The sequence below is a fragment of the Amycolatopsis vancoresmycina genome, from assembly GCF_000716785.1.
Taxonomy (GTDB): Bacteria; Actinomycetota; Actinomycetes; order Mycobacteriales; family Pseudonocardiaceae; genus Amycolatopsis; species Amycolatopsis vancoresmycina.
In genome coordinates, this window is sequence record NZ_JNYY01000010.1 from 56,580 (window position 1) to 170,735 (window position 114,156).

General features: G+C 71.5%; 102 protein-coding genes, 2 tRNA genes and 1 pseudogene (2 of these 105 running past the window's edge). 42 read left to right on the forward strand and 63 right to left on the reverse strand.

The window, feature by feature from the left end; genetic code table 11:
* The 4 genes from OO60_RS24710 to OO60_RS24725 form a co-directional block, all read right to left on the reverse strand.
* A protein-coding gene (locus OO60_RS24710) for a pyruvate carboxylase (protein WP_003091945.1) crosses the window boundary here: on the reverse strand, nt 1-589 show its beginning. It extends 2,789 nt beyond the left edge of the window; the window shows 589 of its 3,378 coding nt (coding positions 1-589); the start codon lies at nt 587-589; its stop codon lies beyond the left edge, outside the window.
* A 133-nt stretch (nt 590-722) separates the two neighbouring features.
* Nucleotides 723-1,607 carry a S8 family peptidase gene (locus OO60_RS24715; protein WP_003091948.1) on the reverse strand — a complete coding sequence of 295 codons (885 nt, stop codon included), beginning with the start codon at nt 1,605-1,607 and terminating at the stop codon, nt 723-725.
* A 43-nt stretch (nt 1,608-1,650) separates the two neighbouring features.
* Entirely contained in the window at nt 1,651-3,906 is a 2,256-nt protein-coding gene (locus tag OO60_RS24720; protein WP_003091952.1) for a caspase family protein, read from the reverse strand.
* A gap of 54 nt (nt 3,907-3,960) precedes the next feature.
* On the reverse strand, nt 3,961-5,088 hold the full coding sequence (locus tag OO60_RS24725; protein WP_003091955.1) for an erythromycin esterase family protein: 1,128 nt from the start codon (nt 5,086-5,088) through the stop codon (nt 3,961-3,963).
* A 31-nt stretch (nt 5,089-5,119) separates the two neighbouring features.
* Here OO60_RS24725 and OO60_RS24730 point away from each other — a divergent pair, with 31 nt between their 5' ends.
* On the forward strand, nt 5,120-5,755 hold the full coding sequence (locus OO60_RS24730; protein ID WP_003091957.1) for a TetR/AcrR family transcriptional regulator: 636 nt from the start codon (nt 5,120-5,122) through the stop codon (nt 5,753-5,755).
* Here the strand turns inward: OO60_RS24730 and OO60_RS24735 are convergent.
* Genes OO60_RS24735 through OO60_RS24745 form a run of 3 tightly spaced genes read right to left on the reverse strand, consistent with a single transcriptional unit; the run spans nt 5,715 to nt 9,917 of the window.
* On the reverse strand, nt 5,715-6,185 hold the full coding sequence (locus OO60_RS24735; protein ID WP_033262172.1) for a GNAT family N-acetyltransferase: 471 nt from the start codon (nt 6,183-6,185) through the stop codon (nt 5,715-5,717). The genes OO60_RS24730 and OO60_RS24735 overlap by 41 nt on opposite strands.
* Complete coding sequence (gene recG, locus OO60_RS24740) at nt 6,182-8,335, reverse strand: ATP-dependent DNA helicase RecG (protein ID WP_003091962.1); 2,154 nt, start codon at nt 8,333-8,335, stop codon at nt 6,182-6,184. Before recG ends, OO60_RS24735 begins: the two co-directional genes overlap by 4 nt.
* A gap of 4 nt (nt 8,336-8,339) precedes the next feature.
* The gene (locus tag OO60_RS24745; protein ID WP_003091967.1) at nt 8,340-9,917 is read right to left on the reverse strand and encodes a DAK2 domain-containing protein; all 1,578 of its coding nucleotides are present in this window, start codon (nt 9,915-9,917) and stop codon (nt 8,340-8,342) included.
* A 134-nt stretch (nt 9,918-10,051) separates the two neighbouring features.
* On the opposite strand from OO60_RS24745, the gene rpmB reads away from it, so the two are divergent.
* On the forward strand, nt 10,052-10,243 hold the full coding sequence (rpmB, locus tag OO60_RS24750; RefSeq protein ID WP_003091970.1) for a 50S ribosomal protein L28: 192 nt from the start codon (nt 10,052-10,054) through the stop codon (nt 10,241-10,243).
* 155 nt (nt 10,244-10,398) lie between these two features.
* Here rpmB and OO60_RS24755 read toward each other — a convergent pair whose 3' ends face one another.
* From OO60_RS24755 to OO60_RS24765, 3 genes are all read right to left on the reverse strand, one after another.
* Complete coding sequence (locus OO60_RS24755) at nt 10,399-11,169, reverse strand: alpha/beta fold hydrolase (RefSeq protein ID WP_003091974.1); 771 nt, start codon at nt 11,167-11,169, stop codon at nt 10,399-10,401.
* A gap of 65 nt (nt 11,170-11,234) precedes the next feature.
* Nucleotides 11,235-11,912, reverse strand: coding sequence for a uracil-DNA glycosylase (locus tag OO60_RS24760; RefSeq protein ID WP_003091977.1), 678 nt, complete (start codon nt 11,910-11,912; stop codon nt 11,235-11,237).
* 30 nt (nt 11,913-11,942) lie between these two features.
* Nucleotides 11,943-12,473 carry a gamma carbonic anhydrase family protein gene (locus OO60_RS24765; RefSeq protein ID WP_003091980.1) on the reverse strand — a complete coding sequence of 177 codons (531 nt, stop codon included), beginning with the start codon at nt 12,471-12,473 and terminating at the stop codon, nt 11,943-11,945.
* Nucleotides 12,474-12,505: 32 nt separating this feature from the next.
* Here OO60_RS24765 and OO60_RS24770 point away from each other — a divergent pair, with 32 nt between their 5' ends.
* Complete coding sequence (locus OO60_RS24770) at nt 12,506-13,708, forward strand: glycoside hydrolase family 27 protein (RefSeq protein ID WP_081655903.1); 1,203 nt, start codon at nt 12,506-12,508, stop codon at nt 13,706-13,708.
* Here OO60_RS24770 and OO60_RS24775 read toward each other — a convergent pair.
* Both OO60_RS24775 and OO60_RS24780 read right to left on the reverse strand, forming a co-directional pair.
* Nucleotides 13,695-14,174 (reverse strand): GNAT family N-acetyltransferase, encoded by a 480-nt coding sequence (locus OO60_RS24775; protein ID WP_003091986.1) that lies wholly within the window; start codon nt 14,172-14,174, stop codon nt 13,695-13,697. The genes OO60_RS24770 and OO60_RS24775 overlap by 14 nt on opposite strands.
* 16 nt (nt 14,175-14,190) lie before the next feature.
* On the reverse strand, nt 14,191-15,147 hold the full coding sequence (locus OO60_RS24780) for a thiamine-phosphate kinase (RefSeq protein WP_033262173.1): 957 nt from the start codon (nt 15,145-15,147) through the stop codon (nt 14,191-14,193).
* Between the two features lie 137 nt (nt 15,148-15,284).
* Here OO60_RS24780 and OO60_RS24785 point away from each other — a divergent pair, with 137 nt between their 5' ends.
* Together OO60_RS24785 and OO60_RS24790 are read left to right on the forward strand one after the other, a co-directional pair.
* Nucleotides 15,285-15,518 carry an Lrp/AsnC family transcriptional regulator gene (locus tag OO60_RS24785; RefSeq protein ID WP_003091994.1) on the forward strand — a complete coding sequence of 78 codons (234 nt, stop codon included), beginning with the start codon at nt 15,285-15,287 and terminating at the stop codon, nt 15,516-15,518.
* Between the two features lie 100 nt (nt 15,519-15,618).
* Complete coding sequence (locus OO60_RS24790) at nt 15,619-16,119, forward strand: DUF3515 domain-containing protein (protein ID WP_003091996.1); 501 nt, start codon at nt 15,619-15,621, stop codon at nt 16,117-16,119.
* Here OO60_RS24790 and OO60_RS24795 read toward each other — a convergent pair.
* Nucleotides 16,116-17,210, reverse strand: coding sequence for a D-alanine--D-alanine ligase family protein (locus OO60_RS24795; RefSeq protein ID WP_003091999.1), 1,095 nt, complete (start codon nt 17,208-17,210; stop codon nt 16,116-16,118). The two genes, OO60_RS24790 and OO60_RS24795, sit on opposite strands and share 4 nt — an antisense overlap.
* Before the next feature lie 225 nt (nt 17,211-17,435).
* Nucleotides 17,436-18,800, reverse strand: a complete 1,365-nt coding sequence (gene pdxR, locus OO60_RS24800) for a MocR-like pyridoxine biosynthesis transcription factor PdxR (RefSeq protein WP_033262174.1) — start codon at nt 18,798-18,800, stop codon at nt 17,436-17,438.
* Between the two features lie 86 nt (nt 18,801-18,886).
* On the opposite strand from pdxR, the gene OO60_RS24805 reads away from it, so the two are divergent.
* Nucleotides 18,887-19,534: a pyridoxamine 5'-phosphate oxidase family protein gene (locus OO60_RS24805; protein WP_004560704.1), complete on the forward strand. Its 648-nt coding sequence runs from the start codon at nt 18,887-18,889 to the stop codon at nt 19,532-19,534.
* A gap of 25 nt (nt 19,535-19,559) precedes the next feature.
* Here OO60_RS24805 and OO60_RS24810 read toward each other — a convergent pair whose 3' ends face one another.
* Together OO60_RS24810 and OO60_RS24815 are read right to left on the reverse strand one after the other, a co-directional pair.
* A complete protein-coding gene (locus OO60_RS24810; protein WP_004560703.1) occupies nt 19,560-20,972 on the reverse strand; it encodes a sensor histidine kinase in 1,413 nt (470 codons plus the stop codon).
* Nucleotides 20,969-21,682: a response regulator transcription factor gene (locus OO60_RS24815; protein WP_004560702.1), complete on the reverse strand. Its 714-nt coding sequence runs from the start codon at nt 21,680-21,682 to the stop codon at nt 20,969-20,971. Before OO60_RS24815 ends, OO60_RS24810 begins: the two co-directional genes overlap by 4 nt.
* A 147-nt stretch (nt 21,683-21,829) precedes the next feature.
* On the opposite strand from OO60_RS24815, the gene OO60_RS24820 reads away from it, so the two are divergent.
* The 6 genes from OO60_RS24820 (at nt 21,830) to OO60_RS24845 (ending at nt 26,674) form a co-directional block, all read left to right on the forward strand.
* Nucleotides 21,830-23,176: a ferredoxin reductase family protein gene (locus tag OO60_RS24820; protein ID WP_033262202.1), complete on the forward strand. Its 1,347-nt coding sequence runs from the start codon at nt 21,830-21,832 to the stop codon at nt 23,174-23,176.
* A gap of 12 nt (nt 23,177-23,188) precedes the next feature.
* Nucleotides 23,189-23,680 carry an FMN-binding protein gene (locus OO60_RS24825; protein WP_033262175.1) on the forward strand — a complete coding sequence of 164 codons (492 nt, stop codon included), beginning with the start codon at nt 23,189-23,191 and terminating at the stop codon, nt 23,678-23,680.
* Entirely contained in the window at nt 23,677-24,417 is a 741-nt protein-coding gene (locus OO60_RS24830) for an FAD:protein FMN transferase (RefSeq protein ID WP_004560697.1), read from the forward strand. Before OO60_RS24825 ends, OO60_RS24830 begins: the two co-directional genes overlap by 4 nt.
* A 64-nt stretch (nt 24,418-24,481) precedes the next feature.
* Nucleotides 24,482-24,862 (forward strand): VOC family protein, encoded by a 381-nt coding sequence (locus tag OO60_RS24835; protein WP_004560695.1) that lies wholly within the window; start codon nt 24,482-24,484, stop codon nt 24,860-24,862.
* Entirely contained in the window at nt 24,859-25,683 is an 825-nt protein-coding gene (locus OO60_RS24840) for a class I SAM-dependent methyltransferase (protein WP_004560694.1), read from the forward strand. Before OO60_RS24835 ends, OO60_RS24840 begins: the two co-directional genes overlap by 4 nt.
* 13 nt (nt 25,684-25,696) lie before the next feature.
* On the forward strand, nt 25,697-26,674 hold the full coding sequence (locus OO60_RS24845) for an asparaginase (RefSeq protein ID WP_004560693.1): 978 nt from the start codon (nt 25,697-25,699) through the stop codon (nt 26,672-26,674).
* A gap of 5 nt (nt 26,675-26,679) precedes the next feature.
* On the opposite strand, the gene OO60_RS24850 is transcribed toward OO60_RS24845, so the two are convergent.
* The 3 genes from OO60_RS24850 to OO60_RS24860 all read right to left on the reverse strand — a co-directional run bounded on the left by OO60_RS24850 (nt 26,680) and on the right by OO60_RS24860 (nt 29,074).
* Nucleotides 26,680-27,159 (reverse strand): cysteine dioxygenase, encoded by a 480-nt coding sequence (locus OO60_RS24850; RefSeq protein WP_004560692.1) that lies wholly within the window; start codon nt 27,157-27,159, stop codon nt 26,680-26,682.
* Between the two features lie 179 nt (nt 27,160-27,338).
* The gene (locus tag OO60_RS24855; RefSeq protein ID WP_004560691.1) at nt 27,339-28,355 is read right to left on the reverse strand and encodes an NAD(P)H-dependent glycerol-3-phosphate dehydrogenase; all 1,017 of its coding nucleotides are present in this window, start codon (nt 28,353-28,355) and stop codon (nt 27,339-27,341) included.
* Nucleotides 28,355-29,074: a lysophospholipid acyltransferase family protein gene (locus OO60_RS24860; RefSeq protein ID WP_004560690.1), complete on the reverse strand. Its 720-nt coding sequence runs from the start codon at nt 29,072-29,074 to the stop codon at nt 28,355-28,357. The genes OO60_RS24855 and OO60_RS24860 overlap by 1 nt, the downstream gene beginning before the upstream one ends.
* A 269-nt stretch (nt 29,075-29,343) precedes the next feature.
* Between OO60_RS24860 and cofC the strand changes: the two genes are divergently transcribed.
* The 3 genes from cofC to OO60_RS24875 are packed head-to-tail and all read left to right on the forward strand — an operon-like array spanning nt 29,344 to nt 33,347.
* A complete protein-coding gene (gene cofC, locus OO60_RS24865; protein WP_004560689.1) occupies nt 29,344-29,961 on the forward strand; it encodes a 2-phospho-L-lactate guanylyltransferase in 618 nt (205 codons plus the stop codon).
* Between the two features lie 42 nt (nt 29,962-30,003).
* Complete coding sequence (locus OO60_RS24870) at nt 30,004-32,397, forward strand: RNA degradosome polyphosphate kinase (protein ID WP_205624267.1); 2,394 nt, start codon at nt 30,004-30,006, stop codon at nt 32,395-32,397.
* A complete protein-coding gene (locus OO60_RS24875; protein WP_004560687.1) occupies nt 32,394-33,347 on the forward strand; it encodes an NUDIX hydrolase in 954 nt (317 codons plus the stop codon). The genes OO60_RS24870 and OO60_RS24875 overlap by 4 nt, the downstream gene beginning before the upstream one ends.
* A gap of 316 nt (nt 33,348-33,663) precedes the next feature.
* Here OO60_RS24875 and OO60_RS24880 read toward each other — a convergent pair whose 3' ends face one another.
* From OO60_RS24880 to leuC, 4 genes are all read right to left on the reverse strand, one after another.
* Nucleotides 33,664-36,375: an AfsR/SARP family transcriptional regulator gene (locus tag OO60_RS24880; protein ID WP_240490887.1), complete on the reverse strand. Its 2,712-nt coding sequence runs from the start codon at nt 36,373-36,375 to the stop codon at nt 33,664-33,666.
* 827 nt (nt 36,376-37,202) lie between these two features.
* Nucleotides 37,203-37,874 (reverse strand): HU family DNA-binding protein, encoded by a 672-nt coding sequence (locus tag OO60_RS24885; protein WP_004560685.1) that lies wholly within the window; start codon nt 37,872-37,874, stop codon nt 37,203-37,205.
* Nucleotides 37,875-38,105: 231 nt separating this feature from the next.
* Nucleotides 38,106-38,708, reverse strand: coding sequence for a 3-isopropylmalate dehydratase small subunit (leuD, locus tag OO60_RS24890; RefSeq protein ID WP_004560684.1), 603 nt, complete (start codon nt 38,706-38,708; stop codon nt 38,106-38,108).
* Between the two features lie 20 nt (nt 38,709-38,728).
* The gene (gene leuC, locus OO60_RS24895) at nt 38,729-40,162 is read right to left on the reverse strand and encodes a 3-isopropylmalate dehydratase large subunit (RefSeq protein ID WP_004560683.1); all 1,434 of its coding nucleotides are present in this window, start codon (nt 40,160-40,162) and stop codon (nt 38,729-38,731) included.
* 142 nt (nt 40,163-40,304) lie between these two features.
* Here leuC and OO60_RS24900 point away from each other — a divergent pair, with 142 nt between their 5' ends.
* Together OO60_RS24900 and OO60_RS24905 are read left to right on the forward strand one after the other, a co-directional pair.
* Entirely contained in the window at nt 40,305-41,006 is a 702-nt protein-coding gene (locus OO60_RS24900) for an IclR family transcriptional regulator (RefSeq protein WP_004560682.1), read from the forward strand.
* 377 nt (nt 41,007-41,383) lie between these two features.
* Nucleotides 41,384-41,638: a hypothetical protein gene (locus OO60_RS24905; RefSeq protein WP_004560681.1), complete on the forward strand. Its 255-nt coding sequence runs from the start codon at nt 41,384-41,386 to the stop codon at nt 41,636-41,638.
* A 6-nt stretch (nt 41,639-41,644) separates the two neighbouring features.
* Here the strand turns inward: OO60_RS24905 and OO60_RS24910 are convergent, their stop codons facing one another.
* From OO60_RS24910 to OO60_RS24935, 5 genes are all read right to left on the reverse strand, one after another.
* Nucleotides 41,645-43,696: a glycoside hydrolase family 3 C-terminal domain-containing protein gene (locus tag OO60_RS24910; RefSeq protein ID WP_004560680.1), complete on the reverse strand. Its 2,052-nt coding sequence runs from the start codon at nt 43,694-43,696 to the stop codon at nt 41,645-41,647.
* 175 nt (nt 43,697-43,871) lie between these two features.
* Nucleotides 43,872-44,864, reverse strand: coding sequence for a hypothetical protein (locus OO60_RS24915; protein ID WP_244885576.1), 993 nt, complete (start codon nt 44,862-44,864; stop codon nt 43,872-43,874).
* On the reverse strand, nt 44,861-48,262 hold the full coding sequence (locus OO60_RS24925) for an AAA family ATPase (RefSeq protein WP_081911255.1): 3,402 nt from the start codon (nt 48,260-48,262) through the stop codon (nt 44,861-44,863). The genes OO60_RS24915 and OO60_RS24925 overlap by 4 nt, the downstream gene beginning before the upstream one ends.
* Nucleotide 48,263: 1 nt before the next feature.
* Nucleotides 48,264-49,424 carry an exonuclease SbcCD subunit D gene (locus tag OO60_RS24930; protein ID WP_003102553.1) on the reverse strand — a complete coding sequence of 387 codons (1,161 nt, stop codon included), beginning with the start codon at nt 49,422-49,424 and terminating at the stop codon, nt 48,264-48,266.
* A gap of 46 nt (nt 49,425-49,470) precedes the next feature.
* Entirely contained in the window at nt 49,471-51,213 is a 1,743-nt protein-coding gene (locus tag OO60_RS24935; RefSeq protein WP_033262177.1) for an ATP-binding protein, read from the reverse strand.
* A gap of 686 nt (nt 51,214-51,899) precedes the next feature.
* Here OO60_RS24935 and OO60_RS24940 point away from each other — a divergent pair.
* The 3 genes from OO60_RS24940 (at nt 51,900) to OO60_RS24950 (ending at nt 54,113) form a co-directional block, all read left to right on the forward strand.
* Complete coding sequence (locus tag OO60_RS24940; protein ID WP_004559324.1) at nt 51,900-52,577, forward strand: HU family DNA-binding protein; 678 nt, start codon at nt 51,900-51,902, stop codon at nt 52,575-52,577.
* 677 nt (nt 52,578-53,254) lie between these two features.
* Nucleotides 53,255-53,449, forward strand: coding sequence for a hypothetical protein (locus OO60_RS24945; RefSeq protein ID WP_004559325.1), 195 nt, complete (start codon nt 53,255-53,257; stop codon nt 53,447-53,449).
* Nucleotides 53,450-53,699: 250 nt separating this feature from the next.
* Nucleotides 53,700-54,113, forward strand: a complete 414-nt coding sequence (locus tag OO60_RS24950; protein ID WP_004559326.1) for a histone-like nucleoid-structuring protein Lsr2 — start codon at nt 53,700-53,702, stop codon at nt 54,111-54,113.
* A gap of 196 nt (nt 54,114-54,309) precedes the next feature.
* Here the strand turns inward: OO60_RS24950 and OO60_RS24955 are convergent, their stop codons facing one another.
* From OO60_RS24955 to OO60_RS24965, 3 genes are read right to left on the reverse strand one after another with little or no spacing between them, the layout of a single operon-like run.
* A complete protein-coding gene (locus OO60_RS24955; protein ID WP_004559327.1) occupies nt 54,310-54,909 on the reverse strand; it encodes a TetR/AcrR family transcriptional regulator in 600 nt (199 codons plus the stop codon).
* Between the two features lie 28 nt (nt 54,910-54,937).
* Nucleotides 54,938-55,990, reverse strand: coding sequence for a hypothetical protein (locus OO60_RS24960; RefSeq protein ID WP_004559328.1), 1,053 nt, complete (start codon nt 55,988-55,990; stop codon nt 54,938-54,940).
* Complete coding sequence (locus OO60_RS24965) at nt 55,987-57,438, reverse strand: NAD(P)/FAD-dependent oxidoreductase (RefSeq protein WP_004559329.1); 1,452 nt, start codon at nt 57,436-57,438, stop codon at nt 55,987-55,989. The genes OO60_RS24960 and OO60_RS24965 overlap by 4 nt, the downstream gene beginning before the upstream one ends.
* Before the next feature lie 146 nt (nt 57,439-57,584).
* Here OO60_RS24965 and OO60_RS24970 point away from each other — a divergent pair, with 146 nt between their 5' ends.
* The 6 genes and pseudogenes from OO60_RS24970 (at nt 57,585) to OO60_RS24990 (ending at nt 62,634) form a co-directional block, all read left to right on the forward strand.
* Complete coding sequence (locus OO60_RS24970; protein WP_004559330.1) at nt 57,585-58,004, forward strand: DUF6292 family protein; 420 nt, start codon at nt 57,585-57,587, stop codon at nt 58,002-58,004.
* A 9-nt stretch (nt 58,005-58,013) separates the two neighbouring features.
* Nucleotides 58,014-58,601, forward strand: coding sequence for a hypothetical protein (locus OO60_RS44665; RefSeq protein ID WP_004559331.1), 588 nt, complete (start codon nt 58,014-58,016; stop codon nt 58,599-58,601).
* A gap of 88 nt (nt 58,602-58,689) precedes the next feature.
* Nucleotides 58,690-59,454 carry a sugar phosphate isomerase/epimerase family protein gene (locus OO60_RS24980; RefSeq protein WP_004559332.1) on the forward strand — a complete coding sequence of 255 codons (765 nt, stop codon included), beginning with the start codon at nt 58,690-58,692 and terminating at the stop codon, nt 59,452-59,454.
* A gap of 156 nt (nt 59,455-59,610) precedes the next feature.
* Nucleotides 59,611-59,778: pseudogene (locus tag OO60_RS48445) on the forward strand (helix-turn-helix transcriptional regulator); the annotation flags it as partial.
* A gap of 61 nt (nt 59,779-59,839) precedes the next feature.
* Complete coding sequence (locus tag OO60_RS24985; protein WP_051767756.1) at nt 59,840-61,858, forward strand: ATP-binding protein; 2,019 nt, start codon at nt 59,840-59,842, stop codon at nt 61,856-61,858.
* A 383-nt stretch (nt 61,859-62,241) separates the two neighbouring features.
* Nucleotides 62,242-62,634, forward strand: coding sequence for a histone-like nucleoid-structuring protein Lsr2 (locus tag OO60_RS24990; RefSeq protein WP_003080708.1), 393 nt, complete (start codon nt 62,242-62,244; stop codon nt 62,632-62,634).
* 211 nt (nt 62,635-62,845) lie between these two features.
* On the opposite strand, the gene OO60_RS24995 is transcribed toward OO60_RS24990, so the two are convergent.
* The 3 genes from OO60_RS24995 to OO60_RS25005 all read right to left on the reverse strand — a co-directional run bounded on the left by OO60_RS24995 (nt 62,846) and on the right by OO60_RS25005 (nt 63,878).
* Nucleotides 62,846-62,921: transfer RNA gene (locus tag OO60_RS24995), tRNA-Glu, on the reverse strand.
* 101 nt (nt 62,922-63,022) lie between these two features.
* Nucleotides 63,023-63,094: transfer RNA gene (locus OO60_RS25000), tRNA-Gln, on the reverse strand.
* Between the two features lie 49 nt (nt 63,095-63,143).
* Nucleotides 63,144-63,878 (reverse strand): HAD family hydrolase, encoded by a 735-nt coding sequence (locus tag OO60_RS25005; RefSeq protein WP_003080710.1) that lies wholly within the window; start codon nt 63,876-63,878, stop codon nt 63,144-63,146.
* 501 nt (nt 63,879-64,379) lie between these two features.
* Here OO60_RS25005 and OO60_RS25010 point away from each other — a divergent pair.
* Nucleotides 64,380-65,630 (forward strand): FAD-dependent oxidoreductase, encoded by a 1,251-nt coding sequence (locus tag OO60_RS25010; protein WP_003080714.1) that lies wholly within the window; start codon nt 64,380-64,382, stop codon nt 65,628-65,630.
* On the opposite strand, the gene OO60_RS25015 is transcribed toward OO60_RS25010, so the two are convergent.
* The 6 genes from OO60_RS25015 to OO60_RS25040 form a co-directional block, all read right to left on the reverse strand.
* A complete protein-coding gene (locus tag OO60_RS25015) occupies nt 65,627-66,397 on the reverse strand; it encodes a fumarylacetoacetate hydrolase family protein (RefSeq protein ID WP_003080716.1) in 771 nt (256 codons plus the stop codon). The two genes, OO60_RS25010 and OO60_RS25015, sit on opposite strands and share 4 nt — an antisense overlap.
* Before the next feature lie 31 nt (nt 66,398-66,428).
* Nucleotides 66,429-68,033, reverse strand: coding sequence for a citramalate synthase (cimA, locus tag OO60_RS25020; RefSeq protein ID WP_003080719.1), 1,605 nt, complete (start codon nt 68,031-68,033; stop codon nt 66,429-66,431).
* Nucleotides 68,034-68,396: 363 nt separating this feature from the next.
* Nucleotides 68,397-69,437: a 3-isopropylmalate dehydrogenase gene (locus tag OO60_RS25025; protein ID WP_003080722.1), complete on the reverse strand. Its 1,041-nt coding sequence runs from the start codon at nt 69,435-69,437 to the stop codon at nt 68,397-68,399.
* Nucleotides 69,438-69,666: 229 nt separating this feature from the next.
* Nucleotides 69,667-73,014, reverse strand: coding sequence for a S8 family serine peptidase (locus OO60_RS25030; protein WP_033262179.1), 3,348 nt, complete (start codon nt 73,012-73,014; stop codon nt 69,667-69,669).
* 232 nt (nt 73,015-73,246) lie between these two features.
* Nucleotides 73,247-74,845, reverse strand: a complete 1,599-nt coding sequence (gene serA / locus OO60_RS25035) for a phosphoglycerate dehydrogenase (RefSeq protein WP_003080728.1) — start codon at nt 74,843-74,845, stop codon at nt 73,247-73,249.
* A 125-nt stretch (nt 74,846-74,970) separates the two neighbouring features.
* Nucleotides 74,971-75,534: a TetR/AcrR family transcriptional regulator gene (locus OO60_RS25040; RefSeq protein ID WP_003080732.1), complete on the reverse strand. Its 564-nt coding sequence runs from the start codon at nt 75,532-75,534 to the stop codon at nt 74,971-74,973.
* Between the two features lie 88 nt (nt 75,535-75,622).
* Between OO60_RS25040 and OO60_RS25045 the strand changes: the two genes are divergently transcribed.
* From OO60_RS25045 to OO60_RS25060, 4 genes are all read left to right on the forward strand, one after another.
* Nucleotides 75,623-76,522 carry a TIGR03620 family F420-dependent LLM class oxidoreductase gene (locus OO60_RS25045; protein ID WP_003080734.1) on the forward strand — a complete coding sequence of 300 codons (900 nt, stop codon included), beginning with the start codon at nt 75,623-75,625 and terminating at the stop codon, nt 76,520-76,522.
* Nucleotides 76,519-77,331 carry a TIGR03620 family F420-dependent LLM class oxidoreductase gene (locus tag OO60_RS25050; RefSeq protein WP_003080737.1) on the forward strand — a complete coding sequence of 271 codons (813 nt, stop codon included), beginning with the start codon at nt 76,519-76,521 and terminating at the stop codon, nt 77,329-77,331. Before OO60_RS25045 ends, OO60_RS25050 begins: the two co-directional genes overlap by 4 nt.
* A gap of 299 nt (nt 77,332-77,630) precedes the next feature.
* On the forward strand, nt 77,631-78,947 hold the full coding sequence (locus tag OO60_RS25055) for an ankyrin repeat domain-containing protein (RefSeq protein ID WP_003080740.1): 1,317 nt from the start codon (nt 77,631-77,633) through the stop codon (nt 78,945-78,947).
* Between the two features lie 71 nt (nt 78,948-79,018).
* Entirely contained in the window at nt 79,019-79,900 is an 882-nt protein-coding gene (locus OO60_RS25060; protein ID WP_003080744.1) for a nuclear transport factor 2 family protein, read from the forward strand.
* On the opposite strand, the gene OO60_RS25065 is transcribed toward OO60_RS25060, so the two are convergent.
* The 4 genes from OO60_RS25065 to OO60_RS25080 form a co-directional block, all read right to left on the reverse strand.
* Nucleotides 79,897-80,175, reverse strand: coding sequence for a DUF397 domain-containing protein (locus tag OO60_RS25065; protein WP_003080747.1), 279 nt, complete (start codon nt 80,173-80,175; stop codon nt 79,897-79,899). The two genes, OO60_RS25060 and OO60_RS25065, sit on opposite strands and share 4 nt — an antisense overlap.
* 82 nt (nt 80,176-80,257) lie before the next feature.
* A complete protein-coding gene (gene ilvC / locus OO60_RS25070) occupies nt 80,258-81,271 on the reverse strand; it encodes a ketol-acid reductoisomerase (RefSeq protein ID WP_003080750.1) in 1,014 nt (337 codons plus the stop codon).
* Between the two features lie 32 nt (nt 81,272-81,303).
* Complete coding sequence (gene ilvN, locus OO60_RS25075; RefSeq protein ID WP_003080760.1) at nt 81,304-81,810, reverse strand: acetolactate synthase small subunit; 507 nt, start codon at nt 81,808-81,810, stop codon at nt 81,304-81,306.
* Nucleotide 81,811: 1 nt separating this feature from the next.
* A complete protein-coding gene (locus OO60_RS25080) occupies nt 81,812-83,704 on the reverse strand; it encodes an acetolactate synthase large subunit (RefSeq protein WP_033262180.1) in 1,893 nt (630 codons plus the stop codon).
* Between the two features lie 324 nt (nt 83,705-84,028).
* Here OO60_RS25080 and OO60_RS25085 point away from each other — a divergent pair, with 324 nt between their 5' ends.
* Nucleotides 84,029-84,478, forward strand: a complete 450-nt coding sequence (locus tag OO60_RS25085) for a PH domain-containing protein (RefSeq protein ID WP_003080766.1) — start codon at nt 84,029-84,031, stop codon at nt 84,476-84,478.
* 42 nt (nt 84,479-84,520) lie between these two features.
* Nucleotides 84,521-86,365, forward strand: coding sequence for a dihydroxy-acid dehydratase (gene ilvD, locus OO60_RS25090; RefSeq protein ID WP_003080769.1), 1,845 nt, complete (start codon nt 84,521-84,523; stop codon nt 86,363-86,365).
* 57 nt (nt 86,366-86,422) lie between these two features.
* Here ilvD and OO60_RS25095 read toward each other — a convergent pair whose 3' ends face one another.
* Entirely contained in the window at nt 86,423-86,785 is a 363-nt protein-coding gene (locus OO60_RS25095) for a VOC family protein (RefSeq protein WP_003080771.1), read from the reverse strand.
* A gap of 64 nt (nt 86,786-86,849) precedes the next feature.
* Here OO60_RS25095 and OO60_RS25100 point away from each other — a divergent pair, with 64 nt between their 5' ends.
* A complete protein-coding gene (locus OO60_RS25100; RefSeq protein ID WP_003080774.1) occupies nt 86,850-87,293 on the forward strand; it encodes a MarR family winged helix-turn-helix transcriptional regulator in 444 nt (147 codons plus the stop codon).
* Nucleotides 87,294-87,538: 245 nt separating this feature from the next.
* Here OO60_RS25100 and OO60_RS25105 read toward each other — a convergent pair whose 3' ends face one another.
* Both OO60_RS25105 and OO60_RS25110 read right to left on the reverse strand, forming a co-directional pair.
* Entirely contained in the window at nt 87,539-88,114 is a 576-nt protein-coding gene (locus OO60_RS25105) for a DoxX family membrane protein (RefSeq protein WP_003080778.1), read from the reverse strand.
* Between the two features lie 37 nt (nt 88,115-88,151).
* On the reverse strand, nt 88,152-89,060 hold the full coding sequence (locus OO60_RS25110) for a 2-hydroxyacid dehydrogenase (protein ID WP_003080781.1): 909 nt from the start codon (nt 89,058-89,060) through the stop codon (nt 88,152-88,154).
* Between the two features lie 64 nt (nt 89,061-89,124).
* Here OO60_RS25110 and OO60_RS25115 point away from each other — a divergent pair, with 64 nt between their 5' ends.
* Nucleotides 89,125-90,333 carry a PQQ-dependent sugar dehydrogenase gene (locus tag OO60_RS25115; protein ID WP_003080785.1) on the forward strand — a complete coding sequence of 403 codons (1,209 nt, stop codon included), beginning with the start codon at nt 89,125-89,127 and terminating at the stop codon, nt 90,331-90,333.
* A gap of 121 nt (nt 90,334-90,454) precedes the next feature.
* On the opposite strand, the gene OO60_RS25120 is transcribed toward OO60_RS25115, so the two are convergent.
* The 8 genes from OO60_RS25120 to gatC form a co-directional block, all read right to left on the reverse strand.
* Nucleotides 90,455-91,549 carry a Gfo/Idh/MocA family protein gene (locus OO60_RS25120; protein WP_051767759.1) on the reverse strand — a complete coding sequence of 365 codons (1,095 nt, stop codon included), beginning with the start codon at nt 91,547-91,549 and terminating at the stop codon, nt 90,455-90,457.
* Nucleotides 91,550-91,596: 47 nt separating this feature from the next.
* Nucleotides 91,597-92,316, reverse strand: coding sequence for a cupin domain-containing protein (locus OO60_RS25125; RefSeq protein WP_033262208.1), 720 nt, complete (start codon nt 92,314-92,316; stop codon nt 91,597-91,599).
* Nucleotides 92,313-93,233 carry a DUF6807 domain-containing protein gene (locus tag OO60_RS25130; RefSeq protein ID WP_003080793.1) on the reverse strand — a complete coding sequence of 307 codons (921 nt, stop codon included), beginning with the start codon at nt 93,231-93,233 and terminating at the stop codon, nt 92,313-92,315. Before OO60_RS25130 ends, OO60_RS25125 begins: the two co-directional genes overlap by 4 nt.
* Nucleotides 93,230-94,324 carry a Gfo/Idh/MocA family protein gene (locus OO60_RS25135; protein WP_003080795.1) on the reverse strand — a complete coding sequence of 365 codons (1,095 nt, stop codon included), beginning with the start codon at nt 94,322-94,324 and terminating at the stop codon, nt 93,230-93,232. The genes OO60_RS25130 and OO60_RS25135 overlap by 4 nt, the downstream gene beginning before the upstream one ends.
* 310 nt (nt 94,325-94,634) lie before the next feature.
* On the reverse strand, nt 94,635-95,165 hold the full coding sequence (locus tag OO60_RS25140; protein WP_003080798.1) for a hypothetical protein: 531 nt from the start codon (nt 95,163-95,165) through the stop codon (nt 94,635-94,637).
* A gap of 8 nt (nt 95,166-95,173) precedes the next feature.
* Nucleotides 95,174-96,679, reverse strand: a complete 1,506-nt coding sequence (gatB, locus tag OO60_RS25145) for an Asp-tRNA(Asn)/Glu-tRNA(Gln) amidotransferase subunit GatB (protein WP_033262182.1) — start codon at nt 96,677-96,679, stop codon at nt 95,174-95,176.
* The gene (gene gatA, locus OO60_RS25150; RefSeq protein WP_003080802.1) at nt 96,676-98,193 is read right to left on the reverse strand and encodes an Asp-tRNA(Asn)/Glu-tRNA(Gln) amidotransferase subunit GatA; all 1,518 of its coding nucleotides are present in this window, start codon (nt 98,191-98,193) and stop codon (nt 96,676-96,678) included. Before gatA ends, gatB begins: the two co-directional genes overlap by 4 nt.
* On the reverse strand, nt 98,190-98,489 hold the full coding sequence (gene gatC, locus OO60_RS25155) for an Asp-tRNA(Asn)/Glu-tRNA(Gln) amidotransferase subunit GatC (protein ID WP_003080804.1): 300 nt from the start codon (nt 98,487-98,489) through the stop codon (nt 98,190-98,192). Before gatC ends, gatA begins: the two co-directional genes overlap by 4 nt.
* A 236-nt stretch (nt 98,490-98,725) precedes the next feature.
* Here gatC and OO60_RS25160 point away from each other — a divergent pair, with 236 nt between their 5' ends.
* Nucleotides 98,726-99,379: an ACT domain-containing protein gene (locus tag OO60_RS25160; RefSeq protein ID WP_033262209.1), complete on the forward strand. Its 654-nt coding sequence runs from the start codon at nt 98,726-98,728 to the stop codon at nt 99,377-99,379.
* A gap of 72 nt (nt 99,380-99,451) precedes the next feature.
* On the opposite strand, the gene OO60_RS25165 is transcribed toward OO60_RS25160, so the two are convergent.
* From OO60_RS25165 to OO60_RS25180, 4 genes are all read right to left on the reverse strand, one after another.
* Nucleotides 99,452-99,946, reverse strand: a complete 495-nt coding sequence (locus tag OO60_RS25165; RefSeq protein ID WP_003080810.1) for a GNAT family N-acetyltransferase — start codon at nt 99,944-99,946, stop codon at nt 99,452-99,454.
* The gene (ligA, locus tag OO60_RS25170) at nt 99,939-102,104 is read right to left on the reverse strand and encodes an NAD-dependent DNA ligase LigA (protein ID WP_003080814.1); all 2,166 of its coding nucleotides are present in this window, start codon (nt 102,102-102,104) and stop codon (nt 99,939-99,941) included. The genes OO60_RS25165 and ligA overlap by 8 nt, the downstream gene beginning before the upstream one ends.
* Nucleotides 102,105-102,115: 11 nt before the next feature.
* Nucleotides 102,116-102,820: a hypothetical protein gene (locus OO60_RS25175; protein ID WP_003080815.1), complete on the reverse strand. Its 705-nt coding sequence runs from the start codon at nt 102,818-102,820 to the stop codon at nt 102,116-102,118.
* An 83-nt stretch (nt 102,821-102,903) separates the two neighbouring features.
* Nucleotides 102,904-103,941, reverse strand: coding sequence for a uroporphyrinogen decarboxylase/cobalamine-independent methonine synthase family protein (locus OO60_RS25180; RefSeq protein WP_003080816.1), 1,038 nt, complete (start codon nt 103,939-103,941; stop codon nt 102,904-102,906).
* A gap of 134 nt (nt 103,942-104,075) precedes the next feature.
* Between OO60_RS25180 and OO60_RS25185 the strand changes: the two genes are divergently transcribed.
* From OO60_RS25185 to OO60_RS25205, 5 genes are all read left to right on the forward strand, one after another.
* Nucleotides 104,076-104,900 (forward strand): LURP-one-related family protein, encoded by an 825-nt coding sequence (locus OO60_RS25185; protein ID WP_003080817.1) that lies wholly within the window; start codon nt 104,076-104,078, stop codon nt 104,898-104,900.
* Nucleotides 104,901-105,004: 104 nt separating this feature from the next.
* The gene (locus OO60_RS25190; RefSeq protein WP_003080818.1) at nt 105,005-106,048 is read left to right on the forward strand and encodes an MBL fold metallo-hydrolase; all 1,044 of its coding nucleotides are present in this window, start codon (nt 105,005-105,007) and stop codon (nt 106,046-106,048) included.
* A gap of 78 nt (nt 106,049-106,126) precedes the next feature.
* Nucleotides 106,127-106,528, forward strand: a complete 402-nt coding sequence (locus tag OO60_RS25195) for a GNAT family N-acetyltransferase (protein ID WP_003080819.1) — start codon at nt 106,127-106,129, stop codon at nt 106,526-106,528.
* Between the two features lie 10 nt (nt 106,529-106,538).
* Nucleotides 106,539-106,991 carry a GNAT family N-acetyltransferase gene (locus OO60_RS25200; protein WP_003080820.1) on the forward strand — a complete coding sequence of 151 codons (453 nt, stop codon included), beginning with the start codon at nt 106,539-106,541 and terminating at the stop codon, nt 106,989-106,991.
* A 193-nt stretch (nt 106,992-107,184) separates the two neighbouring features.
* Nucleotides 107,185-108,459: a DUF222 domain-containing protein gene (locus OO60_RS25205; protein ID WP_003080823.1), complete on the forward strand. Its 1,275-nt coding sequence runs from the start codon at nt 107,185-107,187 to the stop codon at nt 108,457-108,459.
* A 7-nt stretch (nt 108,460-108,466) separates the two neighbouring features.
* Here the strand turns inward: OO60_RS25205 and mnmA are convergent, their stop codons facing one another.
* The 4 genes from mnmA to OO60_RS25225 form a co-directional block, all read right to left on the reverse strand.
* On the reverse strand, nt 108,467-109,558 hold the full coding sequence (gene mnmA, locus OO60_RS25210) for a tRNA 2-thiouridine(34) synthase MnmA (RefSeq protein ID WP_003080826.1): 1,092 nt from the start codon (nt 109,556-109,558) through the stop codon (nt 108,467-108,469).
* Between the two features lie 4 nt (nt 109,559-109,562).
* The gene (locus OO60_RS25215) at nt 109,563-110,759 is read right to left on the reverse strand and encodes a cysteine desulfurase family protein (RefSeq protein WP_003080829.1); all 1,197 of its coding nucleotides are present in this window, start codon (nt 110,757-110,759) and stop codon (nt 109,563-109,565) included.
* Between the two features lie 64 nt (nt 110,760-110,823).
* Nucleotides 110,824-112,191 carry an MFS transporter gene (locus tag OO60_RS25220; protein ID WP_003080832.1) on the reverse strand — a complete coding sequence of 456 codons (1,368 nt, stop codon included), beginning with the start codon at nt 112,189-112,191 and terminating at the stop codon, nt 110,824-110,826.
* 44 nt (nt 112,192-112,235) lie between these two features.
* Nucleotides 112,236-113,519, reverse strand: a complete 1,284-nt coding sequence (locus OO60_RS25225) for a LuxR C-terminal-related transcriptional regulator (RefSeq protein ID WP_003080835.1) — start codon at nt 113,517-113,519, stop codon at nt 112,236-112,238.
* A 151-nt stretch (nt 113,520-113,670) separates the two neighbouring features.
* Between OO60_RS25225 and OO60_RS25230 the strand changes: the two genes are divergently transcribed.
* A protein-coding gene (locus OO60_RS25230) for an NADP-dependent oxidoreductase (protein WP_003080836.1) crosses the window boundary here: on the forward strand, nt 113,671-114,156 show its 5' portion. 417 nt of this gene lie beyond the right edge of the window; only the first 486 of its 903 coding nucleotides appear in the window; the start codon lies at nt 113,671-113,673; the stop codon falls past the right edge of the window.

Consider the following 114,156-nt stretch of genomic DNA (forward strand, 5'->3'; position numbering starts at 1 on the left):
CGGTCGGGTCGCCGAAGGCGGACTCGGCCTCGCGCGCGGCGGCCTCGATGGACTCGCGCAGCAGGGCGGGGTCCTCGACGCGGCGCATCCCGCGCCCGCCACCCCCGGCGACGGCCTTGACGAAGACGGGGAAGCCGAGCTCTTCGGCCGCGGCGACCAGCGCGTCGACGTCGCTGGACGGCTCGGACGACCCGAGCACGGGCACGCCGGCCTCGCGCGCGGCCTTGACCGCGCGGGCCTTGTTACCGGTGAGTTCGAGGATGTCGGCGCTCGGCCCGACGAAGGTGATGCCCGCTTCTTCGCACGCGCGCGCGAGATCGGGGTTCTCCGAGAGGAACCCGTAGCCGGGGTAGACGGCGTCGGCCCCCGCCTTCTTCGCCGCGGCGACGATCTCGTCGACCGAGAGGTAGGCGCGCACGGGGTGACCGGGTTCGCCGATCTCGTACGCCTCGTCGGCCTTCAGGCGGTGCAGCGAGTTGCGGTCTTCGTGCGGAAACACGGCGACCGTCCCCGCACCGAGTTCGTAGCCGGCGCGGAACGCCCGGATCGCGATCTCCCCGCGGTTGGCCACCAGAACCTTGCGGAACATGCCCGGTCCTTCCCTCTTGGATCGGTAAGTCAACGCACGTTACCCGGTTCTTCCCGCTCTGCGGGAGCTCAGTCCCGGGTGATGGACATCATGCGTCGCGGAGGGTTGCCGGGCGAGTGGTCTGGGCAGCTTTTCAGGATCCGGCGGGCGCGTAAAGCAGCCGGTTGGCGGTCCCGTCCGGGACGCCCTTGAGGACGTCCGGCGTGGCCGCGTCGACCAGGGCTTCGTCCACCTGGGCCGGGGTGTCCCCGGGGTGCTGGGCGCGGTAGAGCGCGGCCACACCGGCCGCGAACGCCGCCGCCATCGACGTGCCGGACTCCGGGCCCGCGCCGGTGCCGCCCGCGATCGGGCACGGGATGCCGGCGCCCGGGGCGTACAGGTCGACGTCCTGGCCGGAGTTCGACGTCTTGTCCGGCCGGTCCTGGGCGTCGGAGGCGGCGACGGTGAGCGCCTCGGGCACCCGGCCCGGCGAGAAGCCGCCGGCGTCGGCGGTCTCGCTGCCCGCCGGGACGGCGATCGGCACCACCTCGGCCAGCCGCTTGACCGCGGCGTCGAGCCGGTCGTTCGCCACCCCGCCGATGCCGAGGACGGCGACGGCGGGTTGTTGGGCGTTCTGCGCGACCCAGTCGAGGCCGGCGATGATCTGGTCGGTGGCGCCGCCGCCGTCTTTGTCGAGCACCCGCACGGGCACGATCTGGGCGCCCTTCGCGACGCCGTAGTCCTTGCCGGCGGCGATGCCGGCGAGGCGGGTGCCGTGGCCGTTGGTGTCGGTGGTGTCGGAGCCGCCGTTCAGGAAGTCCCGCCCGGGCGCGACGCGGCCCTGGAAGTCGGGGTGCTGCGCGTCGACGCCGCTGTCGATGACGTAGATGGTGACGCCCGAGGCGTCGGTCGCGTAGTGGTAGGCGTGGTCGAGGCCGGTGCGCTGGTCGATCCGGTCGAGGCCCCAGCTGGGCGGATCGGGCTGCACGCCGCTGCCCGAGACGTGGCCGGCGAGCACGGCCACGGCCGCGAGAAGCATCCTCATGATCGTCGTGGTACCCCGGCGGTGTCCGGACGACAAGTCAGAGCGGTCGCCCGTTCGGCTGATTCCGCCGGACCAGCACCACGGTGTCGGCCGCCAGCAGCACGAGAGCCACGACGGCGATCACCTGGCCGGCCACGGTGACGGAGGAACCACCCAGCGAGGCGACGAGCGCCGGGATCAGCGTGCCGAGTTGCCCGGCGGTCCCCAGCGCCAGCACGACGCACCCAACCGAACGCGGCCGGAGCACCACGGCAACGGCGGGCACGGCAGCCGCCACCAGGACGCAGAGCACGAACAGCGGCGCGGCCCGCCCGGCGGCCTCGGCGTCGTACCCGGCCACCTCGCCGAACTGGACGACCCACCCGGCCGCGACGACCCCGCCGAGCACGACCGCACCCCGCGCAGGCCGGCCGCTGACCGGCCCGCGGCCCAGCCCGGCGGTCCGGCGCAGCGCGGCCACCGCACAGAGGCCGGCAACGACCCAGACGGTGTGCCCGGCCAGCTCGAAGAAGTACCCGGCGCCCAGTTCGGCCGCCGAATCACCGGCCGAGAAGAGGATCAGATCCCCGACGAAGCGCACGAGCCCGGACAGGGCGGCGACCCCGAGCCCGAGCAGCAACGCGGGGCCGGTCCGCTGCCGGGTCCGCGGAACCAGGGAGAGGACCCCGGCGAGCAGGGCGAAGAGCGCGGTGAACACGACGTAGACATCGAGGCCGGGCCGGTAGTAGGCGAGGGTTTCGCCGTAGCGGTAGGCCATGGGGAGACCGTTGACCGCGAAGACACCACCGGCAACGGCGAGAACGGCACCGAACGCGGCGGCCGGGTCGAGGGAGCGGACGCGGTGCGGAGAGGGTTGCGGCTCGGCGGGCGACGGGTCGGGAGCGGCCTGCGCGGTTGCGGGACCCGCACCTCCGGATTCCGGCGCAGTAACAGGCTCCGGCGCTCCAGCGGCCGGGGGTTCGGCGGCGGACTCCGGCACTGTCGGCGTGTCCCGGACCGAGCCGACGGTCGGCTCCGGCTCCGTCTCCTCACCCGGTGCCACCTCGGTCCCGGCAGCTGCCGTCGCCTCTGGCTGCCCCGGCGCCGCCGCTGCCTCGACCTCCACCACCGTCTCGCCCGTCGGTCCCGTCACCACCACCTTCCCCCGCCGGACCCCGGCCCCCGGTGTCACCGTCACCTCGGCGCCTTCGCCGGTCTCCCGGACCTCGATCCACCCGTGGGACGCCTCGAACCGGCAGGCCCGCGCCACCGGTGGCCCCAGCAGCCGGATCCGCCTCCGCACCACGTCGCCCGCGAAGCTCAACGAACCCGCGTCCACCCGCACCACCGCGAACGACATCGCGTCCGCCGCCGCCGCGGCCACGTGCTCGATGTCCGTTGCCACCATCGCCTTCAGCGCCTCGAACGCGCCCACCGCCACCGGCAGGTTGTCGCTCGCCAGCCGGCGTCGCAGCTCCGCCACCGCGCCCAGGCGGGTGAACGGGTTCTCCGCGCCGATCGCCGCCGCCAAGTCCGCCGGGACCGGCGAGGGCTTGATGCGGCGACGGCGGCTCTTCGCCAGGTACAGCTCGCCCTGCATCTCGATGTCGCGGCTCGGGGTCTGCTTCGGGTTGCGCTCGCGAACCCGGTCGAACAGGTACTCGTACAGCTCGCCCAGGGCGATCCAGCCGTCCTCGTCGCGGTCGGCTTCGCCCGTGCGCAGGCCCTCCACCAGCGCCGACGTGAACACCGACGGCTGCGCGGGCTCGTCCGAGGCCAGCGTTGCGCCCTCGAAGGCGTACTCGATCGAGTTCGACGCCGTGATCACCGCCCGGCCGCGGCCGCCGCGGAAGCTGTCGAGGACGTTCGCGTCGCCCGCCGCCCGGATCGCCACCCCCTGGCCGAACGCGCCGCCGTAACAACAGTCCAGCAGCAGGACGATGCTGCGCGACCGGCTCTGCCGGATGCACTGCTGCACGAACTGCGCCGGCACCGCCGTCGACCGCAGCCGGTCGGGACGCGTGTTGCGGGCGGCGAAGTACAACGCGCCCGTGTCGTCCTTCAGGCCGTGGCACGAAAAGTGCAGCAGCAGGACGTCATCGGGCTTGCCCTCCACGCAGAGGTCCTCGATCTCCGCCTGCACCGTGTACGCGGCCTCGTTGCGCACGACACGCACGTCGAAGTCGCTGATCGCCCGGTCGGCGAGCACCCCGGCCAGGGCGTCGGCGTCCGCCGCGGGCGAGCCCAGCCGCTGCAGTCCCGCGTTGTCGTACTCGCCGTTGGCGACGATCAGCGCCCGCCTCCGCCCGGCCATACCGGTAGGAAACGCCCACCCCGGGCGCTACGGCAATCAGCCGAACGGGCGCACCTACCCGGCCGCACCGCCGAAAATCGTTTCCTGCTTCTCCAGGCAGACGACGGCGTCCCACGCGGCCGCGACGTCGACCGGCGGTGTCATGTGCGCGTGCCGGATCCCCGACGCCGCCGGATGCGCGGCCACGCACGGGGCCCGCGAAGCCAGCAGCGCCTCGACGCTGCCTTCCGCCGGTTCGTCGAGGGCCTGCTCGAACATCCGGAACCCCAGCGGAAACGCCGGGTCGGGTGCCAGCCCGGTCGTCGTCCCGGAGACGGCGGTCAGAGCCAGCGCGAAATAGCGATCGCCCAGCTCCGCGGCCAGGTGCGTGCCCGCCGACGGCGCCGTCATGCCCGGCATCGGCGAGAACGGGACGCGCTGGAGGTGTCCGTTGTGGAGCATCAGCACGATCTTCTCGCCGGGGAACTGCCGCCGCAGCAGCCGCACGGTGGCCGCCATGTACGTGTCCCGCGACGAACTCTGCGGCTCGGGCGCCCGGCCCGCCATCAGCGCGTCCAGCTCCCGCAGGTACAGGTCGACGCGCAGCGCGCCTTCCGCGTCGTGCGCGGCTTCGGGCGCCAGCGACTCGACGTGTCCTTTGAGGACGGACAGTGCCGCAGTGGCCGCGTCCCGCGCTGCCACAGTCATCTCCTGGTACCGGCCCGGCGCGACCGCACTGCTCACGGACGCGTACGGCTCGCACGCCGCCACCGCCGTGTCCACAAGGGACACGTTGGCGGGGTCCACTCGCGACAGGACTTCGCGGACCGCCCGCAGCGCGGGCACCGGCGAACCGGCCGAACTCGGCACGTCGAGCCCGAAGAACCGGACCCCGCGGCCCCGCAGCCACGTCAGCATCTCGTGCACCTCGGCGGAGTCGCCGAGACCGAAGGTGAAGCCGTCCCGTGCGATGTCGGCGACCTCACCCGGGCCGCCCTGCAGCCACGCGTCGACCAGCCGCCCCTCCGGGAAGCCGCCCTCGAACCCGAGCACGGTGAACCCGCGCTCGGTGACGAGGTGGCGCAGGAGGCGGTCGCGCAGCACACCGAACTCGCGGATGTGATGGTTGTTCTCGCCGATGGCGACGACTTCGGCGTCGCCGACGAGCTCGGCGATCTCGGCAACGTCGACGGTTCCTGTCATACTGGGCACACTAACGCAACAGGAGTAGCAGTTGGCAACCGAGATTTCCGGGACCAAGCGCCCGGGCGGCCGCACCGAGCGGACCCGCCTCGCCGCGCTGAACGCCACCCTCGAGCTGCTCGGCGAACGCGGCTACGCGGAGCTGACCGTCGAGGCGGTCGCCGACCGCTCCGGCGTGCACAAGACGACGCTGTACCGCCGCTGGGAGTCCGCCGAGGGCCTGGTCGCGGCGGCCCTGCTGATGGGCACCGAGCAGGAGTGGGCCGCCCCGGACACCGGTTCGCTCGAAGGCGACCTGCGCGGGATCAACCTCGAGCTGGTGCGCTACTTCACCACGCCGGGCGAACGCGAGCTCCCGACGGCGTCGATCTCGGCCGCGTTCCTCTCCGCCCGCGCCGCCGACGCCCTGCAGGAGTTCTACGTCGATCGCCACGCCCGCTCGGCCGCCGCCGTGCACCGCGCGGTCGAGCGCGGCGAGGTCCCGCCCGGCACCGACGCCGTCGAGGTGATCCGCGTGGCCTGCGGGCCGGTCTTCTACCGCCTGTTCGTCTCCCGGGAAGGCGTGACGCCGGAGGACGCCGCCCTCGCCGCGAAAGCCGCCGCGGCCGCCGCGAAAGCCGGCGTGTTCACGGCAACCGGCGGCGGTACCGCATCTCCTCCAGCGTGACGCGCCCGTCGTCGATCGTCTCGGTCTGGCGGGCGTCGTCGTCCACCCAGCCCTGCCGGACGTAGAACGCCTTCGCCCGCTCGTTCGTCGCGAGCACCCACAGGACGGCGCTGTCGCCGGACATCTCCGCGACGACCCGGTCGTGCAGCGCCCGGCCCAGGCCCCGCCCCCAGAACTCCGGCAGCACGTACAGCGCGAACAACTGCGAAGGCCCGAAGGCGGCGAAGCCCGCGATGACTCCGTCGTCCTCGACGACCAGCACCTGCCCAGAGCCGTCGCCGATCCGCCGGGCCCACCCCGCCGCGCGCGAGGAAGCCGACAGCCGGGCGAGGAAGTCCGCCGGGATCAGGCCCGCGTAGGCCGCCTGCCAGGAGCGCACGTGGACCTCGCCGATCGCCGCCGCGTCCGCGACCACAGCCGGGCGGATCAACTCTTCTCCAGGTACTCCGCGCGGTCGACGTCGACGACGTCGCCGACCATCTGGGCCAGGCCGCGGTACTTCTCCAGGTCTGGGTCCTTTTCGACGATCTCCTGCGCGCTCTGCCGGGACGCGGCGATGACGTCCTCGTCCCGCAGCAGCGACAGCAGCTTCAGCGTGGACCGCTTCCCGGACTGCGCCGCGCCGAGGATGTCGCCTTCGCGGCGCAGCTCCAGGTCCAGCCGCGACAGCTCGAAGCCGTCCGTCGTGGACTCGACCGCGGCCAGCCGCTCGCGGGTCGCCGTGCCGTCGAGGGTCTCGGTGACCAGCAGGCACAGCCCCGGCACACTGCCCCGGCCGACGCGGCCGCGCAGCTGGTGCAGCTGGCTGACGCCGAACCGGTCGGCGTCCATGATCACCATCGCGGTGGCGTTCGGCACGTTCACGCCGACCTCGATGACGGTGGTGGCGACCAGGACGTCCAGCTTCGCCGCCGAGAACGCGCGCATCACGGCGTCCTTGTCGTCGGGCGGCATCCGGCCGTGCAGCACGCCGATCTTCAGGCCCTGCAGCGGCCCGTGCTCCAGCTCGGGTGCCACGTCCAGGACGGCCAGCGGCGGCCGCTTGTCGCTCTTGTCCGACGGCGGCTCGTCGCCGATCCGCGGGCAGACGACGTACGCCTGGTGCCCCTTGCCGACCTCCTCGCGGACGCGCTGCCAGATCCGGTCGAACCAGGCCGGTTTCTCGGCGACCGGCACGACGGTGGTCGAGATCGGCGACCGCCCGACCGGCATCTCGCGCAGCGCGGACACCTCCAGGTCGCCGTACACGGTCATGGCGACCGTGCGCGGGATCGGCGTCGCGGTCATGACGAGGACGTGCGGGCTGGTGTCGCCGGCGCCGCGGGTGCGCAGCGCGTCCCGCTGCTCGACGCCGAACCGGTGCTGCTCGTCGACGACGGCGAGGCCGAGGTGGGCGAACTCGACGTGGTCCTGGATCAGCGCGTGCGTGCCGACGACGATGCCCGCTTCCCCGCTGACGATCTCCAGCAGCGCCTTCTTGCGCTCCTTCGCGCCCATCGAACCGGTGAGCAGCGTCACGCGGGTGGCGTTCTCCGCCGCGCCCAGCTCGCCCGCCTGCCCGAGGTCGCCGAGCATTTCCCGCAGCGACCGCGCGTGCTGCGCGGCGAGGACCTCGGTCGGGGCCAGCATCGCGGCCTGCCGCCCGTTGTCGACGACCTGCAGCATCGCCCGCAGCGCGACGACCGTCTTGCCCGAGCCGACCTCGCCCTGCAGCAGCCGGTTCATCGGGTGCTCGGACGCGAGGTCGGCGGCGATCTCGTCGCCGATCCCCCGCTGGCCCGCGGTCAGGTCGAAGGGCAGCCGCTTGTCGAAGGCGTCCATCAGGCCGCCGCTGACGTGCGGGTTCGCCTTCGCCGGCCGCGAGATGGCCGAATGGCGCCGCTGCGCGAAGATCAGCTGGACGGCCATGGCCTCGTCCCACTTCAGCCGCTTCTTCGACGCCTCCAGGTGCGCCCAGTTCTCCGGGCGGTGGATGCCGTGCAGCGCGTTGTCGAGGTCGGCCAGCTTGTGCAGCCGCCGCAGCTCGGCGGGCATCGGGTCGTCGTCGACCTCGAGGACGTCGAGGACCTGGCGGACACACTTGGCGATCGACCAGGTCGGCATGCCCTGCGCCGCCGGGTAGACCGGGATGATCGCGGCGAGGAAGTCGTCCATCGCCTCCTCGGCGCGGTCGGCCTCGAACAGCTCGTACTCGGGGTTGGTCAGCTGCAGCGTGTCGCGGAAGGCGGACACCTTGCCGGCGAACAGGCCGGTCTTGCCGGGGACCAAGTCCTTCTCGCGCCATGCCTGGTTGAAGAACGCGCAGGTCAGCCGCCGTTTCCCGTCGGTGATGACCATGTCGAGGATGGTGCCGTTGCGTGCCTTCATCCGCCGCTTGCTCACCTTTTCGATGCGCGCCAGCACGGTGGCGTGCTCGCCCAGCTCGAGGCCGTGGATGTCGGTGAGCTCGCCGCGCTCGGCGTAGCGGCGCGGGTAGTGGCGCAGCAGGTCGCTGACCGTTTCGATGTCCAACGACGTGGCGAGCGCCTTCGCCGTCTTGGCGCCCAGCAGCAGCGGCAGCTTGTCGCGCAGTCCGGCCATCTCGCTATTCGACTCCCATCAGCAGCACGGCGTCCGCCTGGCCGCTGGCGTAGCTGGTCAGCTCCACCTCCGGGTGCTCCACCCGCAGCTGCTCGGCGAGCTCCTCGGCAACCCCGGGCGGGGCGGCGGCGCCGCTCAGCACCGTCACCAGCTCGCCGCCGAGGGCCAGCATCCGGTTCAGCACCTTCATCGCGGCCGCGACCAGGTTGGTCTCGGACGCGGGCGCGGGCTCGATCAGCACCACCTCGTCGTCGACCAGGCCGACCACGTCACCGGACTGGGCCCGGCCCACCCAGGTTAGCGACTCTTCCTGCGCGATCCGCAGTTCGCCACGCCTGGTCGCGGCGGCCGCTTCGGCCATCGCGACGACGTCGTCGTTCGTGCGGCGGCCGGCGTCGTGCACGGCGAGGGCGGCCAGCACCTGCACCGGGGACGCGCACGGGATGACCACGACGTCCCGGTCGGCGGCCATGGCGTGCCCGGCCGCGGTGTCGGCCGCGGCGGTCAGCGCGACGCTGCCCGGCAGCACGGTCACCTGCTGGCCGGCGGCCTCGTTGAGCAGCCCGATCATGTCCTCGACGCTCGGCGTCCCGCCCTCGGGCACGGCCAGCACCGGGATGCTCTCGGCCCGCAGCAGCTCGGCCAGCGCCCCGCCGTGGACGACGGCGACCACCGTGCGGTCGATCCCGCCGCCCGGCTCGATCGGCGTCGGCGTGAGCAGCGGCTCGACGCGGATCTTGCGCGGACGGCCGAGCGCGAGGCCGGCCTCGATGGCGCCGCCGATGTCGGCGCAGTGGACGTGCACGGCGTGGCTGCCCGAGCCGTCACCGGCCACCGTGACGCTGTCGCCGAGGCTGCTGAGCTCCTTCTGCAGGGTCGGCAGGCTCGCCTCTTCGACGCCGTCCAGGAGGTACATGACCTCCCAGGCGTACACCTCGGAGTGGGGGTGCGCGTGCACTTCGAGGGCGTGCTCCGGCTGGACGGGCGCGCCGGTGAGCACGCCGACCAGCGCGTCGAGCACGGCGACCAGGCCGCGCGCCCCGGCGTCGACGACCCCGGCCCTGGCCAGCGCGGGCAGCTGCTCGGGCGTCTTTTCGAGGGCGTGGGCGGCCTCTTTCGCCGCTTTTGCGGCGATCTGGGACAGCGGGCTCGTGTCGCCCCGGACGGCGAGGGCGACGGCGTGCAGCACGGTCAGGATGGTCCCGGCGACCGGGCGGCTGACGGCCCCGGTGGCGGCCTCGTCGGCGTGTCCCAGCGCCTTCGCCAGCCACGGCCCGTCCAGGTCGCCTTCGGCGCGGTCGGCGAGCCCGCGCACGACCTGGGACAGGATCACGCCGGAGTTGCCCTTGGCGGAGGCGACCGCGCCCCGCGCGAGGACCTTCAGCGCTTCGGCGGCGGTTTCCGGGGTCGCCTCGGAGAGTTCCCGGGCCGCGCCGGTCATCGTGAAGAGCATGTTGGAGCCGGTGTCGGAATCGGCGACGGGGTAGACGTTGATCTCGTCGATGGCCGGCCGCAGGCGCGCGAGGCTGTGCACGCAGCCCGCCGCCCAGGCCGACACCGCCGCCACGTCCAGCACCCGCACCCCGTAACCTCCTACCCGGTCCCCGGGCAGCGTATCGACCCGGTGCCGGGGCCCTCGATCGCAGTAGTTACTATGGTCGAGTTGCCCAGTGCATCTGGGCTCATTTCTATGACCCAGATCCAAAGGAGTTCGACGTGGCTGCCGTGTGCGACGTCTGTGGCAAGGGACCCGGCTTCGGCAAGTCGGTCTCGCACTCCCACCGCCGTACCAACCGCCGGTGGAACCCGAACATCCAGACCGTCCACGCCAAGGTGGGTGTGTCCCAGCGCAAGCGCCTGAACGTGTGCACCTCGTGCATCAAGGCGGGCAAGGTCGTCCGGGGCTGACGCCGGAGAAGTTTGGGATGGCGGGTGCTCTCCGGAGCACCCGCCATTTTCATGTCCCCACCCGGTCGCGCGCGGTCGCCAAGTGTCGCGAATGACTCATTCGGGACGTCGGAGGTCCCGAATGAGTCATTCGCGACCTTCCTGGCCGCGCTGGCTCACTTGAGGAAATCGGTCAGCAGGTCCTTGAGCGTCTCCGGGAACTGCAGCACCCCGTGGTCCTGCCCTTCGAGCGTCTCGTGACGGGCACCGGGCACCGCCGCGGCCGCCGCGCGGGCGCCTGACCGGAGTGCGTCGTCGCTCGCGCCGCCGCCGATCACCAGGGCCGGGATCTTGATGCGGGCCAGGTTCTCCGTCCGCGGGCGGCCGTCCGGGCCGCAGATCGTCAGGTCGTACGGCAGCGTGTGCGCCAACGCCGTGAACCAGCCCCACACCGGGGCCTGCTTCATGCCCTCGATCATCTCCTCCGGCGTGCCCGCGACCTTCAGGAACGTCGCCACCGCGCCGTCCCGATCGCCCGCCGCGAGCTGGGCGCGCACCTCGGCCACGACGTCCCCCCGCGGGTGCTCGTCCGTCGCGTACGGCGGCTCGTAGGCCACCACGCGGTCGATGCCGATGCCCGCCGCGGCCGCTTCCAGGGCCAGGATCGCGCCCGACGAGTGGCCGAACACCGACGCCGTCCCGCCGACGTGCGCGATCAGCGCCGCGAGGTCCTCGATCTCGCGCTCGACGGCGTATGAAGGAGCGTCGCCGGAGTCACCACGCCCGCGCCGGTCGTAGTTGACCGCCGTGAAGTCGCCGGCGAGGACCTCCGCCAGGCCGACCGTGGTCGTGCGGTCGTTGAACGCGCCGCCGACCAGGATCACCGGCGGGCCGTCGCCGCGCTGCTCGAAGAAGATGGTCGTGCCGTCGGCCGAAGTGACGTTCATGGGGTGTCCTCCAAGGTCTGTTTACCCCTTGGTCGGAGCCGTCACGCCGATCCGGACACCGGTCGTCAGGGAAGTTTCCAGTCGACCGGCGCCGCGCCCTGCTGCTCCAGCAGCTGGTTGGCCCGGCTGAACGGCCGCGACCCGAAGAAGCCGTTGTGCGCCGAGAGCGGGCTCGGGTGCGCCGACTCGATGCACGGGACCTCGCCCAGCATCGGGCGCAGGTTGCGGGCGTTGCGGCCCCAGAGGATCGCCACCATCGGCTCCGAGCGGGCCGCCAGCGCCTTGATCGCCTGCTCGGTGACCGCTTCCCAGCCCTTGCCCTGGTGCGAGTTCGACTTCCCGGGCTGCACGGTCAGCGACCGGTTGAGCAGCAGCACGCCCTGGTCGGCCCACGGCGTCAGGTCGCCGTTGGCCGGCAGCGGGTGGCCGAGGTCGTCGCAGTACTCCTTGTAGATGTTGATCAGGCTCTTCGGGATCGGCCGGACGTCCGGCGCCACCGAGAAGCTCAGGCCGACCGCGTGCCCCGGCGTCGGGTACGGGTCCTGGCCGACGATCAGCACCCGGACGTCGTGGAACGGCTGCTTGAACGCCCGGAGCACGTGCTCACCCGCCGGCAGGTAGGTGCGGCCCGCGGCGATCTCCGCGCGGAGGAACTCCCCCATCGCGGCGACCTGCGGCGCCACCGGTTCGAGGGCTTGCGCCCAGCCTGCCTCGACGATGTCCTGCAGCGGTCGTGCGGTCACGGCGCGCAAGCCTACCGGGCGTGGCCGGCGTCACCCGAGCGGGTCGAGCCGCCTCAGCTCCGCCTTGAACCGCTGCGCCCGCTTGACGTACGAATCGACGACGAGCGCGATGTTCTCCGCGCTGAACGACGTGTTTTCGCGCACCTTCCCCGGCACGCCCAGCGCGATTTCGCCGGTCTTGACGTGGGAGCCGTACGACAGCACCGCGCCCGCGCCGACCATGCCGCCGTCCTCGATCACGGAGCCGTTCAGCACCACCGAGCCGGACGCGATCAGGCAGCCGGTGCCGATCGTCGCGCCCTCGACGTGCACCGCGTGCCCGATCGCCGACGACGGCCCCAGGATCGTCGGGTGCCGCTCGGTGCAGTGCAGGACGCAGCCGTCCTGGACGTTCGACCGCTCGCCGAGCTCGATGTAACCGTGGTCGCCGCGCAGGACGGTCTGCGGCCACACCGACGCGTGCGCGCCGATCCGGACGTCGCCGATCACCGTGGCGTCGGGGTGGACGTAGGCGTCGGGGTGGATCGTCGGTTCGAGATCACCGAGTGCGTAGATCGGCATGCCGCCTCCGGGTGACTGCGGTTTCACTTCCGGTGCGATTGGATCACGCCATCGCCGTCAAGCCGAAAACCAGCCTGCTCGTGCTCCTCCTCGTCGCGCTGACGTGGCTGCTCAGCCTGCCCACGGCGTCCCCCGCGCTGGCGAACGGCCTGGCGGGTACCCCGCCGATGGGCTGGAACAGCTGGAACCAGGTCCGCTGCTACGACCTGACCGAGGACGTCGTGAAGCGCGCCGCCGACGCGCTCGCCGACACCGGCCTGCGTGACGCGGGTTACCACTACGTCGTCGTCGACGACTGCTGGCAGGCGACCGCCCGCGCCGCCGACGGCTCGCTGCAGCCGGACCCGAAGCGCTTTCCCCACGGCATCGCCGATCTCGCCGACTACGTGCACTCCCGCGGCCTGCTCTTCGGCATCTACGCCGTCCCCGGCAGCCGCACCTGCGCGATGGCGAACGACGCCTACCCGGCGTCCGGCATCGGGTCGCTCGGCCACGAGCGCCAGGACGCCGAGACCTTCGACCGCTGGGGCGTCGACTACCTCAAGTACGACTGGTGCAACGCCGACACCGTCGACGGCCTCGACCGGAAAGCCGCGTTCGAGAAGATGCGCGACGAGCTCGCCGCGCTCCCCCGGCCGATCGTCTACGCGATCTCCGAATACGGCGTCTCGAGCCCGTGGACCTGGGCGCGGCCGGTGGCGAACCTGTGGCGCACCACCTACGACCTGGTCCCGACCTGGGAATCCGTGCTCGCGACGATCGACCAGCAGGCCGCCGTCGCCGTGCACAGCGGCTCGCCCGGCGGCTGGAACGACCCGGACATGCTGCAGGTCGGCAACGGCACGCTGACCGCCGACGAGGCCCGCGCGCACTTCAGCGTCTGGGCCGTCCTCAACGCGCCGCTGTTCGCCGGCACCGACCCGGCGAAGCTGGGCGGCACCGACCTCGCGACGCTCGGGAACGCCGAGGCCATCGCCGTCGACCAGGACTTCGCGGGCGGCCAGGGACGGCGGCTCGCCGCGGGCCCCGGCTACCAGGTGTGGGGAAAACCGTTGTCCGGCGGCGGTTTCGCGGTGGTGCTGCTCAACACCGGCAGCACCACCGCGACCGTGTCGGCGGACATCCCCGGCGCGTGGACGGTCCGGGACCTCTGGGCCCACCGGGACACCGGAACCGGCGTCTCGGCGACGCTGCGCCCGCACGCGGCGGCCCTCCTGAAGCTCACACCGAGGTGAGGTCCTTGCCGTAGCAACGGCTTTCCGGCTCGCACCGGTAGACGCCGAACTTCGGGATCTCGGCGTAGCCCGACGACGTGTACAGCGCGATGGCTTCCGGCTGCTTGGTCCCGGTTTCCAGAACGGCACGCTTGCGGCCGCACAGCGCCGCCGTGCGCTCCAGCTCGGAGAGGATCATCCGCGCGAACCCGCGGCCGCGGGCGGAATCGGCGACGTACATCCGCTTGAACTCGGCGTCGCCGTCCCGGAAGTCGGGCTCCGGGCCGTCGTGGGCGCGCCACGCGCCGCAGGCGACGGGCTCGTCGCCCTGGTAGCCGACGAGGAACAGGCCCTGCGGCGGGTCGAAGTCCGCGGGGGTCATCGGGGTGATGTCCTCGCCGCCGTAGCGCTCGACGTACACCTGCTGCACCGCGGCCATCAGCTTGGCCGCGTCGGGATGGTCGTAGGGGACCGGAACGATTCTCACGCTTCCGGAGCCTAGATCAGCGCCAGTGCGTCCAGCCGCCTTCTCGCGAAAACGGTTTCCCGTCGACGGTGATCCCGGAGCCGGCCATCGTGACGACGCCGATCGTGCGCCACCCGTCCGGGAGTTCGGTGAACGGCGGGAAGGTGGCCGCCAGCGCGTGGTCCTCGCCGCCGGTGAGCACCCAGTCCAGGGGGTCGGCGCCCAGCGCGGCGCCGACCTCGGTGAGCCGCGCGGACACGTCGAGGTCGGCGGTGCGGACGTCGATGCCGACCTCGGACGCCTCGCCGATGTGGCCGAGGTCGGCGAGCAGGCCGTCGGAGACGTCGATCATCGCCGTGGCCCCGGCCAGCGCGGCGCGCGGACCGGCTTCGTAGGGCGGTTCCGGGCAGCGCTGGGCGTTGACGACGCCGACCGGGGACCGGAAGCCGCGGCCGAGCACGGCCAGGCCGGCGGCCGCCCAGCCCAGGCGCCCGTTGACGGCGACCAGGTCGCCGGGGCGGGCGCCCGAGCGCGTCACGGGCTCGCGGTCGCCGAGGTCACCGAGGGCCGTGACGCTGATCACGAGCTGGTCGGCGCGCACCATGTCGCCGCCGGAGACGCCGATCCCGGCGCGTTCGGCTTCGGCCCACATGCCGTCGGCGAGGCCGGTGACGACCTCGCGCGGGGTGTCGGACGGGCAGGCCAGGCCGACCAGGACGGTGGTCGGCGCGGCACCCATGGCGGCGATGTCGGCCAGGTTGACGGCCACGGCCTTGCGCCCGACGTGCTCGGGCGTGGACCAGTCGAGCCGGAAGTGGACGCCCTGCACGAGGACGTCGGTGCTGGCGACCACCCGCCCGTCCGGGGCGGCGACGACGGCGGCGTCGTCACCCGGGCCGAGCAGCGTGCCCGGCGGCTGGCGCCGTCCTTCGGTGACGGCGCGGATGAGCGCGAACTCGCCGGTCTCGGCGACCGTTCCGTCGTTCGGTGACACCGGTCACCTCTGCTTTCTCTACCGGGACAAAGATCGATCACCGATAGTCGGATGCCCTATGTTTTTCCGTGAGCTGGCGATACGTTGCTGATGACGTTCCTACCTTGAGCCGATCGATCCCGACGAAAGGGCGCGCCGTGGTCCACGCATACATCCTCATCCAGACCGAGGTCGGCAAGGCGGCCGCGGTGGCAGCCGAGATCTCCAGCATCCCGGGTGTGACCAGCTCGGAGGATGTCACCGGACCGTACGACGTGATCGTCCGCGCGGCCGCCGACAACGTGGACCAGCTGGGGCAGCTCGTGGTCGCGAAGGTGCAGAACGTGGAGGGCATCACGCGGACGCTGACCTGCCCGGTCGTCCACCTCTGAGCAGTGACACGCTGGGGGGACGACCCCCCAGACCCCCCGGAAAAAACTGCAGTGGTGTAGTTGACGGGTGCCTGACTCCGACACTGGTGCACCTCCCAGGGTGGTGCTCGTCACGGCGGCCGCGCTCGCCGTGGCGCTGGCGGTCGCCGTCGCCGTGTTCGCCCTGACTCAGCCGTCCGCGGACTCCGCGGGTCCGCTGCCGCTGGTCCCGGTCCCCGCGCCCGAGTCGGGGGCGCCGGGCTGCACCACGCTGCTGGGCGCGGTCCCGGCGGAGCTGACGTCGAACGGCGCTTCTCTGAAAGTGCGCGAGCTGGCCACCCCGGCCCCGCCCGCCACGGTGGCCTGGGGCACGGACGACCCGCTGGTGCTGCGCTGCGGCCTGAACCGGCCACCGGAACTGACGCCGACGGCGGCCCTGCGGCTGGTGAACGGCGTTCAGTGGCTGCAGGTCCCGGGCGAGGGCGCGTCGACGTGGTACGTGGTGGACCGCGAGGTCTACGCGGCGCTGACGGTGCCGGACAGCGCCGGAACGGGCCCGCTGCAGCAGATCTCGGACACGGTGGCCGCGAAGCTGCCGGCCCGGGCGCTGCGGTTCTCCTAGCGGAGGCCGGTTCCGCGCGCGATCGCCGTCTCGACGAGGGTGGTCAGCAGGGTCGCGTAGTCCATGCCGGTGACCTCCCACATCTTCGGGTAGGCGGACTTCGTGGTGAAGCCCGGCATGGTGTTGACCTCGTTGATGATCAGCTCGTGGTTTTCGGTGACGAAGAAGTCGACCCGCGCCAGCCCCTGGCAGTCCAGCGCCCGGAACGCGGCGACGGCCATCGCCCGGAGCTTCTCGGTGAGGGCGTCGTCGAGCTTGGCGGGGATGTCGAGCTCGGCGTCGTCGCCGAGGTACTTGGTTTCGAAGTCGTACCAGGCGTTCTCGTCTTCGGAGAGCACCCGGATCTCGGCCGGCAGCGAGGCTTCGACCCGGCCGTCGGGGAATTCGAGCACCCCGCATTCGACCTCGCGCCCGACAACGGCGGCCTCGACGAGCACCTTGGGATCGGTGGCGCGGGCGAGTTCGATGGCGGCATCGAGCTCGGCCCAGTCGGCGACGCGCGAGATCCCGACGGAACTGCCCGCCCGCGACGGCTTGACGAACACCGGCAGGCCGAGGGTTTCCTTCGCGTAATCGTCCAAAGTGGACTGCCCCCGCCTGAGCGCGGAGTAGGTCCCGACCGGAAGCCCTTCGGCGGCGAGCAGTTTCTTCGCGGTTTCCTTGTCCATGGCGGCAGCGCTGGCGAGAACACCGGGCCCGACGTACGGGATACCGGCGAGTTCGAGAAGGCCCTGGATGGTGCCATCTTCGCCGAAGGCGCCGTGCAGCACGGGGAAGACGACATCGACCTGGGACAGCAGTTCGCTTTCCCGCCCGGCTTCGACGGCGACGAGCCCCTGGCTGGAGGGATCCCCGGCGAGGACAAGCCCCTTGCCATCGTCGACGGACGGCAGCTCCCGGCCCCGGATGGCGAGCTGGGCGGAGTCCCCGGAGCCGAGCACCCACCGCCCTGCCCGGGTGATCCCGACGGGAACGGCCTCGAACCGCTCGGGATCGAGGTGGCCCAGGACACTGCCGGCGGAAAGGCACGAGATGGTGTGCTCGCTGCTGCGCCCACCGAACACGACCGCCACCCGGATCTTCTCGCTCATGGTGAGCCACCGTACCCGGTGACCTCGCGGAACAGCCGAGCCCGGTGCACCGGTCCTGCGCCGCACCGGTCTTGCCCCGCCCGGTCTTGCCCCGCCCGGACAGCACCCACCCACCCAGGGGGAACCACCACCCCATTGACCGTATCGCCCCCGGCCGGCACCGAACCCGCAGAAGACCCCCGCCGAGCAGAGCTGTCCACATCACAACCCCCCTGTGGACAACACTCACCGCAACAACGCCACCAACGTCGGCAAAGCCGCCACCAACGCCTCCCGCGAACACCCCGCATACCCGATCGCCACCCCGAACACCGACGGCGCACCAGCGAAGTGCCGCGCCAGCCCGTCCAACCGGATCCCCCGCCGCTCGGCCGCCGCGATCACCGACGCCTCCGCCGCAGCCGAGGAACTCGGCACCACCAAATGCGCCCCCGCGTCGTCGCCGCGGACCAGGATCCCCGCCGCCGACAACGCTCCCGCCAGCAGCGTCCGCCTCTCCGCCATCTCGCGGCGCAGTTTCCGCAGGTGGCGGCCCAGGTCACCGTTCCGCGCGAACTCGTACAGCACCCTCTGCCCCGCGGGCGAGGGCCGCGTCCCGGTCAGGTCCCGGTACGCCAGCACCGCCGACGTGATCGCCTCCGGCGCCACCATCCACCCCGCGCCCAGCGTCGGCGTGAGGATCTTCGACGTCGTCCCCAGGTGCGCCACCACGTCCGGTGCCAACGCCGCCAGCATCGGCAGCGGCGCCACGTCGAAGCGCAACTCCCCGTCGTAGTCGTCCTCGATGACCAGCATCCCGGACGAACGCGCCCGCTCCACCAGCGAGACCCGCCGCGCCGCGCTCAGCCTGCTGCCCATCGGGTACTGGTGCGCCGGCGAGCAGTACACCGCCCGCGCGTCCTCCGGGAGGGCGTCCGGCCGCAACCCCTCGTCGTCCACCGGGACACCCACCACCCGCATCCCCGCCCGCCGGAACGCCTGGACCGCCCGCTGGTAGCCCGGCTCCTCCACGGCGACGACGTCCCCGCGCTCCAGCACCGCCGCCGCCAGCTCCACCACCGCCGCCGTCGTGCCGCCCGTCGCCAGTACCGAGCCCGCCGCCAGGCCGCGGTGGCGCAGGAGGTGCTCCGACACCGCCGCGCGGTACTCCGGCAGGCCCGCCCGGTGGGCGCGCACCAACGGCTCGGGGTCGGCCGCCGCCCGCCAGGCGCGGCGCCAGGCCGCGCGGTCCAGGCCCGCCGCCCACGGCGCGCCGGGGCTGAGGTCGAGCAGCGAGGTCGGCGACGCCTCGACCGCCGGGACCGCGGGCGCCGGGACCTCCGAAGCCGAGAACGAAGGCGGAGTCGTGACGTACGTGCCGGAGCCGTGCCGCCCCGCGATCCAGCCCTCCGCGTGCAGCTGCTCGTACGCCGCCGACGTCACCGTGCGGCTGACGCCGAGGCGCCCGGCCAGTGCCCGCGTCGAGGGCAGCCGGTCGCCGCCGCGCAGGTGGCCGCTCGCCGCCGCTTCGCGCAGGGCGTCCGCCAGCTGGACGGCCAGCGGTGTCACCGCCGAACGGTCGAGACTCACCGGCAGCGCGGTGTCGGACACGAGGACCTCCCGACGAAGAGTGGACTTCCCAAGTGTACGAGAAGTGGCCGTTTTCCCAGGCCACTGCGGCGGGAGACGCTGGTCGCATGTTGTCGACCACGCCCCGCACCACGCTCGGCCGCAAGAAGCACCGCGCCGTGACCGACCGCGCCGCGCTGCACGCCGTTCTCGACGAAGGGCTCATCTGCCACCTCGGGATCGTCCGCGACGGCGCGCCGCTGGTCCTCCCCACCGGCTACGGCCGCGACGGCGACACGCTCTACCTGCACGGTTCGACCGGCGCGGCCAGCCTCCGCACCGCCGCGCACGGCCTCGACGTCTGCGTGACGGTGACGCTCCTCGACGGCATCGTCTACTCGCGCTCGGTGAACAACCACTCGATGAACTACCGCAGCGCCGTCATCCTCGGCCAGGCGAAGCCGGTCCTCGACGCCGAAGCGAAGATGCACGGCCTCGAGGTGCTCACCGAGCACCTCGCGCCGGGCTCGTGGGCGCACGCGCGCGAGGTCAACGCGAAGGAGTTCGCCGCGGTGTCCGTGCTCGCGCTGGACCTCGCCGAGGCGTCGGTGAAGATGCGCGCGGAGGGCCCGGACGACGAGCCCGAGGACGTCGCAGCCGACACCGCCTGGGCCGGCGTGCTGCCGGTCCGCACGATCTTCGGCGCCCCCGAGCCGTCCGAGGACCTCTCCCCCGGCTGGACGATCCCGCCGCACGTCACCGCTCGTGAGTGGTAAGGCGCGTTAGAACGCGCCTTACCACTCACGACGGGGCGAGCGGGAGGCGGACGGTGAAGGTCGTCCGGCCCGGCGCCGAAGTCACCGACACCGTGCCGCCGTGCGCCGTGACCAGGGACTGGACCACCGACAGCCCGAGCCCGGTGCCGCCGTTGCCGCGGGTGCGGGAGTCGTCGACGCGGAAGAACCGGTCGAAGATCCGCTCCTGATCGGACAGGGCGATCCCGGGCCCGGTGTCGGTCACCTGCACCACGGCGTCCCCACCCGAAGCCGTGACCGAGACGTGCACCGACGTCCCCGGCGGGGTGTGCACGGCCGCGTTGGCCAGCAGGTTGTCCAGCACCTGCCGCAGCCGCACCGGATCGGCGTCGGCGAAAGCCGTCGCAAGGGACGAGGTCAGCGGGTGGTCGGGGCGTCCGGCGGCGAACGCGTCCGCCGCGTCCCCGGCCAGCTCGGCCAGGTCGACGCGCTCGGGCCGCAGCGGCGTCTCCGCGGCGCGCGCGTCGAGCCGGGCCAGCAGCAGGAGGTCGTCGACGAGGACCGTCATCCGCGCGGTTTCCTCGCGGATCTTCGCCAGGTGCGCCTCGCGTTCGGCCGGCTCGTTCGCCGCGGCGTAGCGGAAGAGGTCGGCGTAGCCGCGGATCGACGTCAGCGGGGTCCGCAGCTCGTGGGAGGCGTCCGCGACGAACCGGCGCAGCCGCTCGTTGGCCTCGGTCTTCGCGGAGAGGGACGTGTCGATGTGGGCCAGCATCACGTTGAACGCCGTCCGCAGCTCGTCGACTTCGGCGCCGCCGCCGGTGCCCGCCGCGCGCACCGGCAGGTCCGGGTTGGCGGTGAGGTCGTGGGAGGCGATGTCGTGCGCGGTGCCCGCCATGTCGGCCAGCGGGCGCAGGCCGCGGCGCAGCACCAGCCGTCCGACGACGACCAGCACCCCCAGCGCGAGCGCGAACGCGCCGACCTCGACCCAGATCAGCTGCTGGACCGTGCCGTCGAGGTCCTTCTGCGGCGCGGCGGACAGCAGCACCGAATCGGTGTCGACCGGGCACGCGCGGACCCGGTACGGACCGTCGTCGCGCAGGTAGATGTTGCGGGTGACGTCGCCGTTCACCGCCTCGGCGGCGATGCTCGCCAGCTGCTTGGCGTCCCCCGGCAGCTGGCCGCCCGGCTCCGGGACCGCGACCCCGCCCCGGACCTTGTACAGCGCCGAGTACCACGAGTACACCGACTGCGGCGAGGCGTGCGTCTCGCGCAGCAGCGGCAGCTGCCCGTTCTGGCTCTTGGACAGCTGCTCGTCGAGCCGCCGGTCGAGGTAGCCGTGCATGATCCCGACCGTCGTGACGCCGACGGCCGCGAACACCACCAGCGCGAGCGCGCCGAGGCCGAGGGTGATCCGGGTGCCCAGCCGGGTGCGCTGCCAGGCCTCGTACCAGCGCCTCATCGATGCGCCTGCCGCACGACGTACCCGACGCCGCGGACGGTGTGAATCAGCGGCTCGCCGCCGCCCGCGTCGACCTTGCGGCGCAGGTGCGAGATCACCAGTTCGACCACATTGGACCGGCCGCCGAAGTCGTACTCCCAGACGTGGTCGAGGATCTGCGCCTTGGTCAGCACCGCGGGCGAGCGGCGCATGAGGTAGCGCAGCAGCTCGTACTCGGTCGGCGTCAGCTCGGCCGGGACGTCGCCGCGGCGGACCTCGCGGGTGTCCTCGTCCAGGGTCAGGTCGCCGACGCGCAGCACGGCACCGCGCGCCTCGGGCTGCTGCGCGAGGCCGGCGCTGCGCCGCAGCACCGCCCGCAGCCGCGCCATCAGCTCCTCGACCGAAAACGGTTTCACGAGGTAGTCGTCACCCCCGCGGGTGAGCCCGGCGATCCGGTCGGCCGTCGCGTCCTTGGCCGTGAGGAACACCACGGGCACCGCGTTGCCGCCCGCCCGCAGCCGGTCGAGCACGGTGAAGCCGTCGAAATCCGGCAGCATCAGGTCGAGCACGACGATGTCCGGCCCGAACTCCGCGGCCCGGCTCAGCGCGGCCTGCCCGGTGCCGGCCGTGACCGCCTGCCAGCCCTCGTACCGGGCGACGGTGGCGACGAGGTCGGCGATGTGCGGCTCGTCGTCGACGACGAGCAGGCGCACGGGGTCGGGGCTCTGCACCCTCGTATCTTCTCCCGCCGCGGGCGCCGCGGGCGACCGCGGGCCGCGGCCGACAGGATTCCGACAGCCGGCACCCAGACTCGCCACAGCCTGCGTGACGACCCTGGCCTTCGTGAACCGAACCGAAGGGGAATCCGTGTGACCACCATGACGCAGACCGCCGAGGCCGCGCGCCCGGCGATCCGCCCCCGGATCGCCGCGAAATCCGGCCTCTTCCTCTTCCTCGGTGCTAACGTGGCCGCCGTCACGGTGCTGTTCGCGCAGGCCGGGCTGTCGCCGAACTCGCTGATCACGATCGGCCGCCTCGCCGGGCTGTACGGCGCGCTGGCGATGGCGTTCCAGTTGCTGCTGGTGGCCCGGCTGCCCTGGCTGGACCGCCGGATCGGGATGGACCGGCTCACCACCTGGCACCGCTGGACCGGCTTCACGATCCTGTGGACCCTGCTGGCGCACCTGGTGTTCATCGCGTTCGGCTACGCGGAGGTCGAGCGCCACGGCGTCGTCGACGAGCTGGTCGACATGGCCAACCAGCTCGAAGGCATCCTGCGCGCGCTGGTCGCCTTCGCGGTGATCCTCATCATCGGCGGGGCGTCGGCGAAGTTCGCGCGCAAGCGGCTCGCGTACGAGACGTGGCACTTCATCCACCTCTACACCTACGCCGCGGTGCTGCTGGCGTTCACCCACCAGCTCGCGCTCGGCACGTCGTTCGCCGGCTCGGAGTGGGCGAAGGCGTACTGGTGGACGCTCTGGCTCGGGGCCGGCGCGGCCGTCCTCGCCGGGCGCGTCCTGCTGCCGCTGTGGCGGAACCTGCGCCACCAGCTGCGCGTCACGGCGGTGGTTTCCGAGGCCCCGGACGTCGTTTCGGTGTACATGACCGGCAAGCACCTGGACAAGATGCCGGCCAGGGCGGGGCAGTTCTTCCTGTGGCGGTTCCTCACGAAGGACCGCTGGTGGCAGGCCAACCCCTTCTCGCTGTCGGCCGCGCCCGACGGCCGCACCCTGCGGCTGACCGCGAAGGCCCTCGGCGGGTCCAGCGCCGGGCTGCGCAACCTCCGGGTCGGGACGCGGGTGTTCGCCGAAGGCCCGTACGGCGCCTTCACGACGATCCACCAGAAGCAGCCCAACGCGCTGCTCGTGGCGGGCGGCGTCGGGATCACGCCGATCCGCGCGCTGCTGGAGGACATCGACGGCCACGTCGTCGTGCTGTACCGGGTGCGCACCCAGGCCGACGCGGTGCTGCTGCCGGAGCTGAACGAGCTGGCGAAGGCCCGCGGCGCCGTCGTGAGCGTCCTCACCGGACCGGACCAGGCGGTCGGGCCGCGCGGGGTGATGCTCGGGCCGGCGAACCTGCACATGATGGTGCCGGACGTGCACGAGCGGGACGTGTTCGTCTGCGGACCGCCGGGGATGACCTCGGCCGTGCTGCGCAGCCTGCGGGAGCTGAAGGTGCCCAACGCCCAGGTCCACGCCGAACGTTTCAGCCTCGCGGCCTAGGGGGACGCTTCCGTGAAGAAGACCATCTTCGTCGTCGCGCTGTCGGTAGCCGGGTTCATCGCCGTCTGGCGGTTCGAGCCGGGGCCGGTGCAGAACACCGCCGCTGTCGCGCAGGCACCGCCGCCGAGCGTCACCGCACCGTCCACATCGGCCGCTCCGGCGCCGTCCTCGTCCGCGCCGCCGGCGTCGGCCACTCCGTCCACTTCGGACGTTCCGTCCACCAGGGACACCACGAACGAGACGGTGACCACGCAGGGCAGCGCCGAGTCGAGCCGGTACGGCACCGTGCAGGTGCAGGTGACGTTCACCGGCGCCCGGCTCACCGCGATCACCCTGCTGCAGGCGCCGGACAGCGGCCGGTCGCTCACCGCGCTCCCGCGGCTGCAGGAGGAGGCGATCAAGGCGCAGAGCGCCGACATCGACACGATCACCGGCGCCACCGAAACGAGCGAGTCGTACAAGACGTCCCTGCAGGCCGCGATCGACGCGAGAGGCAACCGATGACGAACCGCGTCGAACAGGTGATGGGCCTGCCGATCTCCCTCGACCTGCGGGACGAGGGCGACTTCGCCGAGGTCGTCGACGACGTCTTCGCCTGGTTCCGGGACGTCGACGCCCGGTTCAGCCCGTTCAAGGAGGACAGCGAGGTCAGCCGGTACGACCGCGGCGAGCTGACGGCCGCCGAGCTGAGCGACGACCTCCTGGAGGTCCTGGAGCTCTGCGCGTACTACGAGCAGCTCTCCGGCGGCGCGTTCCGCGCGCGGCTGCCCGGCCGCGGCCTCGACCCGTGCGCCGTGGTGAAGGGCTGGGCGGTGCAGCGCGCCGCGGACATGCTGAAGGCCGAGGGCGCGACGACGTTCTGCCTCAACGCCGGCGGCGACGTCGTCACGGCGGGCGAACCGGAGCCCGGGCGGCCGTGGCGGGTCGGCGTGCGCCACCCCGAGCAGCCTCTGGCGGTGTGCGCGGTGCTGGAGTCGCGCAACGGCGCGATCGCGACGTCGGCGGCGTACGAGCGCGGTTCCCACATCCTCGACGGCCGCTCCGGCACGCCGGCGACGGGGCTGATGAGCGTCACCGTCGTGGCCGGGGATCTGGTGACGGCGGACGCGCTGGCCACCGCGGCGTTCGCGATGGGCGCGGAGGGCATCACCTGGGCCGCGGACCGGCCGGACTGCGAGATCCTCATCGTCGACGACAGCCGGCGCGTGCACCGGACGGCGGGCCTGGCGCTGGCGTCCTAAATCGGTCGCCCGCACCGGTCCGCTGGGGCCAGACTCGGGACGAAAGCCGTCATCGAGGAGTGCCATGCCTTCGTCCGTCCTGCACGTGTCCGTCGACTGCGCCGACCCGTACCAGCTGTGCCAGTTCTGGAGCGAGGTCACCGGGAAGCCGATCCCGGAGACCGGATCCCCGGGCGACGACGAGGTGGGCATCGAGCTCGAAGGCGGCATCGACCTGCTGTTCCTCAAGGTCCCGGAGCCGAAGACGGTGAAGAACCGCCTGCACGTGTGCCTGCAGCCGGACATCGCGCGCGACGACGAGATCGAGCGGATCCTCGGCCTCGGCGCGACGCTGGTGAACGACCTGCGCAACCCCGACGGCACCGGCTGGGCGGTACTCGCCGACCCCGAGGGCAACGAGTTCTGCGTGCTGCGCAGCGCGGCCGAGCGCGCCGCGACGTCGTGACCGGCTCGTTCGCGGTCAACAAGGCCAACTGGGACGAACGCGCGGTGTTGCACGCGGCGTCACCGGACTACGGTTTCGCCCGCTTCGCCGCGGATCCGGCGCACCTGAGCGACGTCGTGCGGTTCGACCGGCCGCGCCTGGGCGACCTCACCGGCCTGCGCGCGGTGCACCTGCAGTGCCACATCGGCACGGACACGGTGTCGCTGTCGCGGCTGGGCGCGTCCATGACGGGCCTGGACTTCTCGGGCGCGGCCCTGACAGCGGCCGGGCGGCTCGCCGCGGCGGCGGGCGCGTCGATCGACTTCCACGAGTCGAACGTGTACGACGCCGTCGAGGTGCTCGGCGCCGGGCGGTTCGACCTGGCCTACACCGGGATCGGCGCCCTGTGCTGGCTGCCTTCGGTGGCGCGCTGGGCGGCGGTGGTCGCCGGCCTGCTGCGGCCGGGCGGGCGGCTGTTCATCCGGGAAGGGCACCCGATGCTGTGGTCGCTCGACGAAACGGCGGACCCGGCGGTGCCGCGGTACCCGTACTTCGAGCACGCCGAGCCGCTGGTCTTCGACGACCCCGACACCTACGTCGCCGTCGACCGGCCGATCGAGCACAGCGTCACCCACTCGTGGAACCACGCGCTGGGCGAGATCATCACGGCGCTGCTGGACCACGGCCTGACGCTGACCGCGTTCACCGAACACGACAGCGTGCCGTGGAACGCGCTGCCCGGCCAGATGGTCCTCGACCAGGACAGCGGCGAATGGCGGCTGAAGGAAACGCCGTCCCGGCTCGCGGCGAGCTACACGCTCCAGGCGGTCAAGGGCGGCTGAATAAGGTGGCCGCATGCCCCTGATCGCCCTCGCCTCCCTCGGCGGCACCATCTCGATGGCCCCGGACGGCGCGGACGGCGGCGCCGTCCCGCGGCTCGGCGCGGCCGACCTGCTCGGCGGCCTCGGCGACCTGCCGATGGACGTGCTGGCCGAGACGCTGGCCGGGATCGGCAGCGCGTCGATGGACTTCGCGACGCTGCTGCGCTGCCGCGACTGGGGGCTGCGGCAGGACGCCGACGGGCTCGTCGTCGTCCAGGGCACGGACACCCTCGAGGAGACGGCGTACTTCCTCGACCTGACCTGGCCGTCCGAGATCCCGGTGGTGGTCACCGGGGCGATGCGCAACGCCGGGCTGTTCAGCCCGGACGGCCCGGCGAACCTGCGCAACGCCCTCACCGTGGCGGCCGACCCGCGTAGCCGCGGCCGGGGCGCGCTGGTGACGCTCAACGACGACGTCCACGCGGCGCGCTGGGTGCGGAAGGCGCATTCGAGCCGGCTGGACGCGTTCTCGTCGGCGCCCGCGGGGCCGCTGGGCATGGTCGTCGAGCACGCGGTGCACTGGTTCCACCCGTCGCCGCCGCGCCCGCCCGCGCTCACCGGCGTGGACTTCGGCGGCCTGGTCCCGGTGGTGGAAGCGGGCCTGGACGACTCGGGCGCGGTGCTTTCGTCCGTGGCCGCGCAGCCCGGTGTCCGCGGGGTGGTGGTCGCCGCGACGGGCGTGGGACACGTTTCGTCCGGCACGGCCGACGTGATCGCGCGGCTGGTGCCGTCGATCCCGGTGGTGGTCGCTTCGCGGACGGGCGCCGGTCCGACGCTGCGCTCGACGTACGGCTTCCAAGGCTCGGAGTCGAGCCTGATCGCGATGGGCGCGACGATGGCGGGCTGGCTGGACGCGCGCAAGGCGCGGATCCTGCTGCACGTGTTACTTGCTTCCGGCGCGGACCGCGACCGGATCGAGCGGGAGTTCCGCCGCCGCGGCGACCTGGACTGAGCGGCTCAGTCCGGGATCGGCCCCTCGACCGGGTCGAGGTGGTACGGGCGCATCGCGCGGCCCGCGTCACGGTAGACGTGGACCGAGATGGCCGGGTCCGGGCCGTCGTTGCGGACCTCGTGCACGTAGCCCGGGCCGAACACCCGCGACTGCCCGGCGGAAAGGGCGTGCAGCTCGGTGACCGCGCGGCCGTCCGGGGCGCTGCGCGCCACGGCCTCGGTCAGGTGGCCGCCGACCACGGTGAACGCGCCGCTGGCGAACGCGTGGTCGTGCAGGTCGGTGCGCTGGCCGGGCAGCCAGCTCATCAGCCACACCTCCTGCTGCTCGTCCTTCGCCACGAGCGTCGCGAAGCGCTCGTCGGGGTCGTAGCGCAGCAGGTGCCGCCAGCGGTCGCGGTCGGCGGCGACCTCGAGCGCGACGCGCACCGGGTGGCGCAGGGCGGGGTTTTCGGGACGCAGCAGCGTGTTGTCCGGAACGGCGAACATGAGGGTCCTCACGGGAAGGAAAAGGGTGTCGAGCTGGGCCGGGGCTGGGTTCACCGACAACAGCGACACGCGCGCACGTCGGAGCGGAGGGCCGTGCGGCCCCGCGACTCGGACATGGCGTACGCGAACATGCGACAAGATTCGCAGCCGCGTCCTTCCCGGTCAAGCCGTCCCACGGATCAGGACCATTCGTGTTTCCGGGACCGGCCGAGCAGCTCGGCGCCGGCCTGGCGGGGGTCGACGCCCTCGTGGCAGACGCGGTGCATGGCGTCGGTGATCGGCATGTCGACACCGAGGCTCTGCGCGAGGGCCCGGATCGACGAGCACGACATGACACCCTCGGCGACCTGCCCGCCGGCGGCCGCCTGCGCCTGCTCGAGGGTCTCGCCGCGGCCGAGGCGCTCCCCGAAGGTGCGGTTGCGCGAAAGCGGCGAAGAGCAGGTCGCGACCAGGTCGCCGACGCCGGCGAGCCCGGCGAACGTCAGCGGGTCGGCGCCGAGCTTCGCGCCGAGCCGGGCCATCTCGGCGAGCCCGCGGGTGATGAGCGTCGCCATCGTGTTGGTGCCGAGGCCGAGGCCGGCGGCCATGCCGGTGCTGAGCGCGATGACGTTCTTGCAGGCCCCGCCGAGCTCGCAGCCGACGACGTCGGTGTTGGTGTACGGGCGGAAGTAGGAGTTGGCGCAGGCCCGCTGGACGGCGACGGCGCGTTCGTGGTCGGCGCAGGCGAGCACGGAGGCGGACGGCTGCCCGGCGGCGATCTCCTTGGCCAGGTTCGGCCCGGTGACGACGACGACCTCGCCTCCGTCGATCCCGACGATCTCGCCGATCACCTCGCTCATCCGCTTGAGCGTGCCGAGTTCGACGCCCTTGGCGAGGCTGACCAGGATCGCCTCGGGCGGCAGCAGGTCACGCCACGACGTCAGGTTGGCGCGCAGGCTCTGGCTGGGCACGGCCAGGACGACGGCTTCGGCGTTCTTCGTCGCTTCCGCGGGATCGCTGGTGGCGGTGACGTTCTCCGGGAGGGTCACACCGGGCAGGTAGGCGCTGTTGGTGTGCCGGTCCCGGATGTCCTCGGCGACCGCTTCCCGGCGCGCCCACATCGTGACGTCCCGCCCGGCGTCGCCGAGCACCTTCGCGAAGGCAGTGCCCCAAGACCCGGCCCCGAGCACGGTGACCCGCTGCACGTCGGCGCGCATCAGGCCGGGTCCTCCGGCTTCGCGGCGGGCGGCTCCTCGTGCCGGATCTCGGCGAGCAGCCGGGTGACGTCGTCCATCATGATCTTGGTGACCTCACGCAGCTTCGACGCGCTGCGCGTGTTGCCGCCCCGGTAGGCGGAGAGGTCGATCGGGTCGCCGACGGAGTGCGTGATGGTCTTGCGCGGGAAGGGCGTGAACTTCTTGGTGTAGCCGTTGAAGATCTGGCTGGTGCCCCACCGCGCGATGGGGATGACGGGAACGTCGTTCTGCAGCGCGAGCCGGGCGGCGCCGGTGAAGGACTCCTTGGGCCAGCCGGCGGGATCCTTGGTGATGGTGCCTTCGGGGTAGATGACGACGATCTTGCCTGCTTCGAGGGCTTCGTGCGCAGCCTTGAGACTGTCCCCGGCGGCGGCCGACCCCCGCGAGACGGGGATCTGCCCGGACCCCCCGACGATCGGGCCGAGGATCGGCGCACGCAGCAGGCTCTCCTTGAAGAGGAACCGCGGAACCCGCTTCTGCCGGTGCACGAAGACGGCATCGACGGCGGGATCGAGGTGCGAGATGTGGTTCAGCACGAGCAGCGCGGGCCCCTGCCGCGGAATCTTTTCGGCCCCGACGTAGACCCGCCGCGCAATACCGGTGAGCGGGTAGAACAGTACGGCGGCGAACCCCACCCAGAAGCCACCCTTTTCACGCCGGGCCACGATCTCCTCCTCCATGTGCAACGTCCGGGCGTTGATCCTGCCGCGCCGGGCTCGGAGCAGTCCAGGGAGGGTGGGTTCGAGCTGCTCGGGAGCGGTTTCGGGGGTGCTCGGAGGGCTCGGAGGTCGTGCCCGAGTCGTCCGGGCTCGCTGCCAAAGCAGCCCCACCAGTCTCGGCAGTCCCAGCAGCCCACCCCCATCCCCAAGTTGTCCACAACACCCACCGCCTGTGGACAACCCGCCCCACCCCGCCACCCCCTCCCCGCCTTTCCGGTAAAGATGGACACGTGGACGTGGATCTGGTCGTGCCGATGAAACACCCCCGCGACGGCAAGTCGCGGCTGCGTGGTGCCGTCGCCGTGGAGCGGCATCCCGGGCTGGTTCTCGCCCTGGCCGCCGACACCCTCTCCGCCGTCGTCTCCGCCGGGCGGGTGCGGCGGGTGCTGCTCGTTGCCGCTGATCCGCTGGCCGTCGGGGAGCTCGCCGAGCTCGGGGTCGAGGTCGAGATCGTCGCCGAACCCGGCGAGCGGTCCCTCAACGCCGCCTTCCGCCACGGTGAGGCCCTGCTCAAAGCCGACGATCCGGGCGCCGTCGTCGGCGCGCTGCAAGCCGATCTTCCCGCCCTGACCGCCGGTGATCTGACCGCCGCCCTCACCGAGGCCGCCGGCCGGCGGGCCTTCGTCGCCGATCGGCAAGGCACCGGCACCACCCTCCTGCTGGCCGCCCCCGGTGAGCCCCTCGACCCGCGGTTCGGGCCCGGCTCGGCCCGGCAGCACGCCGCGTCCGGCGCGATCCCCCTGCGCCAGGCCCTGCCGAGCCTGCGCAGCGACGTCGACACCCCCGATGATCTCGCCCACGTGCGTGCCCTCGGTGTCGGAAAACACACCGCCGAGCTGTTCACCTGACCTTCACCGCGGCCTGCGCAATCCGGCGCGGCTTAGTGAAGAATGGGGGCCGTGAGCACAGACGACGGCGGCACGCCCGCACCGCGGAGGCGACGGAACCCGGCGAACGAATCTTCGGAGACGGCGAAGAAGACGACCGCCCGGGCGAACGCGGCCAAACCGGCCGCAGCCAAGAAGGTCCCGTCGAAGTCCACGGCGCGCGACACCGCCGCCCGTGCCACCGCCGGCAAGGCGCGCCCCCGCAAGACCACCGCCGCGGCGGCCACCCCGGGGACGACCCGGCGCCGCAGTGCCACGCAGGGCAACGCCCGCAACGCCGAGGAGTTCCGGGCCGTCCCGTCGGCGCCGCCCGCGGTCACCACCGCGCCCACCGCCGTCGAGACGCTGCCGGACGACCGGTACTTCAACCGCGAGCTCTCGTGGCAGGACTTCAACGCCCGCGTGCTCGCGCTGGCCGAGGACGAGTCGCAGCCGCTGCTGGAGCGGGCCAAGTTCCTCGCCATCTTCGCGTCCAATTTGGACGAGTTCTACATGGTGCGCGTCGCCGGGCTGAAGCGCCGCGACGAGACCGGCCTGCTGGTCCGCAGCGCGGACGGCCTCACCCCGCGCGAGCAGCTCGGCTACATCGCCAAGCGCAACCAGGACCTGGTCGAGCGGCAGACCGGCGCGTTCGAGAAGCACCTGCGCCCGCAGCTGGCCGAGGAGGACATCCACATCGTCGGCTGGGCCGACCTGGCCGGCGCCGACCAGCTCCGGCTGTCGAGCTACTTCTCCGAGCAGATCTTCCCGGTGCTGACGCCGCTGGCCGTCGACCCGGCGCATCCGTTCCCCTACATTTCGGGCCTTTCGCTCAACCTCGCGGTGACGGTCCGCGACCCGGAGGGCGGCACCGAGCGCTTCGCCAGGGTGAAGGTACCGAGCAACGTGCCGCGCCTGATGCGCGTCGAGACCGAGCGGACCAGCCGGACGGCGACGTTCCTCCCCCTCGAAGAGCTCATCGCCGCCCACCTGGGCGAGCTGTTCACCGGCATGGACGTCACCGAGCACCACGTCTTCCGCGTCACCCGCAACGCCGACTTCGAGGTCGACGAGGACCGGGACGAAGACCTCCTGCAGGCCCTCGAGCGCGAGCTGGCGCAGCGCCGCTTCGGCCCGCCGGTGCGTCTCGAGGTCGCACAGGACATGAGCGAGCACATGCTCGAGCTGCTGCTGCGCGAGCTGGACGTCGACCCGGCCGACGTCGTCGAGGTGCCGGGCCTGCTCGACCTGACCTGCCTGCACCAGCTGTCCGCTGTGGACCGCAAGGAGCTGAAGGACCGGCCGTTCGTCCCGGCGACGCACCCGGCGTTCGGCGAGCGCGAGACGCCGAAGAGCGTGTTCGCGACGCTGCGCGAGGGCGACGTGCTGGTGCACCACCCGTACGACTCGTTCTCGACCAGCGTGCAGCGGTTCATCGAGCAGGCCGCGGCCGACTCGAAGGTCCTCGCGATCAAGCAGACGCTGTACCGGACGTCCGGTGACTCCCCGATCGTCGACGCCCTGATCGACGCCGCGGAGGCGGGCAAGCAGGTCGTCGCGCTGGTGGAGATCAAGGCGCGGTTCGACGAGCAGGCGAACATCACCTGGGCGCGGACGCTGGAGCGCGCGGGCGTGCACGTCGTGTACGGCCTGGTCGGGCTGAAGACGCACTGCAAGGTGTCGATGATCGTCCGCCAGGAGGGCTCGACCATCCGCCGCTACTGCCACATCGGCACCGGCAACTACAACCCGAAGACGGCGCGGCTCTACGAGGACATCGGCCTGTTCACCGCCGACCCGAGCATCGGCGCGGACGTCACCGACCTGTTCAACGTGCTGACCGGCTACTCGCGCCAGGACACGTACCGGACGATCCTGACGTCGCCGCACGGCATCCGCCGCGGCATCGTGCGCGCGATCGGTGAGGAGATCGAGCTGGCGCGGGCCGGGCAGGACGCCGGGATCCGGATCAAGTGCAACTCGCTGGTCGACGAGCAGGTCATCGACGCGCTCTACCACGCGTCGCAGGCCGGGGTGCCGGTCGAGATCGTGGTGCGCGGGATCTGCACGCTCAAGCCCGGCGTCGAAGGGCTGTCGGAGAACATCCACGTCCGCTCGATCCTCGGCCGGTTCCTGGAGCATTCGCGGATCTTCAACTTCCGCGCCGGCGGCACGCACTGGATCGGCAGCGCGGACATGATGCACCGCAACCTGGACCGCCGGATCGAGGCGCTGGTCCGCGTGAAGGACCCGAAGCTGACGGCGCAGCTGGACAACATCTTCGACTCGGCGCTGGACCCGGCAACGCGCTGCTGGGTGCTGACCGAGAGCGGCGAGTGGTCGCCGTTCCCGGCCGACGGCTCCCGCGTGCGCGACCACCAGCTGGAGCTGGCGAAGCTGCACGGGGCCGCCGGATGACCCAGGAGGTACGGGCGGCCGGCGCGGTGCTGTGGCGCGTCGCCGGAGGGGAGACGGAAGTCGCCCTGGTCCACCGCCCGCGGTACGACGACTGGTCACTGCCGAAGGGAAAGCTCGACCCGGGCGAGACGATCGCCGAGGCGGCGGTCCGCGAAGTGCGTGAGGAGACGGGGTTCACCGCAGTCCTGGGCCGCTACCTGACCCGGTCGGCGTACCCGGTGCCGTCGAAGAACGGCGCCGGCACGGTGCCGAAGACGGTCGACTACTTCGCGGCGGAAGCGGTCTCCGGCAAGTTCACCCCGAACGACGAGGTCGACGAGCTCCGCTGGCTCGAACCGTCGGCGGCCGAGAAGGCACTGACACGCCCCGAGGACGTGCGGGTGCTGCGATCGTTCTGCGAGCTACCGGTGGGCCTGACAACGGTGCTGCTGGTCCGCCACGCAAAGGCGGGCAAGCGCGACGAGTGGTCAGGCGACGACGACCTCCGCCCCCTGTCGGAGGCAGGCCAACGCCAGGCGGCGGCCCTGCGCAGGGTGCTGACGCTGTTCGGACCGAGCCGGGTGCTGTCGGCCCCCCGGCTGCGCTGCGTGCAGACGGTCCACGGAGTGGCGGAGGACGTGGGCACCGAGGTGCGCCACGAACCGCTGTTGTCGGAAGAGGGCTACTGGCCGGACCCGGTCCTGGGCGTGGCCCGCTTGCTGGCCTTGGCGGGCGACGGCGGAACACCGGTGGTGTGCAGCCAGGGCGGAGTGATCCCCGACCTGGTGAGCGCCTTGGCCGACCGCGACGGAGTGGAGATCCCGGCGGCAAGGGCCGGAGTGGTCCCGAGCAAGAAGGGCTCGTTCTGGGTGTTGTCGTTCCGCCGACCAACGACAAAGGAAGGCCCCCTGCTCATGGCAGCGGACTACCACCCAAGCGCCTTACCAGCCCCATCACCAAGCCACTCCTGACGGACCACCACCAACTCCCAACGCAACCGCCGACGCACAACGGGACCACAACGCCACCCAGGCCCCCCGCAACCCCGATCCGAAGCCAGAACACGGCCGGCGGCACCGGGTCAAGGCACGCTTTCCCGCCTTGACGCGGTGCCGCCGGCCGTAGTCACAATCAGGCTTCGGGGTGGCGGGACGCCCGAACCGGCGGCTTGAATAGCCACGATCGAGGCCCGCGTCGAGAAACCCAGAAACCCGCTAACCACACAAGACAGCGGTGTGACAGTCGATCTTGGTGTACTGGATCAGGGTCCCGCTGGGCTGCGCCGGGCTAGGGGTACGGCGCATCCCCGGGCGAGGGGTTTTCTGTCGGCACCGTGGCCAGCAGGGCTTGGATCTCCGCGACGCGAGGGTCGCCGAGGCGCTGGCTGACCGTCAGCGCCTCGGCCCAGTGACCGCTCGCTTCCCGGTCCCGGCCCATGCGGTGCTTGAGGCGGCCGAGGGTGATCTGGACGTCGATCGTGCCGTAGTCGGCGTTCAGTTCCTTCAGCTCGGCGAGGGCGGCGAGCCCGGCGCTTTCCGCCTCGTCGTGCCGGCCGGCGCCTTCGAGGGCCTCGGCGACGTTCCCGAGCGCCAGCGCCGCGTGGTAGCGGTCGCCGAGTTCCGCGAATGCCTCGTGGGCGGCCTGGGCCGCTTCGGCCGCGTGGTCGTAGTCGCGCAGGCCGATGCGGCTGGCGCTGACGTTCAGCAGCGCGTGCGGGACGAACGTGCGCTGGCCGTTGTCGCGGGCCAGCCGCACCGCCTGGAGCGCGTGGCGTTCCGCTTTCGCGTATTCGGCGCGGACGTAGTAGGCGCCGGCCAGGTTGGACAGGATCGCCACCGTCAGCGCCGTGCCGTCGCCGGCCTCGGACGCCGCGCGCGCTTCCTCCAGGGCTTCGAGCGCCTTGTCGGGCTGCAGCGTGCGCAGGTAGGCCGAGCCGAGGTTGTTGGCGCTGTACTGCAGCCCGGTGTTGTCGCCGGCGTCGCGGGCGGCGGCGACCGCCGTGCGCGCGGTGGTGATCCAGTCGTCACGGTCGTGGCGTTCGGCAAAGAAACCGCGCAACAGCCACGCCAGCTTCCAGGCGTGCGCGGTCCAGCCGTGGCCGGCGGCGATGCCGACCAGCGCCGTCAGTGCCTGGCGTTCGGTCGTGTACCAGGCGATCGTCTGCTCGTGCTGTGCGAAGCGGACGGCGGGCAGCGGCGCCGGGTCGAGCGTGATGTCCTCGGTGAGCAGGTCGGGGCGGACGAGTTTGTTCGCTTCGGCGACGCTCGCGAGGTACCAGTCGAGGAGCCGGCGCAGCGCGGCTTCGCGCTCGGCCGCGGTCGTTTCCGTTTCGACGAGTTCGGCGGCGTAGACGCGCAGGAGGTCGTGGAACTGGTATCGGTCGGTGCCGGGCTGGTTGAGCAGGTGGGCGGCGGCGAGCTGGTCGGCGAGTTCGCGGGCTTCGCGCAGGTCGGCACCGGCGAGGGCGGCCGCCGACGACAGCGTGAAGCCGTGGCCGGGGTGGAGGCCGAGCAGCCGGAAGAAGCGGGCGGCGGCCGGGCGCAGGGCCTTGTACGACCAGGAGAACGCGGCCCGCAGATCGGTGCCGGCGTCCTGCGGGTCGCGGAGGGTGTCGAGCCGCAGCCGCTGGTCACGGAGTTCTTCGACGATTCCGGCGAGCGAAACGCCGGAGAACCGGGAAGCGCGTTCTCCGGCCAGCGCCAGCGCCAGCGGCAGCCGCCCGCAGAGCTGCACGAGTTCGGCGACGGCGTCGGGCTCGGCGGCGAGCCGTTGTGACCCGACGCTGCCGGCGAGCAGCGCGGTGGCGTCGCGGTCGTCGAACGAGCGCAACGCGATGCGGCGGGCGCCGTCGCGGGCGACGAGGCCGCGCAGCTGGTTCCGGCTGGTCACCACGACCAGGTTGCCGGGCCCCGGCAGCAGCGGGCGGACCTGGTCGGCGTCGCGGGCGTTGTCGAGCAGCATGAGGGTGCGGCTGCCCGCCAGCCTGCTGCGCAGCAGCGCCGACCGTTCCTCCACTGTGGAAGGCAGGGTCTCGGCCGGGACGCCGAGGGCGCGGAGGAAGCCGGCCAGCGCGGCGCCGGGCGTGACCGGGGTGCCGGCGGAGTGCCCGCGCAGGTCGAGGAACAGCTGGCCGCCGGGGAAGCGGTCGCGGACGCGGTGGGACCAGTGCACCGCCAGCGACGTCTTCCCGACACCGGCGGTGCCCTCGATGACGACGATGCCGGAGGCGCCACCGGGCGGCAGCCGGTCGAGTTCGGCCAGTTCGGGGCCGCGCCCGGTGAAACCGGCGACGTCGAAGGGCAGCTGCCGCGGCACGGTGTGGACGGCCGGATCGGCATCGGCGGCGAGCAGTTCGGCGTGCAGGCGCCGAAGGTCTTCACCCGGTTCGACGCCGAGTTCGTCGGCCAGCAACGCGCGCAGCCCGGCGTAGCGCGCCAGCGCTTCGGCGCGGCGCCCGGACCGGGCGAGGGCGCGCACCAGCCGTTCCCACAGGGATTCCCGCAGCGGGTGCTGCGCGACCAGGTCGGTCAGTTCGGCGACGAGCCGCGCATCGGGGACGAGCCCGGCATCGAGATCGATGCGCTGTTCGACGGCGAAGAGGTACCGCTCGGTCAGCAGGGGCCCCCATTCGGCGGCCAGCGCGGGAGAACCGACGCCTTCGAGCGGAACCCCACCCCAGCCACCGAGGGCGGCGGTGAGCAGTTCCCGCCGCTGGGCGGGTTCGGCGGCGGCCGCGGCCTGGTCGAGGGTGTGGAGGAAGCGCAGGGCGTCCACCCGGGACGGGTCGACGACCAGCCGGTAGCCGTCCGGTTCGGTGACGACGGTGTCTTCGCCGCAGAGCCGGCGCAGGCGCATGACGTAGGTTTGCAGGCTGCCGCGGATGTGCGCGGGCGGAGTCTCCCCCCAGACCCCACGGGCGAGGGCATCGATGGAGACGAGCCGCCCGGCGGAGAGGGCGAGGGTGGCGAGCAGCGCACGTTGCCGGGAACTGGTCAGCACGACCGGCGAACCGTCGACGAGCACCTGGAACGGGCCGAGCAGCCGGATGTCGATGGTGGTCGCCCCCAGGTTCGCCTCGCCCCGCCGGCCCCGCCGGACGCGGGCCAGGAGGGCAGCGTGGCATCACTCGGCCGGGCGCTCAAGCAACTTTGGGAAATTGGACGGAACCGGTCCCGGAGTAGAGGTTGGGCCGAGCGGGTGACGAGCGGCGCCGGTTCGGGGGCGAGCGCGGGCGATGGGTGACTTTGGGCGATCACTGGCGCGCGCGAGTGGGGGTGGGTTGGCGCGCCGGGACAGTCGGCTCGCGTACCCGGGCAGTCGGTTTGCGCGCCAGACGGCCGGTCCACGTTCGCAGGCGGCCGGCTCGCCCTTCGGGGCGCTCGGCTCGCGTACCCCGAGAGTCGCCTCGCGTACCTGGGCGGTCGGCCCGCGTACCCCGACGGTCGATTCGCGTACCGGGAGGGTCGAGTCGCTTGGCCAGGCGGGCGGGTTCGCGCGCCCTGAGCTCGGTTCGCCCGCGGCCATTCGCTTCGCCAACCGACCGCCAAAGTACGCGAGCCGACCGGCTGAGTTCGCGAGCCGACCGTCCGGGTACGCAAGCCGACCCGTTGAGTACGCAAGCCGACCGCCTGGGTACGCGAGCCGCCCGAGTCCGCGGATCGTCTGGCGGCGTGGATCGCTTTCGCCCACCGGCGCCCTGGATATGCGGCAGGGCCCCGCGCACGTCGCGCGGGGCCCCGTCGAATCATTGCTCGCCCAACAGGAGGTAACCCCCCAGGGGACCCCCTGATTTCACGTTACCGCAGGGGTCCGACAGTTTCGGCCGGTCAGGCCTTCTTCGCCGCGGTGGAGGTCCGCTTGGCCGGTGCCTTCGCCGTGGTCGTCTTGCGAGCCGTAGTGGTCTTCGCCGCCGTGGCCGGCTTCGCCGCCGTTGTCTTCGCTGCCGTCGTCTTCGCCGCCGTTGTGCGAGCCGTCGTCGACTTGGCCGGCGTCGCCTTCGGGGCCGCCTTCGCGCGAGTTGTCGTCGCCTTCGGGGCCGCCTTGGTTGCCGTTGTCCTCGTCGTTGCCGGCTTCGCCGCCGCCGTGCGCGTGCGCGTTGTCGTCGTCCTCGTTGCTGCCGGCTTGGCCGCCGTCGTGCGGGACGTCGTTGCGCGCGTTGTCGTGGCCGCCGCTGCGCGGGTGCTCGTCGTGCGCTTTGCCGGTGTTGCCTTCGGCAGCTTCTTCGCGCCGGAAATGACGTCCTTGAACGTGGTTCCGGCGCGGAACGCGGGCACGTTCGTCTTCTTCACCCGCACCGCTTCGCCGGTGCGCGGGTTGCGGGCCGTCCGGGCCGCGCGGGCGCGCTTTTCGAACACGCCGAAGCCCGTGATGTTGACCTTTTCGCCCTTGTTGACCGTCCGGATGATGATGTCGACCAGACCGTCGACCGCCTCGGAAGCGGCCTTCTTGTCGCCCAGGCGCTCCGTCAGCGCCTCGATCAGCTGGGCCTTGTTGGCCATGTCCAGTCCTCCAGGAAGGCTCCACGGCCGCGTCGGCCGACTAGCGACACGGTATTACCAAGGCAGCACAAATTCCAAACGGTACGCGGAACTTTCCCTTGTCCCGGGACGGGTTCCGCCTCGCGCAACGCCCCGGTAACGGGGCTCGCGGAGGGCCGTTCGGCGTGGGTTGGAACAATCCGGAAAGGGGCGGGATCCCTTCTCCGGCAAGGGATCCCGCCCCGGAACGGATCAGCCGGCGGTCACCGGCGTCGTCGTCGGCTTCCAGGACGGGCGGCTCGCCTCGAAGCTGTCGATCTCACCGGCATGGCGCAACGTGAGAGCGATGTCGTCGAGGCCTTCCAGCAGCCGCCAGCGGACGTAGTCGTCGATCTGGAAGGGCGCGGTGAAGTCCTTGGCCCGCACGGTCTTGGTCTCGAGGTCGACCGTGACCTCGGTGCCGGGCTCGTTCTCCAGCAGCTTCCAGAGCAGTTCGACGTCGTGCTGCTCGCACTGGGCCGCCACCAGGCCGCCCTTGCCGGAGTTGCCGCGGAAGATGTCGGCGAACCGGGCGGAGATGACGACCTTGAAGCCGTAGTCCATCAGCGCCCAGACAGCGTGCTCGCGGGAGGAACCGGTTCCGAAGTCCGGGCCCGCGACCAGCACGCTTCCGTTCCGGAACGGCTCGGAGTTGAGGATGAAGTCCTCGTCGCCGCGCCAGGCCGCGAACAGGCCGTCCTCGAAGCCGGTCCGGGTCACCCGCTTGAGGTAGACCGCGGGGATGATCTGGTCGGTGTCCACGTTGGACCGGCGCAGCGGGACGCCGACGCCGGTGTGCTGGGTGAACGGTTCCATGGCAGTAGCTCCTCGGGTGGTCAGCGGGCGGCGGTCAGCAGGTCTTCCGGCGACGACAGCGTGCCCCGGACGGCCGTCGCGGCGGCCACCAGCGGCGACACCAGGTGCGTCCGGCCGCCCTTGCCCTGCCGGCCCTCGAAGTTGCGGTTCGACGTCGACGCGCTGCGCTCCCCCGGCTTCAGCTGGTCCGGGTTCATGCCGAGGCACATCGAGCAGCCCGCCTGGCGCCACTCCGCGCCCGCCTCGGTGAAGATCTGGTCGAGCCCCTCGGCCTCGGCGGCCTTGCGGACCCGCATCGAGCCGGGAACCACCAGCATCCGGACCGAGTCCGCCACCTTCCGCCCCCGCAGCACCTCGGCCGCGGCCCGCAGGTCCTCGATCCGGCCGTTGGTGCACGACCCGAGGAAGACGGTGTCCACGGCGATCTCCCGCAGCGGCGTGCCTGGCTTCAAGTCCATGTAGGACAGGGCTTTTTCAGCGGCGATGCGGTCGTTCTCGTCCGGGATCAGCTCCGGGTCGGGCACCTCGGCGCCCAGCGGGAGCCCCTGGCCGGGGTTGGTGCCCCAGGTCACGAACGGCGTCAGCTCGCTCGCGTTCAGGTGCACCTCGGCGTCGAACTCGGCACCCTCGTCGGTGCGCAGCTGCCGCCAGTTCTCGACCGCCGCGTCCCAGTCCGCGCCCTGCGGCGCGTGCGGACGGCCCTTCAGGTAGGCGAACGTCGTCTCGTCCGGGGCGATCATCCCGGCGCGGGCGCCGGCCTCGATCGACATGTTGCAGACGGTCATCCGCGCCTCCATCGAGAGCGCCTCGATGGCCTGGCCGCGGTACTCCAGGATGTAGCCCTGGCCACCGCCGGTGCCGATCTTCGCGATCACCGCGAGGATGATGTCCTTCGCCGTGACGCCGGGCCGCAGCTCGCCGTCGACCGTGATCGCCATCGTCTTGAAGGGACGCAGCGGCAGCGTCTGGGTGGCGAGCACGTGCTCGACCTCGGACGTGCCGATGCCGAAGGCGATGGCGCCGAACGCGCCGTGCGTGGAGGTGTGGCTGTCGCCGCAGACCACGGTCATGCCGGGCTGGGTCAGGCCCAGCTGCGGGCCGATGACGTGCACGATGCCCTGCTCGACGTCACCCATCGGGTGCAGCCGGACCCCGAACTCCCGGCAGTTGCGGCGAAGGGTGTCGACCTGGGTGCGCGAGACCGGATCGGCGATGGGGAGCTCGATGTCGACGGTCGGGACGTTGTGGTCCTCGGTCGCGATGGTCAGATCGGGGCGGCGCACCGGCCGCCCGGCCAGGCGGAGGCCGTCGAAGGCCTGCGGGCTGGTGACTTCGTGCAGCAGGTGGAGGTCGATGTAGAGCAGATCCGGTTCGGCGCCTTCGCCTCGGCGCACGAGGTGGCTTTCCCACACCTTCTCCGCCAGCGTGCGGGCCTTGCCGGTCGGGCTGGTCATCTCCGGCTCCTTCCACGGTTCGTCGACGAACTCGGGCGCGCACCTGCGAACGGGATGCGAGCCGCGGAGGAAGGGCGCAGCTCGAGTTCAGGGTTTTCCCAGATGCTGGACTTCCCAAAGTGCGGGACGCTAGTATCGGGTCGTGGGACAGCATAGCGGTATCGGAGTACTGGACAAAGCAGTGGCCGTCCTGCAGGCGGTCGCGGACGACCCCTGCGGCCTCGCGGAACTGTGCACGCGAACGGGCCTGCCCCGCGCCACCGCCCACCGGCTCGCGGTCGGCCTGGAGGTGCACCGCCTGCTGCGCCGAGGTCCGGACGGCCGCTGGCGCCCCGGCACGGCACTGGCCGAGCTGGCGGGCGGTTCGACGGACCCCCTCCTCGACGCGGCGGGCGTGGTCCTGCCGAAGCTGCGCGACGTGACGGGCGAAAGCGTCCAGCTGTACCGCCGCGACGGCGTCCAGCGAGTGTGCGTCTCGACGGCCGAGCCGCCGAGCGGCCTGCGCGACACGGTCCCGGTGGGTTCCAGGCTCCCGATGACGGCCGGCTCGGGCGCAAAGGTACTGGCGGCCTGGGCGGACCCGCACACCCAGCGCACAATCCTGGCGGACGCGGTCTTCGGCGAGCGAACGCTCCTCGAGGTGCGAAGGCGCGGCTGGGCGCAGAGCGTGGCAGAGCGCGAGCCAGGAGTGGCAAGCATCTCGGCCCCGGTACGCGACTCGGCAGGCACGGTGGTGGCAGCGGTCTCGGTTTCGGGCCCGATAGAGCGCATCGGCCGCAAACCAGGAGCCCGCTGGGCAGCAGACCTACTGGCAGCAGCAGACGCACTGCAGGAGCGCCTGTAAGCCCACGGGAGACGGCAACGAAACGGCCCCCCAACGGCACCCAGCCGCCCCCGCCCCACCGAAGACAACGACCGGACGGGACCACAAGGACACCCAGTCCCCCCGCAACCCCGATCCGAAGCCAGAACACGGCCGGCGGCACCGGGTCAAGGCACGCTTTCCCGCCTTGACGCGGTGCCGCCGACCGTAGTCACAATCGGGCTTCGGGGTGGCGGAACACCAAACCGGCGGCTTAAGGGTGGCGGAACACCCAACCGGCGGCCTCAGATGACATCCAGGTCACCCCCATGCCCCTATTCGGGTGACCCTCCCCAAAACGGCGTACTCAGTGACCCGAGTCACGTCTCCTAACCAACAGCACTACAAAGGGGGAGACCATGATCACCGAACTGAATCGCCGCGCGCTGGCGATGCTCCGAGCCGTCGGAGCCGGGCGAGCCGAGCTGACCTGCAGCTGCGAACCCGACCTCCGCGTAGACGGCCTGCCGTGCTGCGACCAGGCCACCGCCCACCAGCTGGCGCGGGCCGGGCTGATCCGCCCGGCACGGGTCGTCGCCGTGGGCCAGTGGACCCGGGCCGAGCTCACCGCCGACGGCCGCCGAGCCCTCGGCACCACCCTCGCCGCCGCCTGACGAACCTCAGCGACGCACCGAAGCCTGCAGTGGCAGCGAGCGGGAAGAGTCACCAACGGACACGGTGAACCCTCCACGCACCGCCTGCCACGCGTGCCGCCCGGTGTCCCAGACTGAGAAATCACGCGCGTCCAGCCGAATCGTCACCCGCTGAGACTGACCCGGCGCGAGCGACACCCGCGAGAACCCCTTCAGCTGCCGCGGCGGCTCCCCCGCAGAAGCCGGGAACCCCAGGTAGAGCTGCGCAACCTCAGCACCATCCCGCTGCCCCGTGTTCCGCACAGTGAACGTCGCCGTAGCGCCGTCCCCGGTGGAGCGCACCTTCAGGTCCGAGAAGGCGAACGTCGTGTACGACAGGCCGTAGCCGAACGGGAACAGCGGCGCGCGCCCCTGCGCGTCGAACCAGCGGTAGCCGACCTGCAGCCCCTCCGAGTACGTCGCCACGCCGTCGACACCGGGGTACTGCGCCGGCGTGTTCGCCGGGGTGTCGGCGTCCGCCGCCGGGAACGTGATCGGCAGCTTCGCCGACGGGTTGACGTCGCCGAAGAGCACGCCCGCCACCGCCGCGCCGTCCTGCTGGCCGGGGTACCACGCCTGCAGGATCGCCGGCACCCGCGACGCCCACGGCATGAGCACCGGGCCGCCGCTCTTCACCACGACCACGGTGTGCGGGTTCGCGTCGGCGACCGCCGCCACCAGTGCGTCCTGGTTGCCGTCCAGGGCGAGGCTCGGCCGGTCCTTGCCCTCGGCCTCGTTGTCCCCGACCATCACGACGCTGACGTCGGCGGTCCGGGCCAGCGCGGCCGCCCTGGCCACATCGCTGCCGTCGTCCAGGGTCACCACGGCACCGGGAACGCGCTGCTGCAGGCCCGGCCGCGGGTCCACTGTGGACGTCGGGATGACAGCCGAGCTGCCCCCGCCGCCGGTCTTGGCCTTGGTGGCGAACGGCCCGATGAGCGCGATCGACCGCACGCCCGCGTCGAGCGGGAGCTGGGCGTGTTCGTTGCGCAGCAGCACCATGCCGCGTTCAGCGAACTCCTTCGCGGCGGTGTCGTGCTGCGCGGTGGGCAGCGGGGTGAGCACCGGCGGGTGGTCGAACTGGCCGAAGGCGAACATCGTGCGGAACCGCGGCAGCAGCAGCTCGTCGACGCGCTTCTCGGTGACCTGCCCGGCCAGCACGGCCTGCTTCAGCTTGTCGCCGTACCAGGTGCCGTCGATCATTTCGAGGTTCATGCCCGCGTTCGCCGAGCCGACGGTGCTGTGCGCGGCACCCCAGTCGGACTGGACGAACCCCTTGAACCCCCAGTCGTCGCGCAGCTTGCCCTGCAGCAACGCCGGGTTCTCGCACATGAACACGCCGTTGATCTTGGGGAACGCGCACATCACCGAGCCCGCGTGCCCTTCGGTCACCGCCTGCTCGAAGTGCGGCAGGTAGATCTCGTTGAAGGTGCGCTCGTCGATGTGCTCGTCGATGGTGAAGCGCTGGGTCTCCTGGTTGTTCGCCGCGTAGTGCTTGACCTCGGCGATGGTGCCGTTCTCCTGGATGCCGCGGATGTCGGCGGCGGCCAGCGTGCCCGCGAGCACCGGATCCTCCCCCATGCCCTCGAACGTCCGGCCGTTGCGCGGGACGCGGGCCATGTTGATGTCCGGCCCTTCGGACACGTTGTGCGCGAGCGCGCGGGTCTCGTCGCCGACCAGGCGGCCGTACCGGCGGGCGAGGCCGGTGTCGAACGTCGACGCCAGCGCCATCGTGGCCGGCAGCGCGGTCGCCGGTTTCTGCGGTTTGTCGTCGGCCGGGCCCATGCCGGCCGGGCCGTTGGCGATCCGGAACCCGGGCACGCCCAGCCGTGGGATCGGCGGCACGAACCGCTGGTGCTCGGCGTCGGGCTGCAGGTGCAGCTGGGAGATCTTCTCGTCGAGCGTCATCGCGGCGACGAGCTCCGCGGCCCGGCGGTCGGGTGACTGGCGGGCGTCACGCCAGGGCTGCCCGGCCGCGGCCGCCGGCGTCGCCGCCGACAACCCCAGGACCACGACGAGAACCAGCGGGCCGTAGCGCATCGAGTCTCCCTCGCCATCGAACGGGACCAACGGCGGCCAAGCTAACCCATACGTGACAAGGAAACATAGACTCGATCGCGTTCACGTACTTGAATCCGCGATTGGACTCGACCATTTCCCCGGCTCAAGGCGGAGAAGAGGCGCGGCGAGTGGCGCCGAGAAAACCCTGATCGGCCTAACGGGCGGCGGCCAGCCGCAGCGCCCGGTACACGAACTGCTGGTCGCCGAGGCGGTGCCGCAGGTCCCGCTCCAGCCCGGCGATCGGGTACAGGTTCTGCGGCGCCCGCGAGTCCTTGTAGGGGACGGACGCGAACCGCCCCAGCACCGACTGCGTCAGGTTGGCCAGCTCCGCCACCTCCGCGCGTCCGAGGTGCGGCGCCGCCTCCACGCGCACGACCCCCGACCACGGCGGGCCGCCCGCCGACGGCAACCGCAGGTACCACGAGTGCCGCACCCAGGTCGTGCCCATCAGGAACACCGGCGTGCGCTGGTGCGCGCCGAGCCGGCCGACGAGGGAGTTGAGCTCGCCGGGCAGGTACGTCGTCTGGTGGCTCTTGATGAACCCGACGGTCCGCTCGAGGTGCGCCCGGCCGCGCAGCGGGCCGTCCACGACCAGCAGGTCGCCGCGGACGTGGCCGGCGATCGCGGTGCGCGCCCGGATCGCCGTCTCCAGCTCGGTTTCGGCCAGCTGCTCCTGCAACGCCGACGACAGCACCACCGGCAGCGGCTTGTCCTCCTTGGCCGCCGCGCGGTGCGCGGTGTAGATCCCGGCCGGGGTGGCGATGTCGTCCGCGCGCGGGGCGACCGTGAACAGCCCGCGCCGGACGTCGGTGCCCACGACGTGCGCCCGCCCGTCGCAGCAGCACACGACCCCGGCCGCGTAGGACGCGCAGATCCCGATGGACGCCGAGTTCGTCCCGGCCGGGTCGTCGATCCAGACCCGCGCGTCGATCCGCCGGACGCCGTCGACGAAGCACACCGCCTCCGGCGGCGACACCGGCGACGGGTCGATCGGCGCCCACTCGCCCGCCGGGACCTCGACGTCCAGCTCGACCTCGGCCTGGGACCGGCCGAGGTCCTCGGCCTCCATCGAGCTGCCGTAGCCCGGGTCCCAGGCGTCGATGCTGAAGTTCATCCCGGCCACCGTATTGAATTGCTGAACGGTCACGCGCCCTCCCTGGCGATGTGCGAGCCGGCGCCGTCCCTGGTCACCAAGAACCGCACCGGGACGCGCTCGGCGAGCGCCGGCACGTGCGTGATCACCCCGACCATCCGGCTGCCGCCGGCGGCGAGGTTCTCCAATGTGGACGCCACGACGTCGAGGGTGGCCTCGTCCAGCGTGCCGAACCCTTCGTCGAGGAAGATCGACTCCAGCCGGGTCGCGCCCTCCGCGGCCATCGCGCCCAGCTGCGAAGACAGCGCGAGGGCTAGCGAGAGCGACGCCTGGAACGTCTCGCCGCCGGACAGCGTCTTCACCGGGCGGCGGGCGTCGGCCTCGTTGTGGTCCACCACCAGGAAGTCGCCCTTGTCGTGGGTCAGCTCGAACTGGCCGCCGGACAGCTCCAGCAGCGACGCCGACGCCTCGGCGACCAGCGTGTCGAGCGCCCCGGCGATCAGCCAGCGCGGGAACTTGTCGGAGCGCAGGAGATCCGCGAGCAGCCGCGCGACCTGGGCGTCGGACTCCGCGGCCGCGATGTCGCCCTGCAGCCCGGCCACCCGGGCGACGCGCCGCTGCAGCTCCGCGTGGTCGGCGTCCGCGCGGGCCTTGGCGGCCGCGACGGCGACCGGGACGCGATCCCGCACCGGCCCGTCCGGCACGGCGACGCCGAGCGCGGTGACGTCGTCGGCGACGGCGCGTTCGGCCACGCGCAACGCTTCGGCGGCCTCGCTCTCCGCGGTCGTCGCCGCGGCCAGCCGGTCGCGGTGGGCGCCCGCCTGGCGCGCGGCCCATTCCGTGAGCGCGGTCCAGGCGTCCAGCAGGCTTTCGCCGTCGATCGGTGGCGCGCCGAGGCGGACCAGCGGATCTCGCGCGCGGGACAGGCGTTGCCGCTCGGCCTCGACCTGGGCGCCGATGCCCTCCTGCGCTTCCGCCGCGCGTTTCGCGGCCGCCCGCGCGGTTCGCAGGTCCGTGTCGGCGGCCTTCGCGGCTTGTTCAAGCGAAGCGACCTTCGCGAGCTGCTCGGTGACGACTTCGGCCGACGGCGCGCCGGCCAGGATTTCGACCAGTTCGCCGTGGCGGCGGCGGGCGTTCGCCCACCCGGTGCTCGCCGACTGCTCGGCCAGCGCCGCCTCTTCCGCCCGCTTCCGCCGTTGGTCGGCACTGCGTTCGGCGGACATGAGGTCGTCGGCCGCGACGGCGGCTTCCTTGCCCGCGGCTTCGGCCGCCGCCTCCAGGGAAGCCAGGACCGTGCGGCGTTCGTCCAGCGCGGAAGCCGCCCACGTGGTCAGGGCCCGCCAAGCCGCCGGGACGTCGTCGGCGTCCACGGCCGGCGCGCCCAGCTCGACCAGGGGATCCCGGGCCGCCCGCAGCGCTTCCCCGGCCGCCGCGACGGACTTCCCGAGCACGTCGGCATCCTGCTGGGCCGCCGCTCGTTCGGCGCGGGCCGCGGCGAGTTCCGCGTCCGCCACGCGAGCCGCCTCGGCGACGCGGGCGCGGGCGTCGATCGTCGCGGACAGCCATTCCCCTCGTTCCCGCACGGCGGTGACGAGGTCCGCGTAGTCCTGCTCCGAAAAGGTGGCCTCGACCGGGCGTTGCAGCACCACCGACTCGGGCGGCCCGTCGACGGTCACGAGCGCGGCACGCAGTTCTTCCGCCTGTGCGGCCGCGGCCGCGCTCGCGTCGGCGTCGCGATCCGCCGCGCGCTCCAGCTTGCGCAGCGCGGACTCGGCGGCCGCGCGCTCCCCTTCCGCGCGCTCGAGGCGATCCTTCGCCTCGGCCAGGTGGGCGTGGCCGCCCGCGTCCGGCAGCGTCGAGACCTGCTGCTCGCACACCGGGCACGGGTGCCCGACGGCGAGCCCGGCCCGCAGCACCAGGGCCTGCCCGGTGCGTTCGGCTTCGGCCAGTGCGGCCTTCGCCTCGGTGACTTCGGCGTCGGCACGCGCGAAGGCGGTTCGCGCGCCTTCGAGCTCCTTCCGGCGCGCTGCCTGCTCCGGCGCGGCCTTCCGTTGCGCGTCGCACACCGTATAAAGCGTGCGGGCGTCGGAGCGGGCGGCGGCGAGCGGGGCGACGTCGGGCTGCGCCGCCAGCGCCGCGCGCGCTTCGGCGTCGGCGGCCTCGGCCGCGCCGAGCCGGGCGGTCGCGTCCGCCGTGCGTTTCGCCACCCGCGCCGCTTCCGCCGTCAGGTCCCCAAGCTCGGCGGGCGCCTTCAACCCGGCCAGGCGGTCGCGGTCCTGCCGGGCCTTCGCGGCTTCGGCGGCGGCGTTCTCGGCCGTGCGGGCCGTGGTGTCCCGGTTCTTCCGGGCCGCTTCGACGATCGACACCGCTTCGGCGACCGCGGCGGCAGCGACGTCTTTGGCCTGCGTTGCCGCCTTTGCGGCTTCCGCCAGGCCCGGGAGCGCCTGCTCGGTCGCGGCGAGTTCCGTGCGGTCGGCCCGGATCCGCTCCAGCTCGCTTCGCGCGGGCGCGGCGGCGAGGGCGGCCCGGGCGGCTTCGTCCGCCGTTTCCGCCGCCTCCAGCCCGGCCCGGGCTTCCGTCGCCGCCTCCGCCGCGCTCCGGCGCCGGGTTTCGAGGTCTTCGACGCCGTCCGGGCGCTCCACCGCGTCGAGGACGCTCAGCTCCTGCGTCAGCGTGGCGACGTGCTGGCGGGCTTCGTCGTGCGCGCGTGCCGCGTCGTGCAGCCCCGGCAGCGCCGCGTTCACCCGGGCGTCCAGCTCCGCGAGCGCGGTCATCCGCGCGGCCAGTTCCCCCACGGCTTCTTCGGTGGCGTCGGCGTAGCTGCCGAGTTGCTCGGTGAGCACGGCGGCCCGCTGCTTCTGCTGCTCCGCCGTCACGCCCGCGCGGCGGCCGATCCGCTCGTAGACCTCCAGGCCCAGCAGCTTGATGAGGATCTTCTGCCGGTCGGCGGCCTTCGCGTGCAGGAACTCCGCGAAGTCGCCCTGGGGCAGCGCGACGCAGGTGCAGAAGTGCTTGAACGTCAACCCGAGCAGGCGTTCGATCGCCGGGGTCACCTCGGAGTCCGCGGCGATCGCCTCGGCGTCGTCGTCCGGACCGCCCAGCGCGGCGGGGTCGGCGAGCTGTTCCAGGCGGACGTTCTTCACGCTGACCGTGGGTTTCTTCCCGCCGCTGCGCCGGACTTCGCGCACGACGTGGTAGCGCGCGCCGCCGGCGTCGAAGACCAGCCGCACGGTCGCGCGGTTCACCGTCGGCGCCAGCGCGGGCGCGACGAGACCTTCGTGGTCCCAGCGGGCGACGGACCCGTAGAGGGCGAAGGTGAGCGCGTCGATCACGGTGCTCTTGCCCGCGCCGGTCGGGCCGACGAGCGCGAAGTAATCGGTGTCCTCGAAGCTGACTTCGGTCTTCTCGCGGAAGGACGCGAAGCCGGTCATCTCCAGCAGCACAGGCCGCATGTCATACCCCGCTCGTCTCTTCGTCGTGCAGGCGCGCGAAGAGCGTCTGCACGCGCTTGTCGTCGACCGTCCGCTCTTCGCAGTAGGCCGCGAACAGCTCCCCCGGCGAGCGGTCCGCGACCGCGCGGTCGCCGCCCGACGTCGTCACCGGCGCGGCGAACTCCGGGTCGATGCGGATCTCCAGTGCGTTCGGCAGGGCCTCCTGGATCTCCTCCCGCAGCCCGGCCCTGGTCGCTTCGCGGACGTAGACGCGCAGGTAGTCCTCGCCGAACTCGCCGGCACGGCCGGTCAGTTCCGCCACCGTGCCGTGGACCGTGCGCAGCTTCCGCCCCGCGGTCAGCGGGAGATCGGTGATCTTCGCGGGCGTGGTGGGGCTCACCTCCACCGAGAGCACGACACTGGTGTTGTCCTGCTCGCCGAAGTCGACGGCGAACGGCGAACCGCTGTAGTGCACCGGGCACGCGGCCGGCAGCGACTGGCGCCGGTGCAGGTGGCCGAGCGCGACGTAGTGCGGTTCGGCGCCGAACGCCGTCGCGGGCACGTGGTACTCGAAGATGGACTGCGCCGCGCGTTCCCCGCCGCCCATCGCGCCGCCGGTCACCGTCAGGTGCGCCATGACGAGGTTCACCGCGCCGTCGGTGAACCCGGACTTGAGGTGGTCCAGGATGTCGCGCACCCGCTGGTCGTACTGGCCGACGTTGTCCGCCGGGGTCCCGGTGAGCAGCTCCGCGGCGCGGACCGCGTAGCGCTGCGAAAGGAACGGCAGCACGGCGACGTTGACGCGCTCGCCCGTCGAACGCGCGTCGAACGAGACGACACCGCCGTCGTGGACCGGGCGGGGATCACCGGTGAGCTGGATGCCGGCCGCCTTGAGCAGCGGCCGGTACGCCTCGAAGGTCGCGGCGTGGTCGTGGTTCCCGGCGATGGCGACGACCTCGGCACCGGTTTCGCGCAGCGCCATCAGCGCCCGCACCACGAGTTCCTGCGCGGCCGCCGACGGCGCCGACGTCTCGTAGAGGTCACCGGCGACGAGGATCGCGTCGAACTGCCCGTCCCGCGCGATCCGGACGATCTCGCCGAGCACGGCCCGCTGCTCGTCGAGCCGGTTGCGGCCCTTGAGCGTCTTGCCGATGTGCCAGTCGGAGGTGTGCAGGAACTTCACACTTCGTCCTTCCGTTCGGGTGGTGGGCAGTGGGCTCGCGGCGGGCTCAGAACGGCGGCGGGTCGTCACCGAAGGGGTCGCTGCCGCGCGAAGGGAGGCCGGCGAAGGGATCGCTCTTCTTCGAGCTCGCCGTGGCCGACGGCACCTGCCCGGCCTCGGAAAGCCGCGTGGCCCAGGCCGGGAACGGGAAGCCGACGGCGATCGGCACCGGGATCTCCGGCTGGCTCACGAACATCGTGCCCGGCGTGGCGAGCGTGGCGCGGACCCGCTGGCTGGCCGGGAGAAAGCCGTACTCGGGCCGCGAGGCCTCGGCGGCGTCGAGGCGCCCGACGATCCGCACCGAGCTGTTGCTGACGATCCGGCGCTCGACCTCGCTGGCGGTCTGCTGCGCGCCGATCAGGATGACGCCGAGGGAGCGCCCGCGTTCGGCGATGTCCAGCAGCACCTCCTTGATCGGGCTGCTGCCTTCCCGCGGCGCGTACTTGTTCAGCTCGTCCAGCATGGTGAACAGCAGGCCGCCGGGGCCGGCCGCCTCCTTGCGCGCGGTCTCGGCCGCGAGCGTCACGCCGACGACGAACCGCTGCGCGCGCTCGACGAGGTTGTGGATGTCCACGACGGTCACCTGCTGGTTCTCCGTGGACAGCTTGCGGGCCGGGTGGTCGGCGAGGTCGCCGCGGATGAGGCCGTTGAGCGCGCGCTGGCTCGAGCGCAGGCGGCGGATGAAGGCGTTGACCGTGCCCGCCCCGGTGACCGCACCCGCCCAGCTCGCGCGGGTTTCCTCGTCGGTGACGCGCTCGCAGATGAGGTCGATGAGCTCGGCGTAGGTGCGGCACAGGACGCCGTCGACGTTCGCGGCGCCGTCCTTGCCGGCCGGGGTGCTGTCGAGGCGCAGGCGGTTCGCGACCTGGTGGATGACCATCGTGTACTGGTTGCGTTCGTCCTCGGCGTCGGCGAAGACGTACGGCAGCAGGTCCTGGGCGCAGAACTCCGCGATGGTCCACCAGAAGGCGCCGACGCCGGAGGTCCGCCCGGTGACGTAAGGCTTCCCCGTGGTGTCCGACGGCGTGGGCGGCGCGTAGAAGCCGACGGAGGCGAAGGGCTCGGCGGGCAGGCCCAGCTTGAGGTACTCGTCCCGCAGCTTTTCGTCGAGGTGGACGTTCGGGGTGTCGAGGAACAGCAGGTCCTCGCCCTTGACCGAGAAGACGAGGGCCTTGGCGTTGTGGGCGTTCGGCAGGGCGCCGCCGCGGAAGATCGAGTGCAGCAGGAACAACGCGAACGACGTCTTGGTGGCCACGCCGGAGACACCGGAGATGCTGACGTGCGCGCCGCGGGTGCCGTCGAGGAAGTCCATGTTGAGGTAGACGGGTTCGCCGTCCCGGCCCAGCCCGACCGCCACCTGGCGGGTCATGTTGTCGAAGTACAGCGCCTGCGCGCGATCTTCCCCCTTGGCGCGCTCGACGACCGACCCCGGCTTCGGCGGGACGTAGCACTCGGGTTCGACGCGGGTGGTGGCGATCTCGGCGATCTCCTGCACCTGGGCGGGCAGGACCCCGTCGGAGATCAGGAAGACGTCGCTGCCGAAGCTGGCGCCCTCGTGCCGCGCGCTCACCTGCGTCACGACGCCGTACGAGGTGACCTGGCCGAGCCCCGGCAGGTCCCGCCGGGTCACGACGACGTCGTCGAGCTGCAGATAGGCTTCCGGATCGATCGCCACGCAGAACTGCAGCGGCGTCGAGTCCTCGGTGCCGGCCACCCGTCCGACGACGGTGGTGAGCGTCTCCTGGTCCACGGTTCTCCCTGTCGCACCCGGGGGTTCCTCCCGCGGCAGACTAGCCCGGGGGGACGACAGTCCCGCGCCCAACACGGCGTTGCCGCGTGCGGTACCGGAGACGTCACCGCAGGCCACGACTGCGCCGAACGAGTGAGCTCACCCTTCGGGGGCGATCTTTCCGGCACCGCAGGCCCTTCCGGGACCGGCGGGCCCGGTGCGGTGTCGGCACATCCGGCGGCCGGTGCGCCCCCGCGGCGGCGGAGTTCGCTGCCCCGCCGGTCAATCATGCGCGCCGGCGCCCCGCCGGGGCCCGCCGGGCCCCTCGGGAGACCCCGGCCCGGGCGCCGTCCGGGCGGGCCGCGATCCCCGGCCGCTGCGGGGGATCGGGCTCCGGTGGCATCGGCCACACGCCCGGGACGCCCGCACCGGCGTGTCGCGGGAAAAGTTCTCCGGAAGGGCCTCGGGTCCTATATGGACGACCACTGTGGACGGCCCGGGTACCGGGTTTTGCCTGCTCAGGGGCATGACGGCGGTCCGGGCCGCGTTCCGGGCGCCGTCCGGGGGAGGCCCCGGCGGGGGCGGAACCCGCCCCCGTACAAGGAAATATTTCGACCCCCGGTTGGATTTTGTGCGGTATTGGTAATACCGTGTGCAGTGTCGGCCGAGATGGGCCGTGACGAGTAGTTCCACTATGGAGGACTGGAATGACGAACAAGGCCCAGCTGATCGAGGCGCTGTCGGAGCGTCTGGGCGACAAGAAGGTGGCTTCGCAGGCCGTTGACGGTCTGGTCGACATCATCATCCGGACGGTCAACAAGGGCGAAAAGGTCAACATCACCGGCTTCGGGGTGTTCGAGAAGCGCGCTCGCGCCGCTCGTACCGCGCGCAACCCGCGCACTGGTGAGGCCGTGCGGGTGAAGAAGACCAACGTGCCCGCGTTCCGCGCCGGGACCACGTTCAAGGACGTCATCTCCGGCACCAAGAAGCTGCCGAAGGCCACCCCGGTCAAGCGCGCCACCACGGCGACGACCAGCACCCGGGCGACCGCCACCAAGACCGCGGCCGCGTCGGCCCCGGCCAAGGCGACGACGACCCGCACCACCCGCGCGGCGGCGGCCAAGCCGGCCACCACGCGTTCCACGACGACCCGCACCCGCACGGCGGCCGCGAAGCCGGCGGCGAAGGCGACCGCGACCAAGGCGACGGCCACGAAGGCGGCCCCGAAGGCAACGGCGGCCAAGGCCACCACGGCGAAGGCGACGACGACGCGGGCGAAGACGGCGGCCGCCAAGCCGGCCGCCGCCACCAAGACCGCGGCGGCGAAGAAGACCACGGCGGCGAAGGCCCCGGCCAAGCGCACGTCGGCCGCCAAGAAGAAGTAACACCGGCGACCTCAGAAGGGCCCCGCACCTGACTGGTGCGGGGCCCTTCCGGCATTTCGGGCCGGGAGTGGGCGAAGCGCCGGTTCCCGCGCCGGCAAGCGCTGAGGCGGCCCTGGGCGGGGAACACCGGCCGGTGGCGATTTCGGTTCCGGCGGCGCATGGCTTCCACCCTGGCGAGCGATGAGGCCGCCCCTCGCGAGCCACCGCCGGCAAGCACCAACGCGATCCAGCCCACGGCACCAACCCCACCGGACAAGCGCCCCAGGCAGCCCTTGAGCGAGCCAACACCAGCAACCGGCGATGCGTTCCGGCGAGGCGCCTGTTCCCGTCCTGGCGAGCTCTGAGCCGCCCTCGCGAGCCAAACAACAAGCCCCGCCCAGCGCGAGCTCGCCGCCACTCCTCGGCCAGACCGCGAATGCGGCCGCGAGCATTCCCCCACCTGCATTCGCGCCACCAGCTCCGCAACCACCCAGGAACCACCGCCGGCCGCGGTGAACGCCGTTTCCCCGGTCCGGAACCGGTCCCGGTCAGCCGCTCACGCGATCCCCCGCCACCCGGCCGAAGAATTCCCCCGCCCACTCGTTGGGGTGAACGCCGTCCGAATCGGCCCGCCGTGGTTGTCTTCCGCCCCACCGGGGTAGCCGGGGGAAACCCTGTCCGACCGGCAAGGAGTGGCGATGACCGAGAACGAAAACCGGCCCGGCGGTCCCGAAGACGACCTCGCCCGGAGCCGGCAGTCCATCAAAGAGGCCAAAGAAGCCGCCGAGAAGGCCGACCTGGCCGATCCCGCTGAAGGGGACGCCGACGAGGCGCTCGCCACCGATCCGCCCTACCACCACGGCGAGCAGGGCTCCACACCCTCCGGTACCTAGATTCCCGGGCCGCCATTCCGCCGGTATTGCCGCTCCCGGGCGAACCGGGCGGGTGCGGCCTTTCGCCCGGAACGCGGCCGCCGGGCGAGTCCTATCAGGACCCGCTCGGCCGCCGTCCGTTCCGGGTAAGCGGGAGGAAATTGCCGAACCTCTCCTCGGGTGGATACACTCCACCGAAGAACGCCGACCATTGTGCAACTTGTCACATGTCGTGTTCTCCCGGACGCACATCCAGCTGAGGAGCATTCACGTGGCCCAGAAAGTCCTCGTCGAGATCCTGGACGACATCGACGGCAGCACCGCCGCCCAGACCGTTCAGTTCGGCCTCGACGGCGTCACCTACGAAATCGACCTTTCGGACGAGAACGCCACCGCCCTGCGCGACGAACTGGCCCGCTACATCGGGGCCGGCCGGCGCATCGGCGGCCGGAAGGTCCGGGTCGCGACCGGCCAGTCGACCACCACCAGCACCACCGACCGCGAGCGCAACCAGCAGATCCGCGCCTGGGCCAACGCGAACGGCTACGAGGTCTCCGAGCGGGGACGGCTGTCCTCCGAGGTGATCTCCGCCTACGAGGCCGCCCAGGTCGAGGAGACCGAGCCGCCCGCCGCGCCGCCGCGCAAGCGCGCTCCGCGCAAGAAGGTCGCCGCCGCCAAGAAGTAACGCGGTGACCCGCAGTTCACTGGGGAAATCTCACGGCCGCGCGGGCGGCGAGGACTGAACCTCCTCGCCGCCCGCGTCCGGCATTCCGGCGGGACGTGGGCATCGTCACAGATCGCCGTTGTCAGGAATTGTCATCGCATTCGGAGCAGCGTTTCCGGCAAACCACAGCGCGACCGTCCGGACACCGACAGCGAAGCTATCCGCGCAACGCCGGCCCGATCCACCGGCGGACCAGGGCCCGCAGTTCGTCCTCGGTGAGCGGCGGGGTCGACGGGTACTGCAGGAAAGACAGGAACAGCCGCATCAGGACCTCCGCCAGCCCGTCGAGGTCCGCGTCGGTCGTGACGCCGGCGGCCGCCCAGTCGACCGGGACGTTGCGGAGGATCCGCGCGCCGTAGGAAAAGGCCAGCGGGGAGACGACCCCGTCGGTGAAGAAGTCGGCTTCGCCCGCCTGCAGGAGCAGGCCCATGCGCGGGTCACCGGGGATGGTCCGGACCGCGAACACCACCGACTCCACCGCCGCTTCCGCCGCGCTGCCGAACGCGGCCAGGTGGCGTTCCATCCGCCCGGCGAACTCCTCGACCCCCGCCAGTGCCACCGCGCGGAGGATGTCCTTCAGGCCCGGGAAGTAGCGGTAGACGGTCTGGCGCGTGACGCCGGCTTCGGCGGCGACGTCGGAAAGGCTCGTCTTGGCCAGGCCCGCCCGGTCGAGGCACGCCGTCGCGGCTTCAACGATCCGGCGGCGTGCCTGGTCTTCGGTGCCGGGCGGGTTGCCCTGCCATCCGTGGTGCCCCATGCGGTCCATCTTCCCCGAGCCGGCGGGTTCAGCCGGCGGCAGGTGCTTTCCGCGCCAGAGCCAGCAGCAGCCCGGCCGCGGCGAAGCAGGCGAGCGCGTAGAGCCCGCTGCCGACCGGGGTGCCGTCCGGGGTGATGCCGTCGCGGGCGGCGGAGTACCCCGGCAGGGCGCCGATCCAGCACACCAGCAGCCCGCCCAGGTAGGCAGCCGGGTAGTACCGGGCGAACGCGGACCGGGGCTCCGGCCGGGAGAGCCGCAGCACGACCACGCCACCGGCCAGCCAGATCAGCGCCAGTTCGATGCCGAGGATCCAGGCCTTCGCCGTCGTGTGTTCGCCCGCGAGCCCGGACGGGATCCCGGCGACCGCCATGGCCACCGGCGTCAGGACGCCGGCCAGCAGGATCCGCGGCACCAGCGCCCCTCCGCGACACCGTCCGGCCAGGCGCACGACCAGGTACGTCATCGCCGCCATCGAAACCGACGCGAACAGCACCATGCTGGTCATCGGCACCGACGCGAGCGCCGGGTGGTTCACGATCGCGTTGCCCGGGTTCCACGCCCACCACTTCAGCTGCGGGCCGAGCTGGTCGAAGACCTCGTAGAACACCTGGCAGACGAACGCGACGGCCACCGAACCGGTGAGCGCGCCCCGGCGGAAGAGGCCGAGCGAGCGCACGAGCTCGTAGGCGAGCTGGCTGATCACCGGGTAGAACGCCACGATGTAGAGCGGCAGCCGGTCCGCCATGAACTGCACGGTGAACCGGTTGTGGGCGAAGATGAAGCCGTACAGGCGGTCGAGGCCGAACCACTCCGGGAAGTACAGCGGCGGCTCGGTGACGAAGAGGTAGACCAGCGACGCCCACCACAGCGCCAGGTTCACCGGGTCGCCCGCCCGGTACCGGCGGACCGCGTGCACCAGCGCGAACACCGCGCCGCCGACGACGAGCAGCTCCAGCAGCGGCATCGTCCAGTGCGCGAGCTCCCACGGCGGCCGGACCGAAACCACCGCCGAGACGTCGTGGCAGCCGAACCCGAGACCGCGGGTGACGGCTTCGGCGTCCGGCCCGCACCCCGCGGTCATCGCGTGACCGCCGCCGAATAGTCCGTCGACGGCGGTTCCGCACGGGGGTCGAACCCGGAGGGCACCCGCTGCCGGCCCAGCGCCGTGCGGACGCGGTGCCGCAGCAGCCCCGTGAGCACCCGGGGGTTGCGCAGCATCTGCCCGAGCGATTCGTCCAGGTTGAACACCTTGGCGAAGTGCTCGTCGACGACGGCGTCCTCCCGGGCGGCGCCGACGACGAGGCTGAACGCCGGGGCCGACAGCGCCGCGACGATGCGCCGCCGCCACTCGGGCAGCTTTTCGGTGCCTGCCGCGCACGCGTAGCCCTGGTCCCGTGCCATCGCCAGGCTCCACGGGACGCGCAGGAGCTTGCGCTGCGCGGCCAGGAACCGCGCCGAGAACCCCGCGTCGAGCTGTCCGGCGCGGGACAGGTGTTCGCGCAGCAGCAACGCCGAACCCGACGCGGAGCTGATGCCCTGGGCGTAGAAGGGGTTGAACGCGCAGATCGAGTCGCCGACGAAGGCCAGCCGCCGCGGCGGGGTCCGCAGACGGTCGTAGCGCCGCCACTTGTTGCCGGTCGACCGGGTCAGGTGCACCGGCGAGGCGGGCTCGCACCGGTCCATCGCGGCGGCGAACAACGGCGTCCGGACCCGGCGGGCCGTTTCGACGAAGGCGTCGGTGGTGCTGGGCATTTCGAGGCCCCACGACCCCATGCACGCGATGACGCGATTGCCCTCGACCGGGAAGAAGTTGACCAGGTACTCGTGCTCGGCGGGGTGGTCGCCCTTGTCCGGCGTCGGCATGATCACCAGGTGCCGCCACCACCAGGAGGCGGGGCGTTCGGCGGGCAGGTCGTACCAGCGCGAGGTGTAGGTGACCTTGGCGTCGAGCGTCCGCACTTCGGGCTCCGGCCAGCCGGCCGCCACCAGCCAGCCGGCGACCGGGGAGCCGCGGCCCATCGCGTCCACCACGAAGTCGGTGCCGACGTGCTCATCGCCTTCGGCCGCGGTGAACGCGACTCCGGTGATCTCGCCGTCGTGCGTGGTCAGGCCGCGCACCGACGCTCCTTCGCGGACGACGACGTTGCCCAGTTCGCGCACCTTGTCCCGCAGCACCCGCTCGATGAGGATCCGCGAGCCGTAGACCATCGTCATGGCGCTGCGCTTGCGGGCCGACCAGCCCGGCCCGTCGAGGTAGGCCGCGTCCATGGACGGCATCAGCAGCAGGCCGCCGGCGGCGATGAGGTCGTCCTCGAACCCGGGGAACAGCGCGCCGATCGCGCGCCGCCCCGAGTTCAGCAGGAAGTGCGGGTGCTTGCTCTGCGGCACGCCGCGCCGGTGCCCGGCCCCGGCGGGCAGTTCGTCGCGTTCCAGCACCAGCACGTGGTCGAAGTGCGGGGCGAGCGCGCCGGCGGCGCACAGACCGGCGGCACTGCCGCCCAGGACGACGGCGGTCTTGCCGAGCCGCATGCGGACCAACTCCCGTCATTCATACAAAGAGACACTCAATGTATGAATGACAAGGGACGGGTGTCAAGCCCCCCGCTCGCGTCCACAGTGGACGAAGTTTCCCGCCCGTCCCGGCCGGGTAGCCCCGCTGCGACGGGAGGCGGGCCATGACGAACGAATCGGCGGCGGCCGATCCCCTGCGGGCCGTGGCCGCCGAGCTCGGGTTGCAACCGGAGGACACGCGCGCCCGGGCCGGCGACTTCGAGGGCGGCCGCATCCGGTTCGCCGGCCGCGCCGCCGAAGCCGAGCCGAGCGACTACCTGCTGCGCTGGATCCCCGGCGAAGGCTGGCAGCTCGCCGCGGACGACGGCCGGGACGGCGTGGTGCAGGTCGTGGCCACCCTGACGGGCACCCCGCCGCCCGAAGCCGTCGCCGACTTCGTCCTCAACGCCTTGGCCGGACGCGGGGAGCGCTTGGTGCGCCGGTCGGACGAGCCGGGCGCGGAGCCCGTCCCGCCCGGCGAGAAGGACCGGTCGCCCGCACAGCCGGGCGCAAAAGCGTTTCGCCCGGCCGGAAGGCGGCCCTAGCCTGGCGGGATGACCGACTGGTTCCCCTATGAAGAGGACGAGGAGACACCCGGCCTCTCCCCCGGCGAAACCGCCTTTCTCGCCGCGCTCCGGGAGGCGGCAGGCCGCTGGCCGGTCCCGTTCGCCGGCAGCTGGGCCGCGCGCGGGGAAACCGAGCCGTCGCTGCTCGCCGTGGTGTCGCTGATCGATAGCGAGGCCCGGGTCTCGCTGGGCGACTTCGGTGTCCACGTCCTCGGCGACCGGGCACGCGGGGACCTGCTGCACAACCAGCTCTACACCCTGCCGGACGAGCCGACCGGGTTCGCCATCGACGTCACGGGCCCGCCGCAGCAGCTCGCGGCCGAGTGCGCCAAGTGGTTCGAAGCGTTGCTGAGCAAGCCCGTCGTCCACGCGCGCTGGCGGCACGCGGGAGCCGTCTACGCCCAGCTGTGGAGCTTCGGCGACACCGGGGAAGGGCTCGTCCAGAGCTACGACGCCGGTTCGGCTCCCCGGCACCAGGAGGCGGACCTGCAGGCCCGCGGGCACGTCCGGGGCCGGGGCTGGGTCCAGGTCGCGGGCATCGAAGCCGCACCGGACGAGGTCCGCCGGGTGCGCTGACCGGTGCGGAAGAAAGCGCTTTCCGGCTTGTCGCCCGCGGACGACGTCGCCTAGGCTCGCGGAGAAAGCGATTACCCGGAGGAGCCGCGTGCCGACCACCCCGCGAGACCGGATCGGGCTGTGCTCGGTGACGTTCCGGGCGTTGCCCGCCGGCGAGGTGGCCCGGATCGCCGCCGCGGCGGGGCTGCACGTCGTGGAGTGGGGCGCCGACGTCCACGCTCCCCCGCGCCCGGCACCGGCCCTGCGCGAGGTGCGTGCCCGGACCGCCGCCCGGGGGCTGGCGGTCTGCTCCTACGGCTCGTACTGGCGAGCGGGCCACGACGGCACCGAGGAGTTCGACGCCCTCGCCGAGGCCGCGACCGTGCTCGGGGCGCCGCGGATCCGCGTGTGGGCCGGCACCGAAGGCTCCGCGGACGCGGCCCCGGAGTCCCGTTCGCGGGTGACGGCGGCGCTGCGCGAGGCGGCGGCGATCGCCGCCGCCCGGGGACTGTCGGTGGCACTGGAATTCCACTCCGGCACGCTGGCGGACACCCCGGCGGCGGCGCTGCGGCTGCTCGACGACGTCGGCCACGACGCGTTGTCGAGCTACTGGCAGCCACCGGTCGACGCGCCGTCGGAACACGCGCTCGCCGGCCTGGCCACGATGCTGGAACGCGTCAGCGCGGTCCACGTCTTTTCGTGGTGGCCGGGGCAGCACCGCCTCCCCCTGCACGAGCGCGAGCGGCTGTGGCGGCCCGCGCTGGAGCTCGTCGCGGGCCGCCCGGTGGACGTCCTCCTCGAGTTCGTCCCGGACGACGACCCGGCGGTGCTGCCGCGGGAGGCGGAGACGCTGCGGCGCTGGCTCGGGGCCTGAGTCCCCCCGTGGCCGGAGCAATCATGGCCGGTGCGCCGTCCGCGTGACCAGGCCACGCACCGGCAACCTGTGGCCGGCCGGCGGCGTTGCACTGACGGAGCCACCACCGGCCCGGAGCCGCCGGTGGCACGGGCGGAAACCGAGGGGGAGATCGGTGTGGACGATCGGCCGGGCACGACCTTCAAGCGCTTCCGGCACCACGCCGGGCTGACCCAGGAGGCGCTCGCCGAGCGCTCGGGGGTGTCGGTCCGGACGATCCGCGGGCTGGAGACCGGGACACGGCGGAATCCGCAGCGCAGTTCGCTGCAGCAGCTGGCCGACGCGATGGAGCTGTCGGACGGCGACCGCGCCGAGCTGATGGCCGCGGTGCTCGCGGGCCCGCCGGGTGCCGCGGCAGCTGCCCCCGCCCCCGCGCCGGTTCAGCGGCCGGGAACGCGAGCTGGCGGAGCTGACGCGGGCGGCCGCCGCCGACGGCGTGGTCGCCGTCTCGGCCATCGGCGGCGCGGGCGGCATCGGCAAGACGTGGCTCGCCCTGCACTGGGCGCACCGGTCCGCGGACGACTTCCCCGACGGGCAGCTGTACGCCGACCTCCGCGGCTTCGACGCGAGCGGTCCCCCGGCGCGGCCCGAGGCGGTGGTCCGGGGGTTCCTCGAGGCGCTGGGCGTTCCGCCGTCGTCGCTGCCGCTGGCGGCCGAGGCGCAGTACGGCCTGTTCCGCAGCCTCACCGAGGGACGCCGGCTGCTGATCGTCCTCGACAACGCCCGCGACACCGGACAGCTCGTCCCGCTGCTGCCGGGCCGGTCGGCGTGCGTGGTGCTGGTGACCAGCCGCAACCGGCTGCCCGGCCTGGTCGCCACGCACGGCGCGGCGACGGTGACCCTCGACGTCCTGGACCCCGCCGACGCCCGGCGGCTGCTGACCCGGCACGTCGGCCGGGCCAGGGCCGACCGCGAAGCCGGGGCCGTCGCCGAGCTGCTGGACCACTGCTCGGGACTGCCGCTGGCGCTCGGCACCGTCGCGGCCCGCGCGACCGGCAACCCCGGCTTTCCGTTGCGGGCGCTGGCGGACGAGCTGCACGACACGACCGCCCGGCTCGACGGCTTCGACGCCGGCGAGCTGAGCGCCAACCTGCGGGCCGTTTTCTCGGCGTCCTACGGCGTCCTGGGCCTCGAGGCCCGACGCCTGTGCGGACTGCTGGGACCGGCACCGGTTCCGGAGCTCGGCGGGCCGGCGGTGGCGGGCCTCGCGGGGTGGCCCGCCGCCAAGGCCGCGAAGGTGCTGCGGGAGCTCGAGAACGCCCACCTCGTCGGGCAGCCCCGGCCCGGCCGGTACCGGATGCACGACCTGATCGGGCTCTACGCCACCGAACGGGCCCGAGCCGACCTCCCGGCCGCCGAACGCGCCGCGGCGCTGGACCGGCTGGCCGACCACTACGTGTTCACCGCGATCGCCGCCGACCGGGTGCTGCGCGAACGCACCGAGGTGGTCGCGCTCGGCCCGCCCGCCGAAGGCTGCGCACCGGAATCGCCGCCGGACATCGGCGCCGCGATGGCCTGGCTGGCCGCCGAGCACGACGCCCTGCTCGCGATCCAGGCCGTGGTGGCCGCGCAGGGCGAGCACCCCCGCGTGTGGCGGCTGGCCCAGGCGCTGGCCCTCTTCCACTGGCGGCGGGGCCTGTTCGCGGAGGACCTGGTTTCCGCGCGGCGCGCCCTCGCCGCCGCGGAAGAGCTGGGCGACGCGGCGGCGACCGCGGTCGTCGCCCGCAACCTGGGCTACGACCTGCTCCGGCTCGGGGACCGCGACGGGGCGGCGGCGCACCTGGAGCGGGCGCGGCGGATCGCCGAAGAGCACGGCTTGACCGAGGCGCTCGCGCACACCTACGGCGTCCTGACGCACCTGGCGGACCTGGGCGACGACCACCGGACAGCCATCGGCTACGCGCTCCAGGCGGCGCGGTTGTTCCGGTCGATCGGCCGCAACGGCGACGAAGCCAATGCGCTGAACGCGATGGGCCGGCACTACGCGATGCTGGGCGAATTCGGGCCGGCGCGGGAGTACTGCACGACGGCACTGGAGATGCTGGTCCGCCGCGGCGATCGCCGGTACGAGGTGTGCGCGCTGCACAGCCTCGGGTACATCGCGAAGAGAACGGGCCGGTACGCGGAGGCGTTGCGCTGCTTCCGCCGTTCCATCCCCGTCCACCACGACATCGGCGACGAATTCGCCGAAGCCAACGCCCAGGTGGACATCGCCGAAGTCCACGCGGCGATGGCGGACCCGGCGGCGGCGGAAACCGCGTGGCGCACCGCGCTCGCGATGTTCGAAACGCAGAACCGGACCGCGGACGCCCGGCGCGTGCGGGCCCGGCTGGCCGCGCTCGGGCAGCGTCCGGCGTTGCGGTGAGGCACCACGCGGCCTCGCCGCACCCTCCACAGCGGACAGACCGGGGTTTTCCGCGGCGAATACCGGATCGGCGATCATCACTCGATGAGGCGAATGTGTGACATTTCGCCGGCCTCCGGCACCGACTACGCCGAACGGCCTCACGGCGTTTCCCCGGAATGCGCAACGGGCCGGATCGCCAATGCCGTCAACGGAAGATCCCGGCCCCGGCCTCGGCGCACGCGGCCGGAAGAACGGCTGATCGTGCGGTTTCCGCCCCGCCGCGCGCGGGCAGGTATTTCCCTTTCCGGCGGCTTTGTGGATACACTCGCCGGGGAGAACGTCGACCATTGTGCACCCGACCTGCCGCACGTTCCTGGACGCATCCACCCGAGGAGCAGTCAATGGCCCAGAAAGTCCTCGTCGAGATCCTGGACGACATCGACGGCAGCGCCGCCGCCCAGACGGTCCAGTTCGGCCTCGACGGCGTCACCTACGAAATCGACCTTTCGGACGAGAACGCCACGGCCCTGCGCGACGAGTTCTCCCGCTACATCGGCGCGGGCCGCCGCATCGGCGGCCGCCGGGCCCGCGCCGCGGCCGCCCGCCCCGCGATGACGACGTCGGACCGCGAGCGCAACCAGCAGATCCGCGCCTGGGCGGGCGCGAACGGCTACGAGATCTCGGAGCGCGGACGCCTCTCGTCCCAGGTGGTCGCCGCCTACGAGCAGGCGCACGCGGCCGGGGACGCGCCGACCCCGCCGAGGCGCTCGTCCCGCAAGAGCGCGGCCGCCTGAGCCGGTCCGGAGCGGCCGGTGACCCCGGCACTCCGGCGTGCCGTTCCGTCCGGGACGGACGCGGGCCTGCGGGCACAGCCGTTCTCCGCGCGCCGGGCGAGCTGGTACCCCGGCCGGGGAAGGAATCTGCGAAGCCGCGATGGGGCGGTGCACCTGCTGGTCAACCGAAAAAGCCCGCCTGACCTGGGTCAGACGGGCTCAGCGGTCTTGCTGGTACCCCCGATGGGATTCGAACCCACGCTACCGGCGTGAGAGGCCGGCGTCCTAGGCCGCTAGACGACGGGGGCTTAGGATCTTCCCTGGTTTCCCAGGGGCTTTTCTGTTTTTCTTGCTGGAGAGAACTTACCAGAGCCGATTTCCCGGCTTGCAGGGGGGTCACTCTCCGCAGCTGGGGTACCAGGACTCGAACCTAGACTAACTGGACCAGAACCAGTCGTGCTGCCAATTACACCATACCCCAGTGAGGTACCGATCCGGCTGGCCGGTTCAGCACCGCACGAGGAGAAATACTAGAGCACGCCGTTCCGGACGGTGAACGCGGGGGTGCCACTGCCGCGCTGGGCGGGGACGCCGATCGTGGCGTACTCCGAAACCAGCAGCTCAGGCAGCTCGGCGAGGCCGGCGACCGTGTGGACGCCCTCGGGGGCGCGCTCGCCGATGCCGTCGCGGTCGAGCCAGACCGCGCCCAGGCCGGCGTCGCGGGCGCCGATCGCGTCCGTGTCCAGTTTGTCGCCGACGTGGACCGCCTGGGCCGGGGCGCAGTCCAGGCCGAGGCACACCGTGTGGAACATCACCGGATCGGGTTTCGCCACCCCCAGTTCGCCCGCGATGGCGACGTGGTCGAAAAACGGCGCCAGGCCCAGGTCGGCGATTTTCCGGCGCTGGTGGGCACCCGAGGCGTTCGTCACGGCGGCGAGGACCAGGCCGGCCGCGCGGAGCCATTCGAGGCACGGGACGACGTCGTCGAACAGCTGCCAGGAGTGGTCGAGCAGTTCTCTTCGGCGCCGCTCGAACGAGTTCACCTGCTCGGCGTCGGCGAGGATGCCGATTTCGGCCAGAAAGCAGTCGGTGCGCCGCTGGTGCATGGTCGGGTAGTCGAGTTCGCCGGCGACGACGAGGGCGACGTGCTCTTCGGTGATGAGGTCCCACAACGGCCACAGGTCGCCCCGGCCGGTGAGGATGTGGAGGCTGCGGCGGATCGCCGCGGTGCAGTCGATGAGGGTGTCGTCGATGTCCAGGCACACCAGCCGCAGCTCGGGGGGCGCCCAGGGCTCGGAGGCCGCCGCGGCGGGCGGGGCGGTTCGCGAAGGGGTCCGGGGTGCCACGGCGAAATCCACCCAGTGAGGCTAGGGCAACCGCCGCGTTCGCGACGCTGCCAAAGAGGTGATTGCCGCTCCCCTGTTCCGGCGCACCGGCTCTACTCCCAGTTGGCGAACCGTCCCCATTCGGTTATCCGGCACCGCGCACCGCCGCTGTCGTCTCCTCCCGTGCCGACCACTCCGGCACGGGAAACCGTTGTCCGGCTTGAGGATTCACTCCGTCCACAAGGGCGCTTCGGCGATCGGCCGCCGTCGCCGCCCGTCCGTGGCGCACCTCCGACCAACTGTCGCGTTTGGACGGTTTCGGTTCACCGGCGGCGCACGCGGCACGCCGTCGCCCGATCAGCGTATCCCCGGTCACACCCCTTGACGCCGGTGCCCGCGAGGTGCATTCTCATCTTATTCAACACGCGATGAATAAGGGAGATGGTCGAGATGACCGAGCGCACGACCTGCGTCGTCATCGGTGGCGGGCCGGCCGGGATGGTCACGGGGTTGCTGCTGGCCCGCGCCGGCGTCGAGGTGACGGTGCTGGAGAAGCACGCCGACTTCCTGCGGGACTTCCGCGGGGACACGGTCCACCCGTCGACGCTGACGCTGCTCGACGAACTGGGTCTCGGCGAGAAGTTCCACGCACTGCCGCACAGCGAGCTGACCGCGGCGGGGTTCCCGCAGGAGAACGGCGAGCTGATGAAGCTGGCCGACTTCACCCGGCTGAAGGTGGCGCACCCGTACATCGCGATGGTCCCGCAGTGGGACTTCCTCGACCTGCTCGCCGAAAGCGCGCGCAAGGAGCCGACGTTCGTCCAGCGGATGGAGACCGAGTGCACCGGGCTGGTGCGCGAGCACGGCCGGGTGGCGGGCATCACCTACCGCACCACCGCCGGCGAGACCGGCGAAATCCGCGCCGACCTGGTGATCGCCGCCGACGGCCGCTGGTCGCTGGCCCGCCGGGAGGCCGGCCTGGTGCCGCGGGAGTACGACTGCCCGTTCGACGTCTGGTGGTTCCGGCTCTCGCGCGGCGAAGGCGAGCAGGGCGGCATGCTGCTGCCGAAGATGCGGGACCGCCGCTTCGCGGTGCCGCTCCCCCGGCCGGACTTCTACCAGGTCGCCTACCTGGCGCCGAAGGGCGAGGACCTGCGCGCCAAGGGCATCGAGGCGTTCCGCGAGAACGTGGCGCAGATCTGCCCCGAGTTCACCGACCGGGTGCACGAGCTGAAGACGATGGACGACGTCAAGTTCCTCGACGTGCGGCTGAACCTGCTGCGCCGGTGGCACGTCGACGGGCTGCTGTGCATCGGCGACGCGGCGCACGCGATGTCGCCGATCGGCGGGGTGGGCATCAACCTGGCGGTGCAGGACGCGGTCGCGGCGGCGACGCTGCTGGCCGAGCCGCTGCGCCGAGGCCGTCCGACGGACGCCGAGCTGGCGAAGGTGCGCTCGCGGCGCCTGGCGCCGACGCTGCTGGTGCAGGGCCTGCAGCGGTTGATGCACCGGACCGTGGTGCGCGGGGTGATGAACGGCAAGCGCAACGGCCCGCCGGCGCCGATGATCAAGGCGTTCGCGCGGTTCCCGGGGCTGTCGTACTTCCCGGCCCGGCTCCTCGGCCTCGGGCTGCGGCCGGAGCACGCTCCGGCGTTCGCCCGGCGGCCGATGGAGCCGGCGACCAGGAGTTAGACCTCTTCGACAGGGTTGGTCAGGGTGCCGATGCCGTCGATGGTGATCGAGACGCTCTGGCCACCCTCGATCGGGCCGACGCCCTCGGGGGTGCCGGTGAGGATGATGTCGCCGGGCAGCAGCGTCATGACGCCGGAGACGAACTCGACCAGCTCGGGGATCTTGTGGACGAGGTCCGAAGTACGGCCGTCCTGCTTGAGTTCGCCGTCGACCTCGCTCCGCAGCGCCAGGTCGGACGCGTCGAGCGACGTCTCGATCCAGGGCCCGATCGGGCAGAAGGTGTCGAAGCCCTTGGCGCGGCCCCACTGGCCGTCGGACTTCTGGAGGTCGCGGGCGCTGACGTCGTTGGCGATCGTGTAGCCGAGGATGACGCTCGCCGCGCGGGCGGCCGGCACGTTCTTGACCGGCTGCCCGATGACGATCGCCAGCTCGCCCTCGAAGTCGACGCGGCCGATGCCCGACGGGCGGCGGATGGCCGCGTGGGGCCCGATGACCGTGGTCGACGGCTTGAGGAACAGCATCGGGTCGCTGGGGACCTCGTTGCCGAACTCGGCCGCGTGCTTGGCGTAGTTGCGGCCGACGGCGATCACCTTCGACGGCAGGATCGGCGCGAGCAGCCGGACGTCGGCCAGCGGCCACCGCTTGCCGGTGAAGTTCGGCTGGCCGAAGGGGTGTTCGGCGATTTCGAGGACCTGGGCGTCGTCGCCGTCGCCTTCGATCGAGGCGAACGCGACACCACCGGGATGAGCAATTCGGGCTAGGCGCACGCAGCAAGTCTACGTGCGCCCGGCCCGTGACTCAGTTCACGGTGGTGCTCTTGTGCACGAGCGCGTCGCACAGGGCCAGCCAGCTGGCCTCGACGATGTTGCCGTGCACGCCGACGGTGGTCCACTCGCGTTCGCCGTCGGTGCTCTCGACCAGCACGCGCGTCACCGCGTCGGTGCCCGGGTGACCCTGCAGGATGCGGACCTTGTAGTCGGCCAGCTCCACACTGTCCAACCAGGACAGGTGCGGCGACAGCGCCTCCCGCAGGGCGGCGTCGAGTGCGTGCACCGGTCCGATGCCCTCGGCGGTGGCGATCACGCGCTCGCCGCCGACGTGCACCTTGACCGTGGCCTCGGCCATCACTTCGCCGCCGGGCCGGTGGTCGAGGACCACGCGGTAGGACTCCAGCGCGAACGGCGCCTCCGCGGGGGCACCGGTTTCCTGACGCAGCAGGAGTTCCAGGGAGGCGTCGGCGGCCTCGAAGGACCAGCCTTCCGCCTCCAGCCGCTTGACCTTGGTGATGGCGCTCGTCAGCGCCTCGGGCCGGCCGGCAAGGTCGACCCCGAGCTCACGTCCCTTGAGCTCGAGGCTGGCCCTGCCGGCCATCTCGGTGACCAGTACCCGCATGTCGTTGCCGACGGAGGATGGATCGATGTGGTTGTACAGCAACGGATCCACCTTGATCGCGCTCGCGTGCAGTCCCGCCTTGTGGGCGAAGGCCGACGCCCCTACGTAGGCCTGGTGGGTGTAGGGGGCGATGTTCGCGATTTCGGCAAGGGCATGGGAGACCCGGGTGAGCTCGGCGGCGCCCCCGGTCGGGAGGACGTCGAGGCCGAGCTTGGTCACCAGGTTTCCCGTCACGGCGAACAGGTCGGCGTTGCCGGCCCGCTCCCCGTAACCGTTGGCGGTGCACTGGACGTGCGTCGCGCCGGCCTGCACCGCGGCGACGGAGTTCGCCACGGCACAGGAAGTGTCGTCCTGACAGTGGATCCCGAGCCGGAACCCGGTCTTTTCCTTGATGCTCCGGACGGTTTCGGCGAGGCCGAGCGGCAGCTGGCCGCCGTTGGTGTCGCAGAGCACGAGGACATCGGCGCCCGCGTGGGCGGCGGCGTCCAGCACCCGGAGGGACGTCTCGGGGGAATACGCGTAGCCGTCGAAGAAGTGTTCGGCGTCGAGGAAGACGCGGCGGCCTTCCTTCGTGAGGAATTCGACGGTGTCCTTGACCATCGCGCAGGCCTCGTCGACGTCGACGCGGAGAGCGCGTTCGATGTGCCTGAGGTCGGATTTGGCGACGAGCGTGACGACGGGTGCTTCGCTGTCGAGGAGGGCCCGCACCTGCGGATCGGCCTCGGCGGTGGTGCCGGCCTTGCGGGTCGCGCCGAAGGCGACGAGGGCGGCGTGCTTCAGCTTCAGCTCGCCCTTCGCGGCGCGGGCGAAGAATTCGGTGTCCTTGGGAAGCGCCCCCGGCCAGCCGCCTTCGATGAACCCGACGCCGAGCTCGTCGAGCAGCCGCGCGACCGCCAGCTTGTCCTGCACCGAGTAGGTGATGCCCTCCCGCTGCGCGCCGTCGCGCAGGGTCGTGTCGTAGAGGTGGAAGGCATCGCCCAGCGGCGTATCGGCGGGCTCCTGGCGGGTCACGGTCTTCTCCTCAGCGTTTCAAGGCAACAAAAAAACCTCCCGCAGGGTGCGAGAGGTTGCGCGCCGGGTGCTCTTGTGGAGCTATCGTCCGGCGCGCTCGGCGATAATGATCGCGAAGCTGGTCACGGTCGCATCATGCCACAGCGTTCGCGGCCGAGTCCAGGAACTGGGCCAAGCTCCCACCATCCGGGAACCACGTAGGCAACCGGGCGCGCCCTCGCCGGCAGTGCCGCGAATGACTCATTCGGGACCTCCGACGTCCCGAATGAGTCATTCGCGACCTCCCGACCCCGGCCAACCCGAGAAGGCGACCCAGCGCACGAAAAAGCCCCGCGCCAGTGCGCGGGGCTTCCTCGGAAAAGCTCAGCCGGCCGTCCGCACGTTGGAAGACACCAGCGCCGCCAGCCGGTCCCCGATCGCCTGGGTGGCCCCCGGCGAAGACTGGTCCCGCGTCGCGAGGTCGAACGCCACCGACGCCTCGATCCGGCGCGCGGCCTCCTTCTGCCCCAAGTGGTCCAGCAGCAGCGCCACCGACAGCACCGCGGCCGTCGGGTCCGCGAGGCCCTGGCCCGCGATGTCCGGCGCCGAACCGTGGACCGGCTCGAACATGCTCGGGTTCCGGCGGGTGATGTCCAGGTTGCCGCTCGCCGCGAGGCCGATGCCGCCGGTCACCGCGGCCGCCAGGTCGGTGATGATGTCGCCGAACAGGTTGTCGGTCACGATGACGTCGAACCGCGAGGGGTCCGTCACCAGGTGGATCGTCGCCGCGTCCACGTGGGAGTAGGCGACCGTCACCTCCGGGTGCTCCAGCGAGACCTCTTCGACGATCCGCGACCACAGCGAACCCGCGTACTCGAGCACGTTGGTCTTGTGCACCAGCGTCAGGTGCTTGCGCGGGCGGGCCTCGGCGCGGTTGAACGCGTCCGCCACCACGCGCCGGATGCCGAACGCCGTGTTGACGCTGACCTCCGTCGCGATCTCGTGCTCGGTGTCCTTGCGCAGCAGGCCACCGGTGCCCGCGTACGGGCCTTCGGTCCCTTCGCGCACGACGACCATGTCGACGTCACCCGCGTCGGCCAGCGGGCCCCGCACGCCCGGGTAGAGCCGCGCCGGGCGCAGGTTGACGTGGTGGTCCATCTCGAACCGCAGGCGCAGCAGCAGGCCGCGCTCCAGGATCCCGCTCGGCACCGTCGGGTCGCCGACCGCGCCCAGCAGGATCGCGTCGTGCTGGCGGAGCTCGCCGAGGACCGACTCCGGGAGCAGCTCACCGGTCGAGTGCCATCGCGCCGCGCCGAGGTCGTAGTTCGTGATCTCCGCCGTCGGTACTACCTCGCCGAGCACCTTCAGCGCCTCGGAGACCACCTCGGGCCCGATCCCGTCACCTGGGATCACCGCGAGCCGCATCCACACACCTCCGTCGACCGGACCACCGGCCGCACCGATGGTCCATCGCAACAAAACGCCAGCAGCCGGAAGGTTACCGGCCGTAGACAAACCGCCGTAGCCGCACCACCCTTATGCCGCATCATCCCGCAGGGTGAGACACCCAATCGGGTGAACGACCGAGGGGCGTCCCCGGCGGAATTCCCCCGGAGACGCCCCTGGTCCTGCACAAACTAGATCTTGCCGGGTCCTAGCGGCGGCCGCCCCCGATCGGCTGACGGTCGTTCCCCGGCCGGGCGTCGTCCACCTTGACCACGTTCGCCCGGTTGCCCGCGGCGTTGTGGTGCTCGATGGCCAGCAGCCCGAGGGCCTTGTCGGCCGCGGCCGAAGCCGCGTTCCGCGTCACGACCAGCGCGGTTCCGGGCTTCGCGACGTAACCCAGCGCGGCGTCGCCGCCGCCCTGCACCGCGTAGCCCGGCGCGAGCGCGTCGAACGACAGCGGCGTGCCGACGTAGTCGATCAGCCCGTTCGTCGTGCCCGGCGCGACGTAGAAGCCGCTGACGCCCACGGTGTAGGAGATCCGGTGGCTGTCGGCGTTCGCGTCGATGCCCAGCGCGGCCAGGGAAACCGGCAGGGTGATCACGTTCGTGTCGAACACGTTGGTGTCCACGTCGCCGAGCTGGCCGTTGACCGCCTGCACGTCCACGGTCGGGAAGCCCGGGGTCAGCGCGACCGTGTTGGCCAGGAGGACGTCGGTGGACGTCGCCTTGGTCACGTAGGTCTCGAAGTCCGGCTGCCCGTCCCCGGTGGTGTCGATGTCGACGAACGGCGAGGTGTTGCTGCCGATGTTCGCCCAGTCACCCCACGTCGACAGACCGAACGCCAGCAGCGCGTTCTCCGGTTCGCCCTGCGCCTTCGCCAGCGGCGCGGTGGACGCCGCCCCGATGTAGCGGAGGTCGCCGCCCTTGGCCGTCTTGTTCAGCGTGCAGTCGGTGACCACGTCCGCGTCGCACTCGGGCAGCTGCGGGGACTCCGCCTGCAGCTCGAGCACGCTGATCAGCGAGCGGTACCGCTGCGCGCCGGCCCCCTGGTCGACGCCCTTGCCGGTCAGGTTGAGCACGGCCTGGGTGGCGTCCGGCGCGAACTTCACCGACGGCGGCGTCGAAATCGTCGACACCGGCTTCGGCGCGGAGTAGACCGAGACCCGCAGCGGCACCTTGGCGCCACTGGTGGGCGTGAAGGCGACGCGCCCGGAGGCGTCCGCGACGAACTGGCGGGCCAGGCCGGCCTGGGTGGCCGCCATGGTCGGGTCCATGACCTTGCGCAGCGCCTTCGGGTCGGTGATCTTCAGCGTCACCTTCACCTTGGCGGTGCCGCGCGGGGTCAGCTTCACCGACTGCTTGTCCACTGTGTACTCGACACCCGGCAGGGCATTGACCGCCTGGTAGGCGACGGTGTACTCGGCGGGCGTGACGCCCTTGTTGACGAGCTTGATCGTCTTCGACAGCGTCACCGGGCCGGATGCCTCGACCGTACCGAAGCTGACGCTGACCGCGCCCGGGTCGTCCTGCACGTAGGCGAGCACCTGGTTGTCCAGCGCCGCCTTGGCGTCGATCCGGCCGCTGCCGACGCGCTGCGGTGCGTAGGTGTGGCCGGCGCCGTCGGAGACGTCGTGGCCGGCGGTGTCGATGACCGACGCCTTGACCTCTTCGACCGACCAGTCGGGGTGCGACTGGCGGACCAGCGCGGTGATGCCCGTGGTGTGCGGGGCGGCCATCGACGTGCCGGACAGCACGGTCCGGCCGTTGCCGCTGCCGCGGAACGCCGAGGTGATCGTGTCACCGGGGGCGGCGACGTCCGGCTTGACGGCCGGGCCGCGGGTGCCGCGCGAGGTGAACGAGCTCGGGGTGTCCACGATCGTCTTGTCGTAGGTCTGGATCGACGCGCGGCCGGCGCCGTAGAGCCGGACCTGCAGGGTGCCCGCGGCCAGCGCCGCGCGCAGCGTCTTCGTGGCGGAGCCGGTGAACTGGAACATCGGGATCGCCGCGTTGCCCGCGATGCCGGCGCTGAAGTGCTCCAAAGTGGACGACAGCAGCGCGCCCTTCGCCCCGGCGGCCTGCGCGTTGTTGGCGCGCGCGGCCGACCCGCAGGCGCGGGTCGAGTCGTTGTCGTCCCATTCCAGCCAGACGAACTTGCCGGCGGCCTTCGCCTTGTCCTCGGCGGAGTACGGCGCGCAGCCCGCGGCGTTCGACGCGGACAGCGCGACGACCGGCGCGGTCACGTCGAGGGTGTCGTAGCCGGTGTAGTTCTGGCTGTACTGCCCGGTCTTCTGGCCCGCGGTGGGGGCCTTGACCTCGGCGGCGTCGCGCAGGACGCCCGCGTCGCGCGTGCTGGCGACGGTGAGCGCCTCGGGCGTGTTGCCCGGGGAGCCGGCGATGTCGTTGATGTCGCCGCCGTTGCCCGCGGAGATCACCGGGAGCACGTTGTTCGCGGCGAGCTTGCGCACGAACAGCGAGTCCGGGTCGTCCGGCGCGCCGAAGTCGGAGCCGAGCGAGAGGTTGACGACGTCGAGGTGGTCGGTGAAGTCGCCGTCGCCGTCCGGGTCGAGCGCCCAGTCCAGCGCCTGCGAGGTGACGTTCGTCGAGCCCGTGCAGCCGAACACCTTGATGGCGTAGAGGAGCGACTTCGGCGCCGTGCCCGGGCCGATCTGCATCGCGTCGACCTTCTTGCCGTCGAGCTTCTTGTAGTCGCCCTTGAAGGTCCTGCCGTCGGCGGTGACGCCGAAGCCGCCGATGGTGCCGGCGACGTGCGTGCCGTGCTCCCCGCAGGCCAGCGGGTTCGGGTCCGGCTTCGGGGTGGCCTTGGCGGCCGTCGCGGCGTCGTAGTCGTCGCCGACGAGGTCGGTGCCGCCGACGACCTTGGCGCTCGGGAAGAGCGGGGTCGGCTTGGTGGAATCGACGCTCTTGTAGGCGGCCTGCGTGCCGGGACCGCCGAAGTCGGCGTGGGTGTAGTCGATGCCGTCGTCGATGACGCCGACGCGGACACCGTCGCCGAACTTCCCGGTCTGCTGCCAGGCGGCGAGGGTGTTGGTGAGCTGCTCGGCGCTGGCGTTGGTGCGCGTCTTCGGCACGACCGTGCGCACCGCGACGACGTCCGCCCGCTTCGCGACGTCACGCAGCTTCGCGGCGTCGGCGGTGACGACCACACCGGGAACGGCGTTGGCGGTCTGCGTGACGACCTGCGGCTTGGCATCGGCCGCGCGCAGCTGGCCCACGACCGAGTTCACCGCGGCCGCGGTGTCGTCCTTCGCGGCACGGGCGGCGCGCTTGGCGGCTTCCTTGCCCTGGGGCTGCGCGGAGGTGAACGCGTCGACGGCCGGCTTCTTGGCCAGCTCGACGAACGCGGTGACCCGGCCCTGCGCGGCCCCCAGCCGCGGCGACAGCTTGCCCTGCAGCTTCGCGTCGTCGATCTTCGCCGGCGCGACGCCGTCGGCGAGCGGAGCATCGGCTGCGCTCGCGACCGGCGCCCCGAGCGCGGCGGCCAGAACGACGGCGAAGGCCGCCGTCGTGGCGCGCGCGGGGAGGCGGGATCTGCTCATGAGTCGGCCCCTTACCCGAGGTCTGGACCCGAACCTGCCGTCCGCTCCGGAACACCCCCGACGGTGGAAGCGCGGCACAGCGCCGTGCCCTCGACGGCGCGTGGTTCAACCTCGCGGGGAGAACCTAATGCCCCAAAACACCTACTTACGTAGGCAAAGGACTCCGTTATGTAGTTGTGATTGCGCGCGAAGACCCCCTGCCGGGTGACAGGGGGTCTTCGAAAGGGTTACGTCAGTTGAAATCCACCGCACGGATCGTGTGCGCCCCGACCGCAGCCCCGATCGGCTCCAGCAGGTGCGCGTCGATGTGGCGGTCGACGCGCAGCAGCATCACCGCGTCCGAGCCGTCCGTCGTCTGGCTGATCTGCGCGGCCTCGATGTTGATGCCCGCTTCGCCGAGCAGCGTCCCGACGCGGCCCATCACGCCCGGGCGGTCCGGGTACTCGACCAGCAGCACCGTGCCCTCGGCGCGCAGGTCGAAGCCGCGGCCGTTGACCTCGACCAGCTTCTCGACCTCGTCCTTGCCGGTGACCGAACCGGACACCGTCAGGGCCTGGCCGTCGGCGTGCACCGCGCGCACCGTGACCAGGCTGCGGAACTTGGGGCTCTCCGGCTCGGTCGTCAGCTCGACCTGGACGCCCAGCTTCTCCGCCAGCTGCGGCGCGTTGACGAACGTGACCTGGTCCTCGACCACGCCGGTGAACACCCCGCGCAGCGCCGCCAGCTGCAGCACCCCGGTGTCCTCGTTCGAGATCTCGCCCTTGACCTGCACCGTCACCGACGTCGGCGACGTCGGGTTGAGCGCGGTCAGCAACTGGCCGAGCTTCTGCACCAGCGACAGGTACGGCCGGACGTGCTCGCCCACCGCGCCGCCGCCGGAGACGTTCACCGCGTCCGGGACGAAGTCGCCGCGCAGCGCCAGCAGCACCGACTTCGCGACGTCGGTGCCCGCGCGGTCCTGCGCCTCGGCCGTCGATGCGCCCAGGTGCGGCGTCACGACGACGTTCTCCAGCTCGAACAGCGGGCTGGACGTGGTCGGCTCGGAGACGAAGACGTCCACGCCGGCGCCGCCGACGTGGCCCGAACGCAGCGCGTCGGCCAGGTCCTGCTCGACGATCAGGCCGCCGCGGGCCGCGTTCACGATGATGACGCCCGGCTTGGTCTTCTTCAGCGCCTCGGCGTCGATGAGGCCCTTGGTCTCCGGCGTCTTCGGCAGGTGGATGGAGATCGCGTCGGCGCGGGTCAGCAGCTCGTCGAGGGTGACGAGCTCGATGCCGAGCTGCGCGGCGCGCGCGGCCGACACGTAGGGGTCGTAGGCGATGAGCTTCGTGTCGAAGGCGGCGAGGCGCTGGGCGAACAGCTGGCCGATCTTGCCGAGGCCGACGACACCGATCGTCTTGCCCTGGAGTTCGACGCCGGAGAACGAGCTGCGCTTCCACTCGCCGCCGCGGAGGCTCTGGTCGGCGGCCGGGACCCGGCGCGCGACCGACAGCAGCAGCGCGACGGCGTGCTCGGCGGCGGAGACGATGTTCGACGTCGGCGCGTTGACGACCAGGACGCCGCGCTCGGTCGCGGCGGGCACCTCGACGTTGTCGAGGCCGACCCCCGCGCGGGCGACGACCTTCAGCTGCGTGGTGGCCGCGAAGACTTCGGCGTTCACCTGGGTGGCGGAGCGGACCAGGAGCGCGTCGGCGCTCTTCACCGCCTCGAGCAGCGCGGACCGGTCCGTGCCGTCGACGTGCCGGACCTCCACCTCGTCACCGAAGACGCTCAGCACGGAGGGGGCGAGCTTCTCCGCGATGAGGACGACGGGCTTATTGGGCTTGCTCACGATGCGGCTCCCACTATCTGGTCATTTCCAGGACGCTCTGTGTCGACAAACGGTCTCAGCACGTCGTTGTGCCCCGGTCGTGGCGGAGTTTAACGCGCGGCCCGGGCCCGTGGCGTCTTCTGGTGTTAACTTGCGCGCAATCCCTCGAAAACAAGAGCCAGCAGCCGCTGCATGCCCCCTTCGCCGGGCAGGTGGCCACCCGCCCAGGATGCTGCGTGCAGCAACAGAAGCAGCTCGTGCGCCGTGACGTCCTCGCGCAGCTCGCCCGCCCGCTTCGCGCGTTCCACCAGCTGGGAACCGACCTCGCGCATCGCGTGGCACGACTCGTACAACCGGGACGTTTCGTCGTTCAGCGCGTCGGCGGTGAGCTCGACCAGGCCGCGGAAGGTGCCGGTCGCGTCGCCGAGCCCGGCGAGCCACGTGTGCAGGGCGTTCAGCGGCTCGGGGTGGGCGAGCAGTTCGCGGGCCCGCTCGGCCTGCGCGTCGAAGCGGGCGCGCAAGAGCGTCTCGAGCAGCGCGTCCCGGGTCGGGAAATGCCGGTACAGCGTGCCGATGCCGACGCCGGCGCGCCGCGCGATCTCTTCCAGTGACGCCTCGACGCCGTGTTCGGCGAAGGCGCGCTGAGCCTCTTCGAGGAGGCGCTCGTAGTTGCGGCGGGCGTCCGCGCGCATCGGTTTGACGTCGGTCATCGCACTGCCGAGCCTACCCGCTAGCCAATCGGAGGCAACCTCCGTATATTAACCGGAGGCAGCCTCACATTACTGGAGGGAACTGGGGATGACCTTGATCGAAGACACGCGGGCCCGGCTCGGCGCGATCGGCGCGTGGTTGCCGAGCGCACCTCTGCAACCGCCCCCGGCGGTCGAACGCACGGCGACGCGGCGCCTCGCCGACGCCGGCTACCGCTCGGTCTGGAGCGGCGAAGGACCCGGCACCCGGGAGGTGTTCGCCCACTTCGGCGACCTCCTGGCCACGGTGCCGGACGTCGTGCTCGGCACCGGCATCGCGAACCTGTGGGCCCGGCGCGGGGCGACCGCGCAGAAGGGCGGCGCGACGCTCGCCCATGCCCACCCGGGCCGGTTCGTGCTCGGCATCGGCGCCGGGCACGCGTTCCAGGCCACGAAGCTCGGCGAGGAGTACCGGCCCCTCGACCGGATGCGCACCTATCTGTCCGAAATGGACGCCACGGAAGCCGAAAACCCTTCGCCGGTGGCGTTTCCGCGGGTGCTGGCCGCCGTCGGGCCGAAGATGCTGGCCCTCTCCCGCGACCTCGCGGACGGCGCGCACCCCTTCGCCCAGCCGGTTTCGCACACGCCGTACGCCCGGGAAATCCTCGGGCCGGACAAGCTGCTGATCCCGCAGCAGACCGTCCTGCTCGGCAGCCGCGAGGACGCCCGCGAGAGCGTCCGGCGCCGGGTGGCGCAGTCACGCGAATACTCCGTCACCGTTTACCTCGCAGGCTGGAAACGGCTCGGGTACACCGAAGCCGACATCGCCGGGCCGAGCGACCGGTTCGTCGACGACCTGGTTCTCTGGGGCGACGCGGCGACCATCGCGAAACGCCTCGGCGAAGTGCTCGACGCGGGCGCGGACCACGTCCTGCTGACGCCGTCCGCCCCTTCGTTCGAGTCCACTGTGGACGCGCTGGCCGAGCTGGCGCCGGCGGTGGTCCGATGAGCGTCGGGATCTGGCGGTTCTTCGACGGCGCCCCGATCGGCGAGCTCCGCGAAACGGCCGCCGAGGTCGAGGAACTCGGCTTCGACGCGCTGTGGTTCGGCGAGTTCGGCGGCCGCGAGGCGTTCACCCAGGCGGCGCTGCTGCTCGCGGCGACGTCCCGGCTCACGATCGCCACCGGCGTCGCCCGGTTCGACCAGCGCTCCCCGCTCGCGGCGGAAGGCGCGATCCGCGCGCTGGGCGAGGCGTACCCCGGCCGATTCGTCGCCGGGCTGGGCGGGCACCGGCCGGGCACGCGGCCGCTGACCGCGTTGCGCGAGTACCTCGACGGGATGGACGCGGCCGAGCTGCCGGGCCTGCCCCCGCCGACACCCCGCCCCCGGCGGGTGCTCGCCGCGCTGGGCCCGAAGCTCCTGGACCTGGCGGCCGAACGCGCCGACGGCGCCCACCCGTACTTCGTCCCGCCGGAGCACACGGCGATGGCCCGCGAACGCCTCGGCCCCGGCAAGTACCTCGCCGTCGAGCAGGCGGTGCTCCTCGAGCCGGCCCCCGAGGCGGCCCGGGAGCACGTGGGCCTCTACGTCCGGCAGGCGGTGCACCACCAGCAGAACCTGCGCCGCCTCGGCTTCACCGACGCCGACCTGGCCGGCGGCGGCAGCGACCGCCTGGTCGACGCCATCGTCGCGACCGGCGAACAGGCGATCGCGGACCGCATCCAGGCCCACCTCGACGCGGGCGCCGACCACGTCTGCCTCCAGGTCCTGTCCCGCACCCCCGACTCCTACCCCCGCCTGGCCGCCCTCCTCCCTTGACCGGAACGGACGACACGCGCACCGGCACGGACGACACGCGCACCGGGATGGACGACACGGCTGCCCGACCAGGCGGCGACCGTGTCGTCCGGCCAGGTACGCGTGTCGTCCATCTGCGTACGCGTGTCGTCCGGCCGGGTACGCGTGTCGTCCGTCGGGGTAGGGTGGCGGGGCGCGGTGCGGGCCGCGTCCCGTCCGCGGAAAGGGCCGAGCCCACCCCCGTTTCACCGCACCACCAGCTCCGCACCTTCTTCCTGCCCGGTGCCGGCGGACCACGGGCGACGAGGGAAGGAGGCACCATGGGCGTGCTGCCCGCCAAACCCAGCCTGGACCAGCTGCGCAAACGCGCGAAGGACCTCGCGCGCGCCGAAGGCGTCAAACTCGCCGAAGCGCAGTTCCGCATCGCGCGGGACCACGGGTTCCCGAGCTGGCCGAAGCTGCAGGCCTACGTCCGCCGCGTCACCGAGCACGGCGAAACCCTGCAGCACCCGTACCACCAGGACGCCGGCTACTACGCCGAACGCGCGCTCGGGCTGCTCGCCTCGGCCGAGGACGACACCCCCGGCGCGAAAGAGCCGTTCGACCGCTGGGGGCAGCCTCTCACCCGCGACGGCGCCCGCACGGTCGTCGCCCGGGAACACGGTTTCGTTTCCTGGAAAGCACTCCGCGAGCACGTCAAGTCGCTTGTGGACAGTGGCGAGCCGTTCGCCCGCGCCTACCGGGCGATCGAAGCGCGGGACCCGGAGCTGCTCGAAACGCTGCTCGGCGAGTTCCCCGGCCTCGTCGGCGCCCGCGGCACCAACGGCAACGACCTGCTCGGCATGGCGGGCGCGACGCACGACGAGCGGCTCAGCCGCATCCTCCTCGACCACGGCGCCGACCCCGCCCGCGGCAACGTCCACGGCTGGACACCCCTGCACCAGGCGGCCTACAGCAACCTGCCCCTCCTGCTCGACTTGCTCCTGCAGCACGGCGCACCCGTCGACGTCTCCGCCCGGGGCGACGGCGGCACACCCCTGGTCGTCGCCCTGTTCTGGGGCCACCGGGAAGCCGCGGAAAAGCTGGCGGAACACAGCCACGCGCCGGGCAACCTGCGGGTCGCGGCCGGGCTCGGCCACCTCGACGCCGTCGAGGAGCTCCTGACCTCGGGCCGCGGCGGCGTCCACCGGGGTTTTTACCGTCCCCACAGCGGTTTCCCGGCCTGGCACCCGGCCGACGACCCCGCCGAAGTCAGGGACGAAGCCCTCGCCTGGGCGGCGCGCAACGACCGCACCGACGCACTCAGGACCCTCGTCGAACGCGGAGCCGACGTGAACGCCGACGTCTACCGCGGCACCGCGCTTGCCTGGGCGGCGGCGCAGGGCAGGCTCGCTGCCGTCCGGACGCTCCTCGACCTCGGCGCCGACGTGAACTTCCGCGGCACGTTCGGCGGCCCGAACCACGGCGAAGGCGTCACGGCCCTGCACCTGGCCGCGCAGTCCGGCCACCTCGACGTCATCCGCACCCTCGTCGAAAACGGCGCCGACCCCGCCGCGCGGGACGCCATCTTCGACGGCACCCCGGAGAAGTGGGCGGAGGTGTGCGGGCAGCCGGCCGCGCGGGACCTGCTGCGGTAGACAAGCGGAGTCTGTAGTCCGTATCTTCGGAGGCGGACTACAGACTCCGTTTTGCCCACTGGGAGGATCTTGTGAACTCACCTCGCGATGTCTTCGCCGCGTTGTCCGACGGGATCAGCGAAGGACGCTTCAGCGAGCTGTCGGCGCTCTACGCCGAAGACGTCGTCGTCGAACACCCGCAAGCCGTGCCGCGGCCGACTCGCCTCCACGGCCGCGCCGCGGTCCACGAGCGGTTCACCAGCGCCCTCGCCGGGGCGCTGCGGCTCAACCGCAAGAACGTCGTCGTCCACGAAACGACCGACCCCGAAGTGATTGTCGCCGAATACGACTACGACGCCGAGTCGGTGGCGACCGGCCGCACCATCCCGGCGGCCAACATCCAGGTGCTGCGCATCCGCGACGGCCTGATCGTCCATTCCCGCGACTACCACGACTACCTGCGGCTGGCGGTCATCCGCGACGGCGTCGACCAGCTGGTCAAGGCCTACGAGCAGGCGCCGCCGCGCGATTTGTCGCCGATCGGACCACGGACGTCGAGCGACCCGGCGAGCCGCCGCGGGGTGTTCGAGCGGCTCGTCCACGGCGTGTGCGACAAGGTCGGCCCGGACCTGGCCGAGCTCTACGCCGAGCCGACGCACGTGACGCACCCGTTCCAGCCGGGCTCGGCCGTCGTCCGCACGCGCGAGGAGCTGCGGGCGCATTTCGGGCAAGCAGCGGCCATGGGCGTCGACTTCGAGATCGCCGACCTGGTCACCTACGAAGGCACCGACCCCGAGGTGCTGATCGCCGAGTTCGCCTACCAGGGCGAGTACGGCGGGCGGCCGGTCCGGATCGCCAACATCTTCGCCATGCGGATCCGCGACGGCCTGGTCGTCGAATCCCGCGACTACGGCGACCACCTCGGCATCGCCGGCGACCTCGGCACGATCCCCGAGCTGGCCGCGAAGCTCTAAGCCTGGGCGAGGTCCTCGGGCAGGTCGAACTCGCCGTCGCGGACGCCCTTGACGAACGCGTCCCACTCCCCCGGCGTGAAGACGAGGGTCACGCCGTCCGGCTTCGCCGACTGCCGCATCGCGGTGTAGGTGACGCCGTCGGTGTGCTCGATGAAGGCGTACTCGACGCAGTCGTCGAGGGTGACGCCTTCGGGCTCGGCCCGGATCCACTCGGCCTTCGTGAAGTCGAGGTGGTGCCGGATGTGCGCCTTGTCGTCGACCGGCTGATCACTCATGTCACCAGCGTAGCGACCCGGGCACCGAACGCACCGAAGGGGACGCCCGCGACGGGCGTCCCCTTCGGCGTCTGGAAAAGGATCAGGCGGTCTCGGTGATCGGCCGGTCCACCCACGACATCAGGTCGCGCAGCTTCTTGCCGGTCGCCTCGATCGGGTGCTGGTTGCCCTGCTCCTCGAGCTTGGTGAAGTTCGGCCGGCCGGCCTCGTCCTCGGCGACCCACTCGCGCGCGAACGTGCCGTCCTGGATCTCGCCGAGGATCTTCTTCATCTCTTCCTTGACCGCCGGCGAGATGACGCGCGGGCCGCGGGTCAGGTCGCCGTACTCGGCGGTGTCGGAGATCGAGTAGCGCTGGCGCGCGATGCCGCCCTCGTACATCAGGTCGACGATCAGCTTCAGCTCGTGCAGCACCTCGAAGTAGGCGATCTCCGGGGCGTAGCCGGCCTCGGTGAGCACCTCGAAGCCGGTCTGCACCAGCGCGGACGCGCCACCGCAGAGCACGGCCTGCTCGCCGAAGAGGTCGGTCTCGGTCTCCTCGGTGAACGTCGTCTTGATGACGCCGGCGCGGGCACCACCGATGGCGGCCGCGTAGGACAGGGCGAGCGCCTGCGCGTTGCCGGTGGCGTCCTGCTCGACCGCGATGAGCGCCGGGACGCCCTTGCCGTCGACGAACTGGCGGCGGACCAGGTGGCCCGGGCCCTTCGGGGCGACCATCGCGACGTCGACGTTCGACGGCGGCTTGATGAGGTCGTAGCGGATGTTGAAGCCGTGCCCGAAGAAGAGGGCGTCGCCGTCCTTGAGGTTCGGGGCGATGTCCTGCTCGTAGATGAAGCGCTGCTTGGTGTCCGGCGCCAGGATCATGATCAGGTCGGCCTCGGCCGACGCCTCGGCCGGGGTGAGCACGCGCAGGCCCTGCTCCTCGGCCTTCGCCCGCGACTTGGACCCCTCGGGCAGGCCGATGCGGACGTCGACGCCGGAGTCGCGCAGGCTCAGCGAGTGGGCGTGGCCCTGGCTGCCGTAGCCGATGACAGCGACCTTGCGCCCCTGGATGATCGAGAGGTCGGCGTCGTCGTCGTAGAAGATTTCCACTGCCATGGGGGTACTGCTTCCTTTCCTGACTTACGTCTTTAACGCGGTGAAGTAGCGGTGATCGAGCGGGCGCCTCGCCCGACCGCGACCATGCCGGACTGGACCAGCTCGCGGATGCCATACGGCTCCAGCATCCGCAGCAGGGCGCCGATCTTGTCCGACGTCCCGGTCGCCTCGACGGTGAGCGCCTCCGGGGACACGTCCACCACCTTCGCACGGAAGAGCTGGACGGTTTCGAGGACCTGGCTGCGCACGGTGTTGTCGGCGCGCACCTTCACCAGCAGCAGTTCGCGCTGCACGGCGGTCGACTGCTCCAGCTCGACGATCTTGATCACGTTGACCAGCTTGTTGAGCTGCTTCGTCACCTGTTCGAGCGGTAGCTCTTCCACGGCGACCACGATCGTCATGCGGGACACCTCGGGGTTTTCCGTGGGCCCGACGGCGAGGGACTCGATGTTGAACCCGCGGCGGGAGAACAGGCCGGACACGCGCGCGAGCACACCGGGCTTGTTCTCGACCAGGACACTCAGCGTGTGGACGCTCATCTCAGCGCTCACCCTCTCCGGCGGCTTCCGCGGCAGCCTCGGTCGTCTCGACCGACACCTCGTCGTCGTCGAACAGCGGCCGGATGCCCCGGACCGCCATGATCTCGTCGTTGCCGGTGCCCGCGGCGACCATCGGCCACACCTGGGCATCCTTCCCCACGACGAAGTCGATCACGACGGGGCGGTCGTTGATTTCCATCGCGCGGCGGATGGTGGCGTCGACGTCTTCCTTCGTCTCGCACCGCAGGCCCGCGCAGCCCAGCGCCTCGGCCAGCAGCACGAAGTCCGGGATGCGGTGCTTGTGCGTGCCGAGGTCGGTGTTGGAGTACCGCTCCGAGTAGAAGAGGTTCTGCCACTGCCGGACCATGCCCAGGTTGCCGTTGTTGATCACGGCGACCTTGATCGGCGCGCCTTCGATGGCGCAGGTGGCCAGTTCCTGGTTCGTCATCTGGAAGCAGCCGTCGCCGTCGATCGCCCACACCTGCGTGTCCGGGACGCCGAACTGCGCGCCCATCGCGGCCGGCACCGCGAAGCCCATGGTGCCGAGGCCGCCGGAGTTGATCCAGGTGCGCGGGTTCTCGTACTTGACGAACTGCGCGGCCCACATCTGGTGCTGGCCGACCCCCGCGGCGTACACGGCGTCCGGGCCGACGATCTCGCCGATCCGCTCGATGACGTACTGCGGCGACAGCGAACCGTCGTCGGGCCACTCGTAGCCGGCCGGGTAGGTCTTGCGCCAGTCGTCGGCCTGGGTCCACCAGTCGGCCAGGTCCGGCTTGCCGCCGTGGTCGAACTCCGTCTTCACGGCGGTGATCAGCTCGCCGATGATCTCCTTGCAGTCGCCCACGATCGGGACGTCGGCCTTGCGGTTCTTGGAGATCTCGGCCGGGTCGATGTCGGCGTGCACGATCGCGGCGTCCGGCGCGAAGGAGGACAGCTGGCCGGTGACCCGGTCGTCGAACCGGGCGCCGAGCGCGATCAGCAGGTCGGCGCGCTGCATGGCCGCGACCGCGGCAACCGAGCCGTGCATGCCCGGCATGCCGAGGTGCTGCGGGTGCGAGTCGGGGAACGCGCCGCGCGCCATCAGCGTGGTGACGACCGGGATGTTGGTCAGCTCGGCGAGCTGCTTCAGCTGCTCGTGCGCCTCGGCCTTGATGACGCCACCGCCGACGTAGAGCACCGGGCGTCGCGACTTCGCGATCAGCTTCGCGGCTTCGCGGACCTGCTTGCCGTGCGGGCGCAGCGTGGGGCGGTAGCCCGGCAGCCGCAGCTCGGTCGGCCAGGAGAACGAGGTCATCTCCTGCAGCACGTCCTTGGGGATGTCCACCAGGACCGGACCGGGGCGGCCGGTCGCGGCCAGGTGGAACGCCTCGGCGATGGTCCGCGGGATGTCCGCGGGGTCCGTGACGAGGAAGTTGTGCTTGGTGATCGGCATGGTGATGCCGCAGATGTCGGCTTCCTGGAACGCGTCGGTGCCGATCAGCGCGCGGGACTGCTGGCCGGTGATGGCCACGACCGGGACCGAGTCCATGTTCGCGTCGGCGAGCGGGGTGACCAGGTTGGTCGCGCCCGGGCCCGAGGTGGCCATGCAGACGCCGACCTTGCCGGTGGCCTGTGCGTAGCCGGTGGCCGCGTGCCCGGCGCCCTGCTCGTGGCGGACCAGGACGTGGCGGACCTTCGTCGAGTCCAGCAGCGGGTCGTAGGCGGGCAGGATGGTGCCGCCCGGGATCCCGAAGACCACCTCGGCGCCGACGGCCTCGAGCGAGCGCACGAGGGACTGCGCGCCGGTGACGCGCACCGGCGTTCCCGCCGGTGGAGCCGGCTTCGGACGTGCTCCGGGCGTTCCGGGCGTCGGCCCGGGCTTCGCGTCGCTGCGCGACGTCGCACTGGTCATCGGTTCTGCCTCGTGGGTCTCGGTGTCACTCGTTCGGGTCGGTTTTGTGCGGTGGGGCCGGGAATCTCTTCCCTCGGGCAACAAAAAACCCTCGCCGACCGTAAGGTCGCACGAGGGTTCGCGCGTCGACGCAGCGGAAAGTCTTCCCTAAGCGTCGACGCGCTTGGGAAGTACGAGGCCGGTCAGCGGTGTCACAGCGATGACGCTAGACCGAACGCCCCGCGGGTGTCAACTCTGCGGGACGACGTGTCCGCATCGTGGACGTGGGTCACACCGGCGCGACCCGGGTCCGGGCCGGTCAGCGCCGCGGTGCACCATTTGCGGGTGGCCGAGAAACAGCAGGAAGAAGGCCGGAAGGCCGTCTTCCGGATCCCCCGCACGTCCTTCATGGCGATCGCCCTCCTGACGATCTGCGTGACACCGATCGCGCTCGGGGAGATCCCGTACCTGCAGTGGCTCTACATCTTCCCGATCGCGCTGGCGGTGTTCGTGGTCCGCCACCGCACCGTCGCGACGCGCTCGGGGCTGGCGGTCCGCACGGTGTTCGGCCACCGCGACATCCCGTGGTCGGCGTTGAAGGGCCTGTCGATCACGAAGCGGGCGCGCGTGCAGGCCGTGCTGAAGGACGACACGAAGGTGCCGCTGCCGACCGTGCGGACCCGGCACCTGCCGGTGCTGTCGCTGGTCAGCGAGGGCCTGATCGCGGACCCGAGCGGCGTGCTGGAAGCCGAAGACATCAAGCCCGGGACATCCGAGGCTTCCGCGTCGGAGTAAATTGGTCCTACCAGTTTCGCCGGCCACCCTTTGGGAGATTCCGTGCCGCCTCTCCGTTCCCGGACCACCACCCACGGCCGCAACGCGGCGGGCGCGCGCTCGCTCTGGCGCGCCACGGGCATGACCGACAGCGACTTCGGCAAGCCGATCGTCGCGATCGCGAACTCCTACACGCAGTTCGTGCCGGGTCACGTGCACCTGAAGGACCTCGGCGAGATCGTCGCGGAAGCGGTCAAGGAAGCCGGCGGCGTCGCGCGCGAGTTCCACACGATCGCCGTCGACGACGGCATCGCCATGGGCCACTCCGGCATGCTCTACTCGCTGCCGTCGCGCGAGATCATCGCCGACTCGGTGGAGTACATGGTCAACGCGCACCAGGCCGACGCGCTCGTGTGCATCTCCAACTGCGACAAGATCACCCCGGGCATGCTCAACGCGGCGATGCGCCTGAACATCCCGGTGGTGTTCGTCTCCGGCGGCCCGATGGAGGCCGGCAAGGCGGTGGTCGTGGGCGGCGTCGCGCAGGCCCCGACCGACCTGATCACCGCGATCGCGGCGTCGGCGAGCCCGGAGGTCGACGAGGACGGGCTGGCGGTCGTCGAGCGTTCGGCCTGCCCGACGTGCGGTTCGTGCTCCGGCATGTTCACCGCGAACTCGATGAACTGCCTGACCGAAGCCCTCGGTTTGTCGCTTCCCGGCAACGGCTCGACGCTGGCGACGCACGCGGCGCGGCGCGCGCTGTTCGAGGAGGCCGGGCGGACGGTCGTCGAGCTGTGCCGCCGTTGGTACGAAAACGACGACGACTCGGTCCTGCCGCGGTCGATCGCGTCGAAGGCGGCGTTCGAGAACGCGATGGCCCTGGACATGGCGATGGGCGGCTCGACGAACACGGTGCTGCACATCCTCGCGGCCGCCCAGGAGGGCGAGGTCGACTTCACGATCGCCGACATCGACGCGATCGGCCGCCGCGTGCCGTGCCTGTCGAAGGTGGCGCCGAACTCGGACTACCACATGGAGGACGTCCACCGCGCCGGCGGAATCCCGGCGATCCTGGGTGAGCTGTACCGCGGCGGCCTGCTGAACACCGACGTGTGGTCGGTCCACTCGCGCGACCTCGACTCGTGGCTTTCCGCCTGGGACATCCGGGCTTCTTCGCCTTCTCCCGAGGCTTTGGAGCTCTTCCACGCGGCGCCGGGCGGGGTCCGCACGACGCAGGCGTTCTCGACGTCGAACCGCTGGTCGTCCCTGGACACCGACGCGGCCGGGGGCTGCATCCGCGACGTCGAGCACGCGTACACGAAGGACGGCGGCCTGGCGATCCTGCGCGGCAACCTGGCGGAGAACGGCGCGGTGATCAAGGCCGCGGGCATCGACGAGGACCTGTGGCACTTCGAGGGCCCGGCGCGGGTGCTGGAGAGCCAGGAGGAAGCGGTGTCGGCGATCCTCAAGAAGGAGATCCAGCCGGGCGAAGTCCTGGTGATCCGCTACGAGGGCCCGGCGGGCGGCCCGGGCATGCAGGAGATGCTGCACCCGACGGCGTTCCTCAAGGGTTCGGGCCTGGGCAAGAAGTGCGCCCTGATCACCGACGGCCGCTTTTCGGGCGGCTCGTCGGGCATTTCGGTGGGCCACATCTCCCCGGAGGCGGCGGCGGGCGGCCTGATCGGCCTGGTCGAGAACGGCGACCGGATCCTGCTGGACATCCACGAGCGGCGGCTGGAACTGCTGGTCTCCCCGGACGTCCTCGCGGAGCGCCGCGCGAAGATGGAGGCGTCGGAGCGGCCGTGGCAGCCGAAGGACCGCCAGCGCCCGGTGACGGCGGCCCTGCGCGCGTACGCCCGGATGGCGACGTCGGCGGACACGGGCGCGGTCCGCGACGTGAACAAGTAGGTTCTTTCGCCTCGAAAAGGCCGTCCCGATGCCCGGGGCGGCCTTTTCGTTTTGCCATCAGGCGCGGTCGTGCAGCGTGACGTGGTAGCCGTCGGGGTCGGCGAAGGTGAACGTCCGCCCGAAGGGTCCGTCGATGGGCGCGGAGACGATGGCGTGCCCGTCGGCGGCCAGGGCGTCGTGGATGGCTTGGACGTCGGTGGCGTGGAGCCAGATCGCGGCCCCGACGCCGGGTTGCCCGGTCAGATCGGTGCCGGGAACGACCTCGCGGAGGGCGAAGGCGATCGGCTTGGTCTCGAAAACGACAGCGTGCGGCGGCCCGGCCGGCGAACGGACGAGGCCGAGGTACTGCTCGTAGAACGCCTGCGAGGCGTCGAGGTCGCGCGCTTGCAGCGAGATGAAGTCGGGGCCGGTGGCGGGCATGGGAACACTCCTCGGGTTGCGTGTCAGCTTCCTGACACGACCCAGGCTATGTCAGAATGCTGACATGAGTCAAGACGGGGTCGACCTCGAGACGTCGCTGGGCTACCTGCTGAAGGAGGCGTCGAGCGCGCTGCGCGTGGCGATGGAGGAGGTGCTGCGGCCGCTCGGCATGAACGTGACGCACTACTCGTGCCTCGAACTGCTGGCCCAGCGCCCGGGCTTGTCGAACTCCGAGCTGGCCCGAGGCGCCTTCGTGACCCGGCAGACGATGAACGTGCTGCTCCAGGCGTTGGAGCGAGACGGCTACGTGACGAGGCCGGCGGAGGCACCCGTCGGAAAGGTGCTCCCTACGCGGCTGACACCCCGCGGCCGCCGGAGCCTGGAGAAGGCGACGGTGGCGGTCCGGTCCGTCGAGGTCAGAATGCTGTCCGGCCTGACGGAGGCCGAGCGGTCAGGGGCGTTCGGGATCCTGCAGAAGATGATCCGTTCCCTGCGCGACGACGCGTAGTTCTTTCCCCGGCGCACGTCTCGCCGCCAGACGCACCTCTCGCCGTCCAGCGCACGTCTCGATCGCTAGCGCACGTCTCGTCTGCGGCGTTCCCGCGCAGGCGAAAACCCCGTCCCAACTTCGGCGACAGCCGCCAAAAAGCCCCCCGCCGCTTGGGGGACCCCCGATTTCAACGTTACCGGAAGCCACCGACAATTCCGGCCCGCCGAAGCCGAGTTGTCCACACCCCGGCGAGTTGTCCCCAGCTACCGCGTCAAGACGATGACCACCACGGCCGCCGCGGCCGCCAGCAGCAGCGACGCCAGCCCCAACGGCAGCGGCCGCTTCCGCCAGGGCGTGTTCCGCTCCAGCGAAATCGGCCCGGCCCCGGTGAACAGCAGGCTCAGCGCCGCCGCTCCGAGCAGCAACTCCAGCTCGAACCCCTGGCCCTGGCCCTCGAAGAACCCGCCGTGGAACTTCGCGTACACGGCGTTGGCCGCGACACCCAGCAGCCCCGCCGCCGCCAGCGGCGTGAACAGCCCGACGATCACCAGCACCCCGCCGCCGACCTCGGTGATGCCGGTGATCCACGACAGCAGCGTCGTCTGCTTGTGGTAGCCGAACGTCTCCAGCATCCGCGCGAACCCGCCGATGCCCGGGCCGCCGAACAGGCCGAACAGGTGCTGCAGACCGTGCGCGCCCATGGTCAGGCCGAGCGCCAGCCGCAGGATCAGCAGGCCGAGGCCGAGGCCGCCCTGGCGTGGTGTGTCGTCCGACCGATCGTCCTCGACACCCGACAGGAGGCTGGTGGACTGCTGCGAAAAGTCGTCTCCACTGCTCACCCGCGCAGGGTAGGGGAATCCCGCGGCCCTGGCGAGCTCAGTATTCCCCGTGGACGAGGTTGTCCGGCAGCTCCCCGCCGGCGTACCGGGCGATCTCGGCCGCGGCGACGGCGTACGAACGACCACGAACGCCCCGCACGGCCCCGCCGACGTGCGGGGTCAGCAGCAGCCCCGGCACCGTCCACAGCGGGTGCCCGGCGGGCGGCGGCTCGGGGTCGGTGACGTCGAGCGCGGCCCGCAGCCGTCCCGTGGTCAGTTCGGCGATCAAAGCGTCGGTGTCCACGACAGCGCCGCGCGAGGCGTTGACCAGCACGGCGCCGTCGCGCATCCGCGACAGGAACTCCGCGCCAGCCATCCCGCGGGTGCGGGAGGTCAGCGGCACCATCAGCACCACGACGTCGTGCAGTTCGAGCAAGCCGGGCAGTTCACGCACGCCGTGCACACCCTCGCGTGCGGTCAGCCCGACCATCGTGCAGCGCGCGTCGAACGGCTCCAGCCGTCGCCGCAGGTGCTGCCCGAGGTCGCCGGCGCCGATGACGAGCACCCGCTTGCCCTGCAGGGTGTCGGTCGTCTGCCGCGCCCACCGGCCCTCGCGCTGCGCCGCGGCGAAGACGTCCAGCTGCCGGTACATCGACAGCAGCGCGGCGACGACCCACTCCGCGGTGCTCCCGCCGTGCGCGCCGCGGCAGGTCGAGAGGAGGACGCCGTCGGGCACTTTGCCGACCCAGTCCTCGGCGCCGGCGGACAGCAGCTGGATCAGCTTCAGGTTCGGCACGGTGCGCCACAGCTGCTCGCCGGGCGGGTGCTTGCCGGGGATGATCACCTCGGCCTTCGCGGCCTCGGGCGGCACCGGCTCGCCCCACTGGTAGCGCACGGGCAGGACCCGCGGGACCTCGGCGAGCATGGTCATGCCCTCGTCGTCGGGCACCAGCACGGTCAGCGTCATGATCCCAACGTAATCGAGGAGTACTCACCCATGGTTCACGCACCTGCCCCTAGGCTGGGGGATCATGCGCACCCGGTACCGCTCGGCCCTGCTGGCGATCGTGGCCTGCGGCGTCCTGCTGCCCGCCGGATGTGCGCGGTTCGACGACACCGCGGCGGGCCAGACGTTCAGCCCGGCCCCCGTGCCGAGCCCGGAGTCGCCGCCCGAGGTCCAAGGCCCCGGCGCGGACTCCGGCAGCGACGGCAAGCAGCCGCGGCCCGGCCAGTCGGCCGTGCCGGTGCCCCCGCCCCAGGGTTGCAAGGACTTCGATTCGTCGGTGATCGCAACCTGCCTGGACACGGTGGCCGCGGTGGCCGGCCTGCCGGGCGACGGCTCCACGCCGAGCGCGCTGGCCGGCGAGCGCAAGAGCGGCCGCGTCCTGCTGGCAACGGGCGGCAAGGACGCGACGGACTTCGCGAAGCTCGACGTCCAGGCGGCCGGCGACGGCGGCCTGACCGGCCTCGCGCTCTCGCCGTCGTACGTCGAAGACCAGCTGGTGTTCGCCTACATCACGACGGCGGCCGACAACCGTGTCGTGCGGTTCGCCAAGGGCCAGCCGCCGAAGCCGGTGCTCACCGGCATCCCGAAGGGCGCGTCCGGCAACCGAGGCACGATCGGCACCGACAACCGCGGCGCGCTCCTGGTCGCAACCGGTGACGCGGGCAACCCGAACGCGGCGGCCGACCCGACCTCCCTCGCGGGGAAGCTGCTGCGCATCGACACGTCGGGCAAGGCAGCGGCGGGCAACCCGAACGGCGCCTTGGCGGTGGCGGCGGGCCTGCACGCGCCGGGCGGGGTGTGCGCGTCCGCGGACGGCGGCCGCGTCTGGGTCACCGACCGGCTCGCCGACAAAGACGCCCTCTACCGGGTCCAGGCGGGCCAGCCGCTGACGACGCCGGCGTGGACGTGGCCGGACAAGCCGGGCGTCGCGGGCTGCGCCGACTTCGTCGACGCCAACGGCTCACTGTCGGTCGGCACGTCCCTGGCCGGAAATCTGCAAAACCTGCCGGTGACGGCGGAGGGCGCGATCAGCGGCAAGCCGACGGTGAGCCTCGACGGGAAGACGGGCAAACCCCCGGTGACGTACGGGCGCCTCGCGGGCATGAGCATGATCAACCCCCAGCTGGCGGTGGCGGGAACGGTCAACAAGGACGGCGGCACCCCGGTTTCGAGCGACGACCGGGTGGTCCTGATCACCCCAGCCACCTCCGGCGGCGGCAACGGCAAGGACTGACCTGCGGAAATCCGCATGTCGCCGAATTTCGACCACGGCGTGGTGCGCTCTGGTTCCGGTCGCCGGGCGCGCAGCGATCCGGCCCGCTCCCCCCGCCCGCGCGGCCCCGCCACGCCCCTGTCTAAACCAGCGGCTTCAGCTCCACCCGTCGCCCCTCCGCCGACGACGTCAACCCGGCCTCGGCGAGCTGCAGCCCCCGCGCCGCCGAGAAGAAGTCGTACCGGTGTTGCCGCCCCGCGACCACGTCCCGCACGAACTCCTCCCACTGCGCCTTGAAGCCGTTGTCGAACTCGGCGTTGTCCGGCACTTCCTGCCACTGGTCGCGGAACGGCTCGGTCGCGGGCAGATCGGGGTTCCACACCGGCTTCGGCGTCGCCGAGCGGTGCTGGACGCGGCAGCGCCGCAGCCCGGCGACCGCGCTGCCCTCGGTGCCGTCGACCTGGAACTCGACCAGCTCGTCGCGAAAAACCCGTGTGGACCACGACGAGTTGATCTGGGCGATCGCCCCCGACTCCAGCTCGAAGATCCCGTACGCGGCGTCGTCCGCCGTAGCCGCGTACGCCGCGCCTTGCTCGTCCCAGCGGCGCGGGATGTGCGTCACCGCCTTGGCCGTCACCGCCGACACGCGGCCGAAGAGGTTCTCCAGCACGTAGTTCCAGTGGCAGAACATGTCGAGCACGATGCCGCCGCCGTCCTCGGCGCGGTAGTTCCAGCTCGGGCGCTGCGCGTCCTGCCAGTCGCCCTCGAACACCCAGTAGCCGAACTCGCCGCGCACCGACAGGACCCGGCCGAAGAACCCGCCGTCGACCAGCCGCCGCAGCTTGAGCAGCCCGGGCAGGAACAGCTTGTCATGGACGACACCGTGACAAATCCCGGCGTCCCGCGCGAGCGCGGCCAGCTCCAGCGCCGATGTCAGTTTTTCGGCAAGGGGCTTCTCGGCGTAGACGTGCTTGCCCGCGGCGATCGCCGCCCGCACCGACGGCTCCCGCGCCGACGTCAGCTGCGCGTCGAAGTAGATGTCGGCGTCCTGCAGCGCGGAGCCGGCGTCGGTGGTCCACGCCGTCAGGCCGTGCCGGTCGGCGATGTCCTTGAGTTTCGCGGCGTTGCGCCCGGCGAGGATCGGCTCGAGCTGCACGCGGCTCCCGTCCGGCAGGGCGACGCCGCCCTGGTCGCGGATCGCCAGGACCGACCGGAGCAGGTGCTGCCGGTAGCCCATCCGGCCGGTCACCCCGTTGAGCAGCACTCCGATGCTGGACTGGTTCGTCACGGCAAGCCTTCCTGGTCGAGCGGGATGTCGTATGCGGCGCGGCGGCCGCACATGCCGAAGCCGTCCGGGTCCGACGGCGTCGCGACCCGGACGCCGGACCGGTCGAGGTGGCTCCCATCGCCATCGGCGAGGGCCTCGAGGTGCGCACCGGTCAGCTCGGCGGCCTTCAGCGCCCCGGCGCGCCACCGCGGTACCCACTCTGCGACCTTCGGCGCGACGAGCGCGACGGCCGCGCGGTGGAACGTCCGCAGCGGCTCGGGATCGCCGTCCCGCAGGGCGTCGCGCAGCGGCAGGTACCCGCGAACGGCCAGGTCACGACGGCGTCGCGCGGCGTGGTCGGTTTTCGGCAACGCCGCGGCCTCGGCGTACGCCGCCGTGTCGGCGAGCACGTCGGGCGGAAAAGTGAACACGGCATCCCCCGCCTCCGGCAGCCCGCTGTTCTGCATGAGGACCGTGACGCGCAGGCCGTCTTCCTGCACCATCCGGTGCACGGTGCCGGGCGCGAACCAGGCGATCACCCCGGCCTCCAGCGGCGTCTCGGCGTAGCCGCCGACGCTCAGCGTCTGGACGGCCCCTCGTCCCCCGGTGACGACGTAGGCCTCGGTGCAGGCGAGGTGGACGTGCGGGCTGCCACCACAGACGCCGTCCTCGGCCGCCCAGTCGTAGGCGCGCAGGTGCGAGACGCCGACGCCACCCGGTAGCGGAAATTCGTTCATGACCACCCGTGCCCGTCCAGGTAGCGCGTCACCCGTTCGCGGTCCCAGGCACCGTCGGCGACGACGATCCGGTAGCGGTAGGTGAAGCTTTCGTCCGGTGGCAGCGCGAATTCTTCGAAGAACGCCCACGAGAAGGCAACCATGGGCGTGTCCTGGGAACGGACGAACCAGTGCGACTCGTGGATGGCCTTGTCGTTCTCGGGTGCGTGGGCGAACAGAAGCGTCGAATGCGCGTCGACGTCGTCGTGCTCCCCGACGAACGCGAGCCACGGCGCCTGCGCGCCCATCATCCCGTCGCCCTCGAGATCGCCGGGCCCGAGGACCCGGCCGCCGCCGAAGTCCCGCGGACCCCGCCAGTGCAGGCCGGTGTACCCGGCCAGGTCGCGGCCGGCCGTGGTCGGGCTGCCGAACACGAGCGGCGTGTCGCGGACGTTGGTCAGTTCGATCCCCCAGTCGAGCGCCCAGGCCCCTTCGGCCGGCTCGACCGAGTGGACGACGAGGTCGCGCCGCTCCCGCGCCCACTCGTCGCCGCCGTTGGCGACCCAGGTGAGCGCTTGGGTGAAGCTCAGCCGGCCGGGTTCGACGGCGAAGGCCGTGAAGCCGTCGTGCCGCATGGAGCCGATGCGGTCGGGCAGGTCCTGGTACCACCGGCCGGGGACGTAGGTGTGGCCGCCCCAGAAGTTCTGGCCGGACAGGTGGCTGGACGTCATCTGCAGCCCCTTGTGCCACCGGTGGTCGGCCGGCCGGTACCCGCTGACGGGCCGGCCACCGAGGGTCCGCAGCGGGTGGACGTAAGGCTTGCGCGACTCGAAGGCGACCGGGTCGGGTTTGTACACATAGGACATCAGCTGGACACCGCCGGCCTCGACGGAGACGTGCTCGCCATAGCGGTGGGTCACCGTGATCGCGGCGCTCACGCGCGCACCTCCGCGCGGGTGCCGGCCATCGAGCGGTAGAAGGGGTCGCCGGCCCCGATCTCCCCGCGTCGCACGCCGAGCCCGGTGGACGCGGACTTGTAGAGCGCAGCAATGAGCTCCAACACCCGCCGGCCGTCATCCCCGCTACACGGCGGCCGCCGCCCGGCACGGTAGGCGGCAAGAATCGGTGTAAAGGCGGCAGCGTGCGAGCTGTCGACGTCGGCGGACGGTCTGTGCCAGCGTTCGACGATCTCGCCCCCGATGTGCAGCGCGGGCGTGTAGCGCCAGTCCTTGACGCCGTACCCGTAGAGGTGGGTGAGCTCCGCGGTGGCGCGTTCGCAGTCGATCCGGATCCGGCTGACCTCGTCCGGCGAGAGGACGCTGTTGACGACGGTGGCCAGGGCTCCCGACTCGAACCGGACGAGCGCGGTGGAGACGTCTTCGGTCTCGACATCGTGGACGAGCCGCGCGGTCATCGCGCGCACCTCGGCCCAGTCGCCGAGCAGGTGGAGCAGCAGATCCATCTGGTGGATACCGTGGCCCATGGCCGGCCCGCCACCCTCACTCGCCCAGCGCCCACGCCATGGCACGGCGTAGTAAGCGGCGTCGCGGTACCAGGTGGTCTGGCAGTGGGCGACGAGCGGACGGCCCAGTTCCCCATCCGCGAGCAGGGTCCGGAAGTGCGCAGCGGCCGACCCGGACCGCTGCTGGTAGACGAAGGCGGCGTACGGACCACCATCCCGCTCGACGACGGTCATCTCGTCGTATTCGGCGAGCGACCGGCACGGCGGCTTCTCGCACCAAACCCAGGCACCGCTTTCGAGGGACTCCTTCGTCTGCTCGACGTGCAGGCTCGGCGGCGTGCAGATAGAGACCAGGTCGGGCCGCTGTTCGGCGAGCAGGGTGCCGACGTGGCGGTAGGGCCGGGCGTGTTCGGTCCCGGCGCAGAAGGCGGCCACCCGGGCCTCGTCGACATCGACGGCGGCCACGATGTCAACGTCGTCGTGGTAGGCCTGGTAGGCGGCGCGGTGGCTGTCCGCGATGGCCCCGGTCCCGACGACGGCGACTCGTAAGCGCTTTCCCTGGGCCAACAGGAGCCTCCTTCCCTGGATCCAGCACCCGGCCGACGCCGATCCACGTCGCCCGTACGCCAGCGGAAAGCGACCTCGTCATGCAGGGTCGCACCTCTCCGACCGTCTCAGAAAGCGCTTTCTCATGCAACGGCAGCCGCGGATGTCAACGTTGTCACCGGCGGCGATCAACCGGACGGACGACTCCGGCGCCCAGTGGAAATCCACTTAACGTGAAGAACCTTGCCGAATACGGCGGATACCACCCACCCGCTGCCTGCTCCCGGCTGCCCGGCTGCCCGGCTGCCCGGCTGCCCGGCTGCCGCGAGGATCAAAGGCTCTTGCTGCGGGCCTTCCGCGGCTGCCGGCTTTCGGCGCGCATCGCCCGCACGTCCAGAAAAGCGACCACGACGGACACCAGCCCGGCGAACAGCCCGAGGTACCGACCGAAGCCCGCCCCGATGGTGATCCCGGCCGCGTCGAAGATGCCGCGCTGGTCGGCGTCGAACTCCCAGTCGAGGGTGAGCCAGCCGATCACCATCATCAGCAGCGACGCCGCGGCGACCACCAGCCACAGGTGCGGCAGGCCGCTGACCCGCAGATTCCGGATTCGCCCGAAAACGACCACGACGAGACCGGCCACCAGCAGCGGCAGCGGCGGGCACCAGGCGAAGAAGCTCGAGTGCCAGGCGTCGCGGACGACGTCACCGTGCGGCAACTGGTCGAGGATGTTCTCGATGTCCGGCTTGCCGGCGCTGAGGGTCGTCCACGGCAGGAACGTCGAACCCAGCGCGAGCAGCCCGGCCGCCAAGCCGAGCCACTCGCGCCAGGTGACGCTCTTGACGGAAAACGGCTGTGTCATGAAAACGGTCAGGAACCGACGCGCTCGATGATCAGCTCCCGGACCCGCTTGGCGTCGGCCTGCCCCTTGGTCGCCTTCATGACCGCGCCGACGATCGCCCCCGCCGCCGCGACCTTCCCGCCGCGGATCTTGTCCGCGACGTCCGGCTGCGCCGCCAGCGCCTCGTCGATCGCCGCGAGCAGGGCCGAGTCGTCCGAGACGACTTTCAGCCCACGCTTCTCGACGACCTCCCGCGGATCGCCTTCACCGGCGAGCACGCCCTGGACGACCTCCTTGGCGAGCTTGTTCGTCAGCTCACCGGACGACACGAGCCCGATGACCTCGGCCACCTGCTTCGGCGTGATCGCCAGATCGGTCAGCTCGACCTCGCGCGTGTTCGCCTCCTGGGCGAGGGTGTTGACCCACCAGCCGCGCGCCTCGTCCGGGGTGGCCCCGGCCTCGACGGTGGCCGCGACGAGGTCGACGGCGCCGACGTTCAGCAGGTCACGCAGGGCTTCGTCGGAAAGTGACCACTCCTGCTGGATCCGCTTCCGCCGCTCCGAGGGCATCTCGGGCAGCGTGCCGCGCAGCTCGTCGACCCACTCACGCGACGGGGCGATCGGGACCAGGTCGGGCTCCGGGAAGTACCGGTAGTCCTCGGCGGTTTCCTTCGTCCGGCCGGACGACGTGGTGCCGTCGGCCTCCTGGAAGTGCCGAGTCTCCTGCTTGATCGACCCGCCCTCGGCGAGGATCGCTGCCTGCCGCGTCATCTCGTAGCGGACGGCGCGCTCGACACTCCGCAGCGAGTTGACGTTCTTCGTCTCGGTGCGCGTACCGAACTCGGTCGCGTCCTTCGCCATGAGCGAGACGTTCGCGTCGCACCGCAGCGAGCCCTGGTCCATCCGGACGTCGGATACGTCGAGCGCGCGAAGCAGGTCGCGCAACGCCGAGACGTACGCGCGCGCGACCTCGGGCGCCCGTTCGCCGGTGCCCTCGATCGGCTTTGTCACGATTTCGATCAACGGCACGCCGGCCCGGTTGTAGTCGAGCAGCGAGTGCTCGGCACCGTGGATCCGGCCGGTCGCGCCACCGACGTGCAGCGACTTGCCGGTGTCCTCCTCCATGTGCGCGCGCTCGATCTCCACACGGACGATCTCGCCGTCGTCGAGCGTGACGTCGAGGTAGCCGTTGAAGGCGATCGGCTCGTCGTACTGCGAAGTCTGAAAGTTCTTCGGCATGTCCGGGTAGAAGTAGTTCTTCCGGGCGAACCGGCACCACTCGGCGATCTCGCAGTTCAGCGCGAGCCCGATCCGGATCGCGCCCTCGACGGCCTTGCCGTTGAGGGCCGGCAGGGCCCCCGGCAGGCCGAGGCAGGTCGGGCAGACCTTCGTGTTCGGCTCGCCGCCGAACTCGTTCGGGCAGCCGCAGAACATCTTCGTGTTCGTGTTCAGCTCGACGTGCACCTCGAGCCCGAGCACCGGGTCGAAGCGTTCGATGACGTCGGCGTAGTCCATCAACTCGGCCACGGCAGTCACTTCGTTCCTCCCAGCTCCGGGACCTTGTGGATGAGCGCCCCACCGGCGGCGGCGTCGCGGGCGGCCTCGTAGGCGGCGCCAACCCGGTAGAGCCGGTCGTCGGCGAGCGCCGGGGCCATGATCTGCAGCCCGACCGGCAGCCCGTCCTCGTCGGACAGCCCGCTCGGCACGCTCATGGCGGCGTTGCCGGCGAGGTTCGACGGGATCGTGCACAGGTCGGCGAGGTACATCGCCATCGGGTCGTCCACGCGCTCGCCGATCTTGAACGCCGTGGTCGGCGTCGTGGGCGAAACGAGGACATCGACCTTCTCGAAGGCGGCGTCGAAGTCACGCGTGATCAGGGTGCGGACCTTCTGCGCCGAGCCGTAGTAGGCGTCGTAGTAGCCGGACGACAACGCGTAGGTGCCCAGCATGATCCGCCGCTTGACCTCGGCGCCGAAGCCCTTCTCGCGGGTCAGCGACATGACCTCTTCGGCACTGTGCGTGCCGTCGTCGGCGACGCGCAGGCCGTAGCGCATGGCGTCGAACCGGGCGAGGTTCGACGAGCATTCGCTCGGCGCGATCAGGTAGTAAGCGGGCAGCGCGTAGACGAAATGCGGACAAGAGACTTCGACGACCTCGGCACCGAGCGCGCGCAGCTGCTCGACCGCGGCCTGGAAAGACCGCTCGACACCCGGCTGGTAGCCGTCGCCGCCGAACTCCTTCACGACGCCGACCTTGACGCCCTTGAGGTCACCGGTCATGCCCTGCCGGGCCGCGGCGACCACCGGCGGCACCGGCGCGTCGATGGACGTCGAGTCCCGCGGGTCGTACCCGGCGATGACCTCGTGCAGCAGAGCAGCGTCGAGCACCGTCCGCGCGCAGGGACCGGCCTGGTCGAGCGAGGACGAAAAAGCGACAAGGCCGTAGCGCGAGACGCCGCCGTAGGTCGGCTTGACCCCGACGGTCCCGGTGACCGCCCCGGGCTGCCGGATCGAACCACCGGTGTCGGTACCGATGGCGATGGCCGCTTCGAAGGCCGCGATCGACGCCGACGACCCACCGCCCGACCCGCCCGGGATACGGGCGTGGTCCCACGGGTTGTGCGTCGGGCCGTATGCCGAGTTCTCGGTCGACGACCCCATGGCGAACTCGTCCATGTTCGTCTTGCCGAGAATGACGACACCGGCTTCACGCAGCTTGCGCGTCACCGTCGCGTCGTACGGCGGGATCCAGCCTTCGAGCGTTTTCGACCCACAGGTCGTCGGCACGCCCTCGGTGGTGAGGACGTCCTTCAGCGCGAGCGGCACGCCCGCCAGCGGCGACGCGGGCGCATTGCCGTCGGCGATGCCCTCGTCGACGGCCTTGGCCGCGGCCAGCGCGCCCTCGGTGTCGACGTGCAGGAACGCGTGGATGTGGTCGTCGACCTCGGCGATCCGATCCAGGTGGGCCTGCGTGACCTCGACCGCGGACACCTCACGCGCGTGGATCTTTTCCGCCAGCTCCGCGGCGGTCAGCTTGATGAGCTCGGTCACTGCTCTTCCCCCAGAATCCGCGGCACCCGGAAACGCCCGTCCTCGGCGGCCGGCGCACCGGCCAGCGCCTGCTGCTGCGTGAGCCCGGGGACGACGACGTCCTGCCGGAAGACGTTCGTCAGCGGCACGGCGTGCGAGGTGGGCGGCACGTCGTCGGCGGCGACCTCGCTCACCTTGGCCACCGAGTCCAGGATCTGGTCGAGCTGGCCGGCGAAGACGTCGAGCTCGTCGTCGGTCACGGCCAGCCTGGCCAGCTTCGCGAGGTGCGCGACCTCGTCTCGGGAAATGTTGGGCACGCGGGTGACTCCCGGGTTGTGCTGTGCGGGTTGTCTCGGAAGCTGCAAGTCTATGGTGGCGGCGCGGGCGGACTCGACTGGGTTACGCCCGGCGCAGGCAGGCTGCCGTCCGGCGACGCTCGCATCCCGCCCGGCGGACAGCAGGTCCCGCGGGCCGGGTGGGTCTGTCACAATCGGCGACCGGCATCGAGCGTCCCACGGCAAGGCTGGGACGCCAGAGGTGAGAGGGGCGCGTGGTGTCGTTCCTGATCCGGGTCCTCCTTCCGGACAGCCCGGGGACCCTCGGCGCGGTCGCCACGGCGCTCGGCACGGTAGGCGCCGACATCCTCAGCGTGGACGTCGTCGAGCGCGGCAGCGGAGTCGCCGTCGACGACCTGGTGGTCGAGCTCCCGTCGGGCCGCCTGCCCGACGCGCTCATCACGGCGGCGGAGAGCGTCGAAGGCGTCGAAGTGGACGCGGTCCGTCCCTACGCGGGCGTCCTGGACACGCACCGCGAGCTCGAACTGGTCGAGGAAATCGCGGCGCAGCCGAAGTCCGGCCTCGACATCCTCGCCGAAGGAGTCCCCCGCATCGTGCGCGCGGGCTGGGCAATGATCGTCGAGCACGCCGAAACCGGCGCGGTCCGCCTGGCGTCGTCGAGCGCGGCCCCGGAGACCCCCATCACGGACCTGCCCTGGCTGCCACTCGAGCGCGCGACCGTCCTCGACAGCGAGGACGCCTGGATCCCGGAGACGTGGAAGGAACTCGGCACCGAGTTGGCCGCGACCCCGCTCGGCAAACCGGGCAAGGCGCTGCTCGTCGCCCGCCCGGGCGGCCCGAACTTCCGCGCCGCCGAGGTCGCCCGCCTGGCCCACCTCGCCGGCATCGTCGCGGTCGTCCTCGACGGCTAGCGCGACCGCGCCACGTCGTCGAAAAAGGGACGAGCCCCGCGCGGGTTCGTCCCTTTTTCGACGACGCCCAGGTCAGACGTCGATTTGGTAGGCGATCAGCATGACGTGCGGGAACGGCCGCCAGTCCCGTTCGGCCAGGCGCGCGAACCCAAGGCGTTCGTAGAGCCGGTGCGCGCTGTGCATCCGGTCGAGGCTGCTCAGCACCACCCTGCGGAGCCCGAGCGCGCGGGCGCGGTCGAACACCGCCCCGACCAACGCGTCGCCGATTCCACGGCCACGCGCCGAGGGCGCCACCGCCAGCATCCGGAACTCCAGCTCGCCCGGACGCGAGATCTCGGCGTATTCGGACCCCGGCTGCACGATGGTCACCGTGCCGACCACGTCACCCGCCCGGTCCACGGCGACGAGGACCTCGGCCGCCTCGACCCGCCGCGCGACATCACGCAGCGTCGCGTCGTAACCGACGCCGTCGGCCAGGTGGCCGTCGGCTTGGTACGCCAGCACCGTGACCTCGCCCGCCACGGCGTACTCCTCAGGCCGCGGCGGCCGGATCTCGACCTCACCCATCCGTCTCCCCGGATTCGTCGGCGACGGTCTCGTCGCCGGCCGGCAGCGCCACCTCCTGCGCCGCCTCGGGCCCCTGCTCCAGAAGGACTCGGAAACCGGCTTCGTCCAGCACCGGCACCTTGAGCTGCACGGCCTTGTCGTATTTCGAACCAGGCGAATCCCCGACGACGACGAACGCGGTCTTCTTCGACACCGACCCGGCGGCCTTCCCCCCGCGCGCCATGATGACCTCCTTGGCCTCGTCGCGGGAGAAGCCGTCGAGCGAGCCCGTCACGACGATCGACATGCCTTCGAGGTTGCGCGGAATCGAGTCATCGCGCTCTTCCTCCATCCGCACACCGGCGCGTCGCCATTTTTCGACGATCTCCCGGTGCCAGCCGACCTCGAACCACTCCTGCGTCGCGCGGGCGATGGTCGGGCCGACGCCGTCGACGTCCGCGAGCTCTTCCTCGGTCGCCTGCTCGATGCGCTCGATCGAGCCGAATTCCCGGGCCAGCGCCTGCGCCGCCGTCGGCCCGACGTGCCGGATCGACAAAGCGACCAGCACCTTCCACAACGGCCGGTCCTTCGCCACCTCAAGGTTGGCGAGCAGCTTTCGTGCGTTTGCCGACAACTCCCCCGCCTTGGTGCGGAAGAGCTCGACCTCGGCGAGGCTGTCCTCGGTCAGGTCGAAGACGTCACCCTCGTCGGCGATGACCCGCGCGTCGAGCAGCGCAGCCGCCGCCTCGTACCCGAGGACCTCGATGTCGAAGGCGCCGCGCCCGGCGAGGCTGAACAGGCGTTCCCGCAGCTGGGCGGGGCAGAAACGGCTGTTCGGACAGCGGATGTCCTTGTCGCCTTCCTTCTGGTAGGCGAGCTCGGTGCCGCAGGCCGGGCAGTGGGTGGGCATGACGAACTCGCGCTCGTCCCCGGTCCGGGCGTCCACCACCGGCCCGAGGACCTCGGGGATGACATCGCCGGCCTTCCGGATGACGATCCGGTCGCCGATCAGCACGCCCTTGCGCTTGACCTCTTCCTGGTTGTGCAGGGTGGCCCGGGCGACGGTGGAGCCCGCGACCTTGACCGGCTCGGTGACGGCGAACGGCGTCACCCGTCCGGTGCGCCCGACGTTCACCTGGATGTCCAACAGCGTCGTGATGGCTTCTTCAGGCGGGTATTTGTACGCAATCGCCCACCGCGGCGCGCGCGACGTCGTGCCGAGGCGCCGCTGCAACGCCACTCTGTCGACCTTGATGACCACGCCGTCGATCTCGTGCTCGGCGTCGTGCCGGTGTTCACCCCAGTAGGTGATGTGCGCGGTGAGTTCGTCCGCCGACGTCAGGACCTTGCTGTGTGGCGACACCGGCAGGCCCCATGCCGCCAGCGCGTCGTACGCTTCCGACTGGCGCTGGGGCTCGAAGCCGTCGCGCTTGCCCAATCCGTGGCAAATCAGCCGCAGCCGCCGCTCGCGCGTGATCTTCGGGTCCTTCTGCCGCAGCGAGCCAGCTGCGGTGTTGCGCGGGTTCGCGTACGGCGGCTTGCCCGCTTCGACCATCTTCGCGTTCAGCTCGAGGAAGTCCTCGACGCGGAAGTAGACCTCGCCGCGCACCTCGACCAGGGCGGGCACCGGGAACTGGTCGGTGGCGGTCAGTGTTTCAGGGACCTGGTCGAGCGTGCGGACGTTGAGCGTGACGTCCTCGCCCGTCCGGCCGTCGCCGCGGGTGAGGGCCCGGGTGAGGTGGCCGTTTTCGTACAGGAGGTTGATCGCCAGGCCGTCGATCTTCAGCTCGGCGAGGAACTCGGTCTGCCCGACTTCCTTCTCGACGCGTTCCACCCAGGCCAGGAACTCCTCCTGGTCGAACACGTTGTCCAGGCTCAGCATGCGTTCGAGGTGGTCGTACGCGGTGAACTCGGTCGAGAACGTGCCCCCGACCCGCTGGGTCGGCGAATCGGGCGTGACCAGCCCGGGATACTCGTCCTCGAGCTGCTGAAGTTCGCCCAGCAGCTCGTCGAACTGCCCGTCGGAGATGATCGGCGAGTCCAGGACGTAGTAGCGGAACTGGTGGTTGCGCAGTTCCTCGGCGAGGGCGCCGTGCCGCTCACGCACACCGGCCGGGACGTCGGTCACGTCCTCGGCGGCCGCCGCGCTCTGGTCCTGGGGAAGGTCGGTGCTGCTCACGGGTGGTAACCCTAGTCGGCGGCACCGACATTTTCGTCGTGGTCGCCGCCCAGTCCGCGGACCAGCTCACGGAACTCCAGAAGGGTGATCGCCCCGGCCGGCTCGGTCTCCGCGGTCTCGACGCGGCGTAACCGTTCGGCGGCCAGGCGTTCACCCAATGTCGCATCGAGGGGCAGGAAGGTCATGGTCTGCCGGGTCACGTCGTCGAGGTCGCCGAACCCGGGATGGAAGACGGCGACGTCGACCACCTGCTCCTCGTCGTCCACCTGCGCGACGACCCGGACATCGGCCAGCGCTATCCGCCGTTCCCCGAGGTTCACGGTGACCTCGGTCGGGTCGGGCACGGGCGGAACCGAGTCGTGGTACTCCCAGATCGCGTCGTCCGGCGGCGCGGCGGCACGCCAGGCATCGGTGAACGGCCGCACCGCCGGATCCTCCTGACCGGTCACGACCAGGGCGTAGATCGCCTGACGACCACGCTCGAGCGAGAAGTGCAGCCGCGGGTGAAGGGCCTCGACCAGCTGGCAGAGCTCGTGCTCCACCCGGTGCAGCTCACCCTCGCCCAGGGCAGCGCTGACCATCGGCAGCAGCTCGAACCAGCCGAGCCAGAACGCCTCCGCAGCCGCCGCCGGGTCCTCCGGCACAGGCTGCTCGGGCCACGCGGTACGCGGGTCGGGCGGATCGGCGGTGGTGTTCTTGCGGCGGAACAGGCGCATGGTTACGGGTGATCCTCGTTCGGTCGGCTTACCGACACGCTACTTGGGGCCCGGACCGGACGTCGGCGAGTTGCCGGAATCCGTCACCAGCCTTCGGGCGGCTCGACGAAGGCTTTGCCCAGATCGCGCGTCAGTGAGAGGGCCCGGCGCATCCACTCCGGCGTCGCGCCGGCGAGGCCGCAGGCAGGCGTCGGCACCGCCCGTTCAGCGAGGACGCTGCGGTTGAAGCCCAGCCGGTCGGCCAGCCGGAAGGCCGGCTCACCGACGTCCTTCAGGCTCAGCGAAGAGCCGGGAGCCGTTGTGGGAACCGCGCCGAGGAACAGCGTTGCGCCGCCATCCCACACCTCGCCGATCTCGTCGAGGAACGCAGCGGAGGCACCGTCGAGCGCAGCCAGATCGAAGGCCAGGGCGTCGGCACCGGCCTCACGCAGCAGCCCAAGAGGTGGTTTCGCGGCGCAGCAGTGCAGGACCACCGCCTGGCCGGTGATCCGCCGGGCGCCGTCGATCACGGTGGTGAGCAGCTGGCGAGCCTCGGGCTCCGGCACGGCCGGGACGTTCCCGTAGCCGGACGGCGTCGACAGGCCCCCGGCGAGGACTGCGGGCAGCGACGGCTCGTCGAACTGGACGACCACCGGCGCACCGGTCCTGGCCTGCACTTCCGCGACGTGCTCGGCGAGGCCGTCCAGCAGGGACGACGTGAAGTCCCGCAAGGCGCCGTGGTCAGTGAGCACCCGGTGGCCCCGCGGAAGCTCGATCCCGGCGCCGAGCGTCCACGGCCCGGCCAGCTGGACCTTGAAGACCGGCGGGGTGACCCCGGCCTTCTCCCGTGCCTCCTGCACGGCGTCGAGGTCCCAGCGGAGCAGGTCGACGGCCCGGCGGTGCTCGTGCCCAGGCCGGGGTGCGACGCGGTAGCCGCTCGGCACGACGTCGACGGCCAGGTCGACGAGCAGCGCGGCGGTCCGGCCGAGCATGTCCGCCCCGACACCGCGAGCCGGCAGCTCGGGCAGATGCGGGAAGTCGGGCAGCTCACCGAACACGACCGACGCCGCCTCGGCGGGGTCGTTGCCCGGCATCGAGCCGATCGCCGTTGCGGCCCCGACGGGCCAGATTCGCTCGCTCACGACGACCGATTCTCGTCGACCACCGACCGCCGACGCCGACCGGGCTGGCGTATCGAAGGACCCGGATGCGGACATTCACCGCATATCCGTTGAGCGACACCATGAGCGGGTTCGCAGCGATAGGCTGACCGGCCATGACGAGTTCGCCACCGCAGCCGGGCTGGTACCCGGACGCGCGGGACCCCCGTCTGCATCGTTGGTGGGACGGCCAGGCTTGGACCGCCGACACCCGGCCCGCCTATCAGGCCCCGCCGCCGAGCGATTCCGAGCCGATCGAGCTGGACATCGAACGCGCCCACGACCCGGCCCGGATCCAGAACCAGGTCTATCGGGCGACACGCGGCCGAGGCAGCACGCGCAGCGGGGGCGGGACGCTGTTCACCGAGCCGGTCCTGGTGGTCAACCAGCGCGCGAAGCTGATCGAGATGGCCAACGAGTTCGGCGTCTTCGACCAGAACGGCAACCGGCTCGGCGGAGTCGTCGAGGTGGGTCAGAGCACGCTCAAGAAGGCGATCCGACTCCTGACCAACTACGACCAGTTCCTGACGCACAAGTTCGAGGTCCGCGACGCCAACCACAGCACGGTACTCAAGGTGACCCGGCCGGCGAAGGTGTTCAAGTCACGGTTCCTCGTCACCAGGGCCGACGAGACCCCGATCGGCGAGATCGTCCAGGAGAACGTTTTCGGCAAGATCCGGTTCGGCTTCATCGTCGACGGCCGGCCGGTCGGCGGGATCTTCGCCGAGAACTGGCGCGCGTGGAACTTCTCGATCCGCGACCACGCCGGCACCGAGGTCGCCCGGGTGACCAAGACGTGGGGTGGATTCCTCAAAGCCGCCTTCACCACGGCGGACAATTACGTCGTGGAGATCCCGAACCCGTTGACGGACCCGCTCGCCAGCATGGTGGTCGCCGCGGCTCTGACGATCGACACGGCTCTGAAGCAGGACACCGACTGATCGAGTGACCGGCGTCTCAGCGCCGCCAGGTGGACAGCGGGCCCGGCACGGCTCAGGGTGAAGAAAGGCCGGGACACCGCAGTCTCGCCGGGACGGAGGTCACCGTGGAACCGTTGCCGGAAAGCAGCGACAGGAACTGGACCGAGCCCGGAATCTACGCGGTCTCCGACGGCGTCTACCGCATCCCGTTGCCGCTGCCCAACGACGCCCTGCGCGCGGTCAACGTCTACGCGGTCACCGACGGCGAGAAGCTGGTCCTGGTCGACTCTGGCTGGGCCCTGACCGTGGCCCGCCAGCAGCTTGCGGCTGCCCTCGGCGGGATCGGCGCCGAACTGGCCGACGTCAGCGAGTTCCTCGTTACCCACGTGCACCGCGATCACTATTCGCAGGCCGTGGTCCTCCGTCGCGATTTCGGCTCGAAGATCGCCCTCGGCCAGGACGAGGAGCCATCGCTCAAGGCATCGGGCAATCCCGATCGGCTCCCGATGGAGGCTCAGGTCGACCTGTTGTTCCAGGCCGGAGCGGGCGACGTCGTGGAAGCGCTGGCCCGAGAATTCGGCACGGATCGCCGGCACACCGAAGCCGACCTTTGGGAAGCGCCTGACGAATGGCTGACACCGGGCCCGCGGCCGATCCTGCCTGGGCGCGAGTTCGATGTAGTCGCCACTCCCGGCCACACGGCCGGGCATGTCGTCTTTGTCGACGACACCGCCGGCCTGCTGTTCTCCGGTGACCACGTACTGCCGCACATCACGCCCTCGATCGGATTCCAGCCCGTCCCGGCCGAGTTACCGCTCAACGACTTCATCGGCTCCCTTCGCCTGGTGCGCGCGATGCCGGACCGCCGCATGCTTCCCGCGCACGGTCCGGTGTCCGAAAGCGTGCACACGCGGGTCGACGAACTGCTGGAACACCACCGGCAACGCCTCGAGACAATTGGTGCCCAAATCGCAGCCGGCGCGACCAGTGCGTACGAAGCGGCACACCGGATCGGCTGGACCCGCCGCAACCGCAAACTGTCCGAAATGGACTCGTTCAACCAGATGCTCGCAGTGCTGGAAACCGCAGCCCACCTCGACCTTCTGGTGTCGCAGGGCAAACTGAACGCCCAAGTCGCCGACGGGGTCCGGCGCTACACCCTGCCTTGACGGATTCGCGACCAGCACGGCGGGTAGTCGCCTCGTAGCAGTTATGTCCGTCGGCGCGACTCCTGCATACTGGGTTAAATGGATGTCATCAGACGCGCCCGGGCCACGGACATCGAGGCGCTCGTGCGCCTGTTCGGCGCACCGGGCGGACCGCTGGCAGCCGCGCTCCGGGAGCTCATGAACGACCCGCACGTCACGCTGGTTGTCGCGGAAGACGACAACGGCGTTGCCGGCACCGCGCAGCTGACGATACTGCGGGGTCTCGCTTGGGAAGGCGCACCTCGCGGCCTGCTCGAAGGCATCCGCGCCGCCCGGCGCGGGGTGACAAGTGCGCTCCTGACCTGGGGCATCGACGAAGCCCGGCGACGCGGATGCACGCGTATCCACCTCGACTCCGGCCTCAACCGCGGCGATCTGCGTGACTTCTACGCACGCTTCGGATTCGAGTACAGCTACCAAGGATTCACCCGCGTCCTGTGATACTGGCGCGGTGACCGACTACACCATCCGTAGGGCACAGCGTGACGACGTCGGTGCGATCGTGCAAATGCTGGCGGACGACCAACTCGGCGCCACCCGGGACGATCCCAGCGACCTCGAGCCGTACCTGCGTGCCTTCGACAAGATCGACGCGGATCCGGATCAGCTGCTGGTGGTTGTCGTGTCCGGCGGCGAGCCGGTCGGCACCTTGCAGCTGACGATCATTCCCGGCCTGGCCAGGCACGGCGCCCTTCGCGGTCAAATCGAAGCTGTGCGAGTCCGCGCCGATCATCGCGGCTCCGGGCTGGGCGCCGACCTCATGCATTGGGCAATCGACGAGTCGAAACGGCGCGGATGCGCGCTTGTGCAGCTTACGTCGGACGTCTCCAGAACGGATGCGCACCGATTCTACGAGCGCCTCGGATTCACCCCTAGCCACACGGGGTTCAAGCTCAAGTTCTGAGCAACAACGCCCACGACAGAGGCCGGCTCTTCAACTGTCCATTTCGGATATTACCTCTTCCGGGTGATCGACACGGACGTCCACGCACACGCGACGATCCCGGAACAATCGCGGTTCGTCAAGCGAAGGGCGCGAATGGACCGTTCGCGCCCTTTCGATGACTTTCGTCGTTCGCCGTCGTACGGTCGAACCCATGACGTCTTCACAGCCAGTCCACAAGCTCGTTCCTTCGGCGACCACTCAGGGCAACGACAACGAGCTCCCGTTGAGCTTGCGATCGTTCCGCGCCGACCCGAACTCGTTGCAGCAGATGAAAGACGACCAGGTCGTCGACCTGATTCGCGATGCCGAGGCGGAAATCTCGAAGCTGCAGGCACTGCAGCTGAGAGCGATCGCGGATCTGAGCGTGCGCCGGAGACCGGCCGCCAGCGCGTCGTCTGAAGTCGCGTTGGCTTTGTCCATAACGGAACTCCGCGCCAGCGCCATCGTTTCGGCGGCCAACGCGTTGATCGCCCGCCTTCCCCGCATGCTCAACCTCATGGACGACGGCCGACTCGATCTCTATCGCGCCATGAAGGTCACCGACGCGACTTCATGGCTGTCGGGAGATCATGTACGGGTCGTCGACGCGACGCTCGAGGACCGGGTTCCAGGACGGAACGCGACGCAGGTGCGCCGGGCCGCGGCCTACGCGGCGGCGACGGTCGATCCCGAAGGCGCGGCGCTCCGGACTGAGCGAAAACTCGTCGAGCGGCGATTCACCCTGCACCACCAGGACACCGGTGTGACGAACGTTTCGGTCAACAACGTGCCGACCGAGAAAGCAACCGCCGCCTATGCTCGCGTCGACCAGGCCGCCCGGGCGTTGAAGACCGCGGACGAGCCGCGGACGCTGGATCAGCTCCGAGCGGACGTTGCCATCGATCTGCTGCTCAGCGGCACCGGCGGGCCAGGCGCGCGCACCGAAGTATTCCTGCACATCGACCTGGCCACTTACCTCGGCCTCGGCCAGTCACCGGCGTTGTTGGCCGGCCGCGGGCCTATCGCGGCCGCCGTGGCGCGCCACATCATCAGCGGGGCCGACACGACACTGCGACGCGTACTCACCGACCCGCGAACGGGTCAGGCGACCGAGCTGTCTCCGACCCGCTATCAGATCCAGCAAGACGAGTTCATCCGAGTCCGCGACCAGGAATGCCGCCAACCCGGGTGCACCCGCCCCGCGCAGCATTGCGGGATCGCAGCGACTCGCGCGAAGGGCGAGACCGAGGGAGGTGCTGACAAGCCGGTCACGTACTGCGCGCGACATCGCAAGCTGAAGGGACAGCCAGGCTGGGACTTCGAAGTCACCACCGACGGCACCGTGAACGTCGCAACTCCGGCCGGACATGTCCATTCGACAACGGCACCATCGGTGCACCCGGTCCGCCAGCGAGTGCACCGATTCTGGAAGAAGGCAGTGAAGTGACCGATGGTCAGCGAGTGCCGGAGATCTTCGCGCTGCCGAGGACGACGTCCCCACCTTCGGCATCGGGGCGGTAGAGGACGACAACTTGGCCGGGCGCAACTCCCCGCAGCGGCTCGCGCAAGTGCAATGTCATGGTGTCGGAGTCCATGTCGGCAACCGCGTCGACGATGCCTCCGTGCGCCCGCACCTGAATCACGCACTCGGTCGGTTCGGTCAGCGGCCGGCCACTGGGCCAAACCGCCCGATCAGCCTCGATCACCTTGACACCGAGCCCGGCCACGGAGCCGACCTTGACAGACCCGGACACCGGCTCGAGCGACAGAACATATCGAGGGCGGCCGTCCGGCGCGGGAGCGTCGATTCCGAGCCCCTTGCGCTGCCCGACCGTGAACCCGTGCACGCCGGTGTGCCGGCCGAGGACCGCGCCGGTCTCCGCGTCCACGAGCTCGCCGGGGCGCTGCCCCAGCCGGTTCTCCAGGAACTTCTTGGTGTCGCCGTCCGGGATGAAGCAGATGTCGTGGCTGTCCGGCTTGTTGGCAACGGACAGGCCTCGTCGCTCGGCTTCGTCCCGTACATCCGTCTTCCAGGAGTCGCCGAGGGGGAACATGGCGTGGCTCAGCTGCTCCGGGGTCAGCGAGGCGAGAACGTACGACTGGTCCTTGCCGCTGTCCGCGCTACGGCGCAGCTCCGGCACACCGCCTTCGACGGAGAGCCGCGCATAGTGGCCGGTTGCAACCGCGTCGAATCCCAGGGCCATCGCCTTCTCGAGAAGAGCCTCGAACTTGATCTTCTCGTTGCAGGTGACACACGGATTGGGGGTACGTCCGGCGGCGTACTCGCCGACGAAGGTCTCGACGACCTCTTCGGTGAATCGCTCGGCGAAATCCCAGATGTAGAAGGGAATCCCGAGGATGTCCGCGGCGCGGCGGGCGTCGTGAGAGTCTTCGATCGTGCAGCAACCGCGCGAGCCGGTCCGCAGCGTTCCCGGTTTGGCCGACAGGGCCAGGTGCACACCGACGACGTCGTGCCCAGCGTCGACCGCGCGTGCCGCGGCCACCGCCGAATCCACTCCTCCGCTCATCGCGGCCAAAACCCGCATTGCCTTACACCTCTTGCTTCTGAGTCTGCTTGCGCATTCCGGCGAGGCCGGCCTGCCGGGCGCGCATCACGACGCCGCCGATCTCCGCGGCAACTGCCTCGACGTCCGCGGCAGTGGACGTGTGGCCAAGTGAGAAACGAAGGGAGCCACGGGCGGCTGCAGGATCGGCTCCCATGGCGAGCAGCACGTGGCTGGGCTGGGCAACGCCTGCCGTACACGCAGAGCCTGTCGAACATTCGATGCCCTTGGCATCGAGCAACATCAGGAGACTGTCGCCGGCGCACCCTGGGAATGTGAAGTGGGCGTGGCTGGGCAGCCTCTCGCCGTCTCCACCGTTGAGGAGAACGTCGGGTACCTCGCGCCGGATAGCCTCGACGAGCCCATCTCGGAGTTCCTCGACGCGCTTCGCGTAATCGGCTCGGGTCGCGACGCTGATTCGGACCGCGGTAGCGAAACCCACGATCGCCGGAACGTCCAGGGTGCCGGAACGGACGCTGCGTTCCTGGCCGCCGCCGTGCAGCAGGGGTACGCACGTCGTGTCGCGGCCGAGGAGAAGGGCGCCCACTCCGAAGGGGCCACCGAGCTTATGTCCGGTCAAGGTGAGCGCCGCGGCGCCGCTGGCCGCGAAGTCGACCGGAACGGCACCGACGGCCTGGACAGCGTCCGTGTGGAACGGGATGCCGAATTCGGCGCAAACTGCCGCGAGCTCGGCGATCGGGTTGATGGTGCCGACCTCGTTGTTCGCCCACATCACGGTAGCTAGCGCCACCGATTCCGGGTCCTCGACGATGGCTGCGCGGAGGACGTCAGGCGAGACCCGTCCTTGGCTGTCCACGTCCAGCAGGACGACCTCAGCGCCGCTGTGGGCTTCGAGCCATTCGACGGTGTCCAGCACGGCATGGTGCTCCGCAGCGCCGCACAGGATTCGGCGGCGCTGCTCGTGGTCGTCGCGGCGGGCCCAGTAGATGCCCTTGATCGCGAGGTTGTCGCTCTCGGTGCCGCCGCCGGTGAAGATCACCTCGGAGGGGCGGGCTCCCAGCGCGTCCGCGATGGTTTCGCGGGCTTCCTCGACCATGCGCCTGGCCCGGCGGCCCGAAGAGTGCAGCGCCGAGGCGTTGCCCACGGTGGACAGCGCCTCGGTCATCGCCGCTATGGCTTCGGGCAACATCGGAGTGGTCGCCGCGTGGTCGAGATAGGTCATCGCCTCTCCAGGGTAGTCCGCTCCAGCGCGTGACGAAGCCCACCCTGGCTCTCGAAGTGGCCTGTCACACCTTCGACGGCCACCGCCCGGTCAAGCGGACGCCCGCCAGCGCGAGCGCCACCAAGGCCACTGTGAGCAGGGCCATCGCCGGTGATGGGTCGAGCACCGAGCCCACCACGCCGAGCAGGACGCCGCCCAAGCCGATGAGCAGTGCCGAGCCGACCCAGTCTGCGAGCTGCATCGCCGAGGTGTTGAATCCGCGCTCGCCTTCGGGTGAGTAGCGGAGCAGGAGGACCGAGATGGCGGGCATCGCGATTCCCATGCCGGCGCCGCCGACCGCGCAGGCCGCGAACGCCACCCAGCCGGGGGACCATGGCTGCGAAACCAAACCGAAGCCGGCGAGCCCGGCCGCGACCAGCCAGAAGCCCGTGCGCAGGGATGCCTCCCTCGACCAGTTGAGGTACCGGCCCTGTGCCGCCGATGCCGCGGACCAGCCCAGGGCCGTGATTGTCAGCGGGAGGCCGGCGAGGGCCGGGCTGTAGCCGTGGACCGCGGTCATCGTCAGGGGCAGGTATGCCTCCATCCCCGCGTACGCGCCGGCGATCAGGGCCCGCGAGGCGACCACCGTCGGGAGGCCGAGGCGGGAGGTCAGCGTTCCGGCCGGCAGCAGCGTCCGGAGGGCGTAGGCCAGCGCGATGAGGCCGACCGTGCCGTAGCCGAGCGCTACGAACGACTGGTGCTGGGCCGCCCACGTCAAGGCCGCGACGCCAAGTGCGGCGATGATCGCCTGGGGCACGCTTGCTCGTCGTCCGCCGGTTGCCGGTGTGTGGGCCGGTAGGCGGCGGATCACCACCGCCAGCATGAGGATGCCGATGGCCACCAGCGGGACCAGGCCGAGAAAGACCCAGCGCCAGCCGACGCTGACCGTCACCACCCCGGCCACCGAAGGGCCGATGACTGCCGGTAGGACCCAGGCTGCCGCGTTCGCGGCGTAGATCATTGGGCGTTCGTGGTCGGTGAACGTCAATGCGATCAGGAGGGAGACCGAAACCAGGAGCAGGCCCGAGCCGAAGCCCTGCAGCGCGCGGCCCAGGAGGAACGTCGGCATTCCGGATGCCGTTCCCGCGACCACGAGGCCGGCCGCGAACAGCATGGGCCCCGCGAGCAGGGCCGGCGCCGGGCCGCGGCGGTCGCCGATGCGGCCTGACAGCACCGTTGCGACCACGCTGGCAATCAAGAAGGTCGTGAACGGCCACGAATAAAGGGACAACCCGTGGAGGTCGGCGACCAGGGTCGGCATCGCCGTCGCCACGCCCATGTTCTCGAATGCGACCAACGTGACCACCAGCAGCAGCGCGATCGTGGTCAGCCGGTGTTCCGCGCTCCAGAGCACACTGCGGCGACGGGGTGTCGAGTCGATCGTCGAGGCCATGATCAGCAGCGTGCAACCTCCAGCTCGCTGGAGGTCAAGGCGGTTCAGGCGGACCGGTGCGCCGCCGGTTCCAGCGGCAGGTCGCGGGCGAGCGCGGCCGCCTCGCCTCGGGAACTCACGTCCAGCTTGTCGAGGATGTTGCGGACGTGGAACTTGACCGTGTGCTCGCTGAGCTGCAGCTGCCCGGCGATCTGGCGGTTGCGCAGGCCCTGCGAGATACCCGACAGCACCTCGAGCTCACGCGGGTTGAGGCGGTCGAGCGGGCGCAGGTCCGGTGGCTCGGCCACGCCGAGCGGGAGGACCGCGGTGACCGTCGTACCCCAGCCCGGCACCGCGTCGACCTCCCAGTGGCCGCCGAGGGCCGTGAGGCGCTCGGTCAGGCGGCGAGGTGGGACCGCGTCCGCCACTTCCGGGCAGTCGTCGCGGACCGTGATGCGCAACAGCGTTCCGTCCACGCGCCAGGACGCTCGCAGGCGCGTTGTCGCGAAACGGTCCAAAGCGCCGAGCACGAGGCCGCGGGTCAGTGTCCGGGCCGTGTGGGCGATGTCCTGCGGAAGGGATGCGTCGCCGACGGGGGCGGGCAGGTCCACGTCGACTTCCGTGTGCCGGACCAGGTCGGCCAGCTGGGTCTTCAGGACCTCGAACGCCGCGTCCACCTGCTCCGCGGACAGGACCTCGTCGCGGTCGACGACGCCCTTGAGCTCGAGCAGCGCGGGGGCGGCCACGTCGACCGCGGTGCGGCGGGCGGCGGCGTCGGAGAGCCGGCCCGAGCGGAGCACCGCCAGGATGGTGACCAGGGTGGCCGCGTGCGTCTGGCCGAGGTCGGTGATCGCGTGGGCGCGTGCGGACGCTGCCGCGAGGCTGCCGGCCAGGACGTCCGGGCCCGGGTCCGTCGCGCGCTGGCCCGCGTCGGTGCTGAGGATGTGCCATAGCCGGGCCGCGAGCTCCAATTCCGCAGCCGGCGGCTCCGCGGCCTCCGGCACCACGGCCAGCACCGCGCCCTGGCCGACGGCCGGGGTCGCCGCGAGCAGGACGAGCCGGCGTTCGACGCCGCCGAGGACTCCGTCGATCACCAGGGCCTTGCCCGGCTCGCTGCGGTCGGCCAGCCTCTGCAGCTCGACGCTCGTCACCGCCTGGGTGATCGCTTCGTCGCCGATGACCTTGAGGGGGCTGCGGGGACAGTCGCCGGTCTGCATCGCGACCGCGCGGTGCGGGACCAGCTTGCCCAGCTCGGCGGAAAACCGGCTGAGCAACTGGGGCCGGGGTGCCGACAGCACCTGCTCGACGACGTCCAGCACGTGCCGCGGATCCGACCAGGATGCGTCCATGCCGTCCAAGGTAGGCGCGTCCACGATCGGGCGACCTGCTCGTCCGGCTAGTGAACACTGCTCGTCCGGGCGGTTCGCCGGTTCCGCCCGGGCGGGTTGACTTGCCGGGGAGGGCATTCGAAGGGTCACCGACCGAGGAGCGAAAACCACCATGCGAGCGATCACCTTCTCCGCGTACGGCGGGCCGGACGTTCTGCAGCTGTCCGAGGTGCCGGTGCCGGAGCCCGGCCCGGGGCAGGTGCGGCTGGCCGTCCGGGCCGCCGGGATCAACCCGATCGACTGGAAGATCCGCGCCGGCTTCATGCAGCAGAACTTCCAGGTCGCCTTCCCGCACACCCCCGGTCTCGAGGTGGCCGGTGTCGTCGACGCCGTCGGCGAGGGCGCTGACTTCGCCGTCGGTGACGAGGTGTTCGGCTGGTCCGAGACCGGCGCCTACGCCGAGTACGCACTGGCGAAGACCCTCGCGCCGAAGCCCGCCAGCATCTCGTGGGCGGACGCGGCGGCCCTGCCGGTCGCCGGCGAGACGGCGCTTCGCGTTCTCGGGCTGCTTGAGGTCCGCGAAGGCGAAACGCTGCTGATCCACGGCGCCAGCGGGACCGTCGGCCGGTTCGCCGCGCAGGTGGCCGTGGCGCAGGGG

Bases quoted from the DNA above. Each gene is read 5' to 3' on its own strand.
- OO60_RS25215 (WP_003080829.1), bottom strand. From the start codon at position 110,759: ATGACCTATCTCGACCACGCGGCGACCACTCCGATGTTGCCCGAAGCC.
- OO60_RS24795 (WP_003091999.1), bottom strand. From the start codon at position 17,210: ATGAGCGAGAAGATCCGGGTGGCGGTCGTGTTCGGTGGGCGCAGCAGC.
- OO60_RS25195 (WP_003080819.1), top strand. From the start codon at position 106,127: ATGGATGTCATCAGACGCGCCCGGGCCACGGACATCGAGGCGCTCGTG.
- OO60_RS25040 (WP_003080732.1), bottom strand. From the start codon at position 75,534: ATGACCGACGTCAAACCGATGCGCGCGGACGCCCGCCGCAACTACGAG.
- OO60_RS24855 (WP_004560691.1), bottom strand. From the start codon at position 28,355: ATGCGCGCCGACGTGCAGCGGGTCACCGTGCTCGGGGCCGGGTCTTGG.
- OO60_RS25050 (WP_003080737.1), top strand. From the start codon at position 76,519: ATGAGCGTCGGGATCTGGCGGTTCTTCGACGGCGCCCCGATCGGCGAG.
- OO60_RS25165 (WP_003080810.1), bottom strand. From the start codon at position 99,946: ATGGGTGAGGTCGAGATCCGGCCGCCGCGGCCTGAGGAGTACGCCGTG.
- OO60_RS25120 (WP_051767759.1), bottom strand. From the start codon at position 91,549: ATGGGCTACCGGCAGCACCTGCTCCGGTCGGTCCTGGCGATCCGCGAC.
- OO60_RS24870 (WP_205624267.1), top strand. From the start codon at position 30,004: ATGGGGGCCGTGAGCACAGACGACGGCGGCACGCCCGCACCGCGGAGG.
- OO60_RS24805 (WP_004560704.1), top strand. From the start codon at position 18,887: ATGTTGTCGACCACGCCCCGCACCACGCTCGGCCGCAAGAAGCACCGC.
- OO60_RS25140 (WP_003080798.1), bottom strand. From the start codon at position 95,165: ATGACACAGCCGTTTTCCGTCAAGAGCGTCACCTGGCGCGAGTGGCTC.
- ilvN (WP_003080760.1), bottom strand. From the start codon at position 81,810: ATGAGCGTCCACACGCTGAGTGTCCTGGTCGAGAACAAGCCCGGTGTG.
- OO60_RS25115 (WP_003080785.1), top strand. From the start codon at position 89,125: ATGCGCACCCGGTACCGCTCGGCCCTGCTGGCGATCGTGGCCTGCGGC.
- OO60_RS24910 (WP_004560680.1), bottom strand. From the start codon at position 43,696: ATGCGCTACGGCCCGCTGGTTCTCGTCGTGGTCCTGGGGTTGTCGGCG.
- OO60_RS24755 (WP_003091974.1), bottom strand. From the start codon at position 11,169: ATGAACGTCACTTCGGCCGACGGCACGACCATCTTCTTCGAGCAGCGC.
- OO60_RS24940 (WP_004559324.1), top strand. From the start codon at position 51,900: ATGACGAACAAGGCCCAGCTGATCGAGGCGCTGTCGGAGCGTCTGGGC.
- OO60_RS44665 (WP_004559331.1), top strand. From the start codon at position 58,014: ATGACCGACTGGTTCCCCTATGAAGAGGACGAGGAGACACCCGGCCTC.
- OO60_RS24955 (WP_004559327.1), bottom strand. From the start codon at position 54,909: ATGGGGCACCACGGATGGCAGGGCAACCCGCCCGGCACCGAAGACCAG.
- OO60_RS24960 (WP_004559328.1), bottom strand. From the start codon at position 55,990: ATGACCGCGGGGTGCGGGCCGGACGCCGAAGCCGTCACCCGCGGTCTC.
- leuC (WP_004560683.1), bottom strand. From the start codon at position 40,162: ATGACCAGCCCGACCGGCAAGGCCCGCACGCTGGCGGAGAAGGTGTGG.
- leuD (WP_004560684.1), bottom strand. From the start codon at position 38,708: ATGGAACCGTTCACCCAGCACACCGGCGTCGGCGTCCCGCTGCGCCGG.
- OO60_RS25080 (WP_033262180.1), bottom strand. From the start codon at position 83,704: ATGACCAGTGCGACGTCGCGCAGCGACGCGAAGCCCGGGCCGACGCCC.
- OO60_RS24830 (WP_004560697.1), top strand. From the start codon at position 23,677: ATGACGAACCGCGTCGAACAGGTGATGGGCCTGCCGATCTCCCTCGAC.
- OO60_RS25055 (WP_003080740.1), top strand. From the start codon at position 77,631: ATGGGCGTGCTGCCCGCCAAACCCAGCCTGGACCAGCTGCGCAAACGC.
- OO60_RS24845 (WP_004560693.1), top strand. From the start codon at position 25,697: ATGCCCCTGATCGCCCTCGCCTCCCTCGGCGGCACCATCTCGATGGCC.
- OO60_RS24860 (WP_004560690.1), bottom strand. From the start codon at position 29,074: ATGGAGGAGGAGATCGTGGCCCGGCGTGAAAAGGGTGGCTTCTGGGTG.
- OO60_RS25095 (WP_003080771.1), bottom strand. From the start codon at position 86,785: ATGCCCGCCACCGGCCCCGACTTCATCTCGCTGCAAGCGCGCGACCTC.
- OO60_RS25025 (WP_003080722.1), bottom strand. From the start codon at position 69,437: ATGCGGCTCGCGGTGATCCCAGGTGACGGGATCGGGCCCGAGGTGGTC.
- OO60_RS25185 (WP_003080817.1), top strand. From the start codon at position 104,076: ATGACGAGTTCGCCACCGCAGCCGGGCTGGTACCCGGACGCGCGGGAC.
- mnmA (WP_003080826.1), bottom strand. From the start codon at position 109,558: ATGCGGGTTTTGGCCGCGATGAGCGGAGGAGTGGATTCGGCGGTGGCC.
- OO60_RS24810 (WP_004560703.1), bottom strand. From the start codon at position 20,972: ATGAGGCGCTGGTACGAGGCCTGGCAGCGCACCCGGCTGGGCACCCGG.
- OO60_RS24720 (WP_003091952.1), bottom strand. From the start codon at position 3,906: ATGGCCGGGCGGAGGCGGGCGCTGATCGTCGCCAACGGCGAGTACGAC.
- OO60_RS24905 (WP_004560681.1), top strand. From the start codon at position 41,384: ATGATCACCGAACTGAATCGCCGCGCGCTGGCGATGCTCCGAGCCGTC.
- OO60_RS24820 (WP_033262202.1), top strand. From the start codon at position 21,830: ATGACGCAGACCGCCGAGGCCGCGCGCCCGGCGATCCGCCCCCGGATC.
- OO60_RS24925 (WP_081911255.1), bottom strand. From the start codon at position 48,262: ATGCGGCCTGTGCTGCTGGAGATGACCGGCTTCGCGTCCTTCCGCGAG.
- OO60_RS24765 (WP_003091980.1), bottom strand. From the start codon at position 12,473: ATGCCGATCTACGCACTCGGTGATCTCGAACCGACGATCCACCCCGAC.
- recG (WP_003091962.1), bottom strand. From the start codon at position 8,335: ATGGCCGGACTGCGCGACAAGCTGCCGCTGCTGCTGGGCGCCAAGACG.
- OO60_RS24970 (WP_004559330.1), top strand. From the start codon at position 57,585: ATGACGAACGAATCGGCGGCGGCCGATCCCCTGCGGGCCGTGGCCGCC.
- OO60_RS24990 (WP_003080708.1), top strand. From the start codon at position 62,242: ATGGCCCAGAAAGTCCTCGTCGAGATCCTGGACGACATCGACGGCAGC.
- OO60_RS25030 (WP_033262179.1), bottom strand. From the start codon at position 73,014: ATGAGCAGATCCCGCCTCCCCGCGCGCGCCACGACGGCGGCCTTCGCC.
- OO60_RS24725 (WP_003091955.1), bottom strand. From the start codon at position 5,088: ATGACAGGAACCGTCGACGTTGCCGAGATCGCCGAGCTCGTCGGCGAC.
- OO60_RS25010 (WP_003080714.1), top strand. From the start codon at position 64,380: ATGGTCGAGATGACCGAGCGCACGACCTGCGTCGTCATCGGTGGCGGG.
- OO60_RS24835 (WP_004560695.1), top strand. From the start codon at position 24,482: ATGCCTTCGTCCGTCCTGCACGTGTCCGTCGACTGCGCCGACCCGTAC.
- OO60_RS24875 (WP_004560687.1), top strand. From the start codon at position 32,394: ATGACCCAGGAGGTACGGGCGGCCGGCGCGGTGCTGTGGCGCGTCGCC.
- OO60_RS25225 (WP_003080835.1), bottom strand. From the start codon at position 113,519: ATGGACGCATCCTGGTCGGATCCGCGGCACGTGCTGGACGTCGTCGAG.
- OO60_RS24715 (WP_003091948.1), bottom strand. From the start codon at position 1,607: ATGCTTCTCGCGGCCGTGGCCGTGCTCGCCGGCCACGTCTCGGGCAGC.
- OO60_RS25205 (WP_003080823.1), top strand. From the start codon at position 107,185: ATGACGTCTTCACAGCCAGTCCACAAGCTCGTTCCTTCGGCGACCACT.
- OO60_RS25065 (WP_003080747.1), bottom strand. From the start codon at position 80,175: ATGAGTGATCAGCCGGTCGACGACAAGGCGCACATCCGGCACCACCTC.
- OO60_RS25110 (WP_003080781.1), bottom strand. From the start codon at position 89,060: ATGACGCTGACCGTGCTGGTGCCCGACGACGAGGGCATGACCATGCTC.
- OO60_RS25100 (WP_003080774.1), top strand. From the start codon at position 86,850: ATGAGTCAAGACGGGGTCGACCTCGAGACGTCGCTGGGCTACCTGCTG.
- OO60_RS24885 (WP_004560685.1), bottom strand. From the start codon at position 37,874: ATGGCCAACAAGGCCCAGCTGATCGAGGCGCTGACGGAGCGCCTGGGC.
- OO60_RS24965 (WP_004559329.1), bottom strand. From the start codon at position 57,438: ATGCGGCTCGGCAAGACCGCCGTCGTCCTGGGCGGCAGTGCCGCCGGT.
- ilvC (WP_003080750.1), bottom strand. From the start codon at position 81,271: ATGGCAGTGGAAATCTTCTACGACGACGACGCCGACCTCTCGATCATC.
- OO60_RS25175 (WP_003080815.1), bottom strand. From the start codon at position 102,820: ATGCGCCTGTTCCGCCGCAAGAACACCACCGCCGATCCGCCCGACCCG.
- OO60_RS25220 (WP_003080832.1), bottom strand. From the start codon at position 112,191: ATGGCCTCGACGATCGACTCGACACCCCGTCGCCGCAGTGTGCTCTGG.
- OO60_RS25125 (WP_033262208.1), bottom strand. From the start codon at position 92,316: ATGAACGAATTTCCGCTACCGGGTGGCGTCGGCGTCTCGCACCTGCGC.
- OO60_RS24850 (WP_004560692.1), bottom strand. From the start codon at position 27,159: ATGTTCGCCGTTCCGGACAACACGCTGCTGCGTCCCGAAAACCCCGCC.
- OO60_RS25045 (WP_003080734.1), top strand. From the start codon at position 75,623: ATGACCTTGATCGAAGACACGCGGGCCCGGCTCGGCGCGATCGGCGCG.
- OO60_RS24945 (WP_004559325.1), top strand. From the start codon at position 53,255: ATGACCGAGAACGAAAACCGGCCCGGCGGTCCCGAAGACGACCTCGCC.